This window comes from Achromobacter sp. Root83, from assembly GCF_001428845.1.
GTDB lineage: Bacteria > Pseudomonadota > Gammaproteobacteria > Burkholderiales > Burkholderiaceae_B > Achromobacter.
This window is the reverse complement of the sequence record NZ_LMIU01000028.1, coordinates 1-115,343: the sequence shown is the minus strand read 5'-3', so window position 1 is coordinate 115,343 and position 115,343 is coordinate 1. Positions and strand designations below refer to the sequence as shown.

Genomic DNA, 115,343 nt, shown 5'->3' with positions numbered 1-115,343 from the left:
GGTTTAACGGCGCGGCGTTGCCCTGCAAAATATGGAGTGCGTGGCGCGTGAAATCACCGCTGCCGTTGCGTTCGAGCGCCTGCTCGTTGTCTTGGCAGGCCGAGAACTTCACGTGGCTCAGATCCAGACGTCCGCGTCGGCCCGGCGCGGCGCGGGCGGCGGACATGCCGGTGCGAAAGAGACGATGGGCCTCCTGTAATTGGGGTGTCGGTCTGACATAACGCGCGCGGCTGCCCGGTGGCCGGGGCTGAGCGGCGCCGACCGCAAAGCGGGCGACGGTTCCGCTATGGCAGGAGTCGATGAAAAGCGTCATGTTCACGTCGCGCGGAACTTCCTCCAGGATTCGACCGATGTCGTCATCCAGGAACAGCGCGCCACTGCGAAAATCGACGGGGCACAGCGCTTCGTCCAGCCCGTCGTTTTCGTCGCCATTCAGGTCGTCCACCTGGGTGCCATGGCCGGAAAACTGGAAGACCACCACGTCGCCCGGTTTGCAGTCTTTCAGAAGCCGTCGCAGACCGTATTCGATGGCGGCATGGCTGGCCTTGCCGTCCAGTAATAGCGTGGGTTCGAATCCCAGGCCCGCAAGCGCCTGGCTCCAGCGCCGCGCATCGTTCACGCAGCCGCCAAGCTGGTCGGCGGCGTCGGGGTACGCGTCTATCCCCACACACAGCGCCAGGCGCCGGCCGCCATTCAGCGCCGACGCCACGGCCGGCTGGATGGCGTGGGAGTCAGGCCAGGGAACGGAAGACGGGTCCTGTGGCGGGTCTTGCGGCTGGTCTTGCGGCGGGATCCGCGGCTCGGCCGCGTATCGACGGATCGGTGCGGGCCAATCGATCTCGTCCTGCCAGGAGCGCTGGGCGGTGGAGACATCGCGTGGGTCAGGGAAATCGACGATGGGATCGGCATCCCCTAACGCGAGCACATGACGCGCCAGGCTATTCATGGTGGCGGGGTCGTCGTCAAAATCGCCGTGGGCCGTGGCCTGGCTAGCCCCTCGTCCGGTGCCGTTCGCGCCGGGTGACCAGACTATGTTTGCCGGTCCTCCCGATGCGACGCCCAGGCGAAACAACCGCTTGAGGTCCGCGTCGGCACGCAAGCTGTCCTCCAGCCCCAGAATGGGCGTTTCCCGGCGGTCTTCCAGCGCGTGGTGGATCAGATACAGCAGGGATTTTCCATAGATATGCGCACAGTGGTCGCGGCGTTCATACTCGCGGCGCATGGTGTAAACGGTGAGGTCTTCAAAGGCATGCCCGTCGCCGTTACCGAGTTGGGGCAGAAGCCTGTCCTTGAATGTATCGATGCGCACGGCGGGTGCCATGAACTGCAGCGATTTGAAGCGGGGTGCCTTGAGGTGCCGTGCGAGCGGGACGAAGAAGGCATGGAATAGGGATCCCGCGCTATGGCCGACCGCATGAAGCTCGAATTTTCCAGGATGCGCATTGCATAGGGCGGCGAGCTTCGTGGCAACGTAGTACGCGCCACCCCCTATGGGATTGGTGGCAGTGGGAGCTTCGGCGGCGCGTTGCGCGCTCGCCTTCATCGCGCCCCAAATTTTTACGCCGCCCGCGTTGTGGGCGAACAATTCCAGCAAGGGGTCGCTCAGGAACTCCCGCGGATCCAGGCCGCGTGACACCGGCAGGCGTCCCAGCAATTCCGCAATCGCTTGGAACAGGCCCGTTTCCCAGGCGAAATGGATGGGATAGACGTGATTGTGCCGCCACCATTGGACTTGTTTGTGCGCGATCCGCAGCCCCGTCGACTCGGACACCAGGCCCCCGTGGGCATAGAACAGGATACGCACCGGACGTCCTTTGGCCGTCTCCAGGGCTTGCGGCAGGTATTCCTCGAATATGGCGTCCACATCCGCTGGCGTCGTGATCATCTCGCCATCGCTGGATAGGCGGCCCGCCGTCAGGTTGATCAAGTGCGGGCGCAGTGCCGCCAGGTCTGCGCTCGTCAGGGCGCCGCGGGCGCGGGCCTGGCCGTTGGACAGGGCTGCGCGACTGGAATCAGCGCCTGCGGATGGGAAGTCGAAAGCCGTGCCGTTGGTGTCGTGTCCGTTCCGCTCGCCGTGATCCAGTTCGGCATCGGCCGGATCGGTCATTTCCGTATCGGCGCGCCGCAGCGCCTGTAGGGCTTCCGCAACCATGTGTCGCGATTCGTCCGCAAAGGGCTTGATGACGCGCGCGTTTAGGGCAAGTCCAGACCGGGGCGCAGCGGTGCGCAGACGGTAGTCTGCAAGATCGCGCAGCGTCTGCTGGTAGTCGATCGACGAGCCAGGGCAGGACTTGGACGACATCGTATTGTGAAAGCGCAACGCGGTGTCGGCCAGATCGAAGCGCGCGAGCACGGCGGCTATCACCCCTAGCGCCGTCTCTTTCTGCTGCCCGTCGAATGGATCGGCGCCTCGGTCAAAATCACCGATCATCTCGAACATGAACGGCCCGACATCCCTGTTGCCATTGTGGCCCTTGGCGCTTGCCGGCGCGGCGTTCCAGTTGCGCCCCAGCCAGATCTGGCCATCGGGGTCGATGGTGATGTGCTGGGCGATGTCGTTCCAGCCATTGGTCTCGGTATGGTGACGCCACATTCCCACGATGGTCTGGTGGCCGCGAAAATCCGCTCGCCTTGGACGCCACGTGTGGTGCATATGTACGCTGGTAATGGCGCGCGTAAATTCAAACTGCTTGAGAATCTGCTGGAACTGCGCGAGCGAGACGCATCGGAAGGTGGGAGTGGGCATGGTTGGACTCCGGATTCAGCAGGCAGGCCGTGTCGGGACGAACCTTGTGGCGGGCATCGATCAATGATGGCACTGCGCATATTCAGACAAGACGGCGCGCGGCGGCCGGACTAGTGGCCGTCGTTCGACCAATGCGGGGGGTCGTCGGAGAAGGCAGCCTTGATCACACCGTAGGATTCTCCAACCCGGACCAGGTCGGGGTTCATTCCGTTCCTCGGTGAGCTGGTTATCGTCACGGCCTTGTCGTGCGCATTTTTTACCGTCAATTCGCCTTTCCACCTGATCGTCATGTCGATGGCCGTGCCTTTGCCATGCTTGGACGTCAACGAGGGTTTGGTGACGGTGCCGTAGGCCGCGACCATGGCTTGCGCGGCTTGGATGGATTCGGCAAGACTGCCGTGGCTCCATTCGATGTCGACGCCGGGCATGGGCGGCACGTCCCAGGGCTTGACCTGGGAATGACTGATCCGCCAGGACCAGTGCATCAGGTACATCCGCTCCGGCGGTCTCAAGGTCGCGCTGATGGTCACCTTCGCGCCGGCCGCAACCATTGCAGCCACGAACGGCTCCACGCACATCCTGAACTTTGGCGTCAGATCGTCGATGGATTTGCTGCCGGGAAACTGGGCCACCCACAGCGGCCCGCTCAGCTGCTTCGTTGCGTTCAACAGGCCGGCCCGCGTCCTGAGCAAGGACGAAGAACGATGCGCCGGCTTCGGTTCGCGCATCTTGCCGGCCAATGGCGTCCGCGCCTTGCGGGCGCCGATGGGGGCGGGATGCGCTTCGGACCTGGTTTTTGCTGTCATTACATGCTCCCGTTCGTGAACCGTGCATGCTGCCAACCCTGTCGGACCCAAGCGGGCGCCAAGGCGAATCGAACTGCGGCCGATTCTCCATCGAGCCGCGGAACGCTCGTTTTAATCCCGAATCCGGTATTCGAAATACTCAAATTTGAGTATTGAGCGGGCGGTGGCCTGGCGCCGCCGGCCACCGGGGAAACGACTGCTAGGCGGCGCGGCGCGCCTTGGTCCGCGCCTTCAGCCGCAAGCGCTCCAGCGCCAGATAGACGATCGGCGTCGTGTACAGCGTCAGGAACTGGCTGATCATCAGGCCGCCGACAATCGCGACGCCCAGCGGCCGCCGCAGTTCCGATCCTTCTCCCATGCCCAGCACCAATGGCAGGGCGCCCAGCAGGCCGGCCAGGTTGGTCATGACGATGGGGCGCAGGCGCAGCATGGCGGCGCGGTGGATGGCCTGCTCCGGTGTCAGGTTCTCGCGCCGTTCCAGGCTGATCGCGAAGTCGATCATCAGGATGGCGTTCTTCATCACGATGCCCACCAGCAGGAACAGGCCCAGCAGCGCGATCAGGGTGAATTCGATGCCGGCCAGCCGCAGCGCCAGCAGCGCGCCGACGCCCGCCGACGGCAGGGTGGACAGGATCGTCAAGGGATGCAGCGGGCTTTCATAAAGAATGCCCAGCACCAGGTAGATGGCGATCAGCACCGTCAGGATCAGCCAGGGCTGGTCCTGCAGGCTTTGCTGGAAGTTGCGCGCGTCGCCGCCCAGCCGCGTCTGGATGTGGGACGGCACCATCAGGCGGGCCATGGCGGCGTCGATGGCGGCCAGTCCCTGTTGCAGCGACACGCCTTCCGCCAGCGAAAAGCCCACGCCCACGGCGGCGAACAGCCCATCGTGGAACACACGGTCGTTGACCAGGCCATGCTTGTAAGTGGCGAAGGCGGTCAGCGGAACGCGGTTGCCGTCGGCGGCCACCACCTGCACCTGCTCCAGGACCTCGGGGTCTTCGGTGTAGCGGGGGTCCAGCTCCAGCACCACGCGGTACTGGTTCATGGCGTCGTACAGCGTGGCGACCTGGCGCTGGCTGAAGGAATTGCTCAGGACGCTGCTGATGGTGCTCATGTCCACGCCCAGGCGCTGCGCGGCGCTGCGGTCGATGTCGATGACGACCTGCTGCGTGGCGCCGTCGCCCTCGGCGTCCACGTCGCGCAGCTCGGGGATCTCCTGCATGGCCTTGGAGATCTTGCGCGACCATTGCCGCAGCGCGGGCACGTCGCTGGCCATGATGGCCAGCTCGTGGTCGCCGGAATTGCCGAAGCCGCCGGGCATGCGCAGGTCCTGGTCCACGTTCAAAAAGAACATGCCGCCCGGCACGGCGGGCGCGTTCGTGCGCAGCCAGTTGATGACTTCGGTGGAGGATTCCTTGCGTTCGGCCGCGGGCTTGAGGCGGATCAGGAAGAGCGAATTGCTGATGCCCAGGCCGCCGCCGTTGTAGCCGATCACGTCCTGCACGGCGGGGTGCTTCAGCACCAGTTGGCGGTACTGGTCGATCTTGGGCTGCATGACCTGGAACGAGAAGCCGTCGTCGCCGCGCACGAAGCCCATCAACTGCCCGGTGTCCTGCACGGGTAAAAAACCCTTCGGCGCATGCACATACAGATAGACGTTCAGCCCGACCACGCCCGCCAGCAGCAGCAGCGTCAGGCGGGCATGGCCCAGCACGCGCGCCAGCGACACGCCGTACCACCCGTGCACGCGGGCAAAGGCGGCCTGCATGCGGGAAGCCTTGGGCGCGGCGCGGGTCGCTGTGCGCCCCGCCGGCTTGAGCCAGCGGGCGCACAGGGCGGGAATGATGGCCACCGACACCACCAGCGAAATCACCGTGGCGGCCACCAGCGTGATCGAAAACTCGCGGAACAGCCGCTCGACCAGGCCGCCCATGAAGAGGATGGAGACAAAGACCACGCTCAGCGCCAGCGTCATCGCCACCAGCGTGAAGCCTACCTCGCGCACGCCCCGCAAAGCGGCCCTGGCGGGCGTCAGGCCGCGCTCGATATGGCGCGAGATGTTCTCCAGCACGACGATGGCGTCGTCCACCACCAGCCCGGCCGCCACGATCAGCGCCATCAGCGACAGGTTGTTCAGCGAAAAGCCCCACGCGTACATGACCGCGAAGGTGGCGATCAGGCAGACCGGGATCGCCACGCCGGGTATGGCGGCGGCGCGGGCGTTGCCCAGGAACAGCCATACCACCAGGATGACCAGCCCGGCGGCCAGGGCCAGGGTGATGTGGGCTTCGCGCAGGGTGGCGTTGATGCCGGGCGAGCGGTCCAGGGCGACGGTCAGGTCCACGTCGGCGGGCATCAGCGCGCGCAGGCCGGGCAGGGCCTGGTTGATGGCCTGGATGGTCTCGATGATGTTGGAGCCCGGCTGGCGGCTGATGGTCAGCACCACGGCCGGGTTGCCGTTGTGAAAGCCGCTGCTGTAGCGGTTTTCCACCGAATCGCTCACGCGCGCCACCTGCGACAGCCGGATCACCGCGCCGTCCTTGTGGCGCACGATCAGGCTGTTGTAGTCGTCCGCGCTGCGCGGCTGCTCGGGCGTGCCGACCTCCCAGCGCCGGCCGGCCGAATCCAGCAGCCCCCGCGGACCCATGGGGGCGGCATCCGAAATCGCCTGGCGCACGTCGTCCAGCGCCACGCCGTAGTGGGCCAGCGCGTTGGAATTGACCTGCACGCGCACGGCGGGCAGGGAGCTGCCCCCCAGCGTCACTTCGCCCACGCCGCCGATCTGCGAGATCTTCTGCGCCAGCACCGTCGATCCCAGGTCATAGAGCTGGCCGGCGGGCCGGGTGGCGGAACTGAGCGCCAGCGCCATGATGGGCGCCTGCGAAGGATTGACCTTGCGATAGCTGGGGTTGCCCGGCATGCCGGCCGGCAGTTCGGCGCGGGCGGCGTTGATGGCGGCCTGCACGTCGCGGGCGGCTTCGTTGATGTCGCGGTCCAGTTCGAACTGCAGCTGCACGCGGGTCGCGCCCTGGTTGCTGGACGAGGTCATGGAACTGACGCCCGCGATGCTGCCCAGCGCGCGCTCCAGGGGGGCTGCCACCGTGCTGGCCATGCTTTCGGGGCTGGCGCCCGGCAGGTCGGCGCGCACCTCGATGGTGGGGAAATCCACCTGGGGCAGGGGCGCCACCGGCAGCAGCCGCCATGCCACCGCGCCCAGCAGGGTCAGCGCCACCGCCAGGAAGATGCAGGCGATGGGCCGGTGCAGCAAGGCCCGGATCATGGGGCGGGGCCTTCAGCGCCCGGTGTGCCGGCGGGCTCGGCGCGCCGCTGGCCCAGCCGGTGGAAGAACAGGTAGACGGCGGGCGTGGTGAACAGTGTCAGCACCTGGCTGACCAGCAGGCCGCCCACCATGACCCAGCCCAGCGGCTGCCGCAGTTCCGCGCCGGACCCCGTCGCCAGCATCAGCGGCAGCGCGCCGAACAGCGCGGCCAGCGTGGTCATCAGGATGGGGCGCAGGCGCAGCAGGGCGGCTTCGCGGATGGCGGCGTGCGGCGCCAGGCCGCGCGTGCGCTCGGCTTCCAGCGCAAAGTCCACCATCATGATGCCGTTCTTCTTCACCAGCCCGATCAGCAGGATGATGCCGATGACGGCGATCAGGTCGAGCGGACGCCCGGTGATCAGCAGCGCCAGCAGCGCGCCCACCGTGGCCGACGGCAGCGTGGACAGGATAGTGATGGGATGGATGGCGCTTTCATACAGCATGCCCAGCACCAGGTACATGGTGACCACGGCCGCCAGCATCAGCCACAGGGTGTTGGACAGCGAGGCCTGGAAGGCGGACGCCGCGCCCTGCAGCCGCAGCTCCACGCTTTCCGGCATGCCGATCTCGCGCTGCGCCGATTCGATGGCGGCGATGGCCTCGCCCAGCGACCCGCCCGGCGGCAGGTTGAACGACAGGTTCACGGCCGGGAACTGAGACAGGTGATTGACCGCCAGTGGCGCCGCGCGCTCGCTGACCGTGGCCAGCACCGACAGCGGAATCGCCAGCCCATCCTCGGTCTGCAGGTGGATACGTTCCAGCGCGTCGGGGCTCGTGGCCAGGGCGCGGTCCACCTCCAGCACCACACGGTACTGGTTGGACTGCGTGAACAGCGTGGCGACCTGGCGCTGCCCGAAGGCGTTGTAGAGCGTCTGCGCCACGTCGTCCATGGTCACGCCCAGGCGCGCCGCCGCGTCGCGCGAGACCTGCAGGTAGGCCTGGCGGCCATCTCCCTGGAGGTCGGACGAGACCTCGGCGAGCTCGGGCGCCCGCGCCAGGCGCCGCATCAGTTCGCCGGTCCAGCGGGACAGCAGCGCGCTGTCGGGCGAGGTCAGCGTGAACTGATATTGCCCGCGGCTGACGCGGTCTTCGATATTGAGCTCCTGCACGGGCTGCAGCGTGAGCGAGATGCCCTGCACATCGCGGGCGCGAGCGCCCAGGCGGGCGATGATGTCCGCCAGCGGCGCGCTGCGCTCGCTCCAGGGCTTCAGGTTGACCAGCAGGCGGCCGGTGTTCAGCGTGGCGTTCATGCCGTCGATGCCGATGAAGGACGACAGGCTGGCCACGTCCGGATCGGCCAGCAGGCTTTGCGCCACCGCCTGCTGGCGGCGCGACATGGCGTCGAAGGACGTGCTTTGCGACGACTGGGTCACGCCCTGCAGCACGCCGCCGTCCTGCACCGGAAAGAAACCCTTGGGCACCGCCAGATAGAGCAGGCCGGTCAGGACCACCGTGGCCAGCATCGCCAGCAGGGTCAGCCGCTGGTGGCGCAGGGTCACGTCCAGCCAGCGGGCGTAGCGCGCCTGCACGCGGTCCAGCAGGCCGGGGCGCGATTCCACGTGCGCCGGCAGCAGGCGCGCGCACATCATCGGGGTCAGGGTGAGCGACACCGCCAGCGATATCAGGATGGCGACGGCCAGCGTGATCGCGAATTCCCGGAACAGGCGGCCCACCACGTCTTCCATGAAGAGCAGCGGAATCAGCACGGCGATCAGCGACAGCGTCAGCGACACCAGCGTGAAGCCGATCTGCCCGGCGCCCTTGAGCGCGGCCGCCATGGGGCTGTGGCCCTGCTCGCGGTAGCGGGCAATGTTCTCCAGCATGACGATGGCGTCGTCCACGACGAAGCCCGCGCCTATCGTCAGCGCCATCAGCGTGAGGTTGTTGGTGGAAAAACCGGCCAGGTGCATGAAGCCGAAGGTGCCGATCAGGGACAGCGGCACCGCCAGGCTCGGGATCAGCGTGGCGGGCAGGTTGCGCAGGAACAGGAAGGTCACCAGCACCACCAGCCCCACGGCGAACACCAGCTCCCACTGCACGCCGCGCACGGACGCGCGGATGCTCTCGGTGCGGTCGGTCAGGATGCGGACCTGCGCGGCGGCGGGCAGGCTGGCCGTCAACTGCGGCAGCAGCGCCTTGACCTGGTCGGCCACCGCAATGACGTTGGCGCCGGGCTGGCGCTGGATGTTGACCAGGACGGCGGGCTGCTTGTCCACCCACGCCGCCAGATAGCGGTCTTCGGCGCCGTCTTCCACGGTGGCGACCTGGCCCAGCCGCACCGGCGCGCCATTCTTCCACGCGACGATCAGTTCGCGGTATTCCTCGGCGCTCTGGAGCTGGTCGTTGGCGTCCATGATGACGGACCGCACCGGCCCGTCGAAGCTGCCCTTGGGCTGGTTGGAGTTCGCCTTGGCGATGGCTTCCTGCACGTCCGACAATTGCAGGCCGCGGGCGGCCAGCGCCATCGGGTTGACCTGCACGCGCACGGCGGGACGCTGGCCGCCGGCCAGGCTGACCATGCCCACGCCCGACAGTTGCGAGAGCCGCTGGGTCATGCGGGTGTCGACCAGGTCATAGACCTTGGGCAGCGGCAGCGAGTCCGACGTGACGGCCAGCGTCAGGATGGGCACGTCCGCCGGGTTGACCTTGCGGTAGACGGGCGGGGTGGGCAGGTCGCCGGGCAGCAGCGAATCGCTGGCGCTGATGGCCGCCTGCACCTCTTGCTCGGCCACGCCCAGCGATACGTCCAAGGAGAATTGCAGCGTGATGACCGAGATGCCGCTGCCGCTGGTGGACGACATCTGCTTGAGCCCCGGAATCTGCCCGAAGCGCCGTTCCAGCGGCGCGGTCACGGCGCGCGCCGTCACGTTGGGGCTGGCGCCCGGATACTGTGTGGTCACCTGGATGATGGGGTAGTCGACCTGCGGCAGCGCCGCCACGGGCAGCATGCGCCAGGCCAGGATGCCCGACAGCAGCAGGGCGATCATCAGGAAGGACGTGGCGACCGGGCGCAGGATGAAGGGGCGTGACAGGCTCATGCGGGCTCAGCTTTGATGTTCGACGATCTGCACGTCGCGTCCGTCGTGCAGGCGGTCCACGCCTTCGACAACGACGCGCTCGTGCTGGGCCAGGCCCGCGCGCACCACGACGCGGCCAGCGGTGGCCGGCCCCAGTTCCAGGACGCGGCGCGTGGCCCGCGTGTCGTCGCCGATGACGAAGACGAAGGCACCCTCGGACCCGTACTGCACGGCGGCGGTGGGAATGGTCACCACGTCGTCCTGCTGCACCACGGCCAGCCGGATGTTCACGAACTGGTTGGGAAAGAGCGATTCATCGGCATTGTCGAAACGGGCGCGCAGCCGGACGGTGCCGCTGGCGGCTTGGATGCGGTTGTCCAGCGCTTCCAGCGTGCCTTCGGCCAGCATGCGGCGGTCGTCGGCGTCCCAGGCCTGGACGCGCAGCGCGGCGGTCCGGGCCTGGGCCTGACGCAGGATGTCCAGCCGGGTCTCGGAAATGCTGAACAGGGCCGAGATGGGCATGGTCTGCACCAGCGTGGTCAGCCCGTCGGCGTCGGCGGCGCGCACCTGGTTGCCCGCGTCGACGCGGCGCAACCCGATGCGGCCGGACTGCGGCGCGAGGATGCGGGTGTGGTCCAGCAGGCGCTGGGCATCGGCCACCTGGGCCTGATTCCTGCGGCGCTGGGCGGAATAGATGCGGACCTGGGCCTCGGCGGTATCGAGCTGCTGGCCGGATACCGCTTCCTGGCGGGCCAGTTTGCGGTAGCGCTGCAGGTCCGCCGCGGCGTTGTCCAGCAGCGCCTGGGTCTGCGCCAGTTCGCCCTCGGCCCACGCCAGCGCGGCCAGATAGGGGCGGGGGTCGATTTCCGCCAGCAACTGGCCCTGGACGACGGCCTGGCCCTCGGTGTAGTGCAGCTTCAGCAATTCGCCGTCGACCTGGGTGCGCAGGGTCACCTGCGCCAGTGGCGTGATGGTGCCCAGCGCATGCAGATCGCGCTGCAACGGGCCGACGCGCGCCGCGGCGACGCTGACGGCAACGGGGATCTGCCCGTAGTTGGGTGGAGGCGGAGCGGCGGGGCCTTTATCGCCCGTCAGCCAGACAGCCCCGCCGATCAGCAGGGCCAGCAGCAGGGCGGCGGCTATCGGGATCAGGCGCTTGCGCGAGGGGGGAAGGCCCGCAAGGGAGCGCAGAGACATCGGAGCTGCCAGGCGAGGGTGTTGCGGACAGCCGTGATTCTATATTAATAATGATTAGCGTTATTGATATGGATGTTCCAGACGGGTTTGCGCGCACCGTTTGGTTTAGAGTGGCGGCTGTGTTCAATATCTGGTTTGCAAGGAGTGGTCCATGGACGAAATATCCCTCGAAAGTCCGCGGCAGTTGTTCGAGCGTCTACAGGCAAGGCTGGCGGCCGAACGCGCCCGGTTGCAGCAATGGCAGGCGGTCGAAGCGGACTACCAGCGCAAGTACGCGGAAGAATTGCGCCCGCTCGAAGAACAACTGCATCTGCTGCGCTACAAGCTGGTGCTGTGTTTTGACCACGCCTACAAGCAGATGGGCCTGTCCAAGGCGGAACGCGAATTCGTGTCCGAACTGGTCACGGAGTTTTCGGAAGAACTGCTGCTGCTCGCGTCCAAGGGGGAACTGCCCGCCGGCTGCGATGCCGGCCGCCTCAAGACGCTCTATAAAAAGCACGGCGGCACCGACTATGACGCCGACGTCGTCGAGGACACCGAACACGCGAAGGCGTACCTGGCCGAGGCGCTGGGACTGGACGGGGATGCGGACCTGACGGCGTTTTCCCCGATCCAGCTTCTTCAGCTCATCCAGGACCAATACGAAGACGAAGACGCCGAGGAACTGCTGGAACAGGCCCGCCTGGCCATCCGCACGTCCGCGCCGAACGCGGCGGCCTGGCAGGCGCTGCAGGAAGCCGAGCGCGCGCGCCTGCTCCAGGCCGCCCAGGATCCGGCGCTGCAAGCCAGCGTGGACACGGCGGCCGAGCTGCCCGATGACCAGCTGCCCCAGGCGAATTCCGTCCTGCGCGCCCAGCTCGACGAGGCCCTGGCCCAGGCCAGCTACGCGGAAGAGGGCTTCAAGCTGCGCTACGACCTGGATCCGTTCGCCTCGTTCGATCCGGAAACGGTGATCGAGGAATTGGACGCCGACATCGTCGACATCCAGGAATACATCCGGGAATTGGAGCACGAGGTGATGCAGTTCTCGGACGAGTCCCTGCTCAAGGCCTGGCTCAAGGCGATGCGGCGCGAAGTCGCCGCGATCGAACGCCGCGAAGGCCGCGGCTAGCAGGACCGGCCGCGCACGCGCTGCGCGTGCCGGGTCAGGGTTTCGCGGCGATCGCGTGTTCGATGAGCGCGCGCGCCACCGGAGACAGGGACCGGCCCACCCGGGTAATAAAGCCTATCGGGCGGCTGATCACCGGATCCTTCAACGGAATACTGGCGAGTCCCGCCGTATTCAATGCCAGAAGGGCGAGCTTGGGCAACGCGGTCAGCCCAAGCCCCGCCAGCACCATCGCGCCGGCCGACGCGACGCTGGGGTATTCAAGGCGCTGCTCGACGGGCAATCCGGTATGCAGGAGCGCCGCGTCGGTGATGGGCCGGATGCTGCTCCGGCTTCCGGCGGAAATAAAGGGTTGTTGCGCAAAGGCGGCCCACGGAACGGCCCGCTTTTTTGCCAGCGGATCATCGGCGCGGCAGAGCAGGACGATGGGGTCGTCCAGCCAATGCCGGTAGTGGAACGGTTCATGGGCAGGCGGGCGCACCGTGATGCCGATGTCGGCGCTGCCGTCGCCGACCATGCCCTTCACGGCATCCGCAGGGCCTTCAAGAAATGTGAATTCCACCTTTGGATGGCGCTCGCGGAAGTCCGATATCGCCGCCGGTATCAGTGCCAGCGTGGCGGACGGCACCGCCGCGATGGTGATGTGCCCGCTGCGCCCATCCAGGAACTGCGCCAGCTCGCTGAACGCGCTGTCGAAGTCCGCCAGGATTCTGCGCGCGATCGGCAGGAGCTCGCGGCCCGCCGGGGTCATGGCCACGTGCCGCGTGTCTCGATCGAACAGCCGCACGCCCACGATCTCTTCGGCCAGCCGTATCGTCCGGCTCAGCGCCGGCTGGGACACGTGCAGATGCTGCGCCGCCGCGCGAAAATTCTCGGTTCGGGCAACTTCCGCAAATGCCTCGAGCTGCTGCAAGGTAAGGGCGATCTTCATTTGCAGTGATCCACTTAGCTGATCAGATTCATGCAAATATTCTAATTCACATAAGTATTCCCGCCCCGCAGAATCGCACCTGGAGACTGCGGGATCCGGCGTTGCGCGCGTGCCGGACGGATGGCAACGGTGAACCAAGGGTGAACATAAGCACGCCGGGCACACTCGCCGGGCGGCAAGAAAGGAGACTGCGATGCAGAAGAAAAAAATGCGCGGATGGGCGCTGGCCGCCATCCTGGTGGCAGCCATGGGAAACGCCGCGGCGCAATCCTATCCGGCTAAGGCGGTGAAAATCGTGGTCCCGCAGGCGCCGGGCGGCGCGACGGACGTTTTCGCGCGCCATATGGCGGAAAAGCTGGGCGCGGCGTGGGGGCAGCCCGTGGTGGTGGAGAATCGCGCCGGCGCCGCGGGCATCATCGGCACCGACTCCGTCGCCAAAGCGGAACCGGATGGCTACACGCTGCTGCTGACGTACGCGGGCTCCCAGGCCGTGAACCAAAGCCTGTACAGCAAGATTCCCTTCGATTCGGTCAAGGATTTCGCTACCGTCGCCACGGTAGCCACCACGCCTTTTCTGCTGGTCGTGGGCGCCGGCTCCCCGTTGCAGGACTTTCCGTCGCTGGTCGCGCGCGCCAAGGCCGAGCCGGGCCGCGTGACGTATTCCACCTCCGGCAACGGCTCCATCAATCACCTGCTGTCCGAATCCCTGAATGTCGAGGCCGGCATCAAAATGATGCACGTGCCCTACAAGGGCATTGCGGCGGCTCTGCTGGACGTGGCAAGCGGGAATGTGGACACCGCCTTCGCCGCCGTGCCCTCGGCGTTGCCGCTGGTCAACGGCGGCAAGTTGCGCGCCATCGCGGTGTCCAGCGCCAAGCGCAACGCCAGCCTGCCCAACGTTCCCGCCATCGCCGAAATGGGATATCCGAACTTCGATGTCAGCCCCTGGTGGGGCATCCTGGCGCCGGCCAACACGCCACGGCCCGTGGTCGACAAGATCAACGCGGACGTCGCGAAGATCCTGCAGACCGAAGCCTCGCGCGAATTCTTCCGCAACCAGGGTGCCGATACCCTCATCACCAGCCCGGACAAGTTTCACGCCATGTTGGAATCGGACGTCGTGAAATGGGCCAAGGTAGTCAAGGCGTCTGGCGCCAAGGTGGACTGAAATGCATACCCCTCCCATCGTTTATCTACGCGTCAACCGTGTCGACGCCGCGCTGTGCGAGCAGGCCCGCGAGGTCACTGTCGCCGACCTGCATGAAAGCACCGCGCCGCTCGGCTATCCGGGGCTGATGTCGTCCCGTATGCGGCGCATCACCACCGGCAAGATCGCCGGTCCCGCCATTACGGCGGTGTGCCAGCCGGGCGACAACCTGATGATGCACCGGGCATTGCGTCTGGCGCAGCCGGGCGACGTGCTGGTCGTGGTGTGCCAAAGCGAGACCTCGGGCGCGCAATGGGGCGACGTCGCGACCCACTACGCCATGCAGCTGGGGCTGGCGGGGGTGGTGGTGCAAGGCAGCGTGCGCGACGTGGATACCGTGACGGCCTTGGGGTTCCCTGTGTGGGCCACCCGCGTTTCGCCGTCGCATCCGGACAAGGCCCGGGCCGGGGCGGTCAATGTGCCGGTGGCCTGCGGCGACGTCCTGGTGTGTCCCGGCGACCTGGTGGTCGCCGATGGCGACGGCGTCATCGTTGTGAGCCGCGCTGACGCCGCGGCCGTTGTCGGTGCGGCGCGGGCCAAAATGCGCAAGGAAGAGGACGTCATCGCCGCGATCCACGGCGGGGCGGCGGTCTGGGAGCTCAGTGGCGCCGCGGCCGCCTATGCCGGGCTTGGCATCACCGAACGTGACGCCGCCTACGACGACGCATGATGAAGGTCTGCGTGTTCGGGGCCGGCGCGATTGGCGGATACCTGGCCGCCCGCCTCATTCATGCCGGGGGGGAACACCAGGTGTCCGTCGTTGCGCGCGGCGCGCAACTGCGCGGCATCGTCGACGGCGGGCTGCGCCTGCTGGCGCAGGACGAGGACTTCATCGTGCGGCCGCATGCCGTCACCGACAGTCCATGCCAGCTTGCGCCGCAGGATCTTGTGTTCGTCGCGCTCAAGTCGCACGCCCAACCGGCGGCGGCAAGGGATATTGCCGCGCTGCTGGGCCCGGACGGCGCGGCGGTGTTCGTCAACAACGGGATTCCCTGGTGGTGGACGTACCACGGCGAGGCGGCACCCGATGCCCGGCCGCTCCCGCTGCTCGACCCGCAGGCGGCGCTATGGAACAGCGTCGGGCCGGCGCGCGCGATGGGCTGCGTGGTGTATTCCGCCAATGAAATCGTGCAGCCGGGGGTGGTGCGCCATGTCGCCAACAACCAGTGGCTGCTGGGCGAACCCGATCGCACGCGTTCTCCAAGATTGCTTGCCGCGGTCGAGCTGATGCGGCATGCCGGGCTGCAGGCGACAGCCGCCGCGGACATCCGGCATTGCGTGTGGGTGAAATTGTTGCGCAACGCTCCGCTGAATACCATTTGCGCGTTGACTCGGCTTCCCGCCGACGGGCTATCCGGGACCCCGGGCCTGGTGGACCTGTGTGCCGCCGTCATCGACGAAGTCGTGGCCATCGCCGCCGCGGACGGTTCGGACGTGTCGGGCCAGGCCGAAAACGCCAAGGCCGCGCTGGGCCTGGGCGCGGCGGTCGACGGCAGCCGGGCGACCATTCGCCCTTCCATGCTGCAGGACGTGCTGCAGAACCGCAGAATGGAAGTCGATGCCATTCTTGGCCAGGTGCAGGCCTTCGCCCGGGCCAGCGCAACGCCATGTCCCACCATCGACACGCTGCTGCCGCTGCTGCGGGGACTGGGCCAGGGCATCGCCTGAGCCCGATGCAGGCTCAGCCGCGCCTATTGGCCGCGCCGGGCTATTCCGAGGCGGCGGGGCCCCGGTTCCGCGCCACCGGCACCACGCGCATCACGGGGGCCAGCGGCTTGCCGGCGGCGGCGTCCGCGCGCGGGCGGATCATCATCGGGAAGAACCGCCACAGGTACAGCCCCAGCGCCAGCGCCCAGGCGGTGGCCGACGCGTGCAGGAATCCCAGCGTGGCCGCCGTGGGCAACAGGGCCGCGAGCCGCAGCAGGGCGGCCAGGATCATCAGCGCGTAGCTGACGATCATGCTGCGGTCTGTCTGCAGCGGGCGTCCCAGATGGCCCAGCGCCGTGCGCGTCACCATGCCCAGGATCAGCACCGAAAAGCCCGCCACGCCGATCACGTGCGCCGGCCAGGCCGGCCGCAGGACGTAGCCGGCCAGGTGCGCGGCGCCCACCAGCAGGCCGATGCCCAGGCCCAGGTAGCCCGCGTACAGGATCCACAGCAGCGGTACGCGGCGCACGGCCCAGGGCTTCCAGGATATCCATTGCACCAGGGCGATCAGGCCGGTGGCCGCCAGCGCCAGCGCGGCAATCTGCTGCGCGCCCGCCAGCAGGCAGGCAATGGCGACGATGCCCGTGCCCAACTGCCAATGGCCGCTGCGGGTATGGGAAGGAATGTCCAGTCCGGCGACCGCGCGCTTGGCGAAGAACGGCATGACCCGGCGCGCGATCAGCAGGGTCAGCACCGCCATGCACAGCAGGCCGGCATTGAAGTAGCGCATCAGCGTCAGGTAGTCGCCCTGGACCGTGGCCCAGAGATACAGCGCGTTGGTCGCGCCCAGCGCCAGCAGCAGCAAGGGCACGCCGTAGTTGCGCTGGTTGCGGGTGACGGCGACGGCGCGTCCCAGCGCGCCAGCCGCCCACAGGAAGAACAGCAGGTCGGCCGCGCCCGCGACGGCAAAGGCGGGACGGCCCGGCACGAGATAGCCCGCGCGCGCCACGATCCATAGCAGGCACAGCGCGGCCAGCGCGTTGCCGCGCAGGGGATTCTTGCCGGTCCAGTTGGCGCCCGCGGTCAGCAGAAAGCCCACGGCGATGGTGGCCACGAAGCCCCACAACATTTCGTGCGCGTGCCAGAACACGCCGTTCAGCACGCCCGTCAACCGGGCGGGGGCATGCACCCACAGCAGCACGGACGCGAGCGCCCAGAAGCAGCCGGCCAGATACAGCGGGCGAAAACCCATCTCGGTGAAAGCGCGCCATTGCGGCCGTGCGCGGCGCGGCGGCCGTTCGGGTTCTTCGATGGAAAGCAGGGTGGTCATGAGGTGGGCGCCATTGCGCGGCGCGAGAGGCGCGCCGCAATTTTGAAAATGTATTTGAAATACATATTAATCCTCCGCGCGCCGGGCTGCCAGCGGCCGGCTTGATCCAGCGCAAGCCCGCCCGGATCCCAGGCGTGACTAGGCACATCGGCAAGGGGCTTCTGGTCGGCTGGCGAATGGTGGAAGCGGGCCGTGGTCCCTAGGCTAGCCACATAGGAATTTGTCAGCAAAGCGAGAGTAACCATGGCAGCAAATCATTCCTCGGCCGGCGCGCCGATGCGGGTCCTGATATCCAGTACGTTCGCCTTCACCATCTGTTTCGCGGTGTGGATGATTTTTGCAGTGCTGGGCATCCCCATCAAGGCGCAGTTGGGCCTTTCCGAAACCCAGTTCGGCCTGCTGGCCGCCATGCCGGTCCTGACCGGCTCGCTGGTGCGGGTGCCGCTGGGCATCTGGACGGACCGCTACGGCGGCCGGCCCGTCTTCTTCATCCTGATGCTGTTGGCCGTGGTGCCGATCTGGCTGCTGTCCTACGCGACGGAGTATTGGCAGTTCCTGGTGCTGGCGCTGTTCGTCGGCCTGACCGGCGGCTCGTTCTCGGTGGGCACGCCCTATGTGGCGCGCTGGTTCCCGCGCAACAAGCAGGGCCTGGCGATGGGCGTGTTCGGCGCGGGCAACTCCGGGTCGGCCATCACCAAGTTCGTGGCCCCCGCGCTGATCGCGGCCGCCGGCGGCGCCTGGGTCATCGTGCCCCAGGTATACGCGGTTGCGCTGCTGGTCACCGCGATCCTGTTCTGGATGTTCTCGGCGTCCGACCCGTCGCACCGCGTGCCGCGCGGCGCCACGCTGTCGCAGCAGTTCGCCATGCTGAAGGACCCGCGCGTCTGGCGCTATTGCCAGTACTACTCGGTGGTGTTCGGCGGCTACGTGGCGCTGGCGCTGTGGATGACCAAGTACTACATCGGCGAATACGGCTTCGACATGAAGCTGGCCGCGCTGCTGGCGGCGTGCTTCTCCTTGCCCGGCGGCGTGCTGCGCGCGATGGGCGGCTGGATCTCCGACCGCTACGGCGCCTACAAGACCACGTGGTGGGTGATGTGGGTGTGCTGGGTGGCGTTCTTCCTGCTCAGCTATCCGCAAACCGAATTCACGGTCATGACGGCCGGCGGCCCGCGCTCCTTCGGCATCGCCCTGGGGCCCACCACCTTCACCATCCTGCTGTTCATCGTCGGCATCGCCATGGCGATCGGCAAGGCCTCTGTCTTCAAGTTCATTTCGGATGAGTTCAGCGACAACATTGGCGCCGTGTCCGGCATCGTCGGCCTGGCCGGCGGCCTGGGCGGCTTCGTGCTGCCGATCATGTTCGGCGTGCTGCTGGACCTGACGGGCATCCGCTCCAGCGCCTTCATGCTGCTGTACGGCACCGTCTGCGTCTCGCTCATCTTCATGCACTTCAGTTTCCGGCCGGAAAGCGCGGCCATTGCCCGGCAGCAAGCCGCCTGACCCACTCCAACACCCTGAGAGAATCCTATGTCCACTCAAGTCCTTGCGCGCTGGGAGCCGGATAATCCCGGCTTCTGGAAACAGACCGGCGCGCGCGTCGCCAACCGCAACCTCTGGATCTCGATCCCGGCGCTGATGCTGGCGTTCAGCATCTGGATGCTGTGGAGCGTGGTGGTGGTCAACCTGGACCGCGCCGGCTTCATGCTGTCCAAGAACCAGTTGTTCTGGCTGACGGCGCTGCCCGCGCTGTCGGGCGCCACCCTGCGCATCTTCTACTCGTTCCTGGTGCCCGTGTTCGGCGGGCGCAAGTGGACGGCCATCTCCACGGCGTCCCTGCTGATTCCGGCGCTGGGCATGGGTTTCGCGCTGCGCGACCCGACGACCACGTTTCCCACGCTGCTGATCCTGGCGCTGCTGTGCGGCCTGGGCGGCGGCAACTTCAGTTCCAGCATGGCCAACATCAGCTTCTTCTTCCCGAAAGAGAAGAAGGGCCTGGCCACGGGCCTGAACGCCGGCATCGGCAACCTGGGTGTGTCGCTGGTGCAGTTCGTGGTGCCGGTCGTCATCTCGGTGGGCGTCTTCGGCGTGGCCGGCGGCACGCCCCAGGAAGTGACGGTCAACGGCGCGCAACAGAACCTGTGGCTGCAGAACGCGGGCTTCATCTGGGTGATACCGATCGCGCTGGCGTCGATCGCCGCATGGTTCGGGATGAACGACATCGCCGATGCGCGGGCGTCCTTCGCGGACCAGGCCGTGATCTTCAAGCGCAAGCACAACTGGCTGATGTGCTGGCTGTACGTGGGCACGTTCGGATCCTTCATCGGTTTTTCGGCGGGCTTCGCCATGCTGACCAAGACGCTGTTTCCGCAGGTGAACCCGATGGCCTATGCCTTCCTGGGGCCGCTGGTCGGATCGCTGACGCGTCCCATCGGCGGCTGGGTGTCGGACAAGATCGGCGGGGCGCGGGTCACGCTGTTCACCTTCGCGGCCATGATCGCCGCCGTGCTGGGCGTGGTGATGTTCCTGCCCGCCGCCGGCCGCGCGGGCGATTTCAACGGCTTTCTGGCCATGTTCATCGTGCTGTTCGCGCTGACCGGCGTGGGCAACGGTTCCACCTTCCGCATGATTCCCGTGATCTTCCTGCGCGAACGCATGCAGGCGGCCAAGGGCAAGGGTCCGGCCGGAGAAAAGCAGGCCATGTCGGAAGCCGCCAAGGAATCCGCGGCCGTGCTGGGCTTTTCCGGCGCCATCGGCGCATACGGCGGCTTTTTCATTCCGCGCAGCTTCGGCACCTCGCTGGAGATGACGGGGGGCGTGCAGGCCGCGCTGTATTGCTTCATCGGCTTCTACGCCACCTGCCTGCTGATCACGTGGTGGTACTACGCGCGCCGCAACGCCCCGGTGCCTTGCTGACCGCCGGCGTCCCCGCGGGAGTAACTAGTCATTCTGCCGGGCTCCGCCTGTGCCACCGGCGAATGGCCCGCGGGGCGGCCCGGCCCTAAAGTGGTTTCACAGCATTGATCGCAGTACGCGCCGGCCAGGCCGGCGTTCTTGGAGAAACACAATGAGTCATTTTCTGGACCGGTTGAAGTTCATGTCGCGGGTGAAGTCCACCTTCGCGAACGGTCACGGTGAAACGGTCAACGAGGACCGCAAGTGGGAAAACGCCTACCGCTCCCGGTGGCAGCACGACAAGGTGGTGCGTTCGACCCACGGCGTCAATTGCACCGGTTCCTGCTCCTGGAAGGTCTATGTCAAGAACGGCCTGATCACCTGGGAAACCCAGCAGACCGACTACCCCCGCACGCGGCCCGACCTGCCCAACCATGAACCGCGCGGCTGTCCGCGGGGCGCGTCGTACAGCTGGTACGTGTATTCGGCGCAGCGCGTGAAGTATCCGATGATCCGCGGCCGCCTGATCGAGATGTGGCGCGAAGCCCGCAAGACGATGGACCCCATCGACGCCTGGGAATGGATCAGCCAGGATCCCGTGCGCGCCAAGCGCTACAAGGCCGTGCGCGGCCTGGGCGGCTTCGTGCGCGCCGACTGGGACACCGCCACCGAGATCATCACCGCCGCCAACGCGTACACGATCAAGAAGTTCGGCCCCGACCGCCTGATCGGCTTTTCGCCGATTCCCGCCATGTCCATGGTCAGCTACGCCGCCGGCGCGCGCTACCTGAGCCTTCTGGGCGGCGCCTGCCTGAGCTTCTACGACTGGTACTGCGACCTGCCGCCCGCCAGCCCGCAGGTGTGGGGCGAGCAGACCGACGTGCCCGAATCGGCCGACTGGTACAACTCGACCTACCTGATGGTGTGGGGTTCAAACGTGCCCCAGACCCGCACCCCGGACGCGCACTTCTACACCGAAGTCCGCTACAAGGGCACCAAGACGGTGGCCGTGTCCAGCGACTTCGGCGAAATGGTCAAGTTCGGCGACATCTGGCTGGCGCCCAAGCAGGGCACCGACGCCGCGCTGGCGATGGCCATGGGCCATGTGATCCTGAAGGAATTCCACCTGTCCGGCGCATCGGCCTATTTCAAGGACTACGTGCGCCGCTACACCGACATGCCGATGCTGGTGCTGTTGAAGGAGCGCGACGGCTTCTACGCGCCGGATCACTTCCTGCGCGCCTCGCACCTGGACGGCGCGCTGGGCGAACAGAACAACCCCGACTGGAAGACGCTGGTGCTGGACGAGACCAGCGGCGACCTGGTGGCCCCCAACGGCAGCATCGGCTTCCGCTGGGGCGAAGGCGCGGTCAACGGTGGCGAGAAGGTCGGCCGCTGGAACCTGGAATCCAAGGACGGCGGCAATGGCCGCGAGATCACCCCGACGCTGACCCTGCTGGGCCAGTCCGAGGAGGTGGTGGGCGTGGGCTTCCCGTACTTCGGCAGCGAACACGGCGAACTGCTGGTGCGCAACGTGCCGGCGCGCCGCATCCGTCTGGCCGACGGCACCGACGCCCTGGTCGCCACGGTGTACGACCTGCAGATGGCCAACTATGGTCTGGACCGCGGGCTGGGTGGCGGCAACGTGGCGTCCTCGTATGACGACGACGTGCCCTACACCCCGGCCTGGCAGGAAAAGCACACCAGCGTGCCGCGTGCGCAGGTGATCCAGGTGGCGCGCGAGTTCGCGCAGAACGCCCACGATACCGAAGGCAAGTCCATGGTGATCGTCGGCGCCGGCCTGAACCACTGGTACCACATGGACATGATCTACCGCGGCATCATCAACATGCTGATGATGTGCGGCTGCGTGGGCAAGAGCGGCGGCGGCTGGGCGCACTATGTGGGCCAGGAAAAGCTGCGGCCGCAGTTCGGCTGGGCGCCGCTGGCGTTCGCGTCGGACTGGGTGCGTCCGCCGCGCCAGATGAACGGCACGTCCTTCTTCTACGCGCACACCAGCCAATGGCGCCATGAAAAGCTGAATGTCCAGGAAGTCCTGGGCCCCACCGCCGATCGCGGCCGCTACAGCGACCTGAGCATGATCGACCTGAACGCCCGCGCCGAGCGCATGGGCTGGCTGCCGTCGGCGCCGCAGTTGCAGACCAATCCGCTGGATGTGGTGGCGCAGGCGGAAAGCCTGGGCAAGGACCCCGTGGCCCACGCCGTCGAACAGATGAAGTCCGGCGCGCTGCGCATGTCCTGCGAGAACCCGGACGATCCGGCCAACTTCCCGCGCAACATGTTCGTGTGGCGTTCCAACATCCTGGGCTCCAGCGGCAAGGGCCACGAGTACTTCCTGAAGTACCTGCTGGGCACGCAGAACGCGGTGTTCGGCGACGAGGGCGACGCGATCAAGCCCACGGAAGTCACCTACGAGGAAGACGCGGCCGAAGGCAAGCTGGACCTGCTGACCGTGCTGGACTTCCGCATGAGCACGACCTGCCTGTACGGCGACATCGTGCTGCCGACCGCCACCTGGTACGAAAAGGACGACCTCAACACGTCCGACATGCACCCGTTCATCCACCCCTTGAGCGAAGCCGTGCAGCCGCTGTGGGAAAGCAAGACCGACTGGGAGATCTACAAGCTGCTGGCCAAGAAGTTCAGCGACATCGGCGGCCCCTACCTGGGCAAGCGCCGCGACCTGGTGCTGACCCCGCTGATGCACGACACCCCGGGAGAACTGGGCCAGGCTTTCGAGCCCAAGGACTGGAAGCTGGGCGAATGCGACCTGATCCCCGGCAAGACCGCGCCGTCCATGATGGTGGTCGAACGCGATTACAACGACATCTACCGCAAGTTCACGTCGGTGGGCCCCTTGCTGGACAAGCTGGGCAACGGCGGCAAGGGCATCAACTGGAACACCGAGCACGAGGTGCATGAGCTGGCCGGCATCAACGAAGCCGTCGCCGAACCCGGCGTGAGCCAGGGCCGTCCGCGCCTGGACACCGCCATCGACGCGGCCGAGATGATCCTGACCTTCGCGCCCGAAACCAACGGCCACGTGTCGGTCAAGGCCTGGGAAGCGCTGGGCAAGATCACCGGACGCGAACACACGCACCTCGCCGTCGGCCGCGAGCACGACAAGATCCGCTTCCGCGACATCCAGGCGCAGCCGCGCAAGATCATCTCGGCGCCGACCTGGTCGGGCCTGGAAAGCGAAGAGGTCAGCTACAACGCCGGCTATACCAACGTGCACGAACTGATTCCGTGGCGCACCCTGACGGGCCGTCAGCAGTTCTACCAGGACCACCGCTGGATGCTGGACTTCGGCGAAGGCCTGTGCGTGTACAAGCCCGCCATCGACACCAAGACGGTCGCGCCCATGCTGGGCAAGTACCCGAACGGCGAGAAGGAACTGGTCCTGAACTGGATCACCCCCCACCAGAAGTGGGGCATCCACAGCACGTACTCGGACAACCTGCGCATGCTGACCCTGAGCCGCGGCGGCCCCCACGTGTGGGTGTCGGAAACCGAGGCCAAGCAGGCCGGGCTGGTCGACAACGATTGGGTCGAAGTGTTCAACGTGAACGGCACCCTGACGGCGCGGGTGGTGGTCAGCCAGCGCGTGCCGGTGGGCATGTGCCTGATGTACCACGCGCAGGAGAAGATCGTGAACGTGCCGGGCGCCGAAACCAGCGGCAAGCGCGGCGGGATCCACAACTCGGTGACGCGCACGGTGCTCAAGCCCACGCACATGATCGGTGGCTATGCGCAGCAGGCCTACGGTTTCAATTACTACGGCACCGTGGGCGCCAACCGCGATGAATTCGTGGTGGTGCGCAAGATGAAGAAGGTCGACTGGCTGGAAGGGCCATTGCTTGAAGACCCCTCCGTCGAAGCAACGCAACAAGAAGAGAAGCAATCATGAGGATACGCGCCCAAATCGGCATGGTGCTGAACCTGGACAAGTGCATCGGCTGCCACACTTGCTCGGTCACCTGCAAGAACGTCTGGACCAGCCGCGACGGTGTCGAATACGCCTGGTTCAACAACGTTGAAACCAAGCCCGGCATCGGCTATCCCAAGGAATGGGAGAACCAGAACAAGTGGAAGGGCGGCTGGAACCGCACCGCCGCCGGCAAGCTGGAACCGCGCCAGGGCGGCAAGCTGCGCATCCTGGCCAACCTGTTCGCCAACCCGAACCTGCCGGCCATCGACGACTACTACGAGCCGTTCACCTTCGACTACGAGCATCTGCAGAACGCGCCGCTGTCGCAGACACCGCCCACGGCGCGTCCCGTGTCGGTGCTGACCGGCAAGAAGATGGAGAAGATCGAGTGGGGCCCGAACTGGGAAGACGACCTGGGCGGCGAATTCAGCGCGCGCAGCCGCGACGCGCTGTTCGAAGGCGTGCAGAAGGAGATGTACTCGACCTTCGAAAACACCTTCATGATGTACCTGCCGCGCCTGTGCGAACACTGCCTGAACCCGGCCTGTGTCGCCAGCTGCCCGTCCGGTTCCATCTACAAGCGCGAAGACGACGGCATCGTCCTGGTGGACCAGGACAAGTGCCGCGGCTGGCGCATGTGCATCTCGGGCTGCCCGTACAAGAAGATCTACTACAACTGGAGCAGCGGCAAGGCCGAAAAGTGCACGTTCTGCTATCCGCGCATCGAAGCCGGCCAGCCGACCGTGTGCTCGGAAACCTGCGTGGGCCGCATCCGCTACCTGGGCGTCCTGCTGTATGACGCCGACCAGATCGAAAGCGCCGCGTCCACCGCCAACGAGCAGGACCTGTACCAATCGCAGCTCGACCTGTTCCTGGACCCGCATTCGCCCGAGGTGATCGCCGCCGCGCGCGAGCAGGGCATTCCGGAATCGTGGCTGGAAGCCGCCCGCCAGTCGCCCGTCTACAAGATGGCCGTCGAATGGAAGGTCGCGTTCCCGCTGCACCCGGAATACCGCACCTTGCCCATGGTCTGGTACATCCCGCCGCTGTCGCCGATCCAGTCGGCAGCCGAATCCGGCAAGATGCCCCAGCGCACCCTGGGCAAGAGCGGCATGATCCCCGACGTGTCCAGCCTGCGCATTCCCGTGCGCTACCTGGCCAACCTGCTGACCGCCGGCAAGGAAGCCCCGGTGGTCCAGGCGCTGGAACGCATGCTGGCCATGCGCGCCTTCAAGCGGTCCGAGACCGTGCACGGCGAACGCGACACGGCCTTGCTGGACCAGGTCGGCCTGTCCGAGGAAACCGTGCAGGACATGTACAAGATCATGGCCATCGCCAACTACGAAGACCGCTTCGTGGTGCCAAGCAGCCACAAGGAAATCGTCGAAGACAGCTTCAACGAAAAGGGAAGCTGCGGCTTTACCTTCGGCAACGGCTGCTCGGGCGGGGTGTCCGAGGGCACCTTGTTCGGCCGCAAGCCCCAGGGCAGCGAGATCTTCATCGAAATGCCCAAGTCACGCAAGAAGGCCGTTTCGGCCTGAGGAAAGGAGAACACCATGAGCTTGTACCGCCTGCTTTCCGCCTTGCTCTGCTACCCCGAGCCCGAGCTGCTGGACTACCTGGGTGAAGTCGAGGAGGCCCTGGCCGCCTACCCGGACGCCGAGGAAACCCTGCAGCCCCTGATCGGCTATCTGGCCGCGAACGACCTGATTCCCCTGCAGGAAAACTACGTCGCCACGTTTGACCGCAACCGCGCGCATTCGCTGCACCTGTTCGAACACGTGCACGGCGAAAGCCGCGACCGCGGCCAGGCCATGGTGGACCTGCTGGAAACCTATCGCGAGCAGGGCTTTGAACCCGTCGTCTCGGAACTGCCGGACCACGTGCCGCTGTTCCTGGAGTTCCTGGGGGTCATCGACCCCGATCAGGCCCAGGAACTGCTGGACGAGGCCATCCATGTGCTGGCCGCCATCGGCTCGCGCCTGGCGAAGGGCGAAAGCCCCTACGCCTGCATCTTCGCGGTGCTGCGCGCCCAGTCCCGCGTGATTCCGCGCGAACAGACCGACGCCCCGGTGCGAGACATGGACGAAGCGATGGAAACCTTCGGCATCGGTCAGGACGGCGTGGAACCGCTGCTGCGGCCATTCTCGGGAGACGGGGCGCAGACCGTGCGCTTCTATCCCCGTGCGCCCGCGACCCATTAATGCTCAGGACGACGCATCATGAACTCCCTGAATCAGTTTCTTTTCGGCATCTATCCCTACATCGCGCTGACGGTTTTCCTGCTGGGCAGCCTGGCGCGCTTTGAGCGCGAGCAATACACCTGGAAGACCGACAGCTCGCAACTGCTGCATCGCGGCCAGCTTCGGCTGGGCAATATCCTGTTCCACATCGGCATCCTGGGCCTGTTCTTCGGCCATCTGGCCGGGCTGCTCACGCCGGTCATCGTGTGGGACACGCTGGGCGTGTCGCACACCCTGAAGCAGACGGTCGCCATGGTGGCCGGCGGCGTCATGGGCGGCCTGTGCCTGATCGGCCTGCTGATCCTGATCCACCGCCGCCTGAGCGATCCGCGCATCGCCCGCGCCACGCGCCCCGGCGACAAGCTGCTGCTGCTGTGGATCCTGGTCACCTTGCTGCTGGGCCTGTCCACCATCGTGCTGTCGGCCGGCCACATGGACGGCGAGATGATGGTGCGCCTGATGACCTGGGCGCAGCACATCGTCACCTTCCAGGGCGACGCCGCCAGCCATATCGCCGGCGTGCCGCTGCTGTTCAAGGCGCACCTGTTCATGGGCCTGACGCTCTTCGTGATCTTCCCGTTCACGCGGCTGGTCCACGTCTGGAGCGGCTTCGCGTCGGTCGGCTATCTGGGCCGCGCCTGGCAGCTTGTCCGTCCGCGCTGATTCTTCGACCCCTGGAGCCGAACATGCCTGTCATCGTCAATGGCGTCGAACTGAGCGACGCGGATCTGGAACGTGAATTGCCCCTGCATGCGCAGGCCAGCAACCCCATGCGCCACGCCATCACGGCGCTGGTGCTGCGCCGGGTGCTGCTGGACGAGGCCCGCCGCAAGGGCCTGGACGCCGAGGACGAGGAGGGCGCCATCGGCGCCTTGCTGGGCCGCGAGGCGCCCGCGCCGCAGGCCGACGAGCCGGCCTGCCGCCGCTTCTATCAGATGCACCCGCAGCGCTTCATGGTGGGTGAACTGATCGAGGCGGACCACATCCTGTTCCAGGTCACGCCGGGCGTGAACCTGGACATGCTGCGGGCCCATGCCAACGTCGTGCTGGCCGAGCTGCTGGCGGACCCGTCGCGCTTTGCCGAGGTGGCGCGCGAACAGTCCAACTGCCCGTCGGCCGCCGTGGGCGGCAGCCTGGGCCAGCTTGGCCGGGGCGACACCGTGCCGGAATTCGAGCGCGCCGTGTTCGCGTTGCCCTCGGGCGGCCTGCTGCCCCAGTTGCTGCAGACGCGCCACGGCCTGCACATCGTGCGGGTCACGCGCCGCATCGAAGGCCGCCTGCTGCCCTACGAGCAGGTGGCGCAGCAGATCGCCATGGCGCTGTCGTCCGTCAGCCGCGACACCGCGTGGCGCCAGTACACCAAGCTGCTGGTCGGCCGCGCCGACATCCAGGGCATCGACCTGGACGACGGCGAGCCGGAGCGCGTCTTCGGCGGGAGCGCCGCATGATGGACGAGCCGGCTGCGGGACCACTGAAGGACGGTTTCGGGCGCCGCATCGATTACCTGCGCGTGTCCGTCACGGACCGCTGCGACCTGCGTTGCAGCTATTGCCTGCCCAAGGATTTCAAGGGCTTCGAAACCCCGGCCAACTGGATGAGCCATGACGAAATGGCCCGGCTGGTCGGGCTGTTCGTGGGCCTGGGCGTCAGCAAGGTCAGGCTCACGGGCGGCGAGCCACTGCTGCGGCGTGGCGTGAGCGGGCTGGCAGGCGCCATCGCCGCCATGCGCGGCCTGCGCGACCTGTCCGTGTCCACCAACGCGACGCAACTTGTCCGCCATGCGCAAGCGCTGCGCGCGGCGGGCGTCAGCCGCCTGAACATCAGCCTGGACACGCTGGACGCCGCGGCGTTCAGCCAGATCACCGGGCGCGACTGCCTGGACGCCGTGCTGGCCGGGTTGGCCGCCGCCCGGCAGGCCGGCTTCGCGCCGATCAAGCTCAACAGCGTGGTGCATGCCGCCACGCCCGAGGCCGAGGTCCGGCGCCTGCTGTCCTACGCGGTGGAGCAGGGCTTCGTGCTGCGGCTGATCGAACCCATGCCCATGGGCGAATGCGGCCGGGGCTTTTCGCATACCGACCTGAACGCCATGGGCGCGCGGCTGGCGGCCGAGGCCGGCCTGCTGCCCGCCTTGGCGGGGACGGGCAACGGCCCGGCCCGCTACTGGACCGCCGGCCACGGCGCGCCGGTGCTGGGCGTGATCACCCCGATGTCGCGCCACTTCTGTGCAAGCTGCAACCGCGTCAGGCTGGGGGTGGACGGCACCCTGTACCTGTGCCTGGGCCAGGAAGACCAGGTGCCGCTGGGCCGCCTGCTGCGCGCCGGGGCCAGCGACGCCGACCTGACACAGGCGATTCTTGCGGGCATCGCCGCCAAGCCGGAACGCCATGATTTTGTCAGCCGCCCGGAACGCATTGTGCGCTTCATGGCGCAGACGGGAGGCTGACATGGGCGACATCGAACGCCTTATCGACGGCTTCCAGCGCTTTCAGCAGCAGTATTACGAGGACGCGCCGTCCCTGTACCGCAACCTGCGCGACGGGCAGCATCCCAGCACCTTGCTGATCGGCTGCTGCGATTCGCGGGTGGATCCCGCCATGCTGCTGGGTTGCGACCCCGGCGATATCTTCACCGTGCGCAATGTGGCGAATCTGGTGCCGCCGGCCAGCAAGGACCGGGGCCTGCAGGGCGTGCTGGCCGCGATCCAGTTCGCGGTCGAGCAGCTTCAGGTCAGCCGCATCATCGTGCTGGGCCATGCGCAGTGCGGCGGCATCCGGGCGCTGATGGAACGGCGCATCCGCGGCGACGGCGAAACCGATTACCTGGAGCGCTGGATGGACATCGCCGAACCGGCGCGCGAACGCGTGCTGCGGCAGATGCCGGCAGCGTCGGACGCCGAGCGCCGCCGCGCCTGCGAGCAGGCATCCATCCTGATCTCGCTGCGCAACCTGGAAGACCTGCCGTTTGTCCGGCGGGCGGTCGAGGCGGGAGGCCTGACCCTGCACGGCTGGTACTTCGACCTGGTGGCGGGCGCTTTGCTGGCATACTCGCCGCGGGCGGACACTTTTTTGCCCATCGTGTGTCCCTTGCTGACGGAACAAGCCCTCATATGACCCCAGTATTCGGTATCGCCGGCCGCTCCGGCAGCGGCAAAACCACCCTGATCGAGGCGATGCTGCCGCTGCTGGGCGCGCGCGGCCTGCGGGTCAACGTCATCAAGCACAGCCACCATGACTTCCAGATGGAGCCGCCCGGCAAGGACAGCGCGCGCTTCCGCCTTGCGGGGGCTCAGGAAGTGATGGTGGCGTCGCCTTACCGCTATGCGATCGTGCACGAACTGCGCGATGCGCCCGAGCCCTCGCTCGATGCGCAGCTCGCCCGCCTGACGCCGGCCGACCTGGTGCTGGTCGAAGGCTTCAAGCAGGCCGCGATTCCGCGCATCGAGGTCTACCGCCCGGCGCTGGGCAAACCGCCGCTGCACGCCGAGGACGGCGGTTTTCTGGCGGTCGTGACCGACGCGCCGCTGGATGCTGGCGTGCCATGCCTGCCGCTGAACGACCCCGCGCAGGTCGTGGAATTTGTGTGCCGCAGCCTTGGGCTGGGCTGAACGCGCGCGCCTGGGCGCGCAGGGCGCCGGCGGCGGGATGCCGGCGGGAACCGACTACACTGATACCCGATATGCCCGCCAAGCCCCGAGATTGATGACGTCCACCGATTCCACCGCCGACCCCGACGGACTGCCGTCGCCCAGGCACCGCCTGTCCACCCGCATCGTGGCCAGTTCGCTGCTGGCGCTGGTGGTGGTGCTGGCCATGGTGAGCTGGACGCTCTGGCTGTCCTGGCAGCTCGAAGGCGCGGGCGCGGCCATCAACGACACCGGCAGCCTGCGCATGCGGGCCAACCGGGTGGCGGTGGAACTGATGCGGCCGCAGGCGGGGCGCGAGGTCCGCACCAACGAGCAGATCATGATCCTGGACGAGACCATCGCGCGCCTGGCGCGCGGCAATCCGGCCCGTCCGCTGTTCATCCCCAACGACGAGGCCATCCGCGCCCAATGGCACGACGTGTCCGCCTACTGGCGCGACATCATGAAGCCGGCGGCGCTGCGCGCGCTCACGCAACCCGATGCCGCCACCTACCTGGAAACCCTGCCGGACTTTGTCGCCAAGGCGGACACGCTGGTGCGCATGATCGAACAGGACAATGCCGGCAAGACGACGTCGCTGCGCCTGTCGCAGGGCGTGCTTGCCGCCATCGCCAGCGCGGGCACGCTCGCGATGATCTACCTGCTGTATCTGTGGATCATTTCGCCGGTCCTGCGCCTGCGCGACGGCCTGCAGCGCATGGCCGACCGCGAGTTCAGCACCCGGCTGCCGGTGGAAAGCAAGGACGAGTTCGGCGTGCTGGCGCGGGGCTACAACCGCATGGCGGATGAGCTGCAAGACCTGTACACCAGCCTGGAGCAGCGGGTGGAGCTCAAGACCGCCCAGTTGGCCGCGCAGAACCGCGACATCGGGGCGCTGTACGACATGGCGGCCTTCCTGAACCAGCCCAACGAGATCGAGGCGATGTGCGACGGCTTCCTGCGCCGCGTCATGCTGCAGTTCGATGCCGACGCCGGCAGCATCCGCGCGCTCGATCCCAACAACGAAAAGCTCAACCTGGTGGTGTCGGTGGGGCTGTCCGACGAACTCGTCGAAGCCGAGCACTGCATGAAGGTGGACGACTGCTATTGCGGCGTCGCCACCCGCCAGGCGGGGGTCATCGTCATCCAGGACTTCCGCCAGACGCCGCCGGAAATGGATCTGAGCTGCCAGCGCGAAGGCTTTGCCAGCGTGGCGGTGTTCCGCATCGTCACCCGTGACGAGGTCCTGGGCTCTTATTCCCTGCATTTCCGGCGCCAGCGCCGCCTGCTGGCGTCGGATTCGCAGCTGCTGGAAACGCTGGGCCAGCATCTGGGCGTGGCGCTGGACAACCGGCGCCTGAGCGCGCAGGCCCGGCAGCTTGCCGTGGTGCAGGAGCGGGGCCTGGTGGCCCAGGGCCTGCACGACAGCCTGGCGCAAGGGCTGAACTTCCTGAATCTGCAATTGCAGATGCTCGACGCCGCGATCAAGCGCGGCGACGAAGACGAGATCAGCGAGATCCTGCCGCTCCTGCGCACGGGCGTGGATGAAAGCTACCAGGATGTGCGCGAGCTGCTGACCAACTTCCGCAGCAAGCTGTCCCAGGGCGACCTGCAAGCCGCCATCGAAGACACCGTGGCCCGGTTCCGCCGCCAGACCAGCATCGATACCGATCTGCAGTTCAGCCAGGGCGAGGGCGCGCCGCTGCCGCCCGAGCAGCAACTGCAGGTGCTGTTCATCCTGCAAGAGGCGCTGTCCAATGTGCGCAAGCATTCCGAGGCCAGCCGCGTGCGCATCGCGGTGGCCAACGACCGCGACTTCACGCTGTTGATCGCCGACAACGGCCAGGGCTACGACCCGGCCGACGTCGCTGAACGCGGCGAGTCCCATGTGGGACTGCACATCATGCGGGAACGCGCGGCCCGCATGCACGCCCTGATCAAACTCGAATCGCAGCCCGGCGCCGGCACCCGCGTCGCCCTGACCCTGCCCGGCAGCGAACGCCAGGCCGCCTGACATTTTTCACATCATGCCCATCCGTATCCTGCTCGTCGACGACCACACCCTGTTCCGATCAGGGGTCCGCCTGCTGCTGCAGCGCCAGCCCGACTTCGAGGTCGTGGCCGAGGCGGGCGACGGGGTCGAAGGCCTGAAGCGCGCCAAGGAACTCAAGCCCGACGTGGTGCTGCTGGACCTGAACCTGCCGGGGCTGTCCGGGCTGGAAACGCTGCAGCTGCTGACCCAGGACCTGCCGTCCTGCGCGGTCATCATCCTGACGGTGTCGGAAGAAGCCGACGAACTCGGCCAGGCGCTGCGCGACGGCGCCCGAGGCTATCTGGTGAAGAACATCGACGCCGACGCCCTGGTCTCCGCCATCCGCCGCGCGGCCGGTGGCGAGGCCGTGATCGCCGACAGCATGACGGCCAAGCTGGTGGAACAGTTCCGCGGGCAGGCCAACCAGGCCCCGCAGCCGCCCGGCAGCGCCGAACGCCACCGCCTGACCGCAAGAGAGACCCAGATCGTGCAATGGCTGGCGCGCGGCGCCAGCAACAAGGTCATCGCCCGGGAACTGGACGTCAGCGAAAGCACGGTCAAGATCCATGTGCAGAACGTGCTGAAGAAACTGAACCTGACCAGCCGGGTGCAGGTCGCCGTGTATGCGGTGGAGCGCGGGCTGTACACCGAGGAATAGGGCGGCGCTTCCCGCGCGGCGTCCTGGAATGCCGGACGCCGGCCCTGCGTTTTCAGGGCGGGCTGGACCGCATGCCGGTTCTGCCCACGCCCGTGGACCAATCGATGCGGTCCTGCGGTGACGGCGTCTCCTGCGCCTGACGCAGCAGCCAGGCGCAGAATTCATCCAAGCGCTTGTTGGGATGGCGCAGCCGTTTGGCCACATACTGGTATCCGCTGGGCTGGAATCCAAGGGGCGCGATCAGACGGCCGTTCCGGATATCGTCGATGACCAGGTGCCAGGGCGCAACGCAGATTCCCAGGCCTCCGATCGCAGCCTCGATCGTGAAGTAATAGTGCTCAAACTCCGGACCGGGCGCGTGGGGGAGGCTGTACCCAACGGAATTGCTCCACATCTCCCAAGCGTTCGAGCGGGTTTTCGTATGCAGCAGCGGTTTGCGGGCCACATCCGCCGGTTTTCGCAGCTTGATGCGCACCGCCAGCGACGGCGCCAGCACCAGGCCCAGCCATTCGGGGAATAGCGGCAGCGTCTCGGCGTGGTCCGCGTGCGTCGCTTCATCGACCGCGATGACCAGGTCGTAGCGCTCGCGGTCGATATCGGCGGACCGCTCGGCCGCGCTGAGCCTGACTTCGATGTCGGGATGCAGCGCGTTGAAATGGTACAGGCGTGGAATCAACCATTTGACCGTGAAGGTGCTGAAACATGAAACGTCCAGCGTTCCATGGTCTATGTCACTTACGGCGCGCACGGCGGCTTCGATCTGATCCAGAGCCGAAGACAGGGCGGGAAGCAATATCTGTCCCGCGGCGGTCAATTGAGGCTTGCTCTTGGACCCCTCGAACAGCCGAACTCCCATTCTTGATTCAAGCAGCAGGACCTGGCGGCTGATTGCGCCCGGCGTAACGGCCAGCTCATCGGCGGCGGCCGTCATCCTGCCCAGCCGCGCGGCGGCCTCGAAGGCACGCAACGCGTTCAATGGCGGGAGATGTCGTTTCATATGTGAGTTTTAGGCAAATAGGAAAGCAGGAAATATCGATTCCTCTGGGTATATCAAGCCGGCAAAATGCACATCACCGATTAAGCCATGAATTTCAATGTCGAGGAAAAATCACATGCCTTTCATCCGGACCAGCGTGCATAAAGACACCAGCCAGCAACAGCGGCAGGGCATCGTCGATGGCATCCATCGAGCGTTGGTGGAGAGCATCGGGATGCCGGAGGATGAACTCTTCAATATGGTGGCCGAGTATGAATCGTCGCAATTCTGGTGCAGCCGGACATTCAATGGCATCGCCCGCTCGGATCGCGTGGTGGTGGTCGAGATCACGCTGCGGCGCGGGCGCAGCGACGCCATGAAGCGAGAACTCTATGCCAGCCTTGCGCGCAACCTTGAATCGAATGCCGGGGTGGCGCCCAAGGACGTGTTCATCTTCATGCATGAGAACGATTACTCGGACTGGTCGGTCGGCGAGGGCAGATTCGCCATGGCGCTAGCGCAACAGCCAGGCGCGGATCGCTGACCGGTCAAACGCGCGCGCCCCGCGCAGTTTGATCTTCGACAAGGCCCCGAGGCCGGCCGGCCCCTAGACTGGCCGTCATGGAAAATCGAACCTCTCCCATGGAGCTCGTGGCCCCGGCCGGCAGCCTTGCCGCCTTGAAAGCAGCGATAGAGGCGGGCGCCGACACCGTCTATCTCGGGCTCAAGAACGCCACGAACGCCCGCAATTTCGCCGGGCTCAATTTCACCGAAGCGGACATCCGCGCAGGCGTCGAACTCGCGCACCAGCGCAACCGCCATGTGCTGTTCGCGATCAACACCTTCGTGCAGGCGGGCAGGGTGCAGGAATGGCGCGCCGCGGTCGACGCCGCGCACGACCTGGGCGCTGACGCCGTCATCATGGCGGACCCGGGCCTGCTGGCCTACGCCAGCGACCGCTACCCCGATCTGCGCTTGCACTTGTCCGTGCAGGGTTCCGCCACCCACGCCGACGCCATCGAACTGATGAAGGAACAGTTCGGCATCCGCCGCGTGGTGCTGCCCCGCGTGCTGACGCTGGCCGAGGTCGCCCGCATCTGCGGCAACGTCAGCGTCGAGGTCGAGGTGTTCGGCTTCGGCAGCCTGTGCGTCATGGCCGAAGGGCGTTGCCTGCTGTCCTCGTACGCCACCGGCGATTCCCCCAACAACAAGGGCGTCTGTTCGCCCGCGCACGCGGTGCGCTGGGTCGAAGAGGACGGCCGCATGGACGCGCGGCTTTCGGGAATTTTGATCGACCGCTACGAGCCCGGCGAGCCCGCCGCGTATCCGACGCTGTGTAAGGGCCGCTTCGAAGTGGACGGGCAGGCGGACCACGCGCTGGAGGAACCCACCAGCCTGAACGCCATCGGCCTGTTGCCGCGCCTGGCGCAAATGGGCGTGTCCGCCATCAAGATCGAAGGACGCCAGCGCAGCCCGGCCTACGTCACCCAGGTGGTGTCCACCTTGCGCGCCGCGCTGGACAGCGCGCACGCGGACGCCGCGCGCTTCTCTCCGCGCCCCGAATGGAACGCCATGCTGGCGCGCCATGCCGAGGGTTCCCAAGTCACTCAAGGCGCTTTCGAACGTCCATGGAAATGAACCCCATCCCATTCCAGATTTCAGTCGGCCCCTTGCTCTATTACTGGCCGCGCCAGCGCACGATGGACTTCTACGCCGCCCTGGCGGAGAGCCCGGCGGACATCATCTACGTGGGCGAAACGGTCTGCAGCCGCCGGCACGAACTGCGCGCCGAGGATTGGCTGGAACTGGCCCGCGATCTGCGGGCCATGGGCAAGACCGTCGTGCTGTCGGGCCGCACCCTGATCGAAACCGGCGCCGAGGCCAGCGCACTGAAGAAGCTGTGCGAGCAGCAGGATTTCATGGTCGAGGCGGGCGAACTTGGCGCGGTGCGCCATTTGAGCGGCCGCGCGTTCGTGGCCGGACCGCACGTCAACGCCTATCACGGCGGCACGCTGGCCTGGCTGGCGAGCCGCGGGGCCGCGCGCTTCGTCGCACCGCTGGAAATGGACGGCACGACCCTTGCGCGCCTGCTGCGCGAACGCCCGGCCGGCATGCAGGCCGAGGTCATGGTGTGGGGCAGGATGGCGCTGGCGTTTTCGGCACGCTGCTTCACGGCGCGGCATTTCCGCCTGAAGAAAGACGATTGCGGGTTCCGCTGCATCGAACATCCGGACGGGCTGGACATGCGTACGCGTGAATCGCGCGAGTTCCTGGGCATCAACGGTATCCAGGTGCAGTCCGCGGCCTGTCTGGACCTGCTGGCCGAGGCGCCGGAACTGGCGGGCATGGGCGTGGAGGTGCTGCGCGTCAGCCCTCAATCGGCGGGCACGCTGGAAGCCATTGCCGCGCTGGACGCCACGCGGCGCGGCGGCAAGCCGCTGGCCGTGTCGCCACCCGACGGCATCGGCCGCTGCAACGGCTACTACTACGGGCAGGCAGGCATCGGCCTGCAGGAGGCCGCCGCATGAGCGCCGCGCTGAATCTGCCCTCGCTGGTCGCCAAGGTGGGCCGGCGCGTACCGGCGCCGCTGGTGTCCTTGCACTTCGTGGCGGGACTGGAGCTGGCGCGCCGGCTCAAGTGGCTGGAGCCCCCCGCTGAACTGGAGGGGCGCAGCTTCGCCATCACGGTAGAGGATCTGGGACTGCGCAGCAGCTTTGTCGTGCGGGACGGGGCGTTTCGCCCGGCCTGGAACCGTGGCCCCGCCGAGCTGGAACTGGGCGCCAAGCTGGCCGAGTTCCTGGCGCTGATGCGCGCCGAGACCGATGCCGACACCTTGTTCTTCCAGCGCCGCCTGCGCATATCCGGCGATACCGAGCTGGGGCTGATCGTGAAGAACTGGCTGGACGCGTCGCCCCGGCCGGCGTGGCTGCAGCGGATGAGCGGCGCGGGCGGATAGGCAACGGCCTTTCGCCGGCGGCGCGCTAGGCGCGTCCGCCGCCGCGGCTTTCCATCCTGCGCGCCACGCGCGACAAGGCCAGGCTGGCCGCGAAGTACAGCAGCGCCACGGCCAGATAGACCTCCACATGGTAGGGCCGCCAGGCGGTGCCGGCCACCACCGCCTTGGCCGCGCCCAGCACGTCGAACACGCCGATGATGCTGACCAGCGAGGTGTCCTTGACCGCGCCCACGAACACGCCCAGGGCGGCCGGCGCGGCGATGCGGCGGGCCTGCGGCCAGATGACGGACGCGTAGGCGGCGGCGGGGCGCATGCCCAGCGCGCGCGCCGCCATCATCTGGCCAGGGGGAATCGCTTGCAGCGCGCCGCGCAGCACTTCGGCCAGCAGGCACGCGGTGTGCAGCGTCAGCGCAGCCAGCGCCATGCTGAATTTGGATACCCCGCCGCCCAGCAGCATGGGTAGCACGAACGACGCGAACAGTAGTTGCGTCACCAGCGGCACGCCGCGCACCGCTTCGATCAGGCCGGCCGCGGCCAGCGATCCGGCGCGGCTGCCGGAGCGGCGCAGCAGGGCCAGCCCGAAGGCCAACGGCACGGCGGCCGCCAGCGCGGCGATCGCCAGTATCAGCGTGACCAGCAGCCCGCCCCAGCGCTGCGGGCCGATCAGGGCGCCGCCCCACGGCCAGCCGGTCAGGGCGCCGGCGGCAATGGCCAGCAGCGCGGCCAGCCCTGCCGCGCGCACGCCGGCCGGCACGCGCCGCGCGCCCAGCGTCAACGCGATTCCCGCCAGCAACGCCGCGCAGGCGGTCAGCGCGGGACCGCGATCCGCCTCGGCCATGGTGCCGAACAACAGCAGCGGCAGGTTCTCGCCCACGGCGGCCCAGCAGGCGCCCGCGGCTTGCGCGCAGGCGGCCGGATCGCCTTGCCAGACGGCGCGCAGCACAGCCCAGTCAAGCAGCGTCCACGCGGCAACGGCCAGCGCCAGTGTCAGGCCCGCCGACAGCAGCCGCCCGCGCCATGGCCGCGCGTGCGCGCCCGTGGCATTCCACAGCGGGCGCTCGCCCAGGCGCGCGCCGTGCGTGTCGCCCGGGCCGTGGCGGGTGTGGCGCGCATTCCATGCCGACAGGCTTCCGCCCAATCCCAGCGCCAGCGCCAGGTAGACGGCCACCGCCAGCGAGATTCCCTCTAGCGCCAGCCCGGTTTGCGTGATGGCCGTGTTGATGACGGCCATCAGCTCCTGATAGCCGATGGCGATCGCCAGCGTGCTGTTCTTCACCAGCGCCAGGCACTGGTTGGCATACGGCGGCAGGGCTACGCGCATGGCGTAGGGCGCGATCACCAGGCGCAGGACTTTCCACGGAGCCAGGCCCATGGCCTGGCCGGCCTCGACCAGCCCCACCGGCACGGCGCGCACGGCGGCGCGCACGATGTCGGCGATGTAGGCGGCGTGGAACACGACCAGCCCGATCGTCAGCGCCGCGAATTCAATGCTCGGCTGCCAGCCGCCTTGCAGTCCAAGGCCGCGCCTGACGGGCAGGTCGACCTGCACCGCGGGCAGGAAGATCCAGGCCAGCGCGGCGGCTGCCAGCGCGGCAGGGAGCGCCGCATTGTCCCAACGGCGGCGGGCGCGCCAGCCCAACGCCAGCGCGGCCAGCGCCACGACGGCATACGGCAGCCAGCCCTGCAGCGCCGGCAAGGCCAGGCCCCGGTTGGACAGCAGCACGGACGGCAGCGGCGACCACGCCTGCCGCATGTCCGGCAGGCGCAGCAGCACGCCGTACCAGACGAAAAGCTGCAGCAGCACGGGCGTGTTGCGCAGCGGCGCGATGACCAGGGCTGCGCAGCGTGCCGCCAAGGGGTGCGACGACAGCCCCAGGAGGCCCAGGGCGATGCCCAGCGCGGTTGCCAGCGGAATCGCAACCAGCGCAACGGTCAGCGTATTGACGAGCCCGGCCGCGATCGACATCCAATAGGGGTCCTCGGGCGTCACGTTCAGCAGGCTTTCCGAAATGCGGAAGCCGGCCTGCTGGAACAGGAAACCGAAGCCGCCCTGGATGCCGCGCGCGGCCTGCACCGACTCGATGTGCAGCACCAGGACAGCGGCCATGCCGCCCAGCGCCAACGCCCAGGCCAGGGCAGGCAGCCAGCGGCGCCAGAGACCGGAAGCGGGGAAGGGGATAGTCGTGGCAGTCATGATGGGCGGTGCGGGGACCGTGCAAAAAGAGAAGGCGGGCCGATGGCCCGCCCGCCGTGCTCAAGCGCTTGCGTGCTCAAGCGCCCGGGATCATTGGAACGGCGGCGAATACAGCAGGCCGCCCTTGTTCCACTGCGCGTTCAGGCCGCGGTCCAGCTTCAGCGGCGTGGCCGCGCCCAGGTTGCGGTCCCAGACCTCGCCGTAGTTGCCCACGGCCTTGATGGCGTTCTTCGCCCAGCCTTCGTCCAGGCCGAAGCTCTTGCCGATGCCGGGGTCCACGCCCAGCAGGCGCCGCACCTGCGCGTCGGCGCTTTGCGCCTGGCTGTCGGCGTTCTGGGACGTGATGCCCAGTTCCTCGGCGGCCACCAGCGCGTTGACCGTCCAGCGCACGATGGACGTCCAGTTGGGATCGTCCTGCCGCACGAAGGGGCCCAGCGGCGACTTGTTGATGCGCTCCGGCAGGATCACGAAATCGTCCGGCTGGCTGGCGCGGGCGGCGCGGCTGGCGGCCAGCGTGGACGCATCCGACAGGTAGACGTCGCAGCGTCCGGCATAGAAGGCCTGTTCCAGTTCCACCAGGTTTTCGATGACGACCGGGCGGTAGCTCAGCTTGTTCTTCTTGAAGTAGTCGACCAGGTTCTGCTCGTTGACCGTGCCGGGCTGCACGCAGACTTGCGCGCCGTCCAGTTCGGCGGCGCTTTTGACGCCCAGCTTGCGCGGCACCAGGAAGCCCTGGCCGTCGTAGAACACGATGCCGGCGGATACGATGCCCAGGCCCGCGTCGCGGCCCGACGTGATGGTGGTGTTGCGGTTGAGTACATCGATCTCGCCGGACTGCAGCGCCGGAAACCGTTGCTGCGAACTGAGCGGAACGAAGCGCGTTTTCTCGGGATCGCCCAGCACGGCGGCGGCCAGCGCGCGGCACAGGTCCGCGTCCAGGCCCGTCCAGCGGCCTTGCTTGTCGGCGATGGACAGGCCGGCCGATCCCTGGCTGACGCCGCACACGAGTTCGCCGCGCTTCTTGATGATGTCCACCGTGCCTGCCTGGGACGCGCCGGCAACCGCCAGCGCCGCGGCCACGCCCGCGGCCTTGATTAGATGAGTCAAACGCATGCCGTTCCCGTATCCGTTGTATGCAAGAAAGGCATGAATTCTATGGGGCGGCCTGCGTTTTCCGAGCGACTATATGGTCATATCAATATAAGAACTAAGCCTTATCCAGATGCGCGTCATATACCTAGAATGCCCGCATACCAAAATGGTCTGACGAACAAGGTTGCGCATGAGCTGGCAGGATGAATTCAGGCAGTTGTTTCCCATCACGCGCGACAAGGCCTACGCCAACATCGCCTACACCAGCCCGTTGTCGCCCCGCGTGGCGGGCGCGGTCGCGGACTTCTTCGATGGCATCACCCATGCCCGCAGCGACAAGCCTCAATGGCTGCGCGATGCCGACGCCTTGCGCTTGCGCCTGGCCCGCCTGATCGGCGGAGATGCACGCCGGCTGGCGTTCACCAAGAACACCACCGAAGGGCTGAACACCGTTGCGCAAGGTCTGGCCTGGCAGGATGGCGACAACCTGGTCGTCGATGACCAGGAGCATCCCACCAACGCCTTGCCCTGGCTGAACCTGCGCCGCCGCGGCGTGCAGGTGCGGGTGGCGCAGGCGCGCTCGCACCGCTACACGGTGGACGACCTGTGGCAGCACGTGGATGCGCGCACCCGGCTGATCGCGGTGTCGTGGGTGCAGTACGGCACCGGCCTGCGCACGGATATCGCGGAGCTTGGCCGCCGTTGTTCGGCGCGCGGAATCTGGCTGATCGTCGATGGCATCCAGGGCGCGGGGCTCTTGCGCGCTAAGGTCGACGAATGGCACGTCGATGCATTCGCCTGCGGCGCGCACAAGGGCATGCTCGGCCCGCTGGGCGTGGGCCTGCTGCACGTGTCGCCCCGGCTGCTGGATGCGCTGGACCCCTTGCATATCGGCCCGTCGGGCGTGACCACGCTGGACAAGTCCGGCCTGCAGTGGCAGGTGGGCGTGTCCGACGCGGGCGACGCGCGCCGGCTCGAAAGCGGCAACCTGAACTATCCCGGCATTGCCGGCTGGGCGGGCGCGCTGGACCTGATCGAACAGGCTCGGCCCGAGCGGATAGAACCCTGGGTGCTGGAGCTGTCGCAGGCCCTGAGCGATGGGTTGCGCGCGCAGGGCGCGCCGGTGGTGTCGCCGCCGGGTGACGACGCACGCAGCACGACGACGGCGCTGCGCGTCGCGGATCCCGCCGCCGCGCTGGCGCATCTGGCCGAAGCCGGGGTGGTGGCCAGCATAGTCGAGTATGGTTACGTGCGCCTGTCGGTCGGCGCCTATAACAATCATGCAGACATCGAACGCATCCTGCGCGCCGCGCGTGCGTTCGCCGCCTGATCCGGATTTTTGAAAACGCATCTTTTGGAGAGACACATGACAGAATCGAAGAAGCCCAACTGGCGCCTGGAAACCGTGGCCGTGCACGGCGGCTACCGCCCCGATCCGACCACGCGCGCGGTGGCGGTGCCGATCTACCAGACCGTGGCGTACGCCTTTGACGACACGCAGCACGGCGCGGACCTCTTCGACCTCAAGGTGCCGGGCAACATCTACACCCGCATCATGAACCCCACCACCGACGTGCTGGAACAGCGCGTGGCGGCCCTGGAGGGCGGGATCGCGGCGCTGGCGCTGGCCTCGGGCCAGTCGGCCGTAACCTACGCCATCCTGACCATCGCCGAAGCCGGCGACAACATCATTTCGTCCAGCACGCTGTACGGCGGCACCTACAACCTGTTCGCCCACACGCTGCCGCAATACGGCATCACCACGCGCTTTGCCGACCCGGCCGACCTGGCCGCCTTCGAAGCGCAGATCGACGACCGCACCAAGGCCATCTTCGCGGAATCGGTCGGCAACCCGCTGGGCAACATCACCGACATCGCCGCGCTTGCCGAACTGGCCCACCGCCACGGCCTGCCCCTGATTGTCGACAACACCGTGCCGTCGCCGTACCTGCTGCGTCCCATCGAACACGGCGCCGACATCGTCGTGCAGTCGCTGACCAAGTACCTGGGCGGCCACGGCACCAGCCTGGGCGGCGCCATCATCGACTCCGGCAAGTTCCCGTGGGCCGAGCACAAGGCGCGCTTCAAGCGCCTGAACGAACCCGATGTCAGCTACCACGGCGTGGTCTACACAGAAGCCTTCGGCCCGGCCGCCTACATCGGCCGCGCCCGCGTCGTGCCGCTGCGCAACACCGGCGCGGCGATCTCGCCGTTCAATTCGTTCCAGATCCTGCAAGGCATCGAAACCCTGGCGCTGCGGGTGGAGCGCATCGTGGAAAACGCCGTCAAGGTTGCCAGCTACCTGCGCGAGCATGCCAAGGTCGAATGGGTCAACTACGCCGGCCTGCGAGACCATCCCGACCACGCGCTGGCGCAGAAATACCTGGGCGGCAAGGTCCCCGGCCTGTTCACGTTCGGCGTGAAGGGCGGGCGCGACGCCGGCGCGCGTTTCCAGGATGCGCTTCAATTGTTCACGCGCCTGGTCAATATCGGCGACTCCAAGTCGCTGGCGACGCACCCGGCATCCACCACGCACCGCCAGCTCAATCCCGAAGAGCTGAAAAAGGCCGGCGTGCGCGAAGAAACCGTGCGCCTGTCCATCGGCATCGAACACATCGACGACCTGATCGCCGATCTGGAACAGGCCCTGGCGCAGGTCTAGGGGCGGGTCCCGCGCAGGCTGCCCCGGATCACTTCCGGGTGCTTTGTCCGTTTGCCGGACAAATCAGTTCGCGCAGCCTGCGCTGCACCGGGTCGCGGGTGACGGGCGCATTGCGTATGCCCGCCACCGGAATGGATTCCACGATCGCGCCGGTGGCGTCGTTGCCCGCGTAGTGCTGGACTTCGGTGACCGTATAGGTATTGGCGCTGCAGTTCAGCGTGACCGGCTGGGCGACCGAGCCATAGGGTTGGCCATTGGCTTCGGACACGCGGGGTTGCGCATAGAACCAGGCCACCGTCGCCGCCATCACCGGGGGACGCTCGGACACGGGCTGGATCGAATTGCTGTCGTAGAACACGCCAGGCATGGCCTGCGGATCCACGGGCACCCAGTTCGGGACGGCGAGCACGATGCTGTCGGCGGCGTGCGCCAGAGAGCCCCAAAGCGCCGCGGCGATCAGGGCCAGGGCGATGAGGCGGGGGGCGTGCCTTGCGGTCATGGTGGGCTTTCCGTGTGTTGCCGGTCTGGTTCGGGGAGTCCGATGAGACGTGAGCATGCGTTACGCCAGTATAGAGAACCCGGCGCAACGCGCTATAGTTTCGTCCGTTCCATAAACACGGTTGGCCGCGGGCGCTGCCGTTCATGCCCAGGATGCGTTGACCGATGAACATCAGACTGCTTGCCAGCGGCCTTGCGATTGCTGTCGCGGGTGTGCTTGGCTATGCCGTTTATCAGATCATACCGATGGGCGCGCCCCTCGCTCGCAGCGAGGTGATCGGCGAACTCAACGGGCCGGCGCTGGCCTCTTATTCGCGCGTGTCCATGCAGCGCTTCGGCGAACGCCAGCTGCTGACGGGCCAATTGCTGGTAACCCCCCGGGACGTCGAGGGCCTGAGCCGCGCGCCCGTGCTGGACACCCAGGTTCCCGCCCTGATGGAACGTTCGCAGAAGCAGCGCGAGCGGCTGACCCGCACCGGCGCCGCCGCGGTGCTTGCCCATGACCATGATGACCTTGCGATGCGGATGCTGCAGACCGGCAGCGCCGCCACCGATACGCGCAACCTCATCTATGGGGGCAGGGGCACCGGTGCGTTTGAACTGCTGGGTTCGATCAGCGGCGACACGGGCCTCACCCTGATCGGCACACCGCAGGGCAAGGCCCTGTATCTGGTGACCGGCACCGTGCGCAGCACGGGCGATGGCGATCAGCCGGACGCCTGGGATACGTTGCGCTCCGACGACCTGGGCGCCACCTGGACCTACGACCCGGAAGTGACGCTGGGCGCCCCGCAGCAACACACGGTGTTTCTGGCGCAGGATCTTGCCGTTGCGCTGGAGCCGCGCGAGGCCGGCATGCGCCTCTTGCACAGTTGCGACGGCGCCAGGCGCTGGTCCGCGGCGCTGTTGAAGGAACAGGTCTGGCCAGACGCGGCGGCGTTCGAACGTGGCTTCGCCGAAACGGCCGGGAAGGAACGCGGCCTGTACGGCGAGGAGCAGCTCGCCTACGGCTGGTCCTTGTATCCGCTGGACGAAAAGCGGGCCGTGGGCTGGAGCTGGCGCACGCGCGTCAGGCCCGACGCGCAGGAAAAAGACCGGGTGATCGAGACCCGGCGATTCGAGGTGGAATTCCAGGAGGGCGCGTCGCCCGCCTTCCGCATCACGCCCGCCGTGCCGCCCGTACCGGCGCAGAAGCCGCACGCGCGGGTGGCGCGCGACCAGCCCGTGTTCGAGACCACGGGCGATGCCATCTATGAACTGGACAAGGCGGGCCGGGCCTGGATCGAGCGATCCGTGTCGCCCGAGGTGCGCGGCATGCCCACCTGGATCGGGGACGCGTGGTTCGGCCGCAATGCATGGGTCATCAAGACCTATGCCGACCACATGCTCTCGTTCGGCGAGTACACCAAGACCTATTTCTATACCCGGGATCAGGGAAAGACCTGGCTCCCGTTCCAGTTGTCGCACGAACAGGAGCGCGGGCTGCTGGGCCTGGACCTGACCGGCGACGCCTTGCTGTCGCTGGCCGAGCGCGGCGGCAAGACCGTCATCCAGCGCTATCCGCTGGATTGAGCGGGGCCGCTAGTCGGCCAGCACGTACTCCGGATAGCGCTTGCAGATCTCGGCCACCTGGCTGAGCGTGCCCGACAGGTGCTCGCGCAGCACCTGCTGCGCCCGCGCCGGATCCTGCGCGACGATCGCGTCCAGCAGCCGCTGGTGGTCGTCCAGGATGCGTTCGGCTTTGCCCGCTTCCGGCAGGTGCAGCCGGCGCAGCCGGTCCAGGTGGCCGCTGTAGCGCTGCTCCATTTCCCACAGGGCGGTGACGCCGGCGGCGTCGTGCATGTTGCGGTGAAATGCCTGGTCGGCGTCGATGAACTGCTGGTACTCGCCCCTGGCGTGGCTGGCGCGCTGCAGATCGATGTTGGCCTGCAGCCGGTGAAACAGAAGGGGATCCGGCCGCTGCGCCAGCATTTGCACGATTTCCAGTTCCAGCGAGCGGCGCAGGAAATGCGCCTGACGGGCGGCGGCGATATCGATGCGGCTGACCACCGTGGTGTGCTGCGGATAGATCTCCACCAGCGCCTCTTCGGCCAGCCGCATCAGCGCATCGCGGATGGGCGTCTGGCTCAGGCCATAGGCTTGCGCCAGCGTGACGCGCGACAGCGGCGCGCCGGGCGCGAGTTCCAGCGAAACGATCTGTTCGCGCAGGTCTTCGAAGACCTGAGGCGCCGCGTGGCGGGACCGGTCCAATCTGAGCTTTTGGCTTTGCATCAGGTCGTCTAGTGAAGTCCCTTGCAGGACGGGCGTAAGCGAAAACCGCAGTGTAGCGGGTTTTTACCTAGCTGACGCACTAATGTATTAGTGTTTAAATGGCCTGACCGTCACCACGCTTTTGCCGCATCCCCTATGAAACGCTCCTACGAAAGCCTGCGCAGCGCCGCCTGGATGGCCAAGGACGACCTGCGTTCCTTCGGCCACCGGTCCCGCATGATGCAAATGGGTTATGGCCCCGACGACTGGGCCAACCGCCCCATCATCGCCATCATCAATACCTGGTCCGACCTGAATCCCTGTCACAGCCATTTCAAGCAGCGCGTCGAAGACGTGAAGCGCGGTGTGTTCCAGGCGGGCGGCTTCCCGGTAGAGCTGCCGGCCATTTCGGTGTCGGAATCCTTCGTGAAGCCCACCACCATGCTGTACCGCAACTTCCTGGCCATGGAAACCGAGGAGCTGCTGCGCAGCCACCCGGTGGACGGCGCCGTGCTCATGGGCGGCTGCGACAAGACCACGCCGGGCCTCATCATGGGCGCCATCAGCGCGGGCCTGCCCTGTGTGTATGTGCCCGCCGGCCCCATGCTGCGCGGCAACTGGAAGGGCAAGATCCTGGGGTCCGGCTCGGACGCCTGGAAGCTCTGGGACGAGCGCCGCGCCGGCAAGATCACCCAGGAACAATGGACCGAAGTCGAGGGCGGCATCGCCCGCAGCTACGGCACCTGCATGACCATGGGCACCGCCAGCACCATGACCGCGATTGCCGAGGCCATCGGCATGACCCTGCCGGGCGCCTCGTCGATTCCGGCGGCGGACGTCAACCACATGCGCATGTCCGCCGAATGCGGCCGGCGCGTGGTGGAGATGGTCTGGGAAGACCTGACGCCCCAGCGTATCCTGACCCTTGCGTCGTTCAAGAACGCCATCAACGTGGCCATGGCCATGGGCTGTTCCACCAATGCCATCGTCCACCTGGTCGCCATGTCGCGGCGCGCCGGCTGCGCGGTCAGCCTGGACGACTTCGACGCCGCCAGCCGCAAGGTGCCCGTCATCGCCAACATCCGGCCCAGCGGCGACACCTACCTGATGGAAGATTTCTATTACGCGGGCGGCCTGCCCGCGCTGATGACGCGCCTGCAAGACCACCTGGACCCGTCCGCCATGACCGTCACCGGCAAGACGCTGGGCGAAAACATCGCGGGCGCCGAGGTCTACAACGACGACGTGATCCGCAAGCTGGACACCGCCATCTACGACGAGGGCGCGCTGGCCGTGCTGCGCGGCAATATCGCGCCCGACGGCTGCGTGATCAAGCCCAGCGCCTGCGCGCCGCAGTATCTGCGCCACACCGGCCCGGCCCTGGTGTTCGACGACTACCCCAGCATGAAAGCCGCGGTCGACGACGAAAACCTGGACGTCACCGCCGATCACATCATGATCCTGCGCAACGCCGGCCCGCAGGGCGGCCCGGGCATGCCGGAGTGGGGCATGCTGCCCATCCCGACCAAACTGGTCAAGCAGGGCGTGCGCGACATGCTGCGGCTGTCGGACGCCCGCATGAGCGGCACCAGCTATGGCGCCTGCATCCTGCACGTGGCGCCCGAAAGCTACATCGGCGGCCCGCTGGCGCTGGTGAAGACGGGCGACATGATTACCGTGGACGTGCCGGCCCGCAGCATCAACCTGAACGTCAGCGACGAAGAACTGACCGCGCGCCGCGCCGCCTGGACGCCGCCGCCCAAGCGTTACGAGCGCGGCTATGGCTGGATGTATTCCAAGCACATCCTGCAGGCCAACGACGGCTGCGACTTCGACTTTCTTGAAACCGGCTTCGGCGCGCCCGTGTCCGAACCCGAGATCTTCTGAGCGCGGGCCTGGCCTGCCTTCCCGCATTCCCCGTTTTCAGACCCCGGAGCCATCGTGTCCCAAATGAATCCCGAAACCCGCGCCCGGCTGGCCGGCATCAGCACCGCCACCCTGTGCACCGCCTTGTTCAAGCGCGGCCTGCGCAACCAGTTCATCCAGGACGTGCGTCCGCTGAACGCCAACCTGCCGAACATGGTCGGCCCCGCCTTCACCCTGCGCTACATCCCCGCGCGTGAAGACCTGAACACCATCAAAGTGTTCGAAGACCGCTCGCATCCCCAGCGCGTCGCGGTCGAAACCTGCCCCGAGGGCGCGGTGCTGGTGATGGACAGCCGCAAGGACGCGCGCGCCGCGTCAGCCGGCTCCATCCTGATCACGCGCCTGATGAAGCGCGGCGTGGCGGGCGTGGTCACGGACGGCGGGTTTCGCGATTCCCCTGAAATCGCCGAACTCGGCTTCGCCGCCTATCACCAGCGTCCCTCCGCGCCCACCAACCTGACCCTGCATCAGGCCCTGGACATCAACGCGCCCATCGGCTGCGGCGACGTGGCGGTGTGGCCCGGAGACATCGTCGTCGGCGACCGCGAGGGCGTGGTCGTCATCCCGGCCCACCTGGCCGACGAGATCTCGATCGAGGCCGTGGAAATGACCGCCTTTGAAGACTTCGTCACCAGTCAGGTGCAGCAGGGCGCTTCCATCCTGGGCCTGTATCCGCCGACCGACCCCGGCACCAAGGACAAATTCGCCGCCTGGCGCAAAGAACAAGGCCGCTGAGCCTTGCCGCCGGCGCCGCCGGCACCCACACAGACCTATAAAACAAGGCAGGAGACAATCATGAACACGCAACGACGCGGCGCGCTTGCCGCGCTCTTGGCAGGCGCCGTCCTCGGCACGGCGGCCTTGCCCGCCAGCGCCGCCGACTGGCCCGCGCAAAAGCCCATTTCCTATGTGGTGCCGTTCACCGTGGGCGGCTCGACCGACGTGGTGGGCCGGGTGCTGGCCCAGAAGCTGGCCGACCGCCTGCACCAGAACGTCATCGTGGAAAACAAGCCCGGCGCCGCGGGCGGCATCGGCGCGACCTACGTCGCCAAGGCCGCGCCCGATGGCTACACCCTGTTCGGCGGCACGATCAGCACCCATGCCATCAACGCCAGCCTGTACAAAAACCTGAAGTACGACCCGGTCAAGGATTTCGAACCCGTGTCGTTGATCGCCTTCCTGCCCAACGTGCTGCTGGTGGATCCCAACCTGGGCGTGAATTCGGTGGCGGAGCTGATCGCGCTGCTCAAGCGCGACCCGACCAAGCGCACGTTCGCATCGTCGGGCGCGGGCACCTCCACGCACCTGGCCGGTGAACTGTTCTCCGGCATGATCGGCGTGCCGCTGACCCACGTGCCGTACAAGGGCACGCCGCCCGCCATGGTGGACGTGTCCTCCGGCGCGGTGACGTTCATGTTCGACCAGATGACGGCGGCGCTGCCGCTGCTGCAGACCGGCAAGCTCAAGCTGCTGGCCGTGACCACCAAGGACCGCATCGCGCTCGCGCCCGATGTCCCCACCATGCAGGAGGCCGGCGTGCCGGGCTTCCAGATGGCGTCGTGGCAGGCGGTCTATGCGCCCAAGGGCACGCCCAAGCCCATCCTCGACAAGCTGGCGGCCGAGATCGCCCTCATCGTGAAGGAACCGGACGTGCAGGAAAAGCTGGGCAAGACGATGGGCATGGAGCTGGTTGGCAGCACGCCCGAGCAACTGCGCGACCTGATGGCCACGGAAATCCCGCGCTGGGCGGAAGTCGTGAAGAAGTCGGGCGCGTCGGTGGAGTAGGGCCGTTTGCAGGGTGGCGCCGCCCGATGTGATCGCGCGGCGCCACGCGGATGCGCGTAAACGCGGGGCGGCGGGCTGGCAAATCGCGGGCCGCCGCCCCGTTGCGCTCAGGGCTTCAGATTGAGCTTGGGCACCAGCGTCTGGAACGCCTGCTCCTGGCGCGCCACGTCCGCGGTGAATTGCGGCTGGTCGGCGTACGAGGGCGTCAGGTTCTGCTTGCGCATGAGCGTCTGGAAGTCCTTGGATTGCGCCACGTGGCGGGCAGCGGCCCGCCATTTCTCCACGGCATCGGCGGGGGCCGCCTTGGGCAGCCCGATGCCACGCCACACGCTGAACTGCAGGTCCGCGCCCAGCTCCTTCATCGTGGGGACGGCGGGCAGGTTCTCCAGGCGCTGCGGCGCCATCACCGCAAGCGTGCGCAGCTTGCCGGTTTCGACGTGTTGCTGGAGTTCGGCGTAGGCCACCGTGGTGGCCTGCACGTCGCCCGCCAGCAGGCCCATGATGGCGGGCGCCGATCCCTGGTAGGGCACATGCACGAATTGCACGCCGGCTTGCTCGCCCAACGCCGCCGCCGCCATGTGCGGGACCGTGCCGATGCCGGCATTGGACACCGCGATGCGCTCGGGATTCTTCTTCGCGTCCGCCAGGAATTCCTCTACCGTTTTCCACGGCGCGTCGGCGCGCACGGTGACCGACGAGGGATCGTCCGTGAAGCGGGCGATAGGCTGAAAATCGCCGACCGTGGTCTTGCCGATGCCCATCAGCGGCACCACTAGCATTTCAGGGGTCATCAGCACCAGCCGGTAGCCGTCGGGCTGGGCGTTGGCAACGTACGCCCAGCCGATGGAGCCGCTGGCGCCCGGCTTGTTGATCACGACGGTGGGCTGCGCCAGAAGCGGGGGGCGGGCGGCTTCCGCAATGGCGCGGGCGGTGTTATCGCTGCCGCCGCCGGGCTGGTAGGCGACCACCAGCTCCATGGAACGCGCGGGATAATCGGCCGCGTGGGCGGCGGGCAAGACGGACAGGGCGCTGACGAGCAGCGCGGACAGGCGGATGTGTCGCATGATGGCGGCTCCGGAATCAATAGCCCAGGGCGGACAGGTCCGCGAGCGTCTGCTTGGTGATGGCGATGGTGCGCTCGCGCTCCGCGCCGGCCAAGTCAAGGCGGGGCGGCTTCACCGTTTCGGCGCTGCCGGTGATCAGATGTTCGGCCAGCTTGATGTGCTGCACGAGCTTGACCACCGTATCCAGGTGGAACAGCGGAGTCAGGGCGGCGTACAGCTTGCGCGCGCGGACGAAATCCTCTTCGGCAGCCAGGCGCAGCAAGTCGACCGATGCCTTGGGGACGGCGTTCGCCATGCCGGAGACCCAGGCGGTCACGCCCAGTGCGGCGCTTTCCAGTATCAGGTCGTCGACCCCGCACACCACGGCAAGGCGGTCGCCAAAGCGCGTGATCAGGTCGGTGACACGGGTGGTGTCGTAGGATTCTTCCTTGATGGCGGCGATGGTCGGCTCCTGCAGCAATTCGGCCACCACGTCCGGCGTCAGGTCCACCCCATAGCCGCGCGGATTGTTGTACAGCAGGATGGGCAGGGGGCTGGCCTGCGCCACCGTGCGGTAGAAGGCCACCGTTTCCCGGTTGTCGGACTTGTACGTCAGGCCGGGAAACACCATCAGGCCGTTGACTCCGATCTTCGCGGCCTCCTGCGCGAACGCCGCCGCCCGGGCCGTGCCGGTTTCGGCCACGCCCGAGACCACCGGCACCCGGCCGCGCACGGTTTCCACGGCGGTGCGCAACACGCTGAGCTTTTCTTCGGGCGACAACTGGGCGTTTTCGCCCACCATGCCCATCATCACGACGCCGCCGACGCCGTTGTCGATCAGCCGTTCGAGGCCCTTGCGGATGGCGTCCAGGTCCAGGGAGAAATCGGGGTTCAGTTTGGTGGTGACGGCGGGGAAAACGCCTTTCCATTGAATGCTCATGCTGCGGCTCCTGATGTGCGGCCCGCCCGAGGGAACCCGGCCGGAATGGATTATTGGATATTGGATCCAAAGTGTAGAGTTTAAAAAAAGGAGGCGTATGCCTCGATCCGCCACTTTTTCCGGCGGCGTTATGCGGTGGATCATGGATCCAATATACTCACATTAAAAGGTCTGCGGGCACCGGCTGTCTCTCGGGGTTTTCCTGGGCATCACCAGCCGGTTCCGGCATTTCCACACCGCGCGGCGTCCGCCGGGCGGGATCAACCAGACAGGTTTCACGTGTCCCAGAATTCTCCGCTGTCCGTATCGCCGTCTCGCCCCGCCGCCGGTTCCGCCGGCCGCCTGATCCGCAAGACCGCCGTCGAGCTGGTCGTGGACGAACTGCGTGACCGCATCCTGTCCGGCGCGATCGCGCCGGGTTCGGCGTTGCGGCAGGAACTGTTCGCCGAAGAGCTGGGCGTGAGCCGCCTGCCGGTGCGCGAGGCCATCCGCCAGCTCAGCGCGGAGGGATTGATCGACATGATCCCGCACCGCGGCGCTTACGTGTCGATGCTGTCGCGCACCGAAGTGCAGGAGTTCTTCGACATCCGCATGCGGCTCGAACCGTGGCTGCTTCGCGTTGCCGTGCACCAGAAGGACGACGGCGACCTGGACCGCGCCGCGCAGGTGGTGGCGCAGATGGACGAGGCCGCGCCGGAGCAGTGGGGCCGTCTCAACTGGCAACTGCATGAATTCCTGTACCGCTCCGCGCAGCGGCCGGCGGCGCTGGGCATGGTCCGCGCGCTGCACGAAAAATCAGAGCGCTATTTCCGCTTCCAGATTGTCAACGCGCCGATCCGCCAGCAGGCCCACGACGAACACACCGAACTTATCGCGCTTGCCCGCCTGGGCCAGCCGGAAAAAGCGGAGGCCGCGCTGGAACGCCATATCGCCCAGGCGGCAGAGCAGATCCTCGCCATCGTCGACCATCTGCTCGATGCGTCGGCCTCGCCGCAGCCCGCCTAGGCTTCGTGTACGCGCGGGTCACCCCGCGCTTTTTGGGGCCTGGATCATCTTCCAGCCATTGCCCGCCGGGTCGCGAAAACCCGCGTCGACGCTGCCGTAGCGATCCACCGGTTCCTCGGTGAACTCCACGCCCAGGGCTTTCAGGCGGGCGTAGCTGGCGCGGCAGTCGGCGACGGAGAGCACCAGGGACGGCATCGCGCCCTTGGCGACCATGGCGCGCAGGGTTTGCGCGGTGGCCTCGTCGTGGATGGGCGGGCCGGGCCGGAACAGGCCCAGTTGAAACGAGGGCTGGTCCGGATGCTGGACCGTGAGCCAGCGGTAGGGGCCGTTGCGCACGTCGGTGTGCACGCGAAACCCCAGCTTGTCCACGTAGAACGCCAGCGCCGCATCCTGGTCATCCACGTATATGCCTGCGACATTGATACCTTCGTTCATGACTCCTCCTTGGTCTGTGGCGGGACTGTAGCCTTGGCCAGACGGCGGCGCTTCTCCAAAACTGCGATCGCCAGATCGGGGCGCTGGGCCGCCTTCAGCACACACGCGGGGACGCCGCCCGCTGAATGCACGTCCGCCCGCGCTTCGCTGCGCGTTTCGCTGCGCATGGCGCTGGGGCTGCGCCCCGTGACATCCTGAAAGGTGCGGCCGAAAGTGCCCAGGCTTTCCCATCCGGTCGCGAAGGCGATTTCCGTGATGCTCAGCCCGGTTTCGCGCAGCAGGGCGATGGCCCGTTCGATGCGCCGCGTCAGCAGATACCGGTGCGGCGGCAGGCCGAAGGCCCGCTTGAAGGAGCGCGCGAAATACGCTGGCGACACCCCGCTGACCTCGGCCAGGCGGCTGACCAGCCAGGCCTCCTGCGAAGCAGCGTCCATGCGGTCTTTGGCGCGCAGCAGCCGGCGCAGCAGGGCCGCGTCCTGCAATGCGCCGTCGGAAGACGCGGCGCCGGGGTGTGGGCGAGAGGGCATGGTCACAAGTGGCTGCCGGGGTGCTGCCAGTGTAGGTCACGGGCGTCGGGCGCCCGCGTGACGTTGCCCTGCCGCGCGCAGATCGGGGCGGTCTTGGCCGCCAGCGTGAAGAGGCCGGACAGCGCTAAGCTACTGCTCATAGGGCCTGGCTCCATCCCCAAGCCCCAAAAGGAGCTCCGCACCGTGACCGACCTGTCCGCCCTTGATGGGGCAACCATTGCTTTCGACCTTGACGGAACCCTCGTCGAATCGGCCCCGGACCTGATCGGCGCCGTGAACGCCATCCTGGTCTCGGAAGGCTATCGGCCCCTGCCATATGATCAAGGGCGGCCCTATGTCAGCCGCGGCGCCCGCTGGTTGTTGCAGTGGGGCCTTGAGATCGCCGGAGAGCCTGAGCCGGCCGCGCGCACCGCGGCGCTTTTTGGACGTTTCCTTGATTACTACGGCGCTCATATCGCGGATGAAACCCAAGCGTTTCCCGGCGTGACGGCCGCCTTGGGAACGCTCAAGGCGGCGGGCGCCACGCTGGTCGTTTGCACCAACAAGCCCACGGATCTGTCGCGCAGCCTGTTGACCAAGCTTGACATGTCGGGCCTGTTCGCCGGGGTGGTGGGGATAGACGCCGTCACCGCGCCCAAGCCGAATCCCGCCCACCTGGTCGAAGCCGTGCAGGCAGTGGGCGGCGACCTGGCGCGCACCGTCATGGTTGGCGACGCCGACACAGACGCCAGCGCAGCCCGGGGGGCGGGCACGCCATTGATCCTGGTGGACTTCGGCTACACCGACATCCCGGCGACCCAACTCGCGCCGGATGTGCTGCTGCATCACTTCGACGATCTCGCGGCCGCCTGCGCCGCCTTGCTCGGGAGGCGGCGGGCCATCGCACCGTAAGCGCAGGCGCTTTCAAGGAGCAGCATCATGACCGACATCGATAAAGTGTTCGCGGGCTCGATTCCCAAGATCTACGACACGCTGATGGTGCCGCTGATCTTCCAGGCCTATGCCGTCCGGATGGCGGAGCTTGTCGCGGGCTTCTCGCCGCGTTCGGTGCTGGAAACCGCGGCCGGCAGCGGGGTGGTCACGCGGGCGCTCGCGCCCAGGCTGGACGCCGGCGCGCGCTACGTCGTGACCGACCTGAACCAGCCCATGCTCGACTACGCGGCCGCGCGCCAGGGACCCGACAGCCGCATCGAATGGCGGCAGGCGGATGCGCTGGCCCTGCCGTTCGATGACGCCTCGTTCGACGTCGTGTGCTGCCAATTCGGCGCCATGTTCTTTTCCGACCGCGTGGCCGGCTACGCCGAGGCGCGGCGCGTGCTGGCGCCCGGCGGACGCCTGGTCTTCAGCGTCTGGGACCGCATCGAAGAAAACGTCTTCGCCGACGACGTCACCAATGCCGTCGCCACGGTGTTTCCGCATGACCCGCCGCGATTCCTTGCCCGCACGCCGCACGGCTATCACGACATCGCGCGGATCCGCGACGACCTGAGCCAGGTGGGATTCGCCGACGTCAGCATCGAGACACGCGAGGAAATCAGCCGCGCGGCCAGCGCCAAGGACGCCGCCACCGCCTATTGCCAGGGCACGCCGCTGCGCAACGAAATCGAGGCGCGCGACGCCGGCCTGCTCCAGGCCGCCACGGACCGCGCGGCGCAGGCGATCGCCAGCCGCCATGGGACCGGCGCGGTGGCCGGCAAGATCCAGGCGCACATGATCGTCGCGGCGAAATAGCAGGTGGCCTGCCTGCGGCGTCGAGCTTGATGCGGCCATTTGGGCGAAAACAATTTCCATCTGGCGGCGCGCGCAGGGTCGCGCAACGGCCCGCCACAAGCAGGGCCGTCAGGGCGGGGCTTTATCATGTGACTGGAGCGGCGCCGCGAGCGCGATCGCGCGCCCGGTATTTGCCTTGATCGCAGAGGAGATTTATTAGTGGTTCGACCCGCAACGACAGCATCCATTTCTTTCCCGCCCCGCAATCATGCCGCCAGTCTCTGGCGGCGCCGACGCGAGAGGCCCTGGCTGGCAGCCTTGCTGCTGGCGGCGATGCTGAGTTGCCTGTCCTTCGTCTGGCATGCCCAGGCCCAGGCCGCGTTTCCACTGCTGGCGCCGGAACCGGCGGCTGCGTCCCCTGAATTGACGCCCGCCGCGCTGGCCGATCTGCTGGACAATCCCGACGTACGCAAGGCCATGGTGGAGGCGCTGCGCGCGCAGGCGTCCGGGGCCAAGCCGGCCCCGTCGCATGCGCCGGGCGCCGCACAGCCGCCCGCGCAGCCGGCCGAACCCGGCCTGCAGGAACGCATGGCCGACGGCGTGCAGCGCTTCCTGACCGGCGTGGCCGCCGACATGGGCCAGGGCGTGGACGACATGCGCGCGCTGGCTTCGGGACGCAGCCTGCGGATGGACAGCGGCACGGCGGGCAATGCCTTGCTGCCCCTGACGCTGGCCGCCGTCGCCACGATTCTTGCCTTCATCCTGCTGCGGATGATCGCCATGCGGATCTACACGCGCATCGACCGTTGGGTGGCAGAACAGGGCTGCAAGCCCGATGCGCCGCTCATGCCCGATGTGCCGCCCACGCCCGACGCGCCGCCTGCAACCCAGGCGCTGCCCAAGCGCGGCGCGCCGGCCTCCATGCGCGTGCTGTACCGGCGCGCCGGGGCCATCGTGGGGGCGCTGGCCATCGACGTGGGCGTCGTGCTGCTTGCCGCCATGGCCGGCGGCGCGGCCGCCCTGTGGAGCACGCCCGGGCGCGGCACGCTGGATACGCTGGCGGCCGTGTTCCTGCGGGCTTTCGTGTCCGTGGAGATCGTCAAGGTGCTGATCCGCACGGTATTCGCCGTGCGGCATCCGCATCTGCGCCTCTTGCCCATGTCCGACGAGCTGGCCAAGTACTGGAATGCCTGGCTGGTGCGCGTTGTCGCAGCGGCGGGCTACGGCACGCTGCTGATCGGTCCCGTGATGGCGGCGTCGCTGTCGCCCGCGCTGGGCCGGCTGGCCAGCATGGTCATCATGCTGGGGGTGTACGTGTACGCCGTGCGCGTCATCTGGCAGAACCGCCAATCGGTGCGCGAGCGCCTGGACCGCCGCGCCGCCGGTGCGCCCACCTTCATGGGCTCGCGGCTGCATTTCCTGTCGCGCGTGTGGCACGTGCTTGGCATTGGCTACTTCACCGTCCTGCTGGTGGTAAGCCAGATCGACCCGACCAACGCGCTGCCCTTCATGGCCTGGGCGACCGCGCAGACCCTGCTGGTGATCGGTGTGAGCAGCCTGTTGATCCTGCTGCTCAACGCCGTGCTGGCAAAGCCCATCAGGCTGTCGGATGACCTGCGGCGGCGCCTGCCGCTGCTGGAAGCGCGCGTCAACGCCTACGTCCCCGCCACCCTGAAAGTCGTCGGCTGGATCGTTCGCATCGTCGCGGTGCTGCTGATCCTGGATGCCTGGCATGCCTTCGACCTGTCGCGCTGGCTGGCGTCGGATGCCGGGGGCGCGGCCATCAAGGTGGTGCTGAACATCGTCATCGTGCTGCTGATCGCGACGCTGGCCTGGACCGTCATCGCCAGCATCATCGAACATCGTCTGAGCCAGAGCGAAGAGCGGGGCATGCCCAGCGCGCGCGAGCGCACCCTGCTGGCGCTGTTCCGCAACGCCGCGCTGATCGTCATTGTGACGATGACGCTGATGGTGCTGCTGTCGCAGATCGGCATCGACGTGGGGCCGCTGATCGCCGGCGCCGGTGTGGTCGGCCTGGCCATTGGCTTCGGCGCGCAGAAACTGGTCCAGGACATCATCACCGGCGTGTTCATCCAGCTTGAAAACGGCATGAACGAAAACGACGTGGTCCAGGTCGCGGGCGTGTTCGGCACGGTCGAGAGGATGACCATACGCTCGGTGGGCATCCGCACGCTGGACGGCGGCTATCACCTGGTGCCGTTCTCGTCGGTGGACGTGGTGGCCAATCACATGCGCGATTTCTCGTACCACTTGGGCGAATACACCATCGCCCACCGCGAAAGCGTGGACGATGCGATCGAACACCTGCGCGCCGCCTTCGCCGAGCTCATGACCGACACGGTCCTGGGGCCGGAGATCCTGGAAGAGATCACCGTGGCCGGCGTCACGGCCGTCAACGACAAGGGCGTCACCATCCGGATCCTGATCAAGACCACGCCGGGCATGCAGTGGGCGGTGCAGCGCGGCTACAACCGGCTGTTGAAGAAGCACTTCGACGCCGCCGGCATCGAGCTGCCGTATCCGCACACCGTGGTGTATTTCGGCCAGGACAAGCGCGGTTACGCGCCACCGGCCAACGTTGCCATGCAGGCCGGTCGCCCCGACGAGGGCGAAAACGCCCGAGCCGCCGGACACACGCGCCGCCGGCTGGAACCGGAAGCCAGCAGCGAGGATTCGGCCGAGGTGCTGGGCAACGAGCTCGAAGTGCGCGAAGAGGCGGACACCGAGACGCCGCGTACGTAGGTAGTGGGGGCGAGCTGCCCGCTTGCCGGGCGTCGGGGTCAGCGTCTTTCCGGCCCCGACGCCAACCTGGCCGCGATGCGGGCAGCATCCCTGGCCGGAGACAGGCCAAACGCCCGGGCGTATTCGCGGCTGAACTGGGTCGGGCTTTCATAGCCGACGTCATGCGCCGCGGTGGTCACATTCTTGCCGGCGGCCACCAGCAACGTCCGCGCCTGAAGCAGCCGTAGCTGCTTTTGGAACTGCAGTGGACTGAGCGACGTCACCGCCTTGAAGTGGCGATGAAACGCCGACACGCTCATGGCGGCCTCCGCGGCCAGCGCCTCCGACCGCAGCGGTTGCGCGTAGTCGCGGCGAATTCGCTGGATCGCGCGATTCACGCGCGCCAGGGCAGTGTCAGGGCTTGCAATGTCTTTCAGCATCCAGCCCATCGGACCCTGCAGCACCCGATAGAGAATCTCTCGTTCATAAGCCGGCGCAAGCGCGGGAATGTCGGCGGGGTGCGCCATCAGGCGCAGCATCCGGACCCATGCGTCCAGCAACTCGGGCGTCACGGCGGCGACCGAGAACGCGTTGTCGTGCTCATCCGGTGTGGCGGTATCGGGCAGCTCGGACAATAAGCGCGTCAGCAGGGTCGCATCGAGCGTCAGGCTCACGGCAAGATAGGGCGCGCCGGATCCGGCCGGGCGCACAACACCTGCGGCGGGAAGATCCACGGACATGACGAAATAGGTCGCGGGATCGTAGTGCAGGGTCTTGGCGCCTACCGTCATTGACTTGCTGCCCTGCAGGATTAGGTTGACCATCGGGTCGTACATGGCCGCCAGCTCGTGTTCGGGGATGGCCCCCTGGACCATCGCCACCCGGGGGATGCCGGTTTCCGTCCTGCGGTTCCGTGCATGGGCAGCCAAGGCCCGAAGCTCTTTGAGTTGATCTTCCATCACGCCATTTGACGGCAGGCACGCGCCGCGGACAAGAGGGAAAGCAGAAATAGGCAGGATCGTGGCAAGAACGGGTGGGCCATGATCTGGCCGCCGGACTATCGTTCAGGCACTGAACCGAACTGAGATACCCATGAACACCATTGTCATCACCGGCGGCAGCCGTGGCATCGGAGCCAGCACCGCTATCGAATGCGCCCGGCGGGGCCTGGGCGTGATCCTGACCTATAAAAGCAACCCCGACGCCGCCGCTGGCGTGGTCAGCCGCATTCAAGCGCAAGGCGGCCAGGCCGTTGCGCTTGCACTGGACGTGGGAGACGCCAGCGGTTTTGCCGCATTTCGGGAGTCAGTGATCAACGCGCTGGACGCAACCTGGAACACCAGCGAGCTAAGCGGACTGGTGAACAACGCGGGTTACGGGCTGTACGCGCCCATCGAAACCGTGACTGAAGACCAATTCGATGGCTTGATGAACGTCTTGCTGAAGGGACCGTTTTTCCTGACTCAAGCCCTTCTGCCGCTGCTTAAGCAAGGGGCTGGCATCGTGAACCTGACCAGCGCGACCACCCGCGTCGCGACGGCGGGCGTTGCGCCTTACGCCACGTTCAAGGGCGGCCTGGAAGTGTTGAGCCGCTATATGGCCAAGGAATTCGCGGAGCGGAAGATCCGAGTCAATGCGGTGTCCCCCGGCGCCATCCGGACCGAACTCGGAGGAGGGCTGAATGCCGAATTCGAGGCCCTGCTGGCATCGCAGACCGCGCTGGGCCGGGTCGGCGAACCCGATGAGGTCGCGCGGGTGATCGCGTCGCTGCTCACCGAGGACGGCGGCTGGATCAATGCGCAGTCGATCGAAGTCGCGGGCGGCTACAACATCTAATACTCGGGAGGTACGAACCATGCTGGATCATCTGTTTCTTACGGTCAGCGATCTTGACCGCTCAATTGCCTTCTACGTCCAAGCGCTTGCGCCCCTGGGCATCGTCGATCGGCATGACTACGACGGCAAGGACGGCCCGCCCGGGCACCCGGATCTGAAGGGGTTCGGCGCCAAGGGACGCGTGTTTTTCTGGCTGCGCCTGGGCACGGTTGCCGCGGGCGCGGCCCATGTGGGCTTCGTCGCGGACAGCCGCGAGGCCGTGGACGCAGCCTATGCCGCCGCGATGGCCGCCGGTGCAACCGACAATGGCGCGCCTGGTGCAAGACTGCATTACGACCCGCGCTACTACGCCGCCAATGTCCTGGATCCGGACGGCTACAGCCTGGAGTTCGTTTACAAAAGCTGGCAGCACTAATCCATGAGCCGTGCTGGAATGTCTTGCGCACGCGCGAGACGTCCGTCTTTGCTATCGTGTCAGGACCAGGCCTTAACGGAAATGGACCATGACCCCGCGAACTGCATTGTTCGACCTGCGTTCCGAGCAGGGAGTGCTGCGGATATCCATCGCCGCCACGCTCTGCATCGCCGCCATCGGAATTGGCTTCGGCCTGGCCTCGGGTTCCTTCTCCATCGTGTTCGATGGCGTCTATTCGCTGGTGGACGCCAGCATGAGCGCGCTGACGCTGCTGGTCGTCAGGCTGATCACGTCCTACGCGACAGCCCGCCAATTGCCGCGCAAGCTGCGCGATCGTTTCACGATGGGATTCTGGCACCTTGAGCCCATGGTGCTGGCGCTCAATGGCATCCTGCTGAGCGGCGTGGCGATCTATGCGCTGATCAACGCCGTGAGCAGCCTGCTCCAGGGAGGGCGCGAACTGGAATTCGGCCTGGCGATGATATACGCCGTGCTCACCCTCAGCGGCTGCGTGGCCATGGCGCTTGCCGAGGCGCGCGCCAATCGCCGGATCCGATCCGCCTTCCTGCACATGGACCTGAAAGGCTGGATCATGTCGGCCAGCATCACGGCAGCGCTGCTGGTGGCCTTCTGTATCGGGTTCGCGGTGCAGGGCACCCGCTGGGCATGGATCTCCCCGTACATCGACCCGGCCGTGCTGGCGGTGGTGTGCGTGGTGATCATCCCCTTGCCGCTGTCGGTCATCAGGCAGGCGCTGTCGGAAATGCTCCTGGTCACGCCGCCCGATCTGAAGCAGCACGTGGACGAGGTGGCGCAAACCTTCGTCGAACGCCATGGCTTTGCCTCCTATCGCGCCTACGTGGCCAAGGTCGGCCGTTCCCGCGAGATCGAGCTGTACTTCATCGTGCCGCCGGACATGCCGGCGCGCGCCATCGCGGTCTGGGACCGGCTGCGCGACGAGATCGGCGAAGCCGTGGGCGGAGACAGCCCGGACCGCTGGTTGACGATCGTGTTCACGGGCGATACGGAGTGGGCGGAATGAAGCAGATCACCCACAGCCCATCCGCCGCCTATTCGCAACCTGTTCGCAACCCCTATGAGCCCTGCGCTACCCGGCAAAAGCGCCACCCGGCCGGCCCATCCACCTGAAGAGGAACTGCCATGATCATCGAAATCTTTCAGCGCGCCGACAACATGTGGAGCTTTCGCCGCATCGCTCTGTTGGGAGTTCAGGAGGACCCGGGCATGTACCCATCCCGCGAAGCCGCCTTGGCCGCGGCGCGCGCCACCTATCCAGGCGAGACCGTTTCCGAAGTTGATTCGACGATGGACACGCCGCCTCAACCGCACTCGGACTAAAGGGGCAGGGCGGCCGGGGCGGAGCCGGCCGAGCTCAGCGCTATCAGCTTCGAGATCGTATTGAAATTACGGGTCGTCGCCACGACCTTGAGTTTCCGCTCGATGAAATTGTTATTGGCCTTCAGATCGCTGTACTTGGTCGCGCACAACACATACGCCATATCGTCCACCACCTTCACCCGGTCTGGCGCATGGCCCAAGGCATGAAATTCATCCAGCATGGACTTGTCCGGGCGGGAACCGAGCAGCGTGAAATAGAGCTTGGCGGGATCTTCATTCCTGAAAGGGTTGCCGTGCATCGCATCATGGAAATACGACGGCGACCGGACCAGGACCTTGATATCCCCGCCAAACTGCGCCTTGATCGTCCGGTGCACCAGGGCCTCGATGGAAGACGCCTCCAGTTCGGACGTGGCGATGACATTCCCGCTTTGGATGTAGGTTCTGACGTTGCCCAGGCCCGCGGCTTCCAGCGCGGCACGCAGCGGCGCCATAAGCACCTTGTTCTTGCCCGTCGGCATCACGCCGCGCAACAGAATGATCTTTTCGTGCCGCGTATCGACAGGGGCGAAGCGGCGGGGTAGGTGGGGTTCTGGTGGAAGCGCCATGCCGGGAAGGATGTGGAAGTGGTTGCGGGATTTTAACGGGCCCACGCGGCCAGGAGGCACATGCAGAGGATTGTTAACCCACGCTGAACACGTTGCTAAGCATCGCATACCTAGTCATGCCAGTGCAGCCTGCAGCTCCTGCTGCGCCGAACCCAGCGTCAACCGTCCTTGCGGCGTGATCTCCAGCGCCTCGCCGTCCTTGGCGAACTTCCAGGTGACCGTCGTGCCTCCCGGGAAGCGCAGCCGGAAGCAGCCGTTCGCATATGCCTGCTGGCGACGGCATCAATGATGGAGCAAGCTGGATTGGCCGTGGTCATCAGGGCCATTCCTGCGCATAGATCCGCGTCCACTCCTTCTCCATGTCCACCACCGTCCAGCCTTTGGCGCGCGCCTCGTCCAAGGCCTTGTCCAGACGGCCGACGCTCGAATCCCTGTCGTAGGCCCATTCGCGTTTGGCGTCGGTGTGGTGGACGATGCCGCTGAAGCGCTTGCCGGGGCCGGCCGCGGTCCACTGCAGCATCTGCAGGTCGCCGTCGGAGTTGCCAAACGCCATGATCGGGCGCTTGCCGATGTGACGCTGGATGGCTACCGGTTTGCCGGGACCATCATCGTTGAAGTCCAGCTTGGGAAGGCGCATGAGCTGATATGTGCCGCCGTTGGCTTCGAACTGGGTGCCGAACGCGGTGCCAATGACCTGCTCCGGCGGAATGCCATAGGCCTTTTGCGTCCACGCGCGCATGAACTCCGTTTCGCCGCCCGACACGATGTAGGTCCTGAAACCGTTGGCACGCAGGTAATCCAGCAATTCCCGCATCGGCACATATGTCATGCTGTTGTAGGGCAGCTTGGTGCGCGGATGGCGTGCGGTTTCCAGCCAGTGGTCAACGCGCTGCGTGTACTGGTCCACAGTCATGCCGGTGTTGGTCGCGAACACGATCTCCATGAGGCCGCGTTCGCCGGACGCAGCGACGGCTGCGGTGTCGCCCTGCAGCACCGCCATGAAGGGCTGCCGGGCGTACCAGTCGGGGTGCGATGGCGCCAGCGCGTGCACTTGGTCCATGGAGAACATCACCTGGAAGTAGATCGGCTTCTCGCTCCACAGCGTGCCGTCGTTATCGAATACGGCAATGCGATCCTCGGCCGGAACGAAGTCCGGGCTGGCGGGGTCAGTGACGGTTTTCACGAATGCGACGATGGCGGTGCGGGAAGGTCCGTCGGCCCACGTAGCAAGCTCCAGATGCTTCTGGTGGTCGGACGCGGCACATCCGGCCAGCAGGAATACGACGCAAAGCCAGACCCACGCGAACCAGCGCCGCACGGCTGGGTTTTCGATTGAAGGCTGCATGACGCTCTCCTTGTACGCCCATGGCGCGCGGGTTCCACCAGACCGCCGGCCTATGCACCGCTACGATGCAGCGCGTGTTCAGCGGCTGGCAACGCTGCCCTGCATGGCCTGCGCCGCCTTCCATTGCTGCGGGGTCATCACCGTCCGAAAGCCGATATGCGACATGGGATTGAGCGGATCCGTGCCGCGCCGCGCGCTGGCGCGGTAGCTGATGCAGTAGGTGTCGCTGCACAGAAAGGACCCGCCCCGGGTCACGCGTTTGGGCGCCGACACGGGCGTGCCGCCGTCGTCGGGGTCGAAGCTGTCGGCCGGGCCCGCGGGATCCTGCGGCGTCTGGCGATATTGCGCCTGAACCTTGAAGGCGTCCGCGCGGTACCAGTCGGACGCCCACTGCCAGACGTTTCCAGCCATGTCGTACAAACCATATCCGTTGGGAGGAAAGCTACCCACCGGCGTGGTGCCGACCTGCACCTTTTCGTCCTTGACGACCGGAAACGGCTGCGGCTGCCGGGTATCCCAGATGTTCGCCATGGGTTTGCCCTGCGGCAGCAGTTCGTTGCCCCAGCTATAGGTGGCCTGCGCCAGCCCGCCGCGTGCGGCGAACTCCCACTCAGCCTCGGTCGGCAGCCGCTTGCCGGCCCACTTGGCGTACGCCTGGGCGTCTTCGTACGACACCTGGACGACGGGATGTTCTTCCTTGCCGTCGATATTGCTTCCGGCCCCCGCCGGATGCCGCCAGTCGGCGCCGGGCACGAAGCGCCACCAGCGCGAATAGTCGCGCAGCGAGACCTCGGCTTCCGTGCCGACGAACACCATGGCTCCCGCCTGCAGCGCGCTGTCGTCGGGACGCTGCGTGCCGGGCGGAAGCTGTGCGCGCAAGTCTTCCCAGCGCGGCTTCCGCTCGGCCGTCGTGACGTAGCCGGTCGCCTCGACAAAGCGTCGGAACTGCGCGTTCGTGACGTCGTGCACGTCCATCCAGAATCCACTGACGCGCACCTTGTGCGCCGGTCGCTCGTTGGGTTGCGACATCTGATGGTCGTTGCCCATGAGAAATTCGTCGCCGGGTATCCAGGCCATTCCCATTGGCCCTTCTTTGCCGTCCCCGAGCTTGATGGTGGGCGCGCGCTCGGGCGCCGCCGTTACCGCGACGTAGGCGCCGACGGCGCCAGACGCAGCCAGCATCGCCGCCACCACCAATCCCATCTTGGTCTGCTTTTTCACGGATATCTCCGTCGCGGCATTGAAACTGCAATGTCTCGGCAACTAAGGTTGTAGAGCGCTGATGATCTCAGCACGAGCCCATTTCAGTTGGCTGCGTTATGGAGTTTGAGCGCGGCCCCCCGGGAGCGCCTCGCAAAGTGCCGCGCTGCGACGGGTTGGAGAATATAAGCACGGATGTGGCAACCGGGCAAAACGCAACTGCGCTAGTGCAACTGCACGGGGTGTGCCTGCCGCGTCATTTCGCGGGGCGCCCGGCGCCGCGCACGCAATGACTTTCGCCCAGCCTCGCGCCGCCTGCAAACCGCCATACGTCCGCAACGAATCAACGACGTTGGCCATCCCGTACACCCTGCTTGACCGCCAGTGCGGATGCTCTGGTCTGCGCGAACCAGGCGCGCGAAAAAGTTCTTGAACGTCGTAAATTTCCATTGACATGATCAGGTGGGCGATGAACATTACTTCCGATCGAGTCCTCGGACGCCACGTCCTCACGGGCTTGAGTTACCCCCAGTACGTAGGCCAATGTGAACCGCACGGTTTGCAGGTTCGTGCGGTTGATTTAACTCTCACACAGCGGAGTTGAAGATGGCGACTAAACGAACTCTCACTTGCGGTGCCGCGGTTCTTTTCCTGGCTGGCGCGGCAATCTGCGCACCGGCTGCCGCGCAGGACCAGCGCAAACCCAACATCATCCTGCTAGTGTCCGACGACACCGGCCTGGGCGACCTCGGCCCATATGGCGGAGGCATCGGGCGCGGCATGCCCACACCCAATATCGACCGGCTGTCGAGCGAAGGCATGACCTTTTTTTCGTTTTACGCGCAACCAAGCTGCACTCCCGGCCGTGCCGCAATGCAGACCGGCCGCATTCCAAACCGCAGCGGCATGACGACCGTGGCTTTCCAAGGCCAGGGCGGCGGCTTGCCCGCTGCGGAATGGACACTTGGCTCGGTGCTGAAGACGGCCGGCTACAAGACGTTCTTCACGGGCAAATGGCACCTGGGCGAAGCGGACTATGCGCTGCCCAACGCCCAGGGCTACGACGAAATGAAGTACGCCGGCCTTTATCACCTGAATGCCTACACCTACGCCGATCCTACGTGGTTCCCGGACATGCCCGCCGACGTGCGGGAAATGTTCCAGCGGGTCACGAAGGGCGCGCTGTCCGGCAACGCGGGTGAAAAGCCGCGCGAGGAATTCAAGATCAACGGCCAGTATGTCGATACGCCGATTGTGAACGGCCGTGAAGGCGTCGTGGGCATTCCGTTCTTTGACCGCTACGTGGAAAAGGCGTCGCTCGACTACCTTGACCGCAACGCGAAGTCCGAGCAGCCGTTCTTCATGAGCATCAACTTCATGAAGGTGCACCAGCCCAACATGCCGGATCCGGACTACATCCACAAGTCCATGTCCAAGAGCAAGTATGCGGATTCGGTCGTGGAGCTGGACGCACGCATCGGTCGCATCATGGACAAGATCCGCGAGCTGGGCCTGGACAAGAACACCCTGGTGTTCTACACGACGGACAACGGCGCCTGGCAGGACGTCTACCCCGATGCGGGCTACACGCCGCTGCGCGGCACCAAGGGCACTGTGCGCGAAGGCGGCAACCGGGTGCCGGCAATCGCATGGATGCCGGGCAAGATCGCGGCCGGGTCCAAGGACCACAGCCTGGTCGGTGGCCTGGACCTGATGGCGACGTTTGCCGCGATCGCAGGCGTGAAGCTGCCCACGAATGATCGGGAAAACAAGCCGATCATCTTCGACAGCTACGACATGTCGCCTGTTTTCTTCGGCGCCGGAAAGTGCGATCGCAAGTCCTGGTTCTACTTCACCGAGAACGAACTGTCGCCCGGCGCGGTGCGCGTCGCCAATTACAAGGCAGTGTTCAATCTGCGTGGTGACGATGGCGCGGTGACCGGCGGGCTGGCGGTGGATACGAACCTGGGCTGGAAGGGACCGCAGTCCTATGTCGCGACCGTGCCGCAGGTATTCGACCTTTGGGCCGATCCGCAGGAGCGCTATGACATCTTCATGAGCAACGTCACGGAGCGGACCTGGACGATGGTCATGATCAACGATGCCGTCGCCCCGCTGATGAAGACTTACATCGATTACCCGCCTCGCAAGATGCAGAGCGAAGGCTATGACGGACCGCTGACGTTGTCTGAATACGAGCGGTTCCAGTACATCCGGGAAAGCCTGGCCAAGGACGGCTTCAAGCTTTCATTGCCTTCCGGCAACTGATATCGGCATTCCTGGGCACTGGACGGGCAGAGAGGCCAGGCCTCTCTGCCGGATCACAACCTCAGGCCTATTTTTCGCTTGTCACGGCTGGGCACGCCGGCATGGCAGCCGGCTGCGTCCGTCTGCTCAGGGCCGATAGCGCGGAAAGTGCGTTGCCAGGGCCTGGCCGACGTCGTGCAGCACTGTCTTCCAATCGCCGGGCGCGGGTTGGCGAAACAGCCGCAGCGACGGATACCAGGGCGTGTCGGGCCGGTGCAACAACCAGCGCCAGTCGGGCAGAAATGGCAGCAACACCCATGCGGGACGATTCAATCCACCCGCCAGATGTACGGGTGCCGAGTCGACCGAGATAAGCAGGTCGGCGAGGGACAGGATGGCGGCGGTGTCCTCGAAATCGGCGATCTGCGCGTCCAGCGGCACGATGTTCATGCCGGGTGGGGGTGCGGCGGCCTGGGATGCCGCCGGCCCTTTCTGGATGGCGAGATACGTTATCCCGGGCAAGGCCAACGGCGCCATGTCTGCCAAGGCGAGAGACCGGTTGGCATCGTTGGAATGCGTGGGTCTGCCGGCCCAGGCCAGTGCCACCCAAGGCCGCGGCAAGCCGGCAAGCCGCTGCCGCCATTTCGCCACGCGGCTTTCGTCGGCCGACAGGTAGCCGACTTGGCCGGGCAGGTCGGCCATGCGCAGGCCAATCGCCATGGGCAGGGACATCAATTCGCAGTGCTCGTCGAACGGCGGCGGGACCTGGCCGCGCGGGAAGGCGTCCGAGCCCACAAGGCGGCGGGCGATCGGCAGCAGGTCGGAATGCACTTCCAGCACGACGCGCGCGCCGCTGCGGGCCCGGGCCGCGCTGACCAGGCGTATGAACTGCAGCGTGTCGCCGTAACCCTGTTCGTCATGAATGAGCAGCGTGCGGCCAGCGATGCGGCCCCCGCTCCAGCGTGGCCGCTGGACCTTGCGATCCAGGGCGGCAGTGTGGGCAAGGCTGTACCGCCATCGGTATTCTGTCCAGCCCCGCTCGAAATCGCCTTGCAGCAAGAGTGTCTCGGCAAGGTCAAAGCGTGCTGACAGGTCGCCCGGCATGGTTGCGGCGAGCATCGTCTGGATTTCGGTCGCTTCCTTGACCCGCCCTTGATACTTCACCGCCAAGCCGAGAAGCCGCCACAGCGCGGCCGGTGCGCCGCGAGGCTCGATGTGGGCGCGGAGGAGTCGCTCGGCTTTGGCGTACTGCCGATGCGTCAGCAGCCCGGTGGCGCGGCGAGCCAAATCATGCGGGTCCGGCGGGATGGCGCCGGCCGCGGGCCTGGCATCAGTGCCGCCCTTGCCCTCGTTCTCGGCCCGCGCCTGATGCGGCGCCGCGTGGATCAGCGTGCCGGCCATGGCATTTGCCGATCCGGATTCGCCCCGCAGGCGCGCCCGCAGTTCCAGCGCTGTGGGATGGGCCGGCAGGAAAGCCAGCAGGGCCTCGACCCAGCGCAGCGCCTCGTGCGGCCGCGACCGCGCGGCTTCGATGCCGGCAAGATTGAGGTAGGCGTTGGCCAGGCGCGGGCCGCATTCGATGGCGCGTTGCGCAGCGCTTGCCGCCGCGTCATATTCGCCCAGCTCGCCCAGCACGAAAGCGAGGTTGCTGTGGGCTTCAGCGTAGTCGTCCCGTATGGACAGGGCCCGGGCATACTGCTCGCGCGCATCCTGCAGGCGGTTCATGCCCACGTACGAGTTGCCGAGGTTATTGCGCGCTTCCGGGCTGTGCGGATGAATTTCCACCACCTGCTCCAGGCAAATGACGCTGTCGGCGTGGCGCCCGGCTTCCTGCAGGATGATCCCCAGGTTATTCCACGCCATGACCAGCCCGGGATCACGCTGCGTGGCCTGCCGCGCGGCGGCCTCGCCCTCTGCCAGCAGGCCCTGCTGACGGCAGATCTCGGCCAGATTGCCGAAATAGCCCGCTGGCGCGGAGCTTGCCCGGCATGCCTGACGCAGCAGATCAAGCGCGAGCGCCGGCTTGCCGTAGGCGTGTGCGATCAAGCCCAGGAGGTGTGACGCGTCGGCCTGTCCGGGCGATGCGGCGAGGATGCGGCGGCACATTGTCTCGGCCTGGGTAGCCTGTCCGGCGTTCCAGTGGGCGTGGGCCTGTTGCAGGGCCTCAGGAAGGGAAAGCTTGCCTGCCTTCGGGTTTGGCGGTGCGGGCTTGTGGGCCATGGGGATACCAGCGGCCGCCGCTCGGGCCGCCTAGATGGGAATGTGGAGGAGAGATTCTAGTTCGGGGCACGTGTGCGGCGCCAGACAACGTGTACAGACCGCTTGACGCCTGCGCCCGGATACGCGACATGACAGGCGGCCTGGGCGTGGACCGCGCAATTGGATGCGTGGGAACGCAAGAGCCCCGATGACAGGCCATCCATGTCTAATTCTTGAGCTGGTTCCCAAGGGGGGCACCGTGCGCCGCGCCGCAAAATTTCAAAAAGGCTTCCGCATCAAGCGGGCGGCTAACCAGATAACCCTGAATGGAGTCGCATCCGGCGTCCTTGATCTCATCGGCTTGGTATTGGGTCTCGACCCCTTCGGCGATAGTTTTCATGCCCAGCGAACGGGCGAGACTGACGATGCCTCGAATTACCGCCAAGGCCTTCTCTGACGCCACCAAGCCGTGAACAAAGGATCTGTCAATCTTGAGCGTATCAATAGGGAGTCGGACCAAATAGCTCAGGCTGGAGTATCCAGCGCCGAAGTCGTCCAGCGATGTCGCGATTCCAGCTTGCTTCAGCGCCGCAAGAACAGACGTCGCCGTTTCAATGTCGTTTACCAGGCAGTCCTCCGTGATTTCGACATCAAGTTTGGCAGGGGAAACGCCGTGCCTGTCCGCGATGTCGAGAATCCTTTCCGTCAGTCCCACATCGAGAAGTTGCCGGGCAGACAGATTAAGGCTGATACGGGGTACGGTGACTCCCGCCTTTTGCCACGCGGCGATATGCTGGCAAATGGCATTGAGCAGCCATTCGACAAGAACCCGTTCATAGGGAGACTCGAGCAACAGGTCCAGGAATGCGCCGGGCGTCAGCAAGCCTCGTTCAGGATGACGCCAGCGGAGCAGCGCTTCAGCACCGATCAAGGAGGCATCCGCCAGTGCTATCTGAGGCTGGAATTGAAGCTCGAATTGGTTCGCCGAGAAGGCCGCGCGGAGATCGGAGCGCAAGGCAACACGGTCGCGCACGCCCCGGTCGAGCGCCGCGTCATACGTGCGCACTTGCAGCCCGCCAGATGACTTTGCGGCGTACATCGCCGCGTCGGCACGGCTCAGCAATGTCTCGGCCGATTCGGAGGCGTCTCTCAGCAGAGCGATCCCCACGCTGGCGGACAGGGAGATGGCGCGACCGCACGTTTCGAACGGCACTGCGAGCGCATCGAGCACCGACTGTGCGCACGCTTCCGCAGCGCTTTTGGTGGTATTGCGCAGCAACAGAACGAACTCGTCGCCTCCTACGCGGGCGGCAAAAAACGCGGGTTCGAGAATTGCGTTCAACCTTTTCGCAAAATTGCGCAGCAGCTCATCGCCGACGGCATGGCCGAACGCGTCGTTGACTTCTTTCAGATGGTCCAAGTCGATGAAGAGCACCGCAACGCAAGCGCCATTCGGAGTGCTCGGCAAAGGACGCTGCGCGACAGCATGTGAGAGTGCTTCCATGCATTTTCGGCGATTCGCCAAACCCGTCAGATAATCGTGACTGGCTTCGAACTCCAACTGCGCCGCATGTTCGTGCTCACGCGTGACGTCTCGAAAAAGCACCGTAATACCTTCATCGTGGCGAAAAGAGCGAGCTTCAAACCAAGTGCGGAGCGGGGCGTAATAGTCAGTGTGACAACCAGGCAGCCCAGTTGCCGCCGTCTGCTGGTAGATTCTGTAGTAGCCGGAGTTCACCAGGTCTGGGTAGCACTGCCATATATCGCGTCCGAGCAAGTTTTCCCGGTCCTGCTGCAAGTATCGTTCAGCGGTATTGTTGAGATACGTGAACCGCCACGATTTGTCTATCGACATGAATCCGTCGCTCAGGCTATCAAGCATTTCCGCCAGGTGAGCCGGCGCCGGCTGTCGGGCGGCAGCGTTTGCCGGGCCAGGTGGACGGGGGGCAGTGTGTTGTGCCATTTGTGAACCTCTGTTCGCGTCGGACTCAAGAGCTGTTGCTGGTCCGCAAACTATGGGTCGGCGTATTTTAACAACCATGAGGAGTTCCAAAATCTGGATGTCCTCGTGCCCAATGCCCCTTGACGGACCTGCAGCGGTTTTTGAAGCAGTTGGCCGTTCCGTTCATCGCGCGCAGGTCTACCGGCTCGGGGCGCTCGCCGTCCGCCGGATAGCCCGGATGGTGGCCCAGTTCCGCGCCCAGGGCCCCTTCGATCAGCGCCTTCTTGAACGCCATCGACAGATCCTGCACCGCCGCGTCTACGGCGACGCCTCGCTCCCCTGCGTATTCGACAGCCGGAACTGCAATCCCCGTTCGGCCCGCTCGGCCGCAAGGCGCCACCCATGCGCCAAAGCAATCTCCTGGCAAATGGCCAGCCCCAGTCCCGCACCGTGGTCACGCCGATGTGCCCCACGCCAGAATCGCTCGAACAACAGAGGGAGTTGCTCGGCATCGACGCCTGGCCCGCAATCACGCACGATCACCGCATCGCTTTTGATATCCACGCTGACCTCTGTTCGCGCGGGAGCATGCTGAATGGCGTTTTCCAGCAAATTCTTCAGCAAAGTGAACAAGGCTCCGCGATCTGCGTCCCAGACCACGGTATCGTCGGCAGCGGCCACTAGCAGGCGCACATCGGCAGCCTCGGCCATGCGTTGCAGGTAGGAAACGGTATCATCGGCAATCTCATGAAGGCGGACTGGGGCGATCTGGTAGTTATAGACTTCGCTGGCTTCGGCCAGGAGCAGCAACTGCTGCACTTGGCGCGACATGTATTCGACGTCGCCCAACAATGAGGCATTATCGTTTTTGCCATCCTCTTTCAAGTCGATCTGCGCACGGATCAACGCGAGAGGTGTCTTCAACTCGTGGGCCGCGTTGCCGAGAAACTCCTGCTGCACGCGATAGCCTTGCTCAAGACGCTCCAAGACCCGATTGAAGCTGGCAACAAGAGGGGCAATCTCCAAAGGAACAGCTTCCGTGTTCAGACGGGCATGGATGGAACGCGGAGAGATGGCCGCAGCGGACTCCGATACATCCCGCAGTGGCTTGAGGGTGTAGCGCAATGTGATGTAGGCGGACAGACCTAGGGCAACAAGCAGAACGAGGCTGAACACCACAATGCCGGCCACAACAAGAGGTAGCGCAACATGGTGGAGAAGGTTCATCAGCCTCGTGCTGGCCGCGACCTGAAAATACCAGGCTTTCCCACTGTGCTCGATAGGCTCGGTGACGCCGAGCATGGTCGTTTCACCGCGTTCGAAGGCGAAGCGTCCAGGCGCCAATCGAAGCGCGTCTCCGCCAGCCGGCCAGAACGCCTTACCCGCACTCGACAGAAGTGCCACGTCTCCCGCTTCGTCCAGGACGCGATACGCCGTTTCGCGCTGGAGACTTTCGTAAGCCCATGCAAAATCGTCCTCTTCCGCCTCCAGCCCCGCAGGCCTGCCATTGCCGTCGAATCTGATCTTGGCCGCCATGTCCTTCGCGAGCTCAGCCAGGTCCATCCGGGCCAGCGCATCGCTCTGGAGCGCCACAACTGCGGCAATCACGAGCAGTGCGATGCTAAGCACCATTGCGGACACATAGGCCAGCAGGACCTTGAAACTCAGGCTATTCAGCCGATTCATGTTCACGAAGCGCATAACCAAGACCTCTGACATTGACTATTCGCTGGCGCGAACCGATGGCGATCAGCTTGCGGCGAATACGATGAAGGGCCACATCCAGCGCGTTTGGCGTGACCGCATCGCTCAACCCCCATGCTGCCGCCTCCAGTGCATTGCGCCGCACGACCTCCTCATGCTTGCGCAAGAATAGCCGCATGATCTGAATCTCCGCCGGGGCTAGGGTGATGCTCTGGTCTCCGCTGCACAGAACACTCGCGTTGGCGCGAAGCGTCAGATCGCCGTGGGTGGGGTCGAGCGGGCGGAACTCCACGGGGCGGCGTAGTAAGGCCCGCACACGCGCCACCATCTCGTCCATGGCGAACGGCTTTGGCAGGTAGTCGTCGGCTCCGGCTTCGAGGCCCTCAACCCGGTCATGCAGCGCATCGCGAGCAGTCAGTACGAGGCAAGGCACATGAACGCCGGCGCTGCGCAGCTTCTGCAGCAAGACAAGCCCATCCCCATCCGGTAATCCCCGATCAAGGACCAAGGCTTGGTATGACATCTGTTGGACAGCAGTCCATGCGGCGTCGATGCGGTCAGCCACATCAACGCCGAGTCCTGCGGCCACCAGGCCTTTACGTATCAGCCCGGCGAGCCGCTCGTGGTCTTCGATCAGGAGTATTCGGCTCATCGGAAGCGGTACATATATCCCAGCATCACACGGTTTTCAGTAGAGCGATCCACCAGCGGGCTGTCCTTGATTCCTTTTGGCAGGCTCGATATGCCCACATCCAGGAACATTGAGTGCCGTTGATCGAACAGGTAGACGCCACGCACGCCCACCTCGATGGCGGTGCCGGCTTTCCCGGTATAGGCAGAGCGGCCAGCGCGGGCTTCGCTGTCGCGAACCCCGAAATAGTAATCGACGTACTTCTTGTCGTACCAGGTGGCTTCCACACGCGGGGTGAGCATCATGCTTCCGCCGAAATGCCACGACCGCTCCAAGCCGAGGCTGAATGTCTGGCCCTTGCTGTTGCCTGATACGTCGGCAAGCCACGTAGCCTTCACATCCACCACGTCGTTCTTCCATTCCGCTTCGGCTCCAGCCCAAAAGCCACTTTTACGCTTGCTCATGCCGTCCAGGATGGGAGCATCCTTGGCCTTGTAACCGCTTCCATCGTACTTGCCCACGATGCTGAAATCGAGTCGCTGAGAGTCACTGATATCGAGACCGGGCAGCTTGAGTCCGATCTGAGGTCCGAAGATGTGGACATACTTGTTCTCGAACTGAATCAAGGGCAGCGGCATGTATTCCCGATCTATTCCCGTGTAGGGCTTCTGCTCGCTGATGACGCCCACACCCAACGACCAAGACGTCTCTGAATGTCCGTCTCCCGCGGGCTCCTCGGCGAAAGCCGGAACGGAGCAGATAAGCGCCGTTGCGAGAGCAGAAGCGCGGGCGAGGCTGAAGGTGTTGGTTTGGAAGCGGGCGGGTGAGACTAGGGAAGGGCGCATGAGTGGGGCCTCATTGGTGTTGAAAAACCCGATGTTCCAGCCCCTCGTCTTACCGAACACTTACCCGATCCAGGATCTGATCTCGAGGCGGCTTGGTGCATCCCGGTAAGTGTTCAGAAAGCCGCACGGCCAGATAGTCCCGTTCATTGCAGATCAAGGCGAAGGCGCGCGAGCCTCCCAGAGCCCATTCAATGACCGTCCAATCCAGGTTTCAACACACTCGCTTATTGGCTCTGTTTCACGAGTCGCGCCGGGTGGCCCGCGGCCTTGTGTCGTGCGCAGCCATTGGTGTGCCACTCGTGCTCGCTGGTTGCGCATCGACCACACCAGTCTTGGTGCCAGAAGGCGCCCACGCGCAAGTAGCCACACAATGGCACGCACCGCTGCCGCACGGTGGACGGACCGATGATCTGCGGCAGTGGTGGTCTCAGTTTGACGACCCGCTCATGTCTCGTCTGATCGAGGCGGCTCAGCGTGCCAGTCCGACACTTGCCCAAGCCACCGCCAACATGGCCGACGCCAGGGCATCGAGTGTGAGCAGCGGCGCGGCGTTGCTGCCTTCTTTGGACATCGCCGCAAGCGCAACGAGGGGGCGTTCGGAACTGGCCACCCCTGCAGGCAAGGTCGCGTCGCTGGACTTACTGGCCGCGTGGGAGTTGGACCTCTTCGGGGCCAACCGCGCCGGCCTCGCTGCCGCCCAAGCGAGGCTTGCATCCAGCCAGGCAGGGTGGCATGACGCCCGTGTCTCGGTCGCGGCCGAGGTGGCGAAGAGCTACGTTGAGCTGCGGGCCTGCGAGGCGCACGTTCAGCAAGCCCGGCTCGACACAGCCTCCCGTGTGCAAACATCTCGCCTTACGGAGCTAGGCGCTGCGGGCGGCATTCGGTCGCCGGCGACAGCGGATCTTGCGCGAGCCAGCGCGGCCCAAGGTGAAATGGCTCTGGTGGAACGCCAGGCTCGGTGCGATCTTCTGATCAAGGCGCTCGTGGCCTTGACCGCCCAGGACGAGCCGGCCCTGCGGCGCGAACTCGCCGAAAAGACTGCTCAACTGCCCCAGCCAGCCGAGTTGAGCGTGAATACGGTGCCGGCCGAAGTGCTTGCGCAACGCCCAGACATTTATGCGGCCGGGCGGAACGTCGCCGCCGCCAGCGCTGACTCGACGCAAGCCGACGCCCAGCGGTGGCCCCGCATTACGGTGGCCGGCAGCATCGGCGCCACGCGCGTGTCCAGTCTCGGTGTCAGCACCGATGGAACGGTCTGGAATGTCGGCCCGATCGCCATCACCTTTCCTCTGTTCGACGGGGGGGTGCGGCGGGCCAACGCCCAGGCTGCAAAAGTCCGCTACGAATCCGCCACCACGGTCTATACGGCGCGTCTACGCACAGCGATCCAGGAAGTGGAAGGTGCTCTGGTCACGCTGGAGAGCACGGCGCGGCTCAGCGAAAGCGCCAGCGTAGCCGTAGACGGGTTCGAGCGCTCGTTCCGGGCCACGGCTACGAGCTACGACGTGGGAATGGCCAGCCTGTTCGACCTGGAAGATGCACGCCGCAGCCTGGTCTCCGCCCAGAGCGCCTTGATCGACCTGCGCCGGGAGCGTTTGTTGGCCTGGGTTTCCCTGTATCGCTCGATGGGCGGCGGCTGGTCGTCCCCTGCAGGGGATCTCCTGGGCGGTCATTCGGGCTCGACTGCCGTGTCCATGCCGGGCAGCATTCCTGGCGCTGGCGAATCCGCCAGGCCGCGGCATTCGAGGTATTGAGCATGGGCACGAAGCGCATACAGGTATTAGCCGTCGCCTTCCAGGCGTTCGCTGTGCTGGGCATCCTGGCGTTCGGTGCATATGCCGTGGCGCGAGCTCGTCCAAGCGTGCAGGGGCATGCGTACTGGCCAATCTCCAACCCGAGTGGCGGAAGCCACTCCTCGTGCCGGCGGCCGCTTCTGGGCACCCCCGTTCAAAGCCCCATACCTCGGATTTGATGATGAAAACACCACAGAAATTCGCACTTATTGCCGCCGGCATCGCACTCGCCGGCGTCGTCATCGCGGTCGCGCTCGCGACGGCGGACCGCAACACGCCTGAACAGGAAGCCGCGGCACCTGCGACAGGACAGCCGTCCTTGACTGTAGCCGTTGAAAGGCTGCGGTCCACGACATTTCCTAACTGGGTCTCGGCCAGCGGCAACGTCATGGCTTGGCAGGAGGCCAGTATCGGCACGGAGGCTAACGGCCTGCGCCTGATCGAAGTCAAAGTCAATGTGGGGGACACAGTGCGCCGAGGGCAGCTGCTGGCGACGTTCGCCGCGGATACGGTTGAAGCCGAATTGGCGAAAACCCGCGCGGCGGTTGCCGAGGCCGACGCGGCGCTGGTCGAAGCCGCCGCCAATGCCCAGCGCGCCCGTGTGTTGCAAGAGAGCGGCGCATTGTCTGCGCAGCAGATCCAGCAGTACCTCAGCGCGGAGCGCACGGCGCGGGCGCGGTTCGATGCCGCCAAAGCCGTCGAGAAAGCACAGTGGCTTCGTCTCGCCCAGACCCGAATCACAGCGCCGGATGATGGTGTCATTTCCGCGCGTGCGGCGACGATCGGCGCCGTACTGCCCGCGGGGCAGGAGTTGTTCCGCCTTATTCGGGGCGGCAGGCTCGAATGGCGTGCAGAGGTGGTGGCCACAGAGCTAGCCAGGCTCAAACCTGGTCAGAAGGTCAGGGTCACGCCAACCGGAGGGGGCATCCTCGAAGGCCGCCTGCGGATGCTGTCGCCTGTGATCGACATCCAAACCCGCAACGGCCTGGTGTATGTGGACCTACCCGCCAGCGACACCGCGCGCGCAGGAATGTTTGCACGCGGCGAGTTCGAAATTGGCGCTAGCGAAGTGATGGCGCTGCCTCAAAGCGCGGTGCAGTTGCGCGAGGGCTTCAGCTACGTGATGCGCATCGGACAGGATTCCCGGGTCATCCAAACCAAGGTCACGCCAGGACGCCGCTCGGGTGATCGCGTCGAGATCACCAGCGGTCTCAACAAGGAGGATCGCGTCGTCGCTTCCGGCGTGGCCTTTCTGGGTGATGGCGACCTCGTGCGTGTGACCGGTACGCCAAACACTGCGTCGCCTGCGGACTCGCCAGCAACGTCACGGCCTCCGACGCTGGCCAGCAAGGAGGGTGTGCGATGAACCTGAATGTTTCTTCCTGGGCCATTCGCAACCCGATCCAGGTCATCCTGTTATTCGTACTGCTGACACTCGCTGGACTGATGGCCTTCTCGGCCATGAAGATTCAGAACTTTCCGGACATCGATGTGCCCACGGTCACCGTGTCGGCATCCTTGCCGGGCGCCTCGCCCTCACAGTTGGAAACCGAAGTCGCCCGTAGGATCGAGAACTCGCTGGCGACGATGCAGGGTGTCAAGCACATCAAGAGCACCCTGACCGACGGCGAGGTCAGCATCACGGTCGAGTTTCGGCTCGACAAGCCGACGCAGGAGGCCGTGGATGACGTGCGCGACGCCGTCTCCCGCGTTCGCGCTGACCTGCCCGCCAACTTGCGTGACCCGGTAATCAAGAAGGCCGAGCTCGCAGGTTCGCCGATTCTGACCTACACCGTCGCATCAAAGCGCATGGATGACGAGGCCTTGTCCTGGTTCGTCGACAACCAGATCAGCAAGACTTTGCGGGCAGTGCCGGGCGTGGGCAGCGTGTCTCGCGTCGGCGGCGTCAACCGTGAAGTGAGCGTGAATCTCGATCCGGACCGCCTGCTCGCCTTGCGTTCGACGGCAGCCGACATCTCGCGTCAGCTAAGGCAAGTGCAGCAGGAGGCATCGGGCGGCCGCGTCGGCTTCGGCGGCGCTGAGCATTCGGTGCGCACGATCGCCACGGTACAGACGGCCGAGGAGCTCGGCGCCATCGAACTGGCGCTCGGAGACGGGCGTCGCATCCGGCTCGACCAAGTCGCGACGGTCAGCGACACAGTGGCCGAGCAACGTACGGCCGCCTTCCTCGACGGAATGCCAGTGGTGGGCTTCGAGATCATGCGCGCCAAGGGATACGGGGAGATCGACGTCGCCAAGGGCGTGCGCCACGCATTGGCCGGGATGCGGACCCTGCATCCCGAGATCACGGTCACAGAGGCGTTCAATGTCGTCGAGCCGGTGGCCGAGAGCTACACCGCCTCGATGTGGCTGCTCTACGAAGGGGGAGCACTCGCGGTGCTGGTGGTCTTCCTGTTCCTGCGCGACTGGCGCGCGACCCTTGTCGCGGCGGTGGCCTTGCCGCTTTCCGTGATCCCGACCTTTGCGTTGATGCACTGGATGGGGTTCACGCTTAACATTGTCACCTTGCTGTCCCTGTCGCTGGTAGTCGGCGCGTTGGTCGACGACGCCATCGTCGAAGTCGAGAACATCGAACGGCACTTGTTGATGGGAAAGAATCCGTTTCAGGCGTCGAAGGACGCTGCCGCCGAGATCGGGCTGGCGGTCATCGCAACGACGTTCACACTGATCGCGGTCTTTCTGCCGACTGCCTTCATGGGCGGAACCGCCGGAAAGTTCTTCGTGCAGTTCGGCTGGACGGCAGCGGGCGCGGTGTTCTTCTCGCTTGTTGTTGCCCGCATGCTTACCCCTATGATGGCGGCCTATTTGCTGCGTGCCCCGGTGAAGCGCACCGCCCGCCAGCCGAACTGGATGCGCCGCTACCTGGTCTGGACGGACTGGTGCCTGCGCCATCGCGCGGCGACCGCGACGACAGCCGCAGCCCTGTTCATTGGCGGACTGGGGCTTGCCTTGGTGCTGCCCGCCACCTTCATCCCGCCGGACGACGATTCGCAGACGCAGGTGACGCTGACCCTCCCGCCGGGCAGCGAACTGCGCGACACGATCGCCCTGGCCAAGCAGGCCCGTGCGGCGCTGGCTCAGAACGCGCACGTGCGCATGGTCTATACGGCCATCGGTGGTGGCAGCACGGGTGGCGATCCGTCGGAACCAGCATCCGCCTCCGCCTCGAATGTGCGCACGGCGGTGCTTACGCTGAACCTGACGCATCGCAAGGAGCGCGCGGGCCTGCGCAAGCAAGAGATCGAGCGGCAACTGCGCGCATCGTTGGAATTCCTGCCAGGTGTGCGCGTTAAAGTGGGAATGGGCGATTCGAGCGAGAACTATGTACTAGTGCTTTCTGGCGAAGACAGCCGTGCGCTGGAGCGGCATGCGCTGCAGGTCGAGCGCGACCTGCGAACCATCCCGGGAATTGGCGCGATCACATCTACGGCCAGCCTGGTGCGTCCCGAGTGGGTGGTTCGACCCGACTTCGCGCGCGCCGCCGACCTGGGCGTCACTTCCTCGACCATCGCCGAGACGCTGCGCGTCGCCACCATCGGCGACTACGAGCAGGAACTGGCCAAACTTGACTTGAACGAGCGGCAGGTGCCCGTGGTGGTTCGGCTCAGCGATGCCGCGCGCCGGAATGTCGAGACGCTCAAGCGCCTGCCGGTGCCCGGAGCACGCGGTCCGGTAGCCTTGGAGAACGTCGCGACCCTCGAAGTTGGTAGCGGTCCTTCGGAGATCACGCGCTTAAACCGCGTGCGCAACGTCAACGTCGAGATCCAGCTCGATGGCCGGCCCCTCGGGGAGGTGGAGCAGGCTGTGCTGGCCCTGCCGAGCGTGCGGGACTTGCCGCCCGGCATCATGCGCAGCGCGCTTGGCGACGCAGAGGACATGGCGGAACTCGCAATAGGTTTCGGCGTGGCAATGCTGACTGGTGTGTTGTGCATCTACATGGTTCTGGTCCTGCTGCTCAGGGGCTTCATGCAGCCGGCCACGATCCTTGCCGGTCTCATGCTGTCGGTGCCCGGCGCCTTCCTGGCCCTGTTCCTGACCGGTTCGGCGCTTTCCATGCCCTCGATGATCGGCTTGATCATGCTGATGGGGGTCACGACGAAGAACTCGATCCTACTTGTGGACTACATCATCATCGCGCGCCAGGAATACGGCCTTGGCCGCACGGCGGCCATCCTCGACGCCTGCCGCAAGCGGGCACGGCCCATCGTGATGACCACCATTGCGATGGGTGCCGGCATGCTTCCGGTCGCCCTGGGCTGGGGCGGCGATCCAAGCTTCCGTGCGCCAATGGCCATCGTCGTGATCGGCGGACTGATCACCTCGACTTTCCTGAGCTTGTTAGTCATCCCGGTCATCTACAGTTTCCTGGACGACGGCGTGCAATGGGCCAATGCGGGTTTCCACAACCAGCGACGGGTGCGGCGGCCATTGGCCGACGATTTGCCAGCCCATCGACCGAAGCAAGGTAATTGAACGCTATCGGAATAGCAGTAGGTGCCGCCGCGCGGACCGGTGCAGTATTGGCCGTCGCGGCAGGTCCATGAACGGACCGCCATCTTACTGCGCCCGGCGGATATTCAATGCGGCATGGCGCTTGCTGCGGGAGCGTTGCGCGCTAAAGGCTTCGCTTGCGGCGCGCAATATTCGCGGGGATCTGCATAACAAGCAGCAAACCCGGCAGCAACAAACCACAAGGAGCAACCATGCCAACCCTTACCGATATCAACGTAGCAATCCTGGCGGTGGACGGGTTCGAGCAGGTGGAGCTCACTGGTCCGCGTCAAAGCCTTCAGGACGAAGGCGCGCGTACGGTGCTGATTTCCGCCCGCACGGATCCGATTCTGGGGATGCACCACGACAAGCCAGGTGACCGCTTTCCGGTCGACCTGACATTTCTTCAAGCGGCGTCCGAGCCGGAGGTTTTCGATGCGCTGTTGCTGCCGGGCGGGGTGGTCAATGCCGACGAGATCCGCATGCATCCCAAGGCGCAGGCTATTGTCCGCGCGATGTTCGACGCCGGTAAGCCGGTGGCTGTGATATGCCACGGCGCGTGGCTGCTGATTTCGTCGGGGGTGGTGGACGGGCGCAAGCTGACCAGTTGGCCGTCTCTGCAGGACGACCTGCGTAACGCCGGCGCGGAATGGGTCGATGAGGAGGTCGTCATTGACGGGGCGCTGATTTCCAGCCGCAAGCCCGACGATATTCCTGCTTTCAGCCGTGCATTCATCAAAGCGCTGCAGGCCGGGCGAAGCTGAAAGGGTAGGCGCCGCGGACGCCGGCTCCTACATGCGCTTGAGCGCCACGGTGACCAGCACCGACGCATCCTCCGCCGCGTAAAGCGCATGCGGCGACCGGCCCGGCAGGTACATCAGGTGCCCCGGACGCAAGGCATGCGTGGCGCCTTCGGCGGTGACTTCCACGCTGCCTTCCAGGCACTGGATCGTGATTTCCCCGGCGACGTGATGGGAGGGCATGGTCTTGCCGGCCAGCAGCACCAGCCGCATGACTTCCAGGTCTTCGGATTTGAAGAGGGCGATCGACTGCGCCTGGGCAAGCCCGTTGCCGTAGGGAGCGAGGTCGATGACTTGCCCGGGATCCGCATGCTTGAGGGCCATGATGTGGGTTCCTGCGCGTAGATGGGGTGATTCAGACGATACCCCATCCCCGCGCCGGACATGGCCGGGGAATCAATTGATCTTGATGCCCCGTTCCTTGACCAAGTCCTTCCATTGGGCCGTTTCCTTGGCCAGGTGGTCGCGCAAGGCGTCCGGCGTGCTGCCAATCGATTCCGCGCCGATGGAATCCAGGGTTGCCTTGACCTTGGGGTCGGCCAGCGCATTGCGCATGGCGTCGTTCAACTTGGCCACCACCTCCGGCGGCGTGCCGGCGGGTGCGAAGGCGGCAAACCAGGGCATCAGTTCATAGCCCGGCACGCCGGCTTCCTGCATCGTCGGCACGTCGGGCAGGGCGGCCGAACGTTTGCTGGTGGTGACGCCCAGCGCGCGCAGCTTGCCCGTGGCGATGTGCGGCTTGGCCGATGTGATGCTGTCGAACATGTAGTCCACCTGGCCGCCCAGCAGGTCGGCGACGGCGGGGCCGCTGCCCTTGTAGGGCACGTGCAGCATATCTACACCCGTCATGGACACGAAGAGTTCGCCCGCCAGATGGATGGACGTACCCACGCCCGCCGAGGCGTAGGTGTAGTGGTTGGGCTGGGCCTTGGCCTTGGCGATCACGTCCTGCACGCTGGTCGCGCCGGTGCGGGCCGGGTTGGTGACCAGCACGTTGGGCACCACGGCCAGCAGCGAGATCGGGGCGAAGTCCTTGATGGGGTCGTAGTTCAGGTCCTGGTACAGCGCGGGGTTGACCGCCATGCCATTGGCCACGATCAGGATGGTGTAGCCGTCCGGCTTGGCGCGCGCCACGCCGGCCGCGCCGATATTGCCGCCCGCGCCCGCGCGGTTCTCCACGATGAAGGACGTGTTGAGCTGCTTGCCCATGGACTCGCCCAGGGTGCGGGCGATGCTGTCCATGGCGCCGCCAGGCGGGAAGGGCACGACCCATTTGACCGGGCGGTCGGGATAGCTGTCCGCGTGCGCGGCGAACGCGCCGCCCAGCAGGGAAAGGGCCACAGCGGCCCGGGCAATGGGATTGAATACACGGCGCATGCGCATGGTTGTCTCCGTCGTTCTTGAATTATTGTGGGTGGCGTCCGCCGGGGCGGACGCGGCCGCGGGTCTGGCCCGCGGGGTTTCAGGGGTCAGGCGGGGCGGCGATAGAACGCCAGCTTGTCTTCGTCCAAAGTCAGGCCCAATCCGGGGCCATCGGGAATTTCCATTTCAAAGTCCGCATAGCGCGGCGGGTTGGCCACGATGTCGTCCTTCAGCAGCAGGGGGCCAAACAGTTCGGTGCCCCAGGACAGGCGCGGCAGGCAGGCAAAGCCATGCGCCGACGCAATCGAGCCCACCGAGCCTTCCAGCATCGTGCCGCCGTACAGCGACATGCCGGCCGCATCGCCCACCGCCGCGGTGCGCAGCATCTCGTGGATGCCGCCGGACTTGGCGATCTTCAGCGCCAGCACGTCGGCCGCGCCCTGGCGCGCGATGTCCAGCGCGTCTTCGGGTCCGTTCAGGGCTTCGTCCGCCATGATGGGCACGATGAAGCGGGCGGCCAGCCGGGCCATGCCGGCCAGGTTGGCGCGGGGGATGGGTTGTTCGATCAGGTCCACGCCGGCGGCTTCCAGGCGGGCGATGGCGCCCGCCGCGTCGGCCTCGTTCCAGGCCTGGTTCACGTCCACCGTCACGCGGGCGCGGTCGCCCAGCGCCTGCTTGATCCGGGATACGTGCGCGACGTCGTCCGCCACGGCGCGGCGGCCCACTTTCAGTTTGAAGGTGTTGTGGCGGCGGCTTTGCAGCAGCGCTTCGGCTTCCTCGATGTCGCGGGCGGTGTCGCCGCTGGCCAGCGTCCACAGCACCGGCAGGCGCGTGCGCACCGCGCCGCCCAGCAGCGTGGACACGGACACGTTCAGCCGCTTGCCCTGCGCGTCCAGCAGCGCGGACTCCAGCGCGGACTTGGCGAAGCGGTTGCCGCGCGCCACCTTTTCCAGGCGCTGCATGGCGGCGTGGATGTTGGACGCGTCCAGGCCCGCCAGCGCGGGCGCCAGATAGGTATCGATGGCCAGCTTGATGCCCTCGGGGCTTTCCTCGCCGTAGGACAGGCCGCCGATGGTCGTGGCCTCGCCGATGCCTTCGATGCCGTCGCTGCATTGCAGCCGCACGATCACCAGCGTCTGCCGCTGCATGACCGCCATGGCCAACTGATGGGCGCGGATGGTGGGCAGGTCCACGAGAATGGCTTCGACCGAAGCGATGCTTACCGGATTCATACTTTATAGCCAGATTCTTAGCAATGCCTGCAGTATCGCTTGCGCTTTCGGGTGGAGTCCAAGACTATATGGGTTCAAATTAATACCTATGGAGTCTGAATAGAGCATGGAGCTCAGACACCTGCGCTATTTTCAGGCCGTGGCCGAAGAGGGCAGTTTCACGCGCGCGGCCGCCCGCCTGCACATGGCCCAGCCGCCGCTCAGCCGCCAGATCCGTCAACTGGAGGAAGAGCTGGGCGTGGTGCTGTTCGAACGGACCACGCGGGCGCTGCGCCTGACCGAAGCGGGGCGGTTTCTGCTGGAGCAGTCCGGCCTGCTGACCGCCCGGCTGGAAGAAGTGCTGGAGGGCACCCGCAGGCTGGGGCAGACCCAGCGCCGCTGGTTCGGCATCGGTTTCGTGCCGTCCACGCTATATGGATTCGTGCCGGAACTGATCCGCCAATTGCGCAGCGCCGATCCCCAGGTCGAAGTGGGCCTGTTGGAGATGACCACGTTGCCGCAATTGGAGGCCCTGAAGGCGGGACGCATCGATCTGGGGATCGGCCGGATCCTGCTGGATGATCCGGCGATCGAGCGCCGGGTGCTGATGACCGAACCCTTGATGGCCGCCGTGCCTCTGCATCACCCGCTTGCGGGGTTGAGCAGTGTTTCGGTGGACCGGCTGGCGCAGGAGCCTTTCGTCCTGTATCCGGCGCGGCCCCGGCCCAACTTCGCGGATCACGTGCTGGGGCTGTTCCGCGCGGCCGGCCATTCGCTGCAGGTGGTGCAGGAGGCGAACGAGCTGCAGACGGCTATTGGCCTGGTGGCCGCGGGTCTGGGCGTGACCCTGGTGCCGGCGTCGGTGCAGCGTCTGCAAAGGCAGGACGTGGCGCACGTGCGGATAGACGCCGATGCGTTCGTGTCGCCGGTGATCGTCAGTTGCCGGAAGGACGACGCATCGCCGTTCCTGGCTAGGGCGCTGGAATTGGCGGGGGAACTGGCGCGGGGATAGGAACGTGGCCGTCCTTGCCCAGGCCGGCCGCGGGCGCGTACCGCCCCATCAGTTCGACGATCCAATCAATGAACACGCGCAATTTGGCGCTGACATGCCGGTTGGGCGGAAACGCCACATACAGCGGCATGGAATCCAGCCGCCAGTCTTGGAACAGCGGCGTCAGTTCGCCGCGTTCCAGGTGGGCCTTGGACATATAGTCGGGCAGCCAAAGCACACCCATGCCGGCCAGGCCGGCGGCCAGATAGGCGTTGCCATCGTCGACCGCCAGGACATACCGGCCATGCACGTTCACGCTTTCGCCGCCGCGGCGCATGGCATAGGGCAGGGCCCGGCCGGTGCGCGACCACAGAAAGCCCACGATGCGGTGATGCGTGTCTTCGAGCTCGCGCGGGTGGACGGGCGTGCCCGCGCGCTCCAGGTAGCTGGGCGCGGCGTAGACGCCCAGCCGCAAGTCGCCCACGCGCCGCGCCATCAGCGACTGATCGGCCATCTCGCCGCCGCGCACCACGCAGTCCACGTTTTCGCCGATCAGGTCCACGATGCGGTCGCTTACGCCCATGTCCAACTGGATGTCGGGGTAGCGGGCGTGGAACGCCGGCAGCGCGGGCACGAGAATCATGCGGGCCAGCGGACTGGGCACATCCACCCGCAAGCGGCCCCGGGGGGCCTCCGATGCGCTGGAAAGGCTGGTCTCGGCATCGTCCATGTCCGCCAGCAGCCGTATGACGCGTTCGTAGTAGGCGGCGCCGTCCGCGGTGACGTTGACCTTGCGGGTGGTCCGGTTCAGCAGCCTGACGCGCAGCCGCGCCTCTAGCTGCTGCACCAGCTGGGTCACGCTGGTTTTGCTCATGCGCAGGGTTTCGGCCGCCTTGGTGAAGCTGCCGGTCTCCACTACGCGCGCAAAGGCGTTCATTGCATCGAAACGGTCCATCGGTGCTCCGGGAGGGTCGGGGATTATTTGGATTCTACAAATAGTGATGGGTGAACTTGCCCGTTTATCCCCGGCGCGCGCGTCTTTAAAGTGGCTTCATCGTCAACACGGGCTGGCTTCAGCCCACCCAAGGAGATATTCGATGACCAAGCGTGATGTCGTTTTCCCGCCCGGCCGCCAGGCGCTCTATGAGCAGAACCGCTATTCCCCGGCGATCAGCTCCAACGGTTTTCTGTTCGTGTCCGGCCAGGTCGGCAGCCGCGCGGACGGTTCGCCCGAACCGGACCTGGAGGCGCAGGCCCGGCTGGCGTTTGAAAACCTGAATGCCATCCTGGCGCAGGCGGGCGCCACGTTCGACGACGTGGTCGATGTGACGGTCTTCATGGTCGATCCCGAATCCCGGTTCGACAAGATCTGGCAGGCGGTGTCGGATTATTGGGGCAAGGCCCCGCACCCGACCGTGACGGCGGTGGGCGTGACCTGGCTGTATGGCTTCCAGTTCGAGATCAAGGTGATCGCCAAGCTGCCCCAGCCGTGATTCCCGCCATCACCATTGCATCGATGCGCCCACCCCGGCCGTCGCGCTGCCCGAGCCCATCCCGACGCCGGCCTTGAGCTTGACGCGGTCATTCACACGGGCGGACGCGCCCAGCGCGACCGCCTCATAGCCGCGATACGACGCCACGCCCATGCCCAGGGCGAAGTTCCGGCCCTGGTCGACTTCAGGCACCATCGTCAACGCGGTGGTTGCGGCAATCCCGGAATAGGCGTTGCGCGCCAGGTCGTCCAGCGCCTGGTTGGTCTGGTCCAGGCGCTGGTCCAGGCGGTTCAGGCCCTGCCGGTTGCTCTGCACATTGCTGTCCAGGGAGTTCAGCGCGTCGCCCACATTGTTGTAGGCCTGGCCGTCCAGGTGATACGAGGGGCCGGTCACGGCGCCCGTCGCCGTGTCCACGCCGGCGCCGCCGCCCAGGGCGGCGACGGCCGGCGCCAACTGGCCGACGTTCACGGCATCGGTCTGCTGGGTGCCCGCGGCTACGTGGGTGACCTGGCGCTCGGCGCCCTTGGACCCGACGGACACGGTGTCGGCGCGGTCCGCCGTCGAGTTCGCGCCCACCGCGACACTGTTGGCCGCGGAGGCGGCGGCGTTCGTTCCGATAGCCACGCCTTGGCTTGCGCTGACGGAGGCGGACGGGCCCACCGCCAGCCCCTTCGAGCCCAGGCCCACCACCGCCGAATCGCTCCCATCGCCCGCGCCGTCGGCCTTGATGTAGTGGCCCGTGGTGCTGATTTCACCCATCTGCTGCGAAATGGCGTAGAGCTGGCTGCCGTTGACCGCGTCGGTGCTGTCGGCCGAAATCTCGCCATTTGCCACGCCCGTGACCTGGCGCGCGCCGTCCGTGCCCGCCATGTCCACCCGCTTGCCGCCCGTGTTGCCGGCCACCGCAACGGTTTGGGTCGTCGGGTCTTGCTTGACCAGGCCCTCTGTTGCGGCGTTCATCTGTGTCTGGAAGTTGTTCACGGTTGACTGGATCGTGGTGACGCGGCTGTCCAGGCCCGCGACGGCGCCGCCCAGGGAGTGGTACGTGGTGCCGCCCACGATGTAAGTGGGCGCCGAGATCGAACCGTCCGCGTTCACGACCGCCCCACCGGCCAAGGCGTTGGCGACGGACGTGCTGACCGCATGAAGCTGCCCGCCGTTCACGGCGTACAGGCTATCGGCGGCGACGACGCCGTTGGCAACGCCGGTCAGTTGGCGGGCGCCAGCGGTGCCGGTGAAGTCCACCAGATTGCCGTCCTGCTCCTGGCCGACGGTCAGCGCGCGCGTGTCCACGTCTTGTTTGACCAGGCCCACGGCGCCGGCATTGATGGTGGCCGTCAGGCTGTTGAAGTTCGCCGTGTTCTGGGCCACCAGCCCGTCCAGGGTATTGAGCGCTGCGGTGTTGGACAGCACATTCTGGTTGGTCGCGTACAACTGCGAACCGTTGACGGCTTCCGTGCTGGTCGAAAGCAGGTCGCCCGCTGCAACCCCCGTGATCTTGTTGCCGTTCATATTCACCGCATTCAGCATGGAAATACCGTTCGTGCCCTTGAGTTCGAGCGTGCCGCTGCTGAATCCGGTGATACGCGCGGTCGACGCGATGAATCCGACGCCTCCGGAATCGGCGCCGGCGTTGTTCAAGGAAAAGGCCATCTCTGGAAGGTTGCAGCCTAGCGAGACGCTGGGTCCGGGGGCGGATCCCAGGGTGGCTCCCGTGCCCGTCGTGGGGTCGCAAAGCTGAAGCCCCGATCCGGCCGCATGCGTAGGCGACGCGAATCCGATGGACGCCATTGCGGTCAACGCGATGGCCGCGGCGGATGTGGCGCGGCGCGCCCGGCCCGGTTTGCCGCGCGAGCGGGCCGGTTCGGACACGGCGGTCCACGTGTTGGGGTTTACCTTCCAGACGAGCAGATCGAGGTGGTTCATTATCCAGTTCTAGCCGGTGCCCACGGCACCCAGCGCGGTCAGTGTTGAAAATCCGGGATCTCGAAAATCCTCGTAACTCCTTGTGGACACGCGCTTTTTTCGAGAAAACGAAATTTACTGACGGCAAGCTTAACGAACCATCGAAAGGTTCTTAAATTCCTTCCCCAAGATCGCCAGGCTTGATAAATACTATGGGTTGACCGCAGCAACCCTGTCCCTTTCTCTTTCCAGGAGAACCAAGATGCCCAGCAAAAACACGATTTGCCTCTGGTACGACTGCGACGCGTTGGAAGCCGCGACCTTCTACGCCAAGACTTTCCCGGACAGCGCCGTCGGCAGGGTCCTGCGCGCGCCTGGCGACTATCCCTCCGGCAAGCAGGGCGATGTCCTGACGGTGGAGTTCACGGTAATGGGCATTCCCTGCCTGGGCTTGAATGGGGGGCCAGCGTTCAAGCACAGCGAGGCGTTCTCGTTCCAGGTCTCGACGGAAGACCAGGCCGAAACAGACCGCCTGTGGGACGCGATTGTCGGAAACGGCGGCCAGGAAAGTGAATGCGGGTGGTGCAGGGACAAATGGGGGTTGTCATGGCAGATCACGCCGCGGGTGCTGATCGAGGCAATCTCCGATCTGGACCAGGGCGCGGCCAAGCGCGCGTTCGACGCCATGATGGGCATGGGAAAGATCGATATCGCCACGATTGAAGCGGCGCGGCGGGGCTGACGGAGGCTGGGCGCGGGCCCGGGGCGCCCGGGCGCGCCCGGCCGTCCCCAGCCTCTCCGGCTGCCCGGTTTCACCGTAAAATCCCGGTCACGCCGCGATATTTCGGCGAAATCCTTTCCTGCTCAGGATGTACGTCGATCTTCTTACTCTTTACTTCCTAGCAATCGGAACGCTGCTGGCCAGTGCCGGATTGACGTTTTGGGAGCAGCGGGCCAATCCCCAGCGCAGCAAGGAACTACGAACTCTGGCTGCGGGATTCGCGACGCTGGCGATCGGCTGCGCGGCGGCACTGTACCGCCGCGATCTGCCCGGCGCGCTCGGCTCCGGCATCAGCAATCTGGTCATTCTTTGCGGCTATCTCCTGATTCTCAACGGCGTCGCGTCGCTGGACGGCCGCCGGTACCGCCGCACGCCGGCCGCCATTCTGGTCTGCATGGCGCTGGCGTGGGCGATCGGGGGCACGCGCTGGCAGGACGTCATGTGGACGCATGTCAGTTCGGTTCCGATTGCGCTCATCAGCGGCCTGACGGCCTGGGAAATGCTGCGATGCAAGGCCATGAAGGCCCTGCAGGCCCGCTACATCGTGGTGGCGGCGACGGGCATCCATGCCGCGCTTTATGCCGCCCGGGCATTCATCCTGCCGTGGCTGACGATCCCGTCCGCCCAGGCGGTGCAGTCGTTCACCGGCAAGCTCACCATCTACGAAGGCGTGCTGTATTCGGTGATTCTGCCGATGACGCTGCTCAAGCTCATCCGCGACGAGACCCACGGGCAGCTTCGGCTGGAATCCCAGACCGATTATCTGACTCGCCTGGGCAACCGCAGATGGTTCTTCGAACAGGGCTCGCGCATCATCGACCGCCGGGAAGGGCGCGGCAGGGTGTCCATCCTTGCCTTCGACCTGGACCAGTTCAAGTCCATCAATGACCGCCATGGCCATCAGGCGGGCGACAAGGTGCTCAAGTCATTCGCCGAGATCGCCCGGGACGTGATGGGGCCCGAGGCAATACTTGCGCGGATCGGCGGCGAGGAGTTCGCCGCGCTGCTCTGGGGTGATGACGCCCAGCGCGCGCAGGCGCTGGGGGAGGCGGTTGCGAAGCGTTTCGCCGAAACGATGTCCGGCCGGACCGACGGCATCGGCATACCGGCCACGGTCAGCATCGGCCTTGCGCGCTTCGACCAGGACGTGCCCGCCATCATGGACGGGCTGGCCATCGCCGACCAGGCGCTGTACCGCGCCAAATCGCTGGGTGGAAACCGTCTGGAACTGGCGCCGGACGCGACGGCTACGGCCTGATTCTCCTTAGCGCGGCGCGTATGCCTTGCTGGCGGAGTCGTAGGCGTAGGCCACGGCGTCGGCGGGGCCGAGCCGACGGGTCTTGTCCGGGCCGGCAATCGTGGTGCCGCTGAGCTTCACGTTCAGCAAGGGCAGGTCGCTGCTGCCGTTCGCGCTGAAACTCAGTTCACCGCTGCTGTTCGTGCAAGGCATGACTTCGCCGTCGGCACAGGCCAGGCTGTTGTCCTCGCCGGTGAGGACGCTGCCCACATAGGCCCAGACCTTGTCGTTGGTGTCGTCCTGCCGCTTGTCCGGCGGCGTGAACACGAACATGGCGTAGCCGCTGGTGGTGATGCCGTTGTCGAAGCTTGCGGTGGGCACCGCCAGCACCAGCTTGCCGGAGGCGGTGCGGTGTTCGAGCGGCTTGCGCTCGGTGTCGACTTCGGGAGCCCTTTCGTATGCGCCGAACTCGCCGATGGTGTGCTCCATGCCCCGGAATTTCCAGGGCCGATCGGACGACGGATTGGCCAGGATGAAGGTGGCTTCGGCCAGATTGGCCAGGGTGCCGGGGCCGACGTTGTCCTCGCCGGGGTTGCCGTAGCGTTCCGCGGTCTCCCAGACAAAGCCGGTGAAATACTGCGTTCCGCCCAGCTCGAAAGCATGGCCGAACCAATAGGTGGCGATGCTGCCGTTCGCCACTTCATAGGACGTGGCGCCCTTGCCGTCGATCTGGTGGATGAAGTACAGGACGGTGCCGCCATCCGGCGGCGCGACGGCGGCCTGGGCGGGGGCGTTCTGTTGCGGCGCAGCCGTCGCGATGGCGGGGGGCAGGGCAGCAAGCGTGGCGGCCAGCAAGCCGGCCGCCGCCCCGCGCGCCCACGAATTCCTGCCGTAATACGCCCGCGAAAAAGCCATGAACTCGTCTCTCTGTGTGTGGTGCCGCATTGGAACCAAATGGTGTCAAATCGCCGGCGGCATCGAACATAGTTGCCGGGTTCCGATGCTGTCAAGACGACTCTTCGCGGCAAAAGGCGAGAGTGTAGGTGCGGAGTGAACCTGAAAACTCTTAGGAAAAGTCCGAGAAGGGCGCCCATGGGCGGGCTTTGCGCGGAACGCGCTTGAGCCACGCACGGAGGAAATCGGAAACCCGGAGTTAACGTGTTGTTACCTTGGAAATACTCCGGGTTACTTCGACGGGGCGGCGCCCGCAGGCGCGCTCTGCCGTGATCAGCTAAGGTTCGTCGCGCGCGCGTCGTGCCGGGCCAGGCGGGTCAGCAGATGGTCGACCTCTGACTTCGCCTGCGGAGTCAGCACGCTGCCCGGCCGGCGTTGCGCCGCGCTGGTCAGGATGCCCCGGCGCATCATCACGTATTTGCGCACGGCCAGCCCCACGCCGGGCTGCTGCTCGTAGCGCAGCAGCGGCAGGTGCGCGTCGAACAGGTCATGCGCGGCTTCGGTCTTGCCTTCGCCCACCCATTTGACGAAGTCGCACAACATGTCGGGGAAGCAGTAGCCGGTGTTGGCGCCGTCGGCGCCGCGCGCCATTTCATAGTCCAGAAACAGGCCGTTGTTGCCGCACAGGATCGAGATATGGCGCATCGATCCTTCGGCTTCGAAGCGGCGCAGCGCCGAGATTTTCTCCAGCCCGGGCCAGTCCTCGTGCTTGAGCATCACGCAAGAGGGCAGGTCCGTCACGATGCGCCGGATGACGGACGGCGCCATCTGCACCGAGAACGTCAGCGGGTAATCCTGCAGCACAAAGGGCACGTCGGCGCCGATGGCCTCGACCGCCTGGTGGTAGTAATTGACGATCTGGTCGTCAGTGCGCAAGGTGTTGGGCGGCGCGATCATCACGCCGGCCGCGCCGCGGTCCATCACTTCTCGCGTCAGCGAACGCATGGATGCGAATCCGGGCGCCGACACACCCACCACGATGGGCATGCCGCCCGCCTTGCCGATGACCTGCGAAGCAATCTCCAGGGACTCCGAGAAGTCCAGCTTGGGTGCCTCGCCGAGCTGGCCCAGCACGGTCAGGCCGGTCGAGCCGCAAGCCTGGTAGAAATCCATCATCCGGTCGATCGACGCGTGGTCCACGGCGCCGTCGTCGAAGAACGGGGTGGGGGCAATGGGGAACACGCCTTTGGCGTCAGCAGTCAGTTTCATCATCCAAATCCTTGAAAAATGGTTGCGGCTCTTGCCGCGCAGCGCCTTGGCGCACTTAAATGCTGGCGATCAGGCCGCCATCCACCCGGATCGTCGATCCGGTAATGTAGCTGGCGCGCGCGCTGGCCAGGAAGGCGACGGCGTCGCCGTATTCCTTCGGATCGCCGTACCGGCCCACGGGGATGGCGTCCGTGCTTTCGCGGCTGACGTCATCCACGCTGCGGCCTTCGCGCTTTGCGCGGGCCTCGTCCAGGAAGGCGATGCGGGCGGTGGCGATGCGGCCGGGCAGCACGATGTTCGACGTGATGCCGTCCCTGCCCACCTCGCGCGCCAGCGTCTTGGACCAGCCCACCAGCGACATGCGCAGCGCGTTCGAGATGCCCAGGTTGGGGATCGGCGCGATCACGCCCGATGACGTGCTGGTGATGATTCGTCCCCACTGCCGTTCGCGCATGCCGGGCAGCACGCGGTCGGTCAGCTTAATGACGGACAGCACCATGCCTTCGAACTGCTCGCGCCACAGATCCGCCGGCTGGCCCGACGAGGGCGTGGGGGGAGGGCCGCCGGTGTTGTTGACCAGGATGTCGACGGGACCCACATTGGCCTCGATCCAGCCCACCTGGCCATCGAAGGCGTCCAGTGCCCGCAGATCCCATTGCAGCGCATGGGCGGCCAGGCCCTGGGCCTTGATCTTGTCCGCGGTGGCGGCCGCCGCGTCGCCGTTCAGGTCGGCCACGACCACCTTGACGCCTTCCTGCGCCAGCGACCACGCAATGGCACTGCCCAGTCCGCCGCCACCGCCCAGCACCAGGGCGGTCTTGTTCTTGATACCCAAATCCATACTTACCTCCGTAAAAGAAAATGCGCGGCCGGCGCGAACCCGCTTGCGTCCGGCCCTATGTTGCCTGCATCGCCGCCACGGCTTGCTGATCGATCGCAAGATGCAGCAGTTCGGCCAGGTGCATGACGTCGCGGCCCGCCGATTGGCGGATCTGTTCGCGGCAGCTAAAGCCGTTGGTGAGGACGATGGTGTCCGGCGTCGCCGCCCGCACGGCGGGCAGCAGGCTCTGTTCGCCCACCGCCAGCGACATCGCGGCGTGTTCGGGGTTGAAGCCGAACGAGCCGGCCATGCCGCAGCAGCCGCTGTCCAGATGGCGGGCGCGCACGCCCATCGCCGCCAGCAGGGCCACGTCGCCCTTGCTGCCGAACAGGGACTTCTGATGGCAGTGCGCATGCACCAGCACATCGCGGTCCAGCGTGGGCGGCTGGTAGCCCGCCTGATGCAGGAAGTCGCCCAGCAGGAATGTCATGCGGGACACCTGGCGCGCGCGCGGATCGTCCGGGAACAGCTTCAGCAATTCGTCCTTGAACACGGACATGCAGCCGGGTTCCAGTCCCACGATGGCGACCGGCTCGCGGTGGTCCGCGCCGGCTTCGCCTAACTGCGGACCGATCACGTCCAGGATTTTGCGCAGACGCTCGCGCGCCAGATCCAGATAACCGAAGTCGTACAGCGGCCGTCCACAGCACAGGGGCTTGTCGGGCAGGACGGCCTGGTAGCCCGCATGCTGGAGCACGCCGGCCGCGGCGGCGGCCACCTCGGGATGGAAGTGTTCGCAGAACGTGTCCACCCACAGGATGACCCGCTTGCCCGCGGGTAGCGCCGGCGGGTGCTGGCGGCGGTAAGGGCGGCGGGCGAACCGGGGCAGGTCGCGCTGCGCGGCGATGCCGCCGATCTTCTTGGCCAAGGGCGCCAGATAGCGGTTCTGCGTCATCAGATTGGCCAGCCACGGCAGCCTGGCGGCCCAGGGCGCCCAGTCGCCGATGCGCCCCATCGTCAGCGCCTGTCGGGGACGGCGCGCATGCTCGTAGTAATGCGACAGGAACTCGGCCTTGTAGGAAGCCATGTCGGTATGCGTCGGACAGTCGCTGCGGCAGCCCTTGCAGGCCAGACAGGTGTCCAGCGCTTCCTTCACCGGCTGGCTGCGCCAGCCGTCCCGGATGACCTCGCCTTGCAGCATCTCCCAGAAGAGCCGCGAGCGGCCGCGCGTGGAAAAGCGTTCGTCCTTGGTGGCGCGGTAGCTGGGGCACATGGTGCCGCCTTGTTCGCTGCGGCAACGGCCCATCCCCACGCAGTGTTCGATCGCGCGCTGGAAGCCGTCGCCCTCGGCGCTGCGGAAGTTCATCCGCGTGTGGATATTGACGGTCTTGTAGGCAGGCCCCATGCGCAGGTTCTCGTCGACGCGGTAGGCATCGACGAGCTTGCCCGGGTTCATCAGCCCCTTGGGATCCCAGATGCGCTTGAAGGCGCGCATCGCTTCCATCAATTCCTCGCCGAACATGATGGGCAGGAACTCGGCGCGGGCCTGGCCGTCGCCGTGTTCGCCCGTGAGCGAGCCGCCGCAATCCACGACCAATTGCGCCGCCTCGCGCAGAAAGGCGCGGAACGTCGCCACGCCTTCCACGGTGCGCACGTTGAAGGTCACGCGCGCATGCACGCATCCGTCGCCGAAGTGGCCGAATAGAGAGGTCCGGTAACCGTAGCGGTCCACCAGCGCCTGAAACCCGCGCAGGTAATCCCCCAGCCGAAGGGGGGCGACAGCGGCGTCCTCCCAGCCCACCTGCGGGTCGGGAATGCTGGGGTCGATCGACAACTGTGTGGCCGACGCGCCGTTCTCGCGGATCGACCACACCCGCTTCTGGATGGCCGGATCCGCAATCACCCAGCAGCTGGGCACCGGCCCGGCGGGGCGCTCGCGGAAATACGCCTCGGCGCGCCCGGCCTGCGCCAGCGCGTCGTCCAGCGTGTCGCCGCCGAACTCCACCATCACCCAGGCGTCGCCTTGGGGCAGCAGCGCGATCTCGTCGCGTGCCAGGTTGCGCGCCTCGAGGCCGCGAATGATGGCGCGGTCCAGCCCCTCGATGGCGATGGGGCTAAACCGCTGGTACTCGGGCACCGCGTCCGCCGCGACATAGATATCCGGAAAGCCCAGCACCAGCACCACGCGCACGGCAGGGCTCTTGACCAGGCGCACGCGCGCCTGCAGGGTCAGCGCGCAGGTGCCTTCCGAGCCCACCAGGGCGCGCGCCACATTGAAGCCGTTCTCGGGCAGAAGCTGATCCAGGTTGTAGCCGGACACGCGGCGCTTGATGTCCGGAAAGCGCTCGCGGATCAGCGCGGCGTAGCGGTCCCGCAGGTCCCGCAAGTCCCGATAGATCTGGCCGCGCCGCCCGCCGGCCGCGATGATGCGCCCCAGCTCGTCTTCGGGCGTGGGGCCGACCCAGAACCGTTCGCCGTCACAGGTCATGACCTCCAGCGCTTCGACGTTCTCAAGTGTCTTGCCCGCCATCACGGAATGCGGACCGCAGGAGTTGTTGGCGATCATCCCGCCCAGCGTGCAGCGGCTGTGCGTGGACGGGTCGGGCGCGAAGGTCAGGCCGAATGCTTCCGCCCGGTCCCGCAGCGCGTCGCAGATCACGCCCGGTTCGACCAGCGCGGTGCGCGCCAGCGGGTCCAGTTCCACGATGCGGTTGCAGTGCGCCGACAGGTCGAACACGACGGCCTGGTTCACCGTCTGCCCGCTCATCGACGTGCCCGCGCCGCGCAGCAGGATGGGCGCGCCATGCGCCTCGCAGATGCGCACGCCCGCCACGAACTCTTCCAGCGATGCCGGCACCACCGCGCCGATCGGCACCTGGCGGTAGTTGGACGCATCCGAGGCGTACACCGCGCGGTGCCCGTCATCGAACCTGACGGACGAGCCCAGTTCGCGCACCAATGCCTGGTGGAGCGACGTGTTCGCTTTGCTGCCTGTCATGCATGACTCCCTTGGGCGCTCTGGCCTTCGCGGCTATTTTCCATCGGCCGCGCGCGTTGGGAAAACGGAAAATATTCAGATAGTTCATTCATTTTATGAATGAATGTTCGGGCTGCAGGGTTGGGCATTCGCGGCCGAATCCCATATCAAGACGATCGTGGCACGTTATAGTGGCCCCATTCAATTCATGTTATTCCAGAATGAACCCCCGCCGCCTGACCCCATCCATGTCCCTGCTGCTGGCCTTCGAGGCCAGCGCGCGCCACCTGAGCTTCACGCGGGCCGCGACCGAACTGGCGCTGACCCAAAGCGCCGTCAGCCGGCAGGTGCAGGCGCTGGAGGAACTGCTGGAAGTGCCGCTGTTCCGCCGGGAAAAGCGCCGCATCCTGCTGACCGAAGCCGGCATGGGCTATCAGAAGGAACTGGCTGCGGCCCTGCACCGCATCCGCAGCGCGTCCCTGCAGGCGATCTCGCATCGCACCGGGCGCGGCGCCTTCCATCTGGCCGCGCTGCCCACGTTCACCGCGAAGTGGCTGATGCCCCGGCTGAACCGCTTCTATGCGCGGCATCCCGGCGTGCTGGTCCACCTGCACTCGCGGGTGACACGCTTCGATCTGGATCTGGCCGGCATCGACGCCGTGATCGCCGTGGGCGATGGCGACTGGCCGGGGCTGGTTCCGCACCGGTTGCTGGACGAGCAGGTCATCCCCGTGATCAGTCCGGAACTGGCGGCCCGGCACCCGGCCCGCACGCCCGCCGACCTGGCCCAGCACATGCTGCTGCAGGTGGCCGCGCGCCCGGCCGTCTGGCAACGCTGGTTCGAGGCGCATGGGCTGCCCGTGCGCACGATGCGATGGGGGGCACAATTCGAGCTGACCACGCACCTGATCCAGGCCGTGGCGTCCGGCATCGGCATCGGCCTGCTGCCGACCTTTCTGGTGGAAGACGAGCTGAGGCAGGGCGTGCTGGCGCCGGCGCTGGACGAAACATTCAGCACGGGCGCGGGCTATTTTTTCCTGGCGGCCCCGGACAAGCTGGCCATCCCGGCGGTGGCCGCGTTCCGGGACTGGCTGCTGGAGGAAAGCGCGGCGGGCAAGCCCCCGGCGCGGTCTTAGAAGCTCACGGCCAGCCCGACGGAAAAGCCCGAGACATTGTTGCCGAACACATAACGTCCCACCAGCCGGGTCCGGGTTATGAAAATGTCATGGGCGCTTGAGTCCAATTCCAGCCCAACGCCCACCGAGGTCAGCCTGTCGAAGCCCAGTATCCCGCGCTGGTCCCCCAGGAATTCGGAATGCGTCAGTTCAAGCACGTAGCGCAAGGGCCGCTCCAGCAATATCGCGCCGGTGGGCGCGCGGTAGCGGGTCCATAAATTGACGGATTGCGCGGTCGCCTGCCCGCGCACCGCGGCCGAGCTGTCGAAGCTCTGCAGCCGCATATCCGAATAGCGCAATTCGACATCGACTTCATAGCCTGGGCGATAGTGCTCGTAGTCCAGCATCACCGAACCGCCCAGGCCGTAGGCGTTGAGCGATCCCCTGTCCAGGAAGTCGATATCGCGTCCGGTTTGCTGCCCCACGTACCAACTGGCCGCGCGCAGATCGCTGGTGACGTTGCCCAGCGCGAAGTTGAAGATCGGACGCAGCTTCAACTCGTCGGTCAGCTTGAAATCCCAGCCTATGCCGCCCGTGGCCGAGATGCTGTTCCACTTGGTGGGAATGCGGCGCGATTCCAGGCCCTGGGTCGCGACGAAGGTAGGGTCGTAACGGCTCGCGGCGATCACCCCTTCCAGATAGATGGGAACCGAATCGGAAATCGTGTCTCCGCCGCCCAACTGCGTCATGAAGAAGTCGCTGGACCCGGAGGTCGATCCGCCGCCGCTGCCTATGTTCAGCGAGCTGGTGGTGATATCGGGAACAATCGAGAACGACATCAGCGCGAGCACGCCGTTCGCGCGCTTCTGCAGATCGTCCTTCGTGAGCCGCACGCCTTCCTGAGCCAGGCCCGGCGCGCTCAGTCCACACGCCACGATGCCGACCAGCCATCCTATCCCTGGCAGTCGTATTTTTTTGTGCAGCGGGATGGGGTGCGCCAAGTGAACGATGGGCGGGGGAATGGCGGCACGCCGGCGCGCGCGGCGTCCACGTAGAAATCCAGATCGCTGGCGCACAGCGAAGAAGACTGCCGTCACACCGGCAAGAACCGAGGAGCACTTCATAGGAACGCCGCACGTCCAGGCAGGGTTGATCAGGCAAGATAACGCTGCTGAACAGGTCTTCCAGATCTGCTTCGGGTGCAGCGGACAGGCACCGGAAGGTTACACGGAAATTCTGGCCCTGAACCCGTTGCGCGCGGGCGATGGCCGAAAAACAGCCCCGGCCGTCGCCTGCCCGCAACCGCTTCACTCCGGCTGTATCCCCGCTTCCTTGACCACCTTGCCCCACTTGCCCAGGTCCGACTGGATCAGCGCCGCGTACTCCTGCGGCGTGCCACCCTGGACTTCGATACCCGCCGCTTCCAGCTTGGCGCGCACGGCGGGGATCTTCAACGCGGCATTGATTTCGGTATTGAGCTTGTCGATGATCTCCTTGGGCGTGCCGGCGGGCGCCAGGAAGCCGCCATTGGTGTTGGCGTCGTAGCTCTTGAAGCCTTGTTCCTGCGCGGTCGGCACGTCCGGCAGCGCCTGGGCGCGCTTGGCGGTGGATATCGCCACGGCGCGGACGTTGCCTGCCTTGACCTGCTCCTGCATGGCGCTGAGGGTGTCGATGTAGAGCACCGTGCGGCCGGCCAGCAGATCGGGATGGGCGGCCGACGAACCCTTGTAGGGAATCAGCAGCATGGGCGCCCCGCTGACCATGCGGAACATCTCGGCCGCCATTTCCTGGGCGCTGCCGCGGCCCGAGGTGGCGACCTTGGCTTCGTCCGGATTGGCCTTCATCCAGTCCACGAGTTCGGGCAGCGTCTTGGCGGGCACCTTCGGGTAGACCGAGAACACCAGCGGGATTTCGTGGGTGTAGACGATGGGCTCGAAGCTCTTCTGCGGATCCCAGCCCAGGTTCTTGAACAGGTATTTGTTGATGTTGTGGCTGCCGCCCACGATGCCGATGGTGTAGCCGTCGGGCTTGGCGTTGGCGAGCAGGGCGGTGCCCAGGTTGTTGGACGCGCCGGGACGGTTGTCCACGATCACGGGTTGGCCCAGCGACGCCGAGAGCTTTTCGCCGACGACGCGGGCGATCATGTCGATGCCGCCGCCGGGCGGCGCCGGCACGATGATGCTGATGGGGCGGGCGGGGTAGGCCTGGGCGGCGGCCAGGCCGGGGGCGGCCAGGGCCGCCGTGACGGCCAGGGCGCTGGCCAGCGTGGTGATGTGCATGCTTGTCTCCTTAAGGGGTGGTCAACTTCTCGTCAACTCTGTGTGTGCGCGGCGCGCGCCGGTGGGCGCCCGCCGCGCGGTCCGGCCTCAGCCGCGCCCCGTGAAGGGCATGGCGCTGGCCATGATGGTCATGTTCAGGACGTTGGCGTCCAGGGGCAGGGCGGCCATGTGGCGCACGGCGTTGGCCACGTGGCTTGCGTCCATCATGGGTTCCGGCGCGGTGGTGCCGTTGGCCTGCAGGACGCCGCGCGTCATGCGTTCGGACAATTCCGTCAGCGCATTGCCGATGTCGATCTGGCTGGCCACGATGTTGAACGCGCGGCCATCCAGCGCCAGTGATTTGGTCAGCCCCGTCACCGCGTGCTTGCTGGCGGTATACGGCGCGGTGTAAGGGCGTGGCGTGTGTGCGGAGATGGACCCGTTGTTGATGATGCGTCCGCCCTGCGGCGACTGGCGGCGCATCAGCCCGAAGGCCGCGCGGGCGCACAGGAACACGCCGGTCACGTTGGTGTTGATCACGCTGAACCACTTTTCCAGCGGCAGTTCGTCCATCGGCACGGCCGGCGCGTTCACGCCGGCGTTGTTGAACAGCAGGTCCAGCCGGCCAAAGCGGTGCTCGATGGCGTCGAACAAGGCCTGCACGCTTTCGGGGCGGGTGACGTCGGTGGGAACCGCCAGGGCGGTCTGGCCGCGCGCGGCTGCCTCGGCCTCCAGCGTTTGCAGGGGATCGGCGCGGCGGCCGGCCAGCACGACGGTCCAACCGTCGTTCAGCAGGGCCAGCGCCGTGAGGCGGCCGACGCCGCTGCCGGCGCCGGTGACCAGCGCGATCTTTGAGGGGGGGCTTGCGTTCACGGGCAGACTCCTGAAGTCGGGGGTGTTTGAAGCAACGAAAGGGAATGGGAGCGCGCGGCCATCGGCGTCAGGCGGCGCGGCCACCGGTCACGGTCATGCTGAATTGCCCGATGCCCGCCACGCCCGCGCTCACGACGTCGCCGGGCAGCAGCGGGCCCACGCCGGCCGGTGTGCCGGTGTAGATCAGATCGCCGGGCATGAGCGTGACCGAGCGCGACAGCATCGCCACCAGTTCCGGCACGGGCCACAGCAGCGCGGACAGGTCCGCGCGCTGGCGTTCGACGCCGTTCACGGCCAGCCACAACGCGCCTTGCCGGGGATGGCCGCAAGCCGCGGCGGGGACGATGGGAGAACAGGGCGCCGAATGATCGAAGGCCTTGGCGGGTTCCCAGGGGCCGCCCGCCAGCTTGGCCTGTTGTTGAAGATCGCGCCGCGTCAGGTCCAGGCCGGCGGCGTAGCCCCAGATGGCCTGCGCTTCCACGTGCGCGGGCGTCAGGTCCCGGCCGCCGCGGCCGATCGCCACGACCAATTCGATCTCGTGGCAGAAATCTTCCGTGCCGGCGGGATAGGGCAGCGTGCCGCTGGCCGGCACGACGGCGCTGGCGGGCTTCATGAACCAGGCGGGCATGTCCCGGGGCGCCGGCTCGTCCGCGCGCCATCGGTAGTTGCGCCCAATGCAGAACACGCGGGCCACGGGGAACAAGGCCGAGCTGCCCGCGATCGGCAGGGTCGTGGGCGCTGGGGCGGGAAAGGCGAAGTCCGTCATGGCTCAGGTTGTCAGGCTCATCGCCGGACGGTCACCCGCCACGGCCTGGGCGATGCTGTCCAGCACCATCTGCCCCATGGCGGCGCGCGTTTCCCAGGTGGCGCTGGCGCGGTGGGCCTGCAGCGTCGAGCGGTCGGACTGCCTCAGCGCCTCGGGCACGCGGGGTTCGTCGACAAAGACGTCCAGCCCCGCGCCCGCGATGCGGCCCGCGGCCAAGGCAGCGGTCAGGTCGGGCTCGTTGACCAGGCGGCCTCGCGCCACGTTCACCAGAAAGCCGCGCGGACCCAGCGCGTCCAGGATCGCGGCATCGACGATGCCTTCGGCCTTGTCCGCCGCCGCGCACAGCACCAGCGCGTCGGATCCGCGCGCCAGATCCGCCAGCGCGGGCACGAATTCATGCGCCACGTCATCCATGGCGCGCAGGTCGGTATAGCGGATCGGGCATCCAAACGCCGCCGCGCGCGTAGCCACGGCGCGTCCCACGCGTCCCATGCCGACGATGCCCACGCGCATGCCGCTGAACCGGCGCGCCAGGGGAATCGCGCTGGGCGCGGGATACTGTTCCCACAGCCCGTCGCGCACGAAGCGGTCTCCGGCGCACAGGTTGCGGCAGGCCGCGATCAGCAGGCCGATCGCCAGGTCGGCCACGTCTTCGGTCAGGGCGCCCAGCGTGGCGGTGACGGGCAAGCCGCGCTCGCGGCAATACGTCAGGTCCACCGCATCCGTGCCGACGCCATTGATGGCCACGACCTTGAGCTTGGGCAATTGCTCCAGCATCGCGCGGGAAATGCCCGTATGCCCGCCGGTGACCACGGCATCCACTTCCGCGCCGTGCTGGCGCAGCCAGGCCTGCTGATCGGCGGTCTCGAAGAATTTATGCACCTGATACAGCGACGCGAGCTGGTCGTTGACCGCCGGCACCAGGATGGGGTTGAGTTGCAGGACCTGAGGCTTCATGTGGGTTCGGCTCGTAAGGGCGGACGTCGATGGCGTGGTCCGCGTTGAAGAACGAGTCCATGGTATTTAATGATTGATTTATAAGGCAATATTGATCTATAAAATCAATATATAAACTTGCTACAAATCATCATGGGTTCCTGGATATCGATGGCCGAAGCCTGCAGCCAGCTTGGTGTGCGGCCGCAAACCATCTACGCCTACGTCAGCCGCGGCAAGCTGGAAGTCATGCCCGACCCGGGCGACACGCGCCGCAGCCTGTACCGGGCCGAAGACGTCGCCGGTCTGGCCCGGCGCAAGCAGGCGGGCCGCAAGCACGAAACGCTGGCCACCAACACATTGTTTGGCGCGGAACCCAGCATTCCCACCGCCATTTCCACGTTTTCGCGGCAACGGCTGTACTACCGCGGCCGGGACGCCGTGGCGCTGGCGCGCACGGCCAGCCTGGAAGAGGTGGCCCAGTTGCTGTGGGATTCCGGTCAGGCGGCGGACTTTTCTTCGGCGACGCGCGCGGCATCCCCCGGGCGCGTGGCCGCCTTCACCGCGCTGGCCGCGCTGGCCGCCACCGGGCATTCCACGCATGGGCGCATGACCCGCGTCCTGCACGGCGAATGCCAGAGCCTGGTGGGGCAACTGGCCAATGCCTTTGGGGCGCAGCAGGGCAAGCAGCCGCTGCACCTGCGCTTTGCGCAAGGGTGGAAGCAATCGCCTCGGGCAGCGGAGCTGCTGCGCACGGCGATGGTGCTGCTGGTCGATCACGAACTGACCAGCTCGGCCTTCGCCGCGCGCATCGCCGCGTCGACGGGCGCGTCCCTGCCCGCATGCCTGCTGTCCGGCCTGACGACCTTGTCGGGCCCGCTGCATGGCGATGCCTCGGGGCGCGTGAAGGCCTTGTTCGACGACGTCGAGCGGCAGGGCGAGGATCAGGTGATCGCCCACTACCTGTCCACGGGCCTGCCGCTGGCCGGGTTCGGCCATCATCTTTATCCAGACGGCGATCCGCGCGCGGCCGCGCTCCTGGCGCTGTTCGAGCCGGCCGACGTGATTTCACGGTTCATCGACAAGGCCACGCGGCTGACGGGGCTGCATCCGAACATCGACGTGGCGCTGGCCGCGCTGGTGGCGCACTGCCGGCTGCCGGACGACGCGGCCTTCGGCATGTTCGCCACGGCGCGCAGCATCGGCTTGCTGGCCCATAGCCTGGAACAATTGAGCGTGGCGCAGGTGATACGGCCCAGAGGCCGGTATGTGGGGCTGCCGCCAGAGGCGGCGTAGGGTATTCGGTAGTGGTTATGCTGCGGGTGTCGGACAGGAGAATGCGATGACCCAGACGCAAAAGCAGAAGATGCTTGCAGGAGAGCTCTACACGGCCGCGGATCCGGAGATCCAGGCGGACCAGCTTGCGGCAGGCGCGTGGATGAAACGCTTCAACGCCACGCAAGACGAGCCGCCGGACCGCTGGCATGACTTGTTGAAGGAGCGGTTCGCGCACGTGGGCCAGGGCGCCATCATCCGCCCGCCGTTTCATTGCGACTACGGCTACAACATATCGCTGGGCGAGGGCGTCTTCATCAACTTCAACTGCGTCATCCTGGACGTGGTGCGGGTGACCATCGGAGACGGCACGCAGATCGGCCCGGCCGTCCAGATCTACACCGCCGACCATCCGCACGATCCCGCCCAACGCCGCGCGATGCTCGAATTCGGGCGCCCCGTGCACATCGGCAGTCAGGTATGGATCGGCGGCGGAGCGATCATCCTTCCCGGCGTGACCGTCGGGGACGACGCCATCATCGGCGCCGGCAGCGTGGTGACGCGGGACGTGCCCGCCGGGGCCAAGGTAATGGGCAATCCGGCGCGCGTGGCGCGCTAGGCGCGGGGTTCCTGCGCGCCCACGCTGTCCAGATAGTCCTCCACGGCGCTACCCACCGTGGGATGGAAGCGGGCGTCGCTGAAGACCTCGGTCAGCTCGAAGCGCTTGAGCTTGTCGCGGACCGGATCTTTCATTTCGGCGAAATGCAGCGCGACGCCTTCGTTGGCCAGGTTGTGGCTCAGTTCGCGCAGCATGTCCGCCGACGTGACGTCGACGCTGGTGACCGGTTCGGCCGCCACCACCACGCGCCGCACCGGCGTGGGCGAGGCCTGCACGGCCTCCATCAGCCGCTGCTGGAACAGTTCGGCGTTGGCGAAGAACAGCGGCGCGTCCCAGCGGAACAGCACCAGTCCGTCGATCAGCGCCGCGTGCGGGTAGCGTTTCAGGTCATGGTAGCCGCGCAGGTTGGGCACGCGGCCCAGGACCGCGAAGTGCGGCCGCCAGCCGTCCCACAGGAATTCGATGACGGCGATGACCACCGCCAGGCAGATGCCGGGTATCGCGCCGAACACGGCCACGCCGGCAAAGCACAGCATGGACAGCCAGAACTCCCATTGCTGGATGCGGTAGATGCGCCGCAGGTCCTTGAATTCGAACAGGCCGATGGCGGCGGCGATCACGACGGCTGCCAGCGCGCTGTTGGGCAGGTAGCGCAGCAGGCTGGGGGCCGCCAGCAGCAGGGCGGCCACGGCGAGCGCGCCCACGACCCCCGTGAGCTGCGTGCGCGAGCCGGCCGCCTCGGCCACCGGCGTGCGCGATGCGCTGCTGCTGATCGGAAAGCCCTGGAACAGGCCCGCCGCCAGGTTCGCGACGCCCAGCCCCACCATTTCCTGGTTCGGATCCACCCGGGTATGCGTGCGCGCGGCGTAGGTGCGCGACAGCACGCTGGTATCCGCGAACGCGATCATCGCCACGGCGCAGCCGCCCAGCACGATCTTGACCAGGTCCGCATCGCTGAGCCATGGCCACACGAAGGTCGGCAGCCCCTGCGGAATCTCTCCCAGCACTTTCACGCCCTGCGCATCCAGCCGGAACAGGCTGACCGCCAGCGTGGCCAGGATCACCGCGATCAGGATGCCGGGCACGCGCTCAAAGCGCTTCAGCAGCAGGATCACGGCCAGGCTCGCCGCACCCACCGCCAGGCTGTACCCATGCGTCTGGCCGTCGGCGATGGCACGCGCCAGTTGCTGCAGTTCACGCAGCGGGCCGGCGTCTTCGATCGGGATCGCGAACAGCTTCGGCAGTTGGCTCACCAGCACGGTCAGCGCGATGCCGTTCATGTAGCCATAGCGGATGGGCTTGGACAGCAGTTCGGTGATGAATCCGAGCCGCAGCAGGCCCAGCACGATGCAGAACAGCCCCGAGACGATGGCCATCAGGCTGGCCGCGGCCACCGCGCGCATGGGGTCGCCGCCAGAGACGCTGAGCACCACCGCCAGGATGGGCGCCGCGAGCGCGGAGTCGGGCCCCAGCACCAGGATGCGGCTGGGGCCGAACAGCGCGTAGGCCAGCATCGGGATGATGGTGGCGTACAGGCCGTAGACGCCCGGCACGCCAGACGCCTCGGCATAGGCGATGCCAACCGGGACCAGCATCGTCGTCAGCACCAGGCCGGCGGCCAGGTCCTTCGGCAGCCAGGCGGCCTGATAGGACTTCAGCAGCGCCAGTCCGGGCAGCCAGCGCAGCCAATGCCGGGCGGTCTTGTCGAGGGGGCGGGGCGAAGCGCGAGCCATGGGATCCCGGTATGGGGGTTGCGGGCGTGGCATTTTTTACGAAGGAAAGAATATCAGATAGGGACGGCCGAGCCGCCGGGCCATCGACCCCGCGGTGCGCGGGCAATCGAGTCGCGATAGGGGTCGGCCGCGCGAATTTTGCGAATTGTTGCTTGTTGCGAAGCAGCATCGCCTGCTATCTTCCAGCCGAAACGCGTTCGCCGCGCCTAGGACTTTTCACGATGCCTGCTCCCCAGCGCCTGCCTTCCGAACCCATCCCCGCCCCATCCGCCGATACGCTGGGTTGCGCCGCCAGCAAGCTGGCGCTGAGTCAGACGGTTCAGACGGGCGGGCTGACCTACTACCGCAAGAGCACCGACAACGAGCGCTTCGGCAACGTGTCCACGCCCGCCTCGGATCGCGGCTTTCTGGTGGGCGTTGCGATGCGGGGCGGGCACCGCCGCCGCATCCTGCATGGCAGCCACGCGTCCACCCACGACTTCGACACGGGCTCGATATACATCCGCGATTTCACCGATGACTACCGGGCCGACCTGCAGGGCGGCTTCGATTTCGTGCTGATCGAGTTGTCGCGCGCCTTCATCGAACGCGTGAACGACGAGAAGGGCGGCGCGCGCGTCAGCAGCCTGCTGCCCCGCAACGCGCAGCCGGATCCCGTGCTGGCGCATCTGTCGCAGGTGCTGGCGGGCGTGCTGGAGCAACCGGACCAGAGCAGCGGGCTGTTCGTGGAACACCTGGGCCTGGCCATCGGGACGCATCTGTTGGCGCAGTACGGGGCCGGCGCGACGAGCGGCTGGTCCGATTCGGGCGGCGCGCGAGTGCTGTCGCGCACACTGGAGGCCCGCGCCAAGGACATGCTGCTGGCGACGCTGCGCGAGGATGCCTCGATTGCGGACATCGCCGACGCCTGCAATCTGTCGCGCAGCTATTTCATCAAGGCCTTCCGCCAGACGGTCGGCACCACGCCGCATCGCTGGCTGCTGGAGCAGCGCGTGCAGAAGGCCAAGGAACTTCTGCGGGCGCCGGGCCGTTCCATTACCGACATCGCGCTGTTGTGCGGCTTCGCCGACCAGGCGCACATGACGCGGGTGTTCACCAGCCTGCTGGGCGTGCCGCCCGGCGTGTGGCGCCGGGAAAACGCAGCCTGAGCGGCCGGGCGTGGATCAGGAACGGTTCTGACGGCGCCAGGCCGCGGGCGGCGCGCCCACGGTGCTGGCGAAGACGCGGGTCAGGTGAGCCTGATCCGAAAAACCGCAATCGCGCGCGATGTCGGACACCGGCACATCGGAATTCAGCAACAGAAGCTTGGCCTTGTCCACGCGGCACTCCAGCAGCCAGCGGTGCGGGGTGGTGCCGACCGTCTGGCGGAAGGCCTTGATGAAGTAGCTGCGCGACAGGCCGCAGCCCTGCGCCACATCGGAAATCGACACGTCCGCCAGCAGGTCGGCGGCCAGCATTTCCTTGGCCAGCGTTTCCTGCCAGCCCGCCAGGCCGCCGCGCGCGGGCGGCAGGTCAGGCGCGTAATCCGCCGCGCCGCAGCCGTAGGCCTGCATCATGTGTATCTGCGCGGCCATCGCCAGGTGGTCCACGAACAGCGGGTCGGCGCGCACCGGGTCGGCCAGCGCGGGCAGCAGCGCGTTGCCCAGGCGGGCCAAGACGGGATCGGATTGTCCGGGCGGGCAGGACAGCGCCCGGATGGGCGCCATGCCCAGGTCGCCGGACAGCCGGTCCAGCGATTCGGGCGCCACCCGGAAATACAGGAAATCGAAGGGTGTGCTCAGTTCCGCGCGGTAGGGGTCGGCCGCGCGTCTGAGGGTGATCTCGTCGGGCGACAGCGGCATGGGGCGCGGCTGGTCAGCGCAATACAGCACGCGCTGGGCGCCGGTGAGCGACACGCTCAGCAGGAAGTCGCCGCCGTCTCCCGCCGAGCGCGCCATGCCGAATCCGGGCCGCGCGTAGCCCACGCGCGAGATCTCCAGCGCGGCTTTGCAGCCGGGGCTGGTCCGGATCGCCTGGATCGACGCGCCAGGATAGGCATCGTGCAGGCTGGAGGGAGCGGGAGGCAGGTGATGCATGGCACGGGGCAGGATATCGGAGGCGCTTACTTTCCCGCAAAGCGTAAACGATGAGGTGGCGCCATGCTAGGCACCCGGGCGTCCGAAGGATTGGACGACGGTGCGCTGGTTTGCACAAAAGCGCGCCGCGGCTTGGGGCAACCGGTCTGCAAGTGCAGGCCGGACAATGGTGCGATCATTACTCTTTCCTACAAATCAGGACGCAAGTGCTCAAGACTCGCCCGCTTGGCCGAGACTACCTTGTGCGATATCTTGCCGCTTTCCTAGGATGACCCGGGAGTGTCCACATGAACCGTCTTGCCGCCGCACCGTCCGGCAACCCGCCCGCCAGCCTGGCCGCCATGCATGCGCAGGCGTTCCCGATGCTGGCCCGCGCGATGATCGACCGGGCCGCGCCGCATGGCGCGGAGATCTCGGTCGCGGCGGGCAGCGTGCTGTTTACCTGCGGCGACCGCGAGGCCGCCTTCTACATCGTGCTGGAGGGCTCGGTCGAGGTACTGGAATGCGAGGCCGACGGCGCCATGCACAGTTTGCTCGTGCATCGTGACGGGGAGTTTACGGGCAGCCTGGATCTGTTCACCGACCGGCCCAACGCGGTCACGGTGCGCGCCAGCGCCGCCAGCCGTTTGCTGCGCGTCAGCCGGGCGGCGCTGGAGCAACTGATCCTGACAGACCGCGTGCTGGCCGACATCGTGCTGCGTGCCTTCATCCTGCGGCGGATCGGGTATCTGCGGCAACGGCCTTTTGGAGGCGCCATCCTGCGTTCGGCTTCCAGGGCCGGGCAGGAGGACCCCGTGCTGGACCTGGCCGTCATCGGAGGCGGTCCGGCGGGACTCGCGGCGTCGGCCTATGCCGCGTCCGAGGGCTTGCACACGCTGCTGGTGGGCGGTTCGCTGACCTGCGGCGATGCGGCGCCGGGCGTGGACGCCTTATCCGGCTTTCCCGGCACCATCACGGGCCTGTGCGACGGCGGGCTGCTGCGCCGCGCCGAGGATCAAAGCAGCCGGTTCGGCGCCCATGTGCTGCCGGTGCGTACCGTCAGCGGGTTCGACGGCGCCTGCTACCCCTACCGCGTATGGCTGGACGACGGCCGGATGATCGAGACGCGCAGCGTCATCGTGGCGACCGGCATGCAGGAAGGGGAAGCGGGGCAGGCGCCAAGCGCCAACACCGCGTGGCTGGACGGTTTCCTGGACACGGACGAGCTGGGCTACATCCACACCGGCCGCGCCGCCGCCGGCTCGATGCAAGCCCGGGCGTACGAAAGCTCGCAGCCGGGCGTGTTCGCCGTGGGCGCGGTACGCGCCGGTTCAGTCAAGCATGTGCTGGCCAGCATCGCCGAGGGCGCGGCCGCGGTGCGGGTGGTGCACCGCTTCCTGGACGCCTCGGCGCACTGAGCGCGCGGGCCGGGTTCAGGCGGACGGGCCGGGTTTGGCCGGGCGCATGTCCAGCGCCAGGAAATGATGCACCGCCGGCTTGTCCGGGCCGACGTGAAAGCGCTGCGCATCGCCCTGGAGGTCCGCGTCGGCATGCGACACGCGGTGGTGCTGGCGCAGATGTTCGGCCCACGACTCCACCAGAAACCACTCCTGCACGCGTTCGGGGTCGCCCGTGTGCTCCGCGATGCCCCAGGCGTAGGCGCCGTCGCGGCGGCGCTCTTCAGCGACCGCCTTCAGCGCCTTCAGGAAGGCAGGGCGGTCCTGGACACGGATGCGGTATTCGATCTGCACCATGACGGGTCCGCGGTCGTGCTCCACCGGCGCGTCCAGCAGCGGTTCGGGCCAGTGGTTGGACGGATCCAGGTCGGCCTCGCCTTGCGGCAGGCGCATCCGGTGCAGCACGATGCCGGCGGCGATCAGGCCGACAGCGCCCGCCAGCAAGGTGGCGGGCACGCCGATCCGTTGCGCCAGCAGGCCCCAGCCCAGGCTGCCCGCGGCCATCGCGCCGTTGAATACCATCAGGTAGATCGCCAGCCCGCGTCCGCGCACCCAGTTGGGCAGGATGGCCTGCGCCACGCCGTTGAAGGTGGTCAGGGCGACGATCCAGCCCATGCCCAGCAGCAACAGCAGCAGTACGGCGGCCCATTGCGGCGGGGCGAAGGACAGGGCCGCCATCACCGCGGCAGTGACGACGGCGGATGCCAGCACCAGACCGTCGGCGTTCAGGCGCTGGCGCAGCTTGGGCAGGACCACCGCGCCAAGAATGGCGCCCACGCCCACCGCGCCCAGCAGGATGCCGTAAAAGCCCGCCGTCCCGCCCAGCATCCGGCGCGCCACCAGCGGCAGCAGCGCCCAGACCGCGCTGGCAAAAATGAAGAACACCGCCGCGCGCAGCAGCACCACATGCAGCTCGCGGCTGGCCCTGGCATAGCGGACGCCGGCGCGGAAGGCGCCGAAAAACTGTTCGGACAGCCCGTCGTCCACCTTCTTGGGCCGCTTCCACCACAGCAGCGCGGCGATCACGAACACGTAGCTGAGCACGTCGGCGCCATAGGCGGCCGCGGCGCCAAAGGCCGCCAGCAACAGGCCGCCCACCGCCGGACCCAGCGCCCGGGCAATGTTGATGCCCAGGGAATTCAGGCCCACGGCCGTCTTCAATTCGGCCTTGGGTACCAGTTCAGGGACGATGGCCTGCCAGGTCGGGCCCATCAGCGCCGAGCCCACGCCGCCCAGGAAGGTCAGCGCGATCAGGTATTCCACGGTCAGCGTATTGGTCTTGGCCATCATCAGCAGCGTGAAGCTGACGCAGGCGAGCAGCACCTGGATGACGATCAGGAAGCGGCGCCGGTCCAGGATGTCGGACAGCACGCCCGCCGGAATCGCCAGCAGGAAGACGGGCAGCGTGGCGGCCGTCTGCATCATGGCGACCGCCGCGGGGTTGGACGACAGGTCGGTGACCAGCCAGGCGCTGGCCACGTCGCGCATGAAACTGCCGATGTTGCCCAGGATGGTGGCGCCCCACAGCACCGCGAACAGCGTGTGCTTGAGCGGGGCCATGCCGCCGACGGCGGCGGGCGGGGGGGTACTGCGGTCAGCTCCGGCCATGCGGACGCTCCGTAAGATCGTGCCAGGCGACCAGGACCCACGCCCCGGCCAGCCCGAAATGCTCATAAAACGCGTTCATGCTCATGAAACGCGCATCGGGGGGCGCTTCCCAGTAACGGTTGGCCATCAGCGCCGCCGCGGCGGTGAAGACGGCGAGCGCCAGCGCGCCCAGCCACCGCAGGCGGCCGGACAGGACCAGCGCGCTCGCCCCGAGTTCCAGCAGGATAACGGCGGCGGCCGCCAGCGCGGCGGGTTCCAGGCCGAAATGCGCCATCTCGGCCCGGGCCCCGCCGAAGTCCAGCAGCTTGACCAGCCCGCCCTGTATGTAGGCGCCGCAAAGCGCCAGCAGGGCAAGCCAGCGCACGGCCGGCGACGTGATCAGGCGGTGCGCCGTCATACCGCCCAGCACGCGCAACCCAGCGCGCCCCAGAACCCTTTCAGGTCGGACACGGGCAGCTTGCTGGCCCAGGCGCCGGCGTGCTGGTGGCCGTGGACATTGCAGTCGTTGGCGCACGCGCACGCCGCGGCGTTTTCGCGCAGCGTGGCCTGCAGCGGCTTGCCCTCGCTGTCGCCCCAGGCGCCGTAGCCGCCGAAAAGGCGGGTGGGCGACCAGTCCGGCATGGCGGGCGGCGGCGCGGCCTCGTCGTGCGGCGCGAATTCGCCCGCGCCCCAGACCACCTTGCCGCCAACGACGGTGAGCAGGCTGGAGGTGTCGGCGATGTCCGATTCGGGGCAGGCGAAGAAGTCGCGGTCCGGCACCACCAGGTCGGCAAGCTGGCCCACGGCGATGCGGCCCTTCTTGCCCTGTTCATTGGAGAACCAGGTGACGTTCTCGGTCCACATGCGCAGCGCCGCGTCGCGGTCCAGGCAGTTGCGCTGCGGCGTCAGCCGCATGCCGCCCACGGTCTTGCCGGTGATCAGCCAGGACAGCGACACCCAGGGGTTGTACGACGCCACGCGGGTGGCGTCCGTGCCGGCCGAGACGTTCACGCCTTTTTCCAGCATGCGCTTGACGGGCGGGGTGGCTTCGGCCGCGCCCGCGCCGTAGCGCTCGACGAAGTATTCGCCCTGGTAGGCCATGCGGTGCTGCACGGCCACGCCGCCGCCCAGGGCGGCGATGCGGTCGATGGAACGCTCCGAGATCGTCTCGGCGTGGTCGAAGAACCAGTTCAGGCCGGCCAGCGGCACGTCTTTGTTGACGCGCTCGAACACATCCAGCGAGCGCGAGATGGTTTCGTCGTAGGTGGCGTGCATGCGCCAGGGCCAGCGGTTCTGCGCCAGGATGCGCACGACTTCTTCCAGCTCGCCTTCCATTTCCGGTCCCATCTCGGGCCGCGGCTGACGGAAGTCTTCGAAGTCGGCGGCCGAGAACACCAGCATTTCGCCCGCGCCATTGTGGCGGAAGTAATCGGTGCCTTGCTTGTACTGGGACGTGGCGGTCCAGTTCAGGAAGTCTTCCTTTTCCTGCTTGGGCTTCTGCGTGAACAGGTTGTAGGCCAGGCGGATCGTGAGCTGGCCGGCGTCGGCCAGCTGCTGGATGACCTGGTAGTCCTCGGGGTAGTTCTGGAAGCCGCCGCCGGCATCGATGGCCCCGGTGACACCCAGGCGGTTCAGATCGCGCATGAAGTGGCGCGTGGAGTTCACCTGGTATTCGAATGGCAGCTTGGGGCCCTTGGCCAAGGTCGCATACAGGATGGACGCGTTGGGCTTGGCCAGCAGCAGGCCGGTCGGATTGCCCGCGGCGTCGCGCACGATCTCCCCGCCCGGAGGCGCGGGGGTGGTCTTGTCATAGCCCACGGCGCGCAGCGCGGCGGCGTTGAGCAGAGCGCGATCGTACAGGTGCAGGATGAAGACGGGCGTATCGGGCGCCACGGCGTTCAGTTCTTCGATGGTGGGCAGGCGCTTTTCCGCGAACTGGTGCTCGGTGAATCCGCCCACCACGCGCACCCATTGCGGGGCGGGGGTGATCGCGACCTGGCGGCGCAGCATGGCCATGGCGTCGGCCAGGCTGGTCACGCCGTCCCAGCGCAGTTCCATGTTGTAGTTCAGACCGCCGCGGATGATGTGCAGGTGATTGTCGATCAGGCCGGGCAATACGCCGCGCCCGTTGAGCGCGATCACTCGCGTGCCGGGGCCGGCCAGCGGCAACACGTCGGCCGCCGCGCCCACACGCGTGAAGCGGCCATCCTTGATGGCGACGGCGTCGGCCACGGGATTGGCCGGGTCCAGGGTGGTGAAGCGGCCCTGATGCAGGATCAGGTCGGGGGCGCCTGGGCGCGAGGTGTCCAGAGTGTCAGCCATTGCGCTTGTCTCCACATGCATCGGCGGGTTGTCGGGCGGGGTCGGCGGCGGGCTTGGGGCAGCTGGGCAGTTCGCCGAACATATGGGGCTTGACCTGCTCATGGATCCAGGACGTGCGCGTGGCGTCGTCCGCGAACAGGCGCTTGACCAGCGGGGGAAGCTGTTCCCCCGCCAGGATGCCGAGCAGGCCTACCAGGGCGATCACGGGAGGCGCCGGCGACCGCACATTGAAGAGCGCATAGATGATCCCGACCAGCAGGCCGAGCCCCAGCGAAACCAGGTAGACCTTCATCGGATTCCTCCGCTTAGCCTTCGTGGGCGTTGAACATGGACTTGGCGTAGACGATGCCCAGGCCGTAAGCGCCGCCGAACTTCTTGGCGATGCCGGTCGTCATGTCGTAGGTGTCCGTGCGGGCCCAATCGCGCTGCATTTCCAGCAGGTACTGCAAGGCGGTGATCGGCTGGCCGCCAGCTTGCACGATACGCTCGATGGCGCGGTTGTGGGCTTCGGTGGACACATCGCCGCAGGCGTCGGTGATCACATAGACCTCGAAACCCTGGTCCAGCGCCGACAGGGCCGGGCCCACGATGCAGACGCTGGTCCACAGGCCGGCCAGCACGATGCGCTTCTTGCCGATCTCGTTGACCTGCTTGATGACGGCGGCGTCTTCCCAGGTGTTCATGGACGTGCGGTCCAGCAGCGCCTGGCCGGGGAAGGGCGAGACGACTTCGTCGAACATCGGGCCCGAAAAGCTCTTTTCGGCCACGGTCGTCAGGATGGTGGACGCGCCAAAGCCGGCGGCGGCGTGGGCGACCAGCGCGGCGTTGTTGCGCAGCGTGACGGCGTCGATGGAATGCGTGGCGAACGCCATCTGCGACTGGAAGTCGATCATGATGAGCGTGTGGTCCTTGGGGGACAGCAGCTTGGCGCCGGGGGTGGGGGTCGCGGTGATGGGCATGGAGGATCCTTGGGGTGGGGGTGGGAAAAGCCCAGGCACTGTGCCAGCCGCCCGCGCCGGCGTATTGAACGATTGACCGCCCGTTTGAAGATTGTGATTGCGCTGTCATGCGGCCCGGGGCGGGAAGGCGCGGCGTCAGGGATAGACGGTATCGCCAAGGAAACGCCGCTCGGGTAGCCTGCCAGCTTCGGGATCCGTGGTGGAGAACTGGCATGGGCTTGGCCTTCAAGAACGACCTGCACGACGAATTCGGCACGCGGCCCTTCGCTTACGTGCCCTATGGGGGCGCGGATGTGGGGGAAATCCTTGCGGTCGGGCGCGCCGTGGGCGATGGCGGCGACGCGGCCTTCCACGACGCCTGGATCGCGGCGGGCGACCGGCTGGCCGCGCAGGCCGAAGAGGCCGTGCGACGCGGTGGCGCGGCAAGCGCCAGGGAGCTCTTTCTTCGCGCAAGCGCGTTCTATGCCACGTCCTACCGCCCGCTCTATGGCGCGCCGGTGGATCCGCGCCTTGCCGCCGCCTTCCGCAAGCAGGTGTCCGCGCTCGACCGGGGGCTGGCGCTGTCGAAGCATCCCGTGGCCCCGCTGCGCATTCCGTTCGGCAATACCTCCATGCCCGCGTACCTGATTCCCGCCGAGGGGCGCGAGTCCGAGGTCCGGCCGCTGATCATCCTGACGAACGGATACGACGGCACCATCACCGACATGTATTTCGCCTCTGCCGTGGCCGCGGCCCGCAGGGGCTATCACTGCCTGCTGTTCGACGGGCCGGGCCAGGGCGAAATGCTCTATGAGCAAGGCGTGCCCCTGCGCCCCGATTGGGAGACGGTCGTGCGGGCGGTCGTGGATGCGGCGGTCGAGCTTCCCCAGGTCGACGCGCGGCGTATCGTGCTTAGCGGCTGGAGCCTGGGCGGCCATCTGGCGCCCCGGGCGGCGTCCGGCGAGCATCGCCTTGCGGCCTGCATCGCCGACCCCGGGCAGTGGAGCCTTGCGGGGCTGTTCCGTCCCCTGGCGGTCAAGTTCGGCGCGTCCGAGCAAGGCGCCGCCAACATGGGGGAACTCGAACAGCCGGTGCTGGACCGGATGGAGCAGTTCATGCTGTCCACGCCTTCCTTCAAATGGAAAATCATGCAGCGCGGCTTCTGGGTCCACGGCGTCGACACGCTGCGCGATTACCTGATTTCGATCGAACAGTTCACGATGGACGGCCGGGTGGAGCAAATCGCTTGCCCCACGCTGATGACGATTGCCGAAAACGATCCGTTGGCGGCGGGGACGCAGGCATTCTTCGACCAGCTTCGATGTCCCAAGGCGCTGACGCGCTTTTCCGCCGCCGAGGGGGCGGGCGACCACTGCGAGGGAGCCAACCGCTCCCTGCTGAACCGCCGGGTGCTGGACTGGATCGACGGCCTGTGGTGACGGCCTTGGCGCAGGGGGGGCGGGCGATAGTGTAGTGGTCTAATTTTGGTAGACACCCAGTTAGGTTGAACCTAGGAGGTGGGTCATGACCAAGATTAGAAGACGCGTGTTTACAGCCGAGTTCAAGCTGGAAGCTGTTCGGAT

General features: G+C 66.5%; 97 protein-coding genes (1 of these 97 running past the window's edge). 49 read left to right on the top strand and 48 right to left on the bottom strand.

Translation table 11 applies throughout. The annotated features are described in order from the left end of the window. The 5 genes from ASE30_RS27860 to ASE30_RS27840 form a co-directional block, all read right to left on the bottom strand. Positions 1–2,746: the 5' portion of a caspase family protein gene (locus tag ASE30_RS27860; protein WP_082601772.1), read on the bottom strand. The gene continues 236 nt to the left of window position 1, outside the view; 2,746 of the gene's 2,982 nt are visible here — the first part of the coding sequence; its start codon is at positions 2,744–2,746; its stop codon lies beyond the left edge, outside the window. Between the two features lie 110 nt (positions 2,747–2,856). After that, entirely contained in the window at positions 2,857–3,552 is a 696-nt protein-coding gene (locus ASE30_RS27855; protein WP_200964491.1) for a hypothetical protein, read from the bottom strand. A 199-nt stretch (positions 3,553–3,751) separates the two neighbouring features. Further along, a complete protein-coding gene (locus ASE30_RS27850) occupies positions 3,752–6,832 on the bottom strand; it encodes an efflux RND transporter permease subunit (protein ID WP_057287514.1) in 3,081 nt (1,026 codons plus the stop codon). Then, positions 6,829–9,909: a multidrug efflux RND transporter permease subunit gene (locus ASE30_RS27845; protein WP_057287513.1), complete on the bottom strand. Its 3,081-nt coding sequence runs from the start codon at positions 9,907–9,909 to the stop codon at positions 6,829–6,831. The genes ASE30_RS27850 and ASE30_RS27845 overlap by 4 nt, the downstream gene beginning before the upstream one ends. A 6-nt stretch (positions 9,910–9,915) precedes the next feature. Continuing rightward, positions 9,916–11,085 (bottom strand): efflux RND transporter periplasmic adaptor subunit, encoded by a 1,170-nt coding sequence (locus tag ASE30_RS27840; protein ID WP_057287512.1) that lies wholly within the window; start codon positions 11,083–11,085, stop codon positions 9,916–9,918. A gap of 151 nt (positions 11,086–11,236) precedes the next feature. On the opposite strand from ASE30_RS27840, the gene ASE30_RS27835 reads away from it, so the two are divergent. After that, the gene (locus ASE30_RS27835; protein WP_057287511.1) at positions 11,237–12,196 is read left to right on the top strand and encodes a hypothetical protein; all 960 of its coding nucleotides are present in this window, start codon (positions 11,237–11,239) and stop codon (positions 12,194–12,196) included. 34 nt (positions 12,197–12,230) lie between these two features. On the opposite strand, the gene ASE30_RS27830 is transcribed toward ASE30_RS27835, so the two are convergent. Next, positions 12,231–13,124, bottom strand: coding sequence for a LysR family transcriptional regulator (locus ASE30_RS27830; RefSeq protein ID WP_057287510.1), 894 nt, complete (start codon positions 13,122–13,124; stop codon positions 12,231–12,233). 193 nt (positions 13,125–13,317) lie between these two features. On the opposite strand from ASE30_RS27830, the gene ASE30_RS27825 reads away from it, so the two are divergent. From ASE30_RS27825 to ASE30_RS27815, 3 genes are read left to right on the top strand one after another with little or no spacing between them, the layout of a single operon-like run. Beyond that, a complete protein-coding gene (locus tag ASE30_RS27825; protein WP_235515368.1) occupies positions 13,318–14,292 on the top strand; it encodes a tripartite tricarboxylate transporter substrate binding protein in 975 nt (324 codons plus the stop codon). Between the two features lies 1 nt (position 14,293). Next, the gene (locus tag ASE30_RS27820) at positions 14,294–15,001 is read left to right on the top strand and encodes an RraA family protein (RefSeq protein WP_057287509.1); all 708 of its coding nucleotides are present in this window, start codon (positions 14,294–14,296) and stop codon (positions 14,999–15,001) included. Continuing rightward, a complete protein-coding gene (locus tag ASE30_RS27815) occupies positions 14,998–15,999 on the top strand; it encodes a ketopantoate reductase family protein (protein ID WP_082601770.1) in 1,002 nt (333 codons plus the stop codon). Before ASE30_RS27820 ends, ASE30_RS27815 begins: the two co-directional genes overlap by 4 nt. Before the next feature lie 40 nt (positions 16,000–16,039). Here ASE30_RS27815 and ASE30_RS27810 read toward each other — a convergent pair whose 3' ends face one another. Then, the gene (locus tag ASE30_RS27810) at positions 16,040–17,308 is read right to left on the bottom strand and encodes an NnrS family protein (protein ID WP_057287507.1); all 1,269 of its coding nucleotides are present in this window, start codon (positions 17,306–17,308) and stop codon (positions 16,040–16,042) included. 243 nt (positions 17,309–17,551) lie between these two features. On the opposite strand from ASE30_RS27810, the gene ASE30_RS27800 reads away from it, so the two are divergent. The 12 genes from ASE30_RS27800 (at position 17,552) to ASE30_RS27745 (ending at position 32,710) form a co-directional block, all read left to right on the top strand. Continuing rightward, on the top strand, positions 17,552–18,811 hold the full coding sequence (locus ASE30_RS27800) for a nitrate/nitrite transporter (protein WP_057287505.1): 1,260 nt from the start codon (positions 17,552–17,554) through the stop codon (positions 18,809–18,811). Positions 18,812–18,838: 27 nt separating this feature from the next. Continuing rightward, positions 18,839–20,224, top strand: a complete 1,386-nt coding sequence (locus tag ASE30_RS27795) for a NarK family nitrate/nitrite MFS transporter (protein ID WP_057287504.1) — start codon at positions 18,839–18,841, stop codon at positions 20,222–20,224. Between the two features lie 151 nt (positions 20,225–20,375). Then, complete coding sequence (locus ASE30_RS27790; protein ID WP_057287503.1) at positions 20,376–24,134, top strand: nitrate reductase subunit alpha; 3,759 nt, start codon at positions 20,376–20,378, stop codon at positions 24,132–24,134. Then, on the top strand, positions 24,131–25,696 hold the full coding sequence (narH, locus tag ASE30_RS27785; RefSeq protein WP_057287502.1) for a nitrate reductase subunit beta: 1,566 nt from the start codon (positions 24,131–24,133) through the stop codon (positions 25,694–25,696). The genes ASE30_RS27790 and narH overlap by 4 nt, the downstream gene beginning before the upstream one ends. A gap of 15 nt (positions 25,697–25,711) precedes the next feature. Beyond that, positions 25,712–26,359, top strand: a complete 648-nt coding sequence (gene narJ / locus ASE30_RS27780) for a nitrate reductase molybdenum cofactor assembly chaperone (RefSeq protein ID WP_057287501.1) — start codon at positions 25,712–25,714, stop codon at positions 26,357–26,359. Between the two features lie 18 nt (positions 26,360–26,377). Beyond that, on the top strand, positions 26,378–27,061 hold the full coding sequence (gene narI / locus ASE30_RS27775) for a respiratory nitrate reductase subunit gamma (RefSeq protein ID WP_057287500.1): 684 nt from the start codon (positions 26,378–26,380) through the stop codon (positions 27,059–27,061). Between the two features lie 23 nt (positions 27,062–27,084). Next, the gene (locus ASE30_RS27770) at positions 27,085–27,846 is read left to right on the top strand and encodes a peptidylprolyl isomerase (RefSeq protein WP_057287499.1); all 762 of its coding nucleotides are present in this window, start codon (positions 27,085–27,087) and stop codon (positions 27,844–27,846) included. Then, a complete protein-coding gene (moaA, locus tag ASE30_RS27765) occupies positions 27,843–28,841 on the top strand; it encodes a GTP 3',8-cyclase MoaA (protein WP_057287498.1) in 999 nt (332 codons plus the stop codon). Before ASE30_RS27770 ends, moaA begins: the two co-directional genes overlap by 4 nt. Before the next feature lies 1 nt (position 28,842). Then, positions 28,843–29,508, top strand: a complete 666-nt coding sequence (locus tag ASE30_RS27760; protein ID WP_057287497.1) for a carbonic anhydrase — start codon at positions 28,843–28,845, stop codon at positions 29,506–29,508. Then, positions 29,505–30,002 (top strand): molybdopterin-guanine dinucleotide biosynthesis protein B, encoded by a 498-nt coding sequence (gene mobB, locus ASE30_RS27755; RefSeq protein WP_057287496.1) that lies wholly within the window; start codon positions 29,505–29,507, stop codon positions 30,000–30,002. Before ASE30_RS27760 ends, mobB begins: the two co-directional genes overlap by 4 nt. Positions 30,003–30,096: 94 nt before the next feature. Next, a complete protein-coding gene (locus ASE30_RS27750; RefSeq protein WP_057287596.1) occupies positions 30,097–32,034 on the top strand; it encodes a type IV pili methyl-accepting chemotaxis transducer N-terminal domain-containing protein in 1,938 nt (645 codons plus the stop codon). A gap of 13 nt (positions 32,035–32,047) precedes the next feature. Next, positions 32,048–32,710 (top strand): response regulator transcription factor, encoded by a 663-nt coding sequence (locus ASE30_RS27745; RefSeq protein ID WP_057287495.1) that lies wholly within the window; start codon positions 32,048–32,050, stop codon positions 32,708–32,710. Positions 32,711–32,762: 52 nt separating this feature from the next. Here ASE30_RS27745 and ASE30_RS27740 read toward each other — a convergent pair whose 3' ends face one another. Next, entirely contained in the window at positions 32,763–33,707 is a 945-nt protein-coding gene (locus ASE30_RS27740) for a LysR substrate-binding domain-containing protein (RefSeq protein WP_057287494.1), read from the bottom strand. A 115-nt stretch (positions 33,708–33,822) separates the two neighbouring features. Here ASE30_RS27740 and ASE30_RS27735 point away from each other — a divergent pair, with 115 nt between their 5' ends. The 4 genes from ASE30_RS27735 to ASE30_RS27720 all read left to right on the top strand — a co-directional run bounded on the left by ASE30_RS27735 (position 33,823) and on the right by ASE30_RS27720 (position 36,642). Further along, positions 33,823–34,230, top strand: coding sequence for a tautomerase family protein (locus ASE30_RS27735; protein ID WP_057287493.1), 408 nt, complete (start codon positions 33,823–33,825; stop codon positions 34,228–34,230). A 77-nt stretch (positions 34,231–34,307) separates the two neighbouring features. Further along, positions 34,308–35,324, top strand: a complete 1,017-nt coding sequence (locus ASE30_RS27730) for a peptidase U32 family protein (RefSeq protein ID WP_057287492.1) — start codon at positions 34,308–34,310, stop codon at positions 35,322–35,324. Further along, entirely contained in the window at positions 35,321–36,214 is an 894-nt protein-coding gene (locus ASE30_RS27725) for a U32 family peptidase (RefSeq protein WP_200964499.1), read from the top strand. Before ASE30_RS27730 ends, ASE30_RS27725 begins: the two co-directional genes overlap by 4 nt. Continuing rightward, positions 36,211–36,642, top strand: a complete 432-nt coding sequence (locus tag ASE30_RS27720) for an SCP2 domain-containing protein (protein WP_057287491.1) — start codon at positions 36,211–36,213, stop codon at positions 36,640–36,642. Before ASE30_RS27725 ends, ASE30_RS27720 begins: the two co-directional genes overlap by 4 nt. Before the next feature lie 25 nt (positions 36,643–36,667). On the opposite strand, the gene ASE30_RS27715 is transcribed toward ASE30_RS27720, so the two are convergent. Further along, on the bottom strand, positions 36,668–38,836 hold the full coding sequence (locus ASE30_RS27715) for an ABC transporter permease subunit (protein ID WP_057287490.1): 2,169 nt from the start codon (positions 38,834–38,836) through the stop codon (positions 36,668–36,670). 90 nt (positions 38,837–38,926) lie between these two features. After that, positions 38,927–39,949, bottom strand: coding sequence for an amino acid ABC transporter substrate-binding protein (locus ASE30_RS27710; RefSeq protein ID WP_057287489.1), 1,023 nt, complete (start codon positions 39,947–39,949; stop codon positions 38,927–38,929). A gap of 169 nt (positions 39,950–40,118) precedes the next feature. On the opposite strand from ASE30_RS27710, the gene ASE30_RS27705 reads away from it, so the two are divergent. Beyond that, entirely contained in the window at positions 40,119–41,258 is a 1,140-nt protein-coding gene (locus ASE30_RS27705; RefSeq protein WP_057287488.1) for an aminotransferase class V-fold PLP-dependent enzyme, read from the top strand. A gap of 36 nt (positions 41,259–41,294) precedes the next feature. Continuing rightward, a complete protein-coding gene (locus ASE30_RS27700; protein WP_057287487.1) occupies positions 41,295–42,590 on the top strand; it encodes an O-acetylhomoserine aminocarboxypropyltransferase/cysteine synthase family protein in 1,296 nt (431 codons plus the stop codon). 28 nt (positions 42,591–42,618) lie between these two features. On the opposite strand, the gene ASE30_RS27695 is transcribed toward ASE30_RS27700, so the two are convergent. Next, a complete protein-coding gene (locus ASE30_RS27695; protein ID WP_057287486.1) occupies positions 42,619–43,089 on the bottom strand; it encodes a surface-adhesin E family protein in 471 nt (156 codons plus the stop codon). Positions 43,090–43,253: 164 nt separating this feature from the next. Here ASE30_RS27695 and ASE30_RS27690 point away from each other — a divergent pair, with 164 nt between their 5' ends. Beyond that, entirely contained in the window at positions 43,254–44,660 is a 1,407-nt protein-coding gene (locus ASE30_RS27690; RefSeq protein WP_057287485.1) for a hypothetical protein, read from the top strand. 9 nt (positions 44,661–44,669) lie between these two features. On the opposite strand, the gene ASE30_RS27685 is transcribed toward ASE30_RS27690, so the two are convergent. Then, positions 44,670–45,359 carry a GntR family transcriptional regulator gene (locus ASE30_RS27685; protein ID WP_057287484.1) on the bottom strand — a complete coding sequence of 230 codons (690 nt, stop codon included), beginning with the start codon at positions 45,357–45,359 and terminating at the stop codon, positions 44,670–44,672. Between the two features lie 135 nt (positions 45,360–45,494). Between ASE30_RS27685 and araD the strand changes: the two genes are divergently transcribed. From araD to ASE30_RS27670, 3 genes are all read left to right on the top strand, one after another. Then, positions 45,495–47,225: an L-arabinonate dehydratase gene (gene araD / locus ASE30_RS27680; RefSeq protein WP_057287483.1), complete on the top strand. Its 1,731-nt coding sequence runs from the start codon at positions 45,495–45,497 to the stop codon at positions 47,223–47,225. 63 nt (positions 47,226–47,288) lie between these two features. Beyond that, on the top strand, positions 47,289–47,999 hold the full coding sequence (locus ASE30_RS27675; protein WP_057287482.1) for a ribonuclease activity regulator RraA: 711 nt from the start codon (positions 47,289–47,291) through the stop codon (positions 47,997–47,999). Positions 48,000–48,059: 60 nt separating this feature from the next. Then, positions 48,060–49,049 (top strand): tripartite tricarboxylate transporter substrate binding protein, encoded by a 990-nt coding sequence (locus ASE30_RS27670; protein ID WP_057287481.1) that lies wholly within the window; start codon positions 48,060–48,062, stop codon positions 49,047–49,049. 107 nt (positions 49,050–49,156) lie between these two features. Here the strand turns inward: ASE30_RS27670 and ASE30_RS27665 are convergent, their stop codons facing one another. Both ASE30_RS27665 and ASE30_RS27660 read right to left on the bottom strand, forming a co-directional pair. Beyond that, on the bottom strand, positions 49,157–50,113 hold the full coding sequence (locus ASE30_RS27665) for a tripartite tricarboxylate transporter substrate binding protein (RefSeq protein ID WP_057287480.1): 957 nt from the start codon (positions 50,111–50,113) through the stop codon (positions 49,157–49,159). Between the two features lie 16 nt (positions 50,114–50,129). Beyond that, positions 50,130–51,032 carry a dihydrodipicolinate synthase family protein gene (locus tag ASE30_RS27660; RefSeq protein ID WP_057287479.1) on the bottom strand — a complete coding sequence of 301 codons (903 nt, stop codon included), beginning with the start codon at positions 51,030–51,032 and terminating at the stop codon, positions 50,130–50,132. Positions 51,033–51,311: 279 nt separating this feature from the next. Between ASE30_RS27660 and ASE30_RS27655 the strand changes: the two genes are divergently transcribed. After that, entirely contained in the window at positions 51,312–52,037 is a 726-nt protein-coding gene (locus ASE30_RS27655; protein ID WP_082601769.1) for a GntR family transcriptional regulator, read from the top strand. Positions 52,038–52,055: 18 nt separating this feature from the next. On the opposite strand, the gene ASE30_RS27650 is transcribed toward ASE30_RS27655, so the two are convergent. From ASE30_RS27650 to ASE30_RS29145, 3 genes are read right to left on the bottom strand one after another with little or no spacing between them, the layout of a single operon-like run. Next, the gene (locus tag ASE30_RS27650; protein ID WP_057287478.1) at positions 52,056–52,472 is read right to left on the bottom strand and encodes a VOC family protein; all 417 of its coding nucleotides are present in this window, start codon (positions 52,470–52,472) and stop codon (positions 52,056–52,058) included. Continuing rightward, a complete protein-coding gene (locus ASE30_RS27645; protein WP_057287477.1) occupies positions 52,469–52,999 on the bottom strand; it encodes an AraC family transcriptional regulator in 531 nt (176 codons plus the stop codon). Before ASE30_RS27645 ends, ASE30_RS27650 begins: the two co-directional genes overlap by 4 nt. A gap of 2 nt (positions 53,000–53,001) precedes the next feature. Further along, positions 53,002–53,139 (bottom strand): hypothetical protein, encoded by a 138-nt coding sequence (locus ASE30_RS29145; protein ID WP_156407803.1) that lies wholly within the window; start codon positions 53,137–53,139, stop codon positions 53,002–53,004. 43 nt (positions 53,140–53,182) lie between these two features. Between ASE30_RS29145 and gph the strand changes: the two genes are divergently transcribed. The 3 genes from gph (at position 53,183) to ASE30_RS27630 (ending at position 57,472) form a co-directional block, all read left to right on the top strand. After that, the gene (gene gph / locus ASE30_RS27640; protein ID WP_057287476.1) at positions 53,183–53,890 is read left to right on the top strand and encodes a phosphoglycolate phosphatase; all 708 of its coding nucleotides are present in this window, start codon (positions 53,183–53,185) and stop codon (positions 53,888–53,890) included. A 27-nt stretch (positions 53,891–53,917) separates the two neighbouring features. Next, on the top strand, positions 53,918–54,730 hold the full coding sequence (locus ASE30_RS27635) for a class I SAM-dependent methyltransferase (RefSeq protein ID WP_057287475.1): 813 nt from the start codon (positions 53,918–53,920) through the stop codon (positions 54,728–54,730). Positions 54,731–55,042: 312 nt separating this feature from the next. After that, complete coding sequence (locus ASE30_RS27630) at positions 55,043–57,472, top strand: mechanosensitive ion channel domain-containing protein (protein WP_057287593.1); 2,430 nt, start codon at positions 55,043–55,045, stop codon at positions 57,470–57,472. A gap of 38 nt (positions 57,473–57,510) precedes the next feature. Here ASE30_RS27630 and ASE30_RS27625 read toward each other — a convergent pair whose 3' ends face one another. After that, positions 57,511–58,410 carry an AraC family transcriptional regulator gene (locus ASE30_RS27625; protein WP_057287474.1) on the bottom strand — a complete coding sequence of 300 codons (900 nt, stop codon included), beginning with the start codon at positions 58,408–58,410 and terminating at the stop codon, positions 57,511–57,513. Between the two features lie 133 nt (positions 58,411–58,543). Here ASE30_RS27625 and ASE30_RS27620 point away from each other — a divergent pair, with 133 nt between their 5' ends. From ASE30_RS27620 to ASE30_RS27605, 4 genes are all read left to right on the top strand, one after another. Then, positions 58,544–59,287, top strand: coding sequence for an SDR family NAD(P)-dependent oxidoreductase (locus tag ASE30_RS27620; RefSeq protein ID WP_057287473.1), 744 nt, complete (start codon positions 58,544–58,546; stop codon positions 59,285–59,287). Positions 59,288–59,306: 19 nt separating this feature from the next. Then, entirely contained in the window at positions 59,307–59,702 is a 396-nt protein-coding gene (locus tag ASE30_RS27615) for a VOC family protein (protein WP_057287472.1), read from the top strand. Between the two features lie 88 nt (positions 59,703–59,790). Further along, a complete protein-coding gene (locus tag ASE30_RS27610) occupies positions 59,791–60,744 on the top strand; it encodes a cation diffusion facilitator family transporter (protein WP_057287471.1) in 954 nt (317 codons plus the stop codon). Positions 60,745–60,863: 119 nt separating this feature from the next. Then, a complete protein-coding gene (locus ASE30_RS27605) occupies positions 60,864–61,061 on the top strand; it encodes a hypothetical protein (RefSeq protein WP_057287470.1) in 198 nt (65 codons plus the stop codon). On the opposite strand, the gene ASE30_RS27600 is transcribed toward ASE30_RS27605, so the two are convergent. The 3 genes from ASE30_RS27600 to ASE30_RS27590 form a co-directional block, all read right to left on the bottom strand. Beyond that, entirely contained in the window at positions 61,058–61,777 is a 720-nt protein-coding gene (locus tag ASE30_RS27600) for a DUF1697 domain-containing protein (RefSeq protein WP_082601768.1), read from the bottom strand. The genes ASE30_RS27605 and ASE30_RS27600 overlap by 4 nt on opposite strands. A 208-nt stretch (positions 61,778–61,985) precedes the next feature. Beyond that, entirely contained in the window at positions 61,986–63,014 is a 1,029-nt protein-coding gene (locus tag ASE30_RS27595) for an HAD family phosphatase (protein WP_057287468.1), read from the bottom strand. A gap of 78 nt (positions 63,015–63,092) precedes the next feature. Further along, on the bottom strand, positions 63,093–64,235 hold the full coding sequence (locus tag ASE30_RS27590; protein ID WP_057287467.1) for a formylglycine-generating enzyme family protein: 1,143 nt from the start codon (positions 64,233–64,235) through the stop codon (positions 63,093–63,095). 585 nt (positions 64,236–64,820) lie between these two features. On the opposite strand from ASE30_RS27590, the gene ASE30_RS27585 reads away from it, so the two are divergent. After that, positions 64,821–66,482, top strand: a complete 1,662-nt coding sequence (locus tag ASE30_RS27585; protein WP_057287466.1) for an arylsulfatase — start codon at positions 64,821–64,823, stop codon at positions 66,480–66,482. 126 nt (positions 66,483–66,608) lie between these two features. Here ASE30_RS27585 and ASE30_RS28765 read toward each other — a convergent pair whose 3' ends face one another. From ASE30_RS28765 to ASE30_RS27555, 6 genes are all read right to left on the bottom strand, one after another. Beyond that, entirely contained in the window at positions 66,609–68,681 is a 2,073-nt protein-coding gene (locus ASE30_RS28765) for a tetratricopeptide repeat protein (protein ID WP_082601767.1), read from the bottom strand. 205 nt (positions 68,682–68,886) lie between these two features. Then, positions 68,887–70,542 carry an EAL domain-containing protein gene (locus tag ASE30_RS27575; protein WP_057287465.1) on the bottom strand — a complete coding sequence of 552 codons (1,656 nt, stop codon included), beginning with the start codon at positions 70,540–70,542 and terminating at the stop codon, positions 68,887–68,889. 148 nt (positions 70,543–70,690) lie between these two features. Then, positions 70,691–70,897, bottom strand: coding sequence for a hypothetical protein (locus ASE30_RS27570; RefSeq protein ID WP_057287464.1), 207 nt, complete (start codon positions 70,895–70,897; stop codon positions 70,691–70,693). Positions 70,898–70,920: 23 nt separating this feature from the next. After that, on the bottom strand, positions 70,921–72,303 hold the full coding sequence (locus ASE30_RS27565; RefSeq protein ID WP_057287591.1) for a HAMP domain-containing sensor histidine kinase: 1,383 nt from the start codon (positions 72,301–72,303) through the stop codon (positions 70,921–70,923). Beyond that, entirely contained in the window at positions 72,272–72,958 is a 687-nt protein-coding gene (locus ASE30_RS27560) for a response regulator transcription factor (protein WP_057287590.1), read from the bottom strand. The genes ASE30_RS27565 and ASE30_RS27560 overlap by 32 nt, the downstream gene beginning before the upstream one ends. Then, positions 72,955–73,842, bottom strand: coding sequence for a MipA/OmpV family protein (locus tag ASE30_RS27555; protein WP_235515366.1), 888 nt, complete (start codon positions 73,840–73,842; stop codon positions 72,955–72,957). The genes ASE30_RS27560 and ASE30_RS27555 overlap by 4 nt, the downstream gene beginning before the upstream one ends. 131 nt (positions 73,843–73,973) lie before the next feature. Between ASE30_RS27555 and ASE30_RS27550 the strand changes: the two genes are divergently transcribed. From ASE30_RS27550 to ASE30_RS27535, 4 genes are all read left to right on the top strand, one after another. Continuing rightward, positions 73,974–75,536, top strand: a complete 1,563-nt coding sequence (locus ASE30_RS27550) for an efflux transporter outer membrane subunit (RefSeq protein WP_082601766.1) — start codon at positions 73,974–73,976, stop codon at positions 75,534–75,536. A 220-nt stretch (positions 75,537–75,756) separates the two neighbouring features. Next, positions 75,757–76,941, top strand: coding sequence for an efflux RND transporter periplasmic adaptor subunit (locus ASE30_RS27545; RefSeq protein ID WP_057287463.1), 1,185 nt, complete (start codon positions 75,757–75,759; stop codon positions 76,939–76,941). After that, on the top strand, positions 76,938–80,069 hold the full coding sequence (locus ASE30_RS27540) for an efflux RND transporter permease subunit (protein WP_235515365.1): 3,132 nt from the start codon (positions 76,938–76,940) through the stop codon (positions 80,067–80,069). Before ASE30_RS27545 ends, ASE30_RS27540 begins: the two co-directional genes overlap by 4 nt. A gap of 230 nt (positions 80,070–80,299) precedes the next feature. After that, positions 80,300–80,851 (top strand): type 1 glutamine amidotransferase domain-containing protein, encoded by a 552-nt coding sequence (locus tag ASE30_RS27535; protein WP_057287462.1) that lies wholly within the window; start codon positions 80,300–80,302, stop codon positions 80,849–80,851. A 27-nt stretch (positions 80,852–80,878) separates the two neighbouring features. Here the strand turns inward: ASE30_RS27535 and ASE30_RS27530 are convergent, their stop codons facing one another. The 3 genes from ASE30_RS27530 to ASE30_RS27520 all read right to left on the bottom strand — a co-directional run bounded on the left by ASE30_RS27530 (position 80,879) and on the right by ASE30_RS27520 (position 83,481). Beyond that, entirely contained in the window at positions 80,879–81,211 is a 333-nt protein-coding gene (locus ASE30_RS27530) for a cupin domain-containing protein (protein WP_057287461.1), read from the bottom strand. 72 nt (positions 81,212–81,283) lie between these two features. Continuing rightward, on the bottom strand, positions 81,284–82,270 hold the full coding sequence (locus ASE30_RS27525) for a tripartite tricarboxylate transporter substrate binding protein (RefSeq protein ID WP_057287460.1): 987 nt from the start codon (positions 82,268–82,270) through the stop codon (positions 81,284–81,286). Positions 82,271–82,356: 86 nt separating this feature from the next. Continuing rightward, a complete protein-coding gene (locus ASE30_RS27520) occupies positions 82,357–83,481 on the bottom strand; it encodes a muconate/chloromuconate family cycloisomerase (RefSeq protein WP_057287459.1) in 1,125 nt (374 codons plus the stop codon). Between the two features lie 106 nt (positions 83,482–83,587). Between ASE30_RS27520 and ASE30_RS27515 the strand changes: the two genes are divergently transcribed. Then, positions 83,588–84,472: a LysR family transcriptional regulator gene (locus ASE30_RS27515; RefSeq protein WP_057287458.1), complete on the top strand. Its 885-nt coding sequence runs from the start codon at positions 83,588–83,590 to the stop codon at positions 84,470–84,472. Here ASE30_RS27515 and ASE30_RS27510 read toward each other — a convergent pair. Next, positions 84,432–85,406: a LysR family transcriptional regulator gene (locus tag ASE30_RS27510; protein WP_057287457.1), complete on the bottom strand. Its 975-nt coding sequence runs from the start codon at positions 85,404–85,406 to the stop codon at positions 84,432–84,434. The genes ASE30_RS27515 and ASE30_RS27510 overlap by 41 nt on opposite strands. Before the next feature lie 142 nt (positions 85,407–85,548). Here ASE30_RS27510 and ASE30_RS27505 point away from each other — a divergent pair, with 142 nt between their 5' ends. Beyond that, positions 85,549–85,944, top strand: coding sequence for a RidA family protein (locus tag ASE30_RS27505; protein ID WP_057287456.1), 396 nt, complete (start codon positions 85,549–85,551; stop codon positions 85,942–85,944). 9 nt (positions 85,945–85,953) lie between these two features. On the opposite strand, the gene ASE30_RS27500 is transcribed toward ASE30_RS27505, so the two are convergent. Further along, positions 85,954–87,870, bottom strand: coding sequence for a YadA-like family protein (locus tag ASE30_RS27500; RefSeq protein ID WP_082601764.1), 1,917 nt, complete (start codon positions 87,868–87,870; stop codon positions 85,954–85,956). Positions 87,871–88,111: 241 nt separating this feature from the next. On the opposite strand from ASE30_RS27500, the gene ASE30_RS27495 reads away from it, so the two are divergent. Together ASE30_RS27495 and ASE30_RS27490 are read left to right on the top strand one after the other, a co-directional pair. Beyond that, positions 88,112–88,591 (top strand): VOC family protein, encoded by a 480-nt coding sequence (locus ASE30_RS27495; RefSeq protein WP_057287454.1) that lies wholly within the window; start codon positions 88,112–88,114, stop codon positions 88,589–88,591. A 127-nt stretch (positions 88,592–88,718) separates the two neighbouring features. Further along, positions 88,719–89,888 (top strand): diguanylate cyclase, encoded by a 1,170-nt coding sequence (locus ASE30_RS27490; protein ID WP_057287453.1) that lies wholly within the window; start codon positions 88,719–88,721, stop codon positions 89,886–89,888. 6 nt (positions 89,889–89,894) lie between these two features. Here the strand turns inward: ASE30_RS27490 and ASE30_RS27485 are convergent, their stop codons facing one another. The 4 genes from ASE30_RS27485 to ASE30_RS27470 all read right to left on the bottom strand — a co-directional run bounded on the left by ASE30_RS27485 (position 89,895) and on the right by ASE30_RS27470 (position 95,848). Further along, positions 89,895–90,782, bottom strand: coding sequence for a hypothetical protein (locus ASE30_RS27485; protein WP_200964490.1), 888 nt, complete (start codon positions 90,780–90,782; stop codon positions 89,895–89,897). A 312-nt stretch (positions 90,783–91,094) separates the two neighbouring features. Next, positions 91,095–92,030, bottom strand: coding sequence for a dihydrodipicolinate synthase family protein (locus tag ASE30_RS27480; protein WP_057287452.1), 936 nt, complete (start codon positions 92,028–92,030; stop codon positions 91,095–91,097). Positions 92,031–92,085: 55 nt separating this feature from the next. After that, the gene (locus ASE30_RS27475) at positions 92,086–92,871 is read right to left on the bottom strand and encodes an SDR family oxidoreductase (protein WP_057287451.1); all 786 of its coding nucleotides are present in this window, start codon (positions 92,869–92,871) and stop codon (positions 92,086–92,088) included. 55 nt (positions 92,872–92,926) lie between these two features. Continuing rightward, on the bottom strand, positions 92,927–95,848 hold the full coding sequence (locus ASE30_RS27470) for an FAD-binding and (Fe-S)-binding domain-containing protein (RefSeq protein WP_057287450.1): 2,922 nt from the start codon (positions 95,846–95,848) through the stop codon (positions 92,927–92,929). Positions 95,849–96,048: 200 nt separating this feature from the next. Here ASE30_RS27470 and ASE30_RS27465 point away from each other — a divergent pair, with 200 nt between their 5' ends. After that, entirely contained in the window at positions 96,049–96,963 is a 915-nt protein-coding gene (locus ASE30_RS27465; protein ID WP_057287449.1) for a LysR substrate-binding domain-containing protein, read from the top strand. On the opposite strand, the gene ASE30_RS27460 is transcribed toward ASE30_RS27465, so the two are convergent. The 5 genes from ASE30_RS27460 to ASE30_RS27440 all read right to left on the bottom strand — a co-directional run bounded on the left by ASE30_RS27460 (position 96,960) and on the right by ASE30_RS27440 (position 101,796). Continuing rightward, positions 96,960–97,880, bottom strand: a complete 921-nt coding sequence (locus ASE30_RS27460) for a hypothetical protein (RefSeq protein ID WP_235515371.1) — start codon at positions 97,878–97,880, stop codon at positions 96,960–96,962. The two genes, ASE30_RS27465 and ASE30_RS27460, sit on opposite strands and share 4 nt — an antisense overlap. Positions 97,881–98,249: 369 nt before the next feature. After that, a complete protein-coding gene (locus ASE30_RS27455) occupies positions 98,250–99,221 on the bottom strand; it encodes a tripartite tricarboxylate transporter substrate binding protein (RefSeq protein ID WP_057287448.1) in 972 nt (323 codons plus the stop codon). Positions 99,222–99,308: 87 nt separating this feature from the next. Continuing rightward, positions 99,309–100,073, bottom strand: coding sequence for an SDR family oxidoreductase (locus tag ASE30_RS27450; RefSeq protein WP_057287447.1), 765 nt, complete (start codon positions 100,071–100,073; stop codon positions 99,309–99,311). 67 nt (positions 100,074–100,140) lie between these two features. Continuing rightward, positions 100,141–100,839 (bottom strand): fumarylacetoacetate hydrolase family protein, encoded by a 699-nt coding sequence (locus ASE30_RS27445; RefSeq protein WP_057287446.1) that lies wholly within the window; start codon positions 100,837–100,839, stop codon positions 100,141–100,143. A gap of 3 nt (positions 100,840–100,842) precedes the next feature. Beyond that, positions 100,843–101,796 carry a 2-hydroxyacid dehydrogenase gene (locus tag ASE30_RS27440; protein WP_057287445.1) on the bottom strand — a complete coding sequence of 318 codons (954 nt, stop codon included), beginning with the start codon at positions 101,794–101,796 and terminating at the stop codon, positions 100,843–100,845. 132 nt (positions 101,797–101,928) lie between these two features. Between ASE30_RS27440 and ASE30_RS27435 the strand changes: the two genes are divergently transcribed. Beyond that, positions 101,929–103,071 carry a citrate/2-methylcitrate synthase gene (locus tag ASE30_RS27435; protein WP_057287586.1) on the top strand — a complete coding sequence of 381 codons (1,143 nt, stop codon included), beginning with the start codon at positions 101,929–101,931 and terminating at the stop codon, positions 103,069–103,071. A 46-nt stretch (positions 103,072–103,117) separates the two neighbouring features. Beyond that, positions 103,118–103,669, top strand: coding sequence for a sugar O-acetyltransferase (locus tag ASE30_RS27430; protein WP_057287444.1), 552 nt, complete (start codon positions 103,118–103,120; stop codon positions 103,667–103,669). Here the strand turns inward: ASE30_RS27430 and ASE30_RS27425 are convergent. After that, entirely contained in the window at positions 103,666–105,402 is a 1,737-nt protein-coding gene (locus ASE30_RS27425) for a SulP family inorganic anion transporter (protein ID WP_057287443.1), read from the bottom strand. The two genes, ASE30_RS27430 and ASE30_RS27425, sit on opposite strands and share 4 nt — an antisense overlap. Before the next feature lie 221 nt (positions 105,403–105,623). Between ASE30_RS27425 and ASE30_RS27420 the strand changes: the two genes are divergently transcribed. Next, complete coding sequence (locus ASE30_RS27420) at positions 105,624–106,550, top strand: AraC family transcriptional regulator (RefSeq protein WP_057287442.1); 927 nt, start codon at positions 105,624–105,626, stop codon at positions 106,548–106,550. A gap of 15 nt (positions 106,551–106,565) precedes the next feature. On the opposite strand, the gene ASE30_RS27415 is transcribed toward ASE30_RS27420, so the two are convergent. Continuing rightward, positions 106,566–107,477, bottom strand: a complete 912-nt coding sequence (locus tag ASE30_RS27415; protein WP_057287441.1) for an AraC family transcriptional regulator — start codon at positions 107,475–107,477, stop codon at positions 106,566–106,568. A gap of 287 nt (positions 107,478–107,764) precedes the next feature. Here ASE30_RS27415 and ASE30_RS27410 point away from each other — a divergent pair, with 287 nt between their 5' ends. Then, positions 107,765–108,874 (top strand): cyclic nucleotide-binding domain-containing protein, encoded by a 1,110-nt coding sequence (locus ASE30_RS27410; protein ID WP_057287440.1) that lies wholly within the window; start codon positions 107,765–107,767, stop codon positions 108,872–108,874. Positions 108,875–108,889: 15 nt separating this feature from the next. Here the strand turns inward: ASE30_RS27410 and ASE30_RS27405 are convergent, their stop codons facing one another. Genes ASE30_RS27405 through ASE30_RS27385 form a run of 5 tightly spaced genes read right to left on the bottom strand, consistent with a single transcriptional unit; the run spans position 108,890 to position 113,781 of the window. Next, positions 108,890–110,521: an MFS transporter gene (locus tag ASE30_RS27405; RefSeq protein ID WP_057287439.1), complete on the bottom strand. Its 1,632-nt coding sequence runs from the start codon at positions 110,519–110,521 to the stop codon at positions 108,890–108,892. After that, positions 110,508–110,918, bottom strand: coding sequence for a DoxX family membrane protein (locus tag ASE30_RS27400; RefSeq protein WP_057287585.1), 411 nt, complete (start codon positions 110,916–110,918; stop codon positions 110,508–110,510). The genes ASE30_RS27405 and ASE30_RS27400 overlap by 14 nt, the downstream gene beginning before the upstream one ends. Next, positions 110,915–112,822: an amidohydrolase gene (locus tag ASE30_RS27395; protein ID WP_057287438.1), complete on the bottom strand. Its 1,908-nt coding sequence runs from the start codon at positions 112,820–112,822 to the stop codon at positions 110,915–110,917. Before ASE30_RS27395 ends, ASE30_RS27400 begins: the two co-directional genes overlap by 4 nt. Continuing rightward, on the bottom strand, positions 112,815–113,114 hold the full coding sequence (locus tag ASE30_RS27390) for a XapX domain-containing protein (protein ID WP_057287437.1): 300 nt from the start codon (positions 113,112–113,114) through the stop codon (positions 112,815–112,817). The genes ASE30_RS27395 and ASE30_RS27390 overlap by 8 nt, the downstream gene beginning before the upstream one ends. A gap of 13 nt (positions 113,115–113,127) precedes the next feature. Continuing rightward, complete coding sequence (locus ASE30_RS27385; protein ID WP_057287436.1) at positions 113,128–113,781, bottom strand: hydrolase; 654 nt, start codon at positions 113,779–113,781, stop codon at positions 113,128–113,130. A gap of 212 nt (positions 113,782–113,993) precedes the next feature. Between ASE30_RS27385 and ASE30_RS27380 the strand changes: the two genes are divergently transcribed. Continuing rightward, on the top strand, positions 113,994–115,199 hold the full coding sequence (locus ASE30_RS27380; protein WP_057287435.1) for a S9 family peptidase: 1,206 nt from the start codon (positions 113,994–113,996) through the stop codon (positions 115,197–115,199). Positions 115,200–115,343: the final 144 nt, after the last annotated feature.

Bases quoted from the DNA above. Each gene is read 5' to 3' on its own strand.
- ASE30_RS27855 (WP_200964491.1), bottom strand. From the start codon at position 3,552: ATGACAGCAAAAACCAGGTCCGAAGCGCATCCCGCCCCCATCGGCGCC.
- ASE30_RS27850 (WP_057287514.1), bottom strand. From the start codon at position 6,832: ATGATCCGGGCCTTGCTGCACCGGCCCATCGCCTGCATCTTCCTGGCG.
- ASE30_RS27845 (WP_057287513.1), bottom strand. From the start codon at position 9,909: ATGAGCCTGTCACGCCCCTTCATCCTGCGCCCGGTCGCCACGTCCTTC.
- ASE30_RS27840 (WP_057287512.1), bottom strand. From the start codon at position 11,085: ATGTCTCTGCGCTCCCTTGCGGGCCTTCCCCCCTCGCGCAAGCGCCTG.
- ASE30_RS27835 (WP_057287511.1), top strand. From the start codon at position 11,237: ATGGACGAAATATCCCTCGAAAGTCCGCGGCAGTTGTTCGAGCGTCTA.
- ASE30_RS27830 (WP_057287510.1), bottom strand. From the start codon at position 13,124: ATGAAGATCGCCCTTACCTTGCAGCAGCTCGAGGCATTTGCGGAAGTT.
- ASE30_RS27825 (WP_235515368.1), top strand. From the start codon at position 13,318: ATGCAGAAGAAAAAAATGCGCGGATGGGCGCTGGCCGCCATCCTGGTG.
- ASE30_RS27820 (WP_057287509.1), top strand. From the start codon at position 14,294: ATGCATACCCCTCCCATCGTTTATCTACGCGTCAACCGTGTCGACGCC.
- ASE30_RS27815 (WP_082601770.1), top strand. From the start codon at position 14,998: ATGATGAAGGTCTGCGTGTTCGGGGCCGGCGCGATTGGCGGATACCTG.
- ASE30_RS27810 (WP_057287507.1), bottom strand. From the start codon at position 17,308: ATGACCACCCTGCTTTCCATCGAAGAACCCGAACGGCCGCCGCGCCGC.
- ASE30_RS27800 (WP_057287505.1), top strand. From the start codon at position 17,552: ATGGCAGCAAATCATTCCTCGGCCGGCGCGCCGATGCGGGTCCTGATA.
- ASE30_RS27795 (WP_057287504.1), top strand. From the start codon at position 18,839: ATGTCCACTCAAGTCCTTGCGCGCTGGGAGCCGGATAATCCCGGCTTC.
- ASE30_RS27790 (WP_057287503.1), top strand. From the start codon at position 20,376: ATGAGTCATTTTCTGGACCGGTTGAAGTTCATGTCGCGGGTGAAGTCC.
- narH (WP_057287502.1), top strand. From the start codon at position 24,131: ATGAGGATACGCGCCCAAATCGGCATGGTGCTGAACCTGGACAAGTGC.
- narJ (WP_057287501.1), top strand. From the start codon at position 25,712: ATGAGCTTGTACCGCCTGCTTTCCGCCTTGCTCTGCTACCCCGAGCCC.
- narI (WP_057287500.1), top strand. From the start codon at position 26,378: ATGAACTCCCTGAATCAGTTTCTTTTCGGCATCTATCCCTACATCGCG.
- ASE30_RS27770 (WP_057287499.1), top strand. From the start codon at position 27,085: ATGCCTGTCATCGTCAATGGCGTCGAACTGAGCGACGCGGATCTGGAA.
- moaA (WP_057287498.1), top strand. From the start codon at position 27,843: ATGATGGACGAGCCGGCTGCGGGACCACTGAAGGACGGTTTCGGGCGC.
- ASE30_RS27760 (WP_057287497.1), top strand. From the start codon at position 28,843: ATGGGCGACATCGAACGCCTTATCGACGGCTTCCAGCGCTTTCAGCAG.
- mobB (WP_057287496.1), top strand. From the start codon at position 29,505: ATGACCCCAGTATTCGGTATCGCCGGCCGCTCCGGCAGCGGCAAAACC.
- ASE30_RS27750 (WP_057287596.1), top strand. From the start codon at position 30,097: ATGACGTCCACCGATTCCACCGCCGACCCCGACGGACTGCCGTCGCCC.
- ASE30_RS27745 (WP_057287495.1), top strand. From the start codon at position 32,048: ATGCCCATCCGTATCCTGCTCGTCGACGACCACACCCTGTTCCGATCA.
- ASE30_RS27740 (WP_057287494.1), bottom strand. From the start codon at position 33,707: ATGAAACGACATCTCCCGCCATTGAACGCGTTGCGTGCCTTCGAGGCC.
- ASE30_RS27735 (WP_057287493.1), top strand. From the start codon at position 33,823: ATGCCTTTCATCCGGACCAGCGTGCATAAAGACACCAGCCAGCAACAG.
- ASE30_RS27730 (WP_057287492.1), top strand. From the start codon at position 34,308: ATGGAAAATCGAACCTCTCCCATGGAGCTCGTGGCCCCGGCCGGCAGC.
- ASE30_RS27725 (WP_200964499.1), top strand. From the start codon at position 35,321: ATGAACCCCATCCCATTCCAGATTTCAGTCGGCCCCTTGCTCTATTAC.
- ASE30_RS27720 (WP_057287491.1), top strand. From the start codon at position 36,211: ATGAGCGCCGCGCTGAATCTGCCCTCGCTGGTCGCCAAGGTGGGCCGG.
- ASE30_RS27715 (WP_057287490.1), bottom strand. From the start codon at position 38,836: ATGACTGCCACGACTATCCCCTTCCCCGCTTCCGGTCTCTGGCGCCGC.
- ASE30_RS27710 (WP_057287489.1), bottom strand. From the start codon at position 39,949: ATGCGTTTGACTCATCTAATCAAGGCCGCGGGCGTGGCCGCGGCGCTG.
- ASE30_RS27705 (WP_057287488.1), top strand. From the start codon at position 40,119: ATGAGCTGGCAGGATGAATTCAGGCAGTTGTTTCCCATCACGCGCGAC.
- ASE30_RS27700 (WP_057287487.1), top strand. From the start codon at position 41,295: ATGACAGAATCGAAGAAGCCCAACTGGCGCCTGGAAACCGTGGCCGTG.
- ASE30_RS27695 (WP_057287486.1), bottom strand. From the start codon at position 43,089: ATGACCGCAAGGCACGCCCCCCGCCTCATCGCCCTGGCCCTGATCGCC.
- ASE30_RS27690 (WP_057287485.1), top strand. From the start codon at position 43,254: ATGAACATCAGACTGCTTGCCAGCGGCCTTGCGATTGCTGTCGCGGGT.
- ASE30_RS27685 (WP_057287484.1), bottom strand. From the start codon at position 45,359: ATGCAAAGCCAAAAGCTCAGATTGGACCGGTCCCGCCACGCGGCGCCT.
- araD (WP_057287483.1), top strand. From the start codon at position 45,495: ATGAAACGCTCCTACGAAAGCCTGCGCAGCGCCGCCTGGATGGCCAAG.
- ASE30_RS27675 (WP_057287482.1), top strand. From the start codon at position 47,289: ATGAATCCCGAAACCCGCGCCCGGCTGGCCGGCATCAGCACCGCCACC.
- ASE30_RS27670 (WP_057287481.1), top strand. From the start codon at position 48,060: ATGAACACGCAACGACGCGGCGCGCTTGCCGCGCTCTTGGCAGGCGCC.
- ASE30_RS27665 (WP_057287480.1), bottom strand. From the start codon at position 50,113: ATGCGACACATCCGCCTGTCCGCGCTGCTCGTCAGCGCCCTGTCCGTC.
- ASE30_RS27660 (WP_057287479.1), bottom strand. From the start codon at position 51,032: ATGAGCATTCAATGGAAAGGCGTTTTCCCCGCCGTCACCACCAAACTG.
- ASE30_RS27650 (WP_057287478.1), bottom strand. From the start codon at position 52,472: ATGAACGAAGGTATCAATGTCGCAGGCATATACGTGGATGACCAGGAT.
- ASE30_RS27645 (WP_057287477.1), bottom strand. From the start codon at position 52,999: ATGCCCTCTCGCCCACACCCCGGCGCCGCGTCTTCCGACGGCGCATTG.
- ASE30_RS29145 (WP_156407803.1), bottom strand. From the start codon at position 53,139: ATGAGCAGTAGCTTAGCGCTGTCCGGCCTCTTCACGCTGGCGGCCAAG.
- ASE30_RS27635 (WP_057287475.1), top strand. From the start codon at position 53,918: ATGACCGACATCGATAAAGTGTTCGCGGGCTCGATTCCCAAGATCTAC.
- ASE30_RS27630 (WP_057287593.1), top strand. From the start codon at position 55,043: ATGCTGAGTTGCCTGTCCTTCGTCTGGCATGCCCAGGCCCAGGCCGCG.
- ASE30_RS27625 (WP_057287474.1), bottom strand. From the start codon at position 58,410: ATGGAAGATCAACTCAAAGAGCTTCGGGCCTTGGCTGCCCATGCACGG.
- ASE30_RS27620 (WP_057287473.1), top strand. From the start codon at position 58,544: ATGAACACCATTGTCATCACCGGCGGCAGCCGTGGCATCGGAGCCAGC.
- ASE30_RS27615 (WP_057287472.1), top strand. From the start codon at position 59,307: ATGCTGGATCATCTGTTTCTTACGGTCAGCGATCTTGACCGCTCAATT.
- ASE30_RS27610 (WP_057287471.1), top strand. From the start codon at position 59,791: ATGACCCCGCGAACTGCATTGTTCGACCTGCGTTCCGAGCAGGGAGTG.
- ASE30_RS27605 (WP_057287470.1), top strand. From the start codon at position 60,864: ATGATCATCGAAATCTTTCAGCGCGCCGACAACATGTGGAGCTTTCGC.
- ASE30_RS27600 (WP_082601768.1), bottom strand. From the start codon at position 61,777: ATGCGATGCTTAGCAACGTGTTCAGCGTGGGTTAACAATCCTCTGCAT.
- ASE30_RS27595 (WP_057287468.1), bottom strand. From the start codon at position 63,014: ATGCAGCCTTCAATCGAAAACCCAGCCGTGCGGCGCTGGTTCGCGTGG.
- ASE30_RS27585 (WP_057287466.1), top strand. From the start codon at position 64,821: ATGGCGACTAAACGAACTCTCACTTGCGGTGCCGCGGTTCTTTTCCTG.
- ASE30_RS28765 (WP_082601767.1), bottom strand. From the start codon at position 68,681: ATGGCCCACAAGCCCGCACCGCCAAACCCGAAGGCAGGCAAGCTTTCC.
- ASE30_RS27575 (WP_057287465.1), bottom strand. From the start codon at position 70,542: ATGCTTGATAGCCTGAGCGACGGATTCATGTCGATAGACAAATCGTGG.
- ASE30_RS27570 (WP_057287464.1), bottom strand. From the start codon at position 70,897: ATGGCGTTCAAGAAGGCGCTGATCGAAGGGGCCCTGGGCGCGGAACTG.
- ASE30_RS27565 (WP_057287591.1), bottom strand. From the start codon at position 72,303: ATGCGCTTCGTGAACATGAATCGGCTGAATAGCCTGAGTTTCAAGGTC.
- ASE30_RS27560 (WP_057287590.1), bottom strand. From the start codon at position 72,958: ATGAGCCGAATACTCCTGATCGAAGACCACGAGCGGCTCGCCGGGCTG.
- ASE30_RS27550 (WP_082601766.1), top strand. From the start codon at position 73,974: ATGACCGTCCAATCCAGGTTTCAACACACTCGCTTATTGGCTCTGTTT.
- ASE30_RS27545 (WP_057287463.1), top strand. From the start codon at position 75,757: ATGAAAACACCACAGAAATTCGCACTTATTGCCGCCGGCATCGCACTC.
- ASE30_RS27540 (WP_235515365.1), top strand. From the start codon at position 76,938: ATGAACCTGAATGTTTCTTCCTGGGCCATTCGCAACCCGATCCAGGTC.
- ASE30_RS27535 (WP_057287462.1), top strand. From the start codon at position 80,300: ATGCCAACCCTTACCGATATCAACGTAGCAATCCTGGCGGTGGACGGG.
- ASE30_RS27530 (WP_057287461.1), bottom strand. From the start codon at position 81,211: ATGGCCCTCAAGCATGCGGATCCCGGGCAAGTCATCGACCTCGCTCCC.
- ASE30_RS27525 (WP_057287460.1), bottom strand. From the start codon at position 82,270: ATGCGCATGCGCCGTGTATTCAATCCCATTGCCCGGGCCGCTGTGGCC.
- ASE30_RS27520 (WP_057287459.1), bottom strand. From the start codon at position 83,481: ATGAATCCGGTAAGCATCGCTTCGGTCGAAGCCATTCTCGTGGACCTG.
- ASE30_RS27515 (WP_057287458.1), top strand. From the start codon at position 83,588: ATGGAGCTCAGACACCTGCGCTATTTTCAGGCCGTGGCCGAAGAGGGC.
- ASE30_RS27510 (WP_057287457.1), bottom strand. From the start codon at position 85,406: ATGGACCGTTTCGATGCAATGAACGCCTTTGCGCGCGTAGTGGAGACC.
- ASE30_RS27505 (WP_057287456.1), top strand. From the start codon at position 85,549: ATGACCAAGCGTGATGTCGTTTTCCCGCCCGGCCGCCAGGCGCTCTAT.
- ASE30_RS27500 (WP_082601764.1), bottom strand. From the start codon at position 87,870: ATGAACCACCTCGATCTGCTCGTCTGGAAGGTAAACCCCAACACGTGG.
- ASE30_RS27495 (WP_057287454.1), top strand. From the start codon at position 88,112: ATGCCCAGCAAAAACACGATTTGCCTCTGGTACGACTGCGACGCGTTG.
- ASE30_RS27490 (WP_057287453.1), top strand. From the start codon at position 88,719: ATGTACGTCGATCTTCTTACTCTTTACTTCCTAGCAATCGGAACGCTG.
- ASE30_RS27485 (WP_200964490.1), bottom strand. From the start codon at position 90,782: ATGGCTTTTTCGCGGGCGTATTACGGCAGGAATTCGTGGGCGCGCGGG.
- ASE30_RS27480 (WP_057287452.1), bottom strand. From the start codon at position 92,030: ATGAAACTGACTGCTGACGCCAAAGGCGTGTTCCCCATTGCCCCCACC.
- ASE30_RS27475 (WP_057287451.1), bottom strand. From the start codon at position 92,871: ATGGATTTGGGTATCAAGAACAAGACCGCCCTGGTGCTGGGCGGTGGC.
- ASE30_RS27470 (WP_057287450.1), bottom strand. From the start codon at position 95,848: ATGACAGGCAGCAAAGCGAACACGTCGCTCCACCAGGCATTGGTGCGC.
- ASE30_RS27465 (WP_057287449.1), top strand. From the start codon at position 96,049: ATGAACCCCCGCCGCCTGACCCCATCCATGTCCCTGCTGCTGGCCTTC.
- ASE30_RS27455 (WP_057287448.1), bottom strand. From the start codon at position 99,221: ATGCACATCACCACGCTGGCCAGCGCCCTGGCCGTCACGGCGGCCCTG.
- ASE30_RS27445 (WP_057287446.1), bottom strand. From the start codon at position 100,839: ATGACGGACTTCGCCTTTCCCGCCCCAGCGCCCACGACCCTGCCGATC.
- ASE30_RS27440 (WP_057287445.1), bottom strand. From the start codon at position 101,796: ATGAAGCCTCAGGTCCTGCAACTCAACCCCATCCTGGTGCCGGCGGTC.
- ASE30_RS27435 (WP_057287586.1), top strand. From the start codon at position 101,929: ATGGGTTCCTGGATATCGATGGCCGAAGCCTGCAGCCAGCTTGGTGTG.
- ASE30_RS27430 (WP_057287444.1), top strand. From the start codon at position 103,118: ATGACCCAGACGCAAAAGCAGAAGATGCTTGCAGGAGAGCTCTACACG.
- ASE30_RS27425 (WP_057287443.1), bottom strand. From the start codon at position 105,402: ATGGCTCGCGCTTCGCCCCGCCCCCTCGACAAGACCGCCCGGCATTGG.
- ASE30_RS27420 (WP_057287442.1), top strand. From the start codon at position 105,624: ATGCCTGCTCCCCAGCGCCTGCCTTCCGAACCCATCCCCGCCCCATCC.
- ASE30_RS27415 (WP_057287441.1), bottom strand. From the start codon at position 107,477: ATGCATCACCTGCCTCCCGCTCCCTCCAGCCTGCACGATGCCTATCCT.
- ASE30_RS27410 (WP_057287440.1), top strand. From the start codon at position 107,765: ATGAACCGTCTTGCCGCCGCACCGTCCGGCAACCCGCCCGCCAGCCTG.
- ASE30_RS27405 (WP_057287439.1), bottom strand. From the start codon at position 110,521: ATGGCCGGAGCTGACCGCAGTACCCCCCCGCCCGCCGCCGTCGGCGGC.
- ASE30_RS27400 (WP_057287585.1), bottom strand. From the start codon at position 110,918: ATGACGGCGCACCGCCTGATCACGTCGCCGGCCGTGCGCTGGCTTGCC.
- ASE30_RS27395 (WP_057287438.1), bottom strand. From the start codon at position 112,822: ATGGCTGACACTCTGGACACCTCGCGCCCAGGCGCCCCCGACCTGATC.
- ASE30_RS27390 (WP_057287437.1), bottom strand. From the start codon at position 113,114: ATGAAGGTCTACCTGGTTTCGCTGGGGCTCGGCCTGCTGGTCGGGATC.
- ASE30_RS27385 (WP_057287436.1), bottom strand. From the start codon at position 113,781: ATGCCCATCACCGCGACCCCCACCCCCGGCGCCAAGCTGCTGTCCCCC.
- ASE30_RS27380 (WP_057287435.1), top strand. From the start codon at position 113,994: ATGGGCTTGGCCTTCAAGAACGACCTGCACGACGAATTCGGCACGCGG.